This is a genomic window from Heliorestis acidaminivorans, assembly GCF_008933955.1.
GTDB classification, from domain to species: domain Bacteria; phylum Bacillota; class Desulfitobacteriia; order Heliobacteriales; family Heliobacteriaceae; genus Heliorestis; species Heliorestis acidaminivorans.
Genome location: NZ_WBXO01000001.1, coordinates 1 through 115343, shown reverse-complemented (window position 1 = coordinate 115343; position 115343 = coordinate 1). Strand labels below are relative to the sequence as shown.

At 39.9% G+C, this 115343-nt stretch carries 113 protein-coding genes, 1 tRNA gene, 1 riboswitch and 1 other annotated feature (1 of these 116 running past the window's edge); of the genes, 11 read left to right on the top strand and 103 right to left on the bottom strand.

Features of this window, described 5'->3' with window-relative positions; all coding sequences use genetic code 11:
* Nucleotides 1-259, top strand: partial view of a CbiQ family ECF transporter T component gene (locus F9B85_RS00560; protein ID WP_151617670.1) — the 3' portion only. 446 nt of this gene lie to the left of the window's left edge; the window shows 259 of its 705 coding nt (coding positions 447-705); its start codon lies off the left edge, out of view; its stop codon occupies nt 257-259.
* Complete coding sequence (locus F9B85_RS00555) at nt 256-1107, top strand: energy-coupling factor ABC transporter ATP-binding protein (protein WP_151617669.1); 852 nt, start codon at nt 256-258, stop codon at nt 1105-1107. The genes F9B85_RS00560 and F9B85_RS00555 overlap by 4 nt, the downstream gene beginning before the upstream one ends.
* Before the next feature lie 18 nt (nt 1108-1125).
* Here F9B85_RS00555 and F9B85_RS00550 read toward each other — a convergent pair whose 3' ends face one another.
* The 6 genes from F9B85_RS00550 to F9B85_RS00525 form a co-directional block, all read right to left on the bottom strand.
* On the bottom strand, nt 1126-2256 hold the full coding sequence (locus F9B85_RS00550; RefSeq protein ID WP_151617668.1) for a sulfate/molybdate ABC transporter ATP-binding protein: 1131 nt from the start codon (nt 2254-2256) through the stop codon (nt 1126-1128).
* Nucleotides 2253-2927, bottom strand: a complete 675-nt coding sequence (gene modB, locus F9B85_RS00545; protein ID WP_151617667.1) for a molybdate ABC transporter permease subunit — start codon at nt 2925-2927, stop codon at nt 2253-2255. The genes F9B85_RS00550 and modB overlap by 4 nt, the downstream gene beginning before the upstream one ends.
* Nucleotides 2928-3043: 116 nt before the next feature.
* Nucleotides 3044-3853: a molybdate ABC transporter substrate-binding protein gene (gene modA, locus F9B85_RS00540; protein WP_151617666.1), complete on the bottom strand. Its 810-nt coding sequence runs from the start codon at nt 3851-3853 to the stop codon at nt 3044-3046.
* A 239-nt stretch (nt 3854-4092) separates the two neighbouring features.
* Nucleotides 4093-4593 carry an L-2-amino-thiazoline-4-carboxylic acid hydrolase gene (locus F9B85_RS00535; RefSeq protein ID WP_151617665.1) on the bottom strand — a complete coding sequence of 167 codons (501 nt, stop codon included), beginning with the start codon at nt 4591-4593 and terminating at the stop codon, nt 4093-4095.
* A gap of 54 nt (nt 4594-4647) precedes the next feature.
* Nucleotides 4648-5025 (bottom strand): fluoride efflux transporter FluC, encoded by a 378-nt coding sequence (locus tag F9B85_RS00530; RefSeq protein WP_151617664.1) that lies wholly within the window; start codon nt 5023-5025, stop codon nt 4648-4650.
* 65 nt (nt 5026-5090) lie between these two features.
* Entirely contained in the window at nt 5091-5495 is a 405-nt protein-coding gene (locus tag F9B85_RS00525; RefSeq protein WP_151617663.1) for a fluoride efflux transporter FluC, read from the bottom strand.
* 243 nt (nt 5496-5738) lie between these two features.
* Between F9B85_RS00525 and F9B85_RS00520 the strand changes: the two genes are divergently transcribed.
* The gene (locus F9B85_RS00520; protein ID WP_151617662.1) at nt 5739-7679 is read left to right on the top strand and encodes an ABC-F family ATP-binding cassette domain-containing protein; all 1941 of its coding nucleotides are present in this window, start codon (nt 5739-5741) and stop codon (nt 7677-7679) included.
* Between the two features lie 34 nt (nt 7680-7713).
* On the opposite strand, the gene F9B85_RS00515 is transcribed toward F9B85_RS00520, so the two are convergent.
* From F9B85_RS00515 to F9B85_RS00440, 16 genes are all read right to left on the bottom strand, one after another.
* Nucleotides 7714-9138: a sensor histidine kinase gene (locus F9B85_RS00515; protein ID WP_151617661.1), complete on the bottom strand. Its 1425-nt coding sequence runs from the start codon at nt 9136-9138 to the stop codon at nt 7714-7716.
* Complete coding sequence (locus F9B85_RS00510; RefSeq protein ID WP_151617660.1) at nt 9135-9830, bottom strand: response regulator transcription factor; 696 nt, start codon at nt 9828-9830, stop codon at nt 9135-9137. The genes F9B85_RS00515 and F9B85_RS00510 overlap by 4 nt, the downstream gene beginning before the upstream one ends.
* A 23-nt stretch (nt 9831-9853) precedes the next feature.
* Nucleotides 9854-10633, bottom strand: a complete 780-nt coding sequence (locus F9B85_RS00505) for an ABC transporter permease (protein WP_207707006.1) — start codon at nt 10631-10633, stop codon at nt 9854-9856.
* Between the two features lie 40 nt (nt 10634-10673).
* Nucleotides 10674-11387 (bottom strand): ABC transporter ATP-binding protein, encoded by a 714-nt coding sequence (locus tag F9B85_RS00500; protein WP_151617659.1) that lies wholly within the window; start codon nt 11385-11387, stop codon nt 10674-10676.
* 156 nt (nt 11388-11543) lie between these two features.
* Nucleotides 11544-12524 carry an ABC transporter permease gene (locus F9B85_RS00495; RefSeq protein ID WP_151617658.1) on the bottom strand — a complete coding sequence of 327 codons (981 nt, stop codon included), beginning with the start codon at nt 12522-12524 and terminating at the stop codon, nt 11544-11546.
* Nucleotides 12517-13446: an ABC transporter ATP-binding protein gene (locus F9B85_RS00490; RefSeq protein WP_341474367.1), complete on the bottom strand. Its 930-nt coding sequence runs from the start codon at nt 13444-13446 to the stop codon at nt 12517-12519. The genes F9B85_RS00495 and F9B85_RS00490 overlap by 8 nt, the downstream gene beginning before the upstream one ends.
* 10 nt (nt 13447-13456) lie before the next feature.
* Nucleotides 13457-14257, bottom strand: coding sequence for an SGNH/GDSL hydrolase family protein (locus F9B85_RS00485; RefSeq protein WP_207707005.1), 801 nt, complete (start codon nt 14255-14257; stop codon nt 13457-13459).
* A gap of 220 nt (nt 14258-14477) precedes the next feature.
* On the bottom strand, nt 14478-15734 hold the full coding sequence (locus tag F9B85_RS00480; protein ID WP_151617657.1) for a hypothetical protein: 1257 nt from the start codon (nt 15732-15734) through the stop codon (nt 14478-14480).
* A 146-nt stretch (nt 15735-15880) separates the two neighbouring features.
* Nucleotides 15881-16117, bottom strand: a complete 237-nt coding sequence (gene hfq, locus F9B85_RS00475) for an RNA chaperone Hfq (protein WP_151617656.1) — start codon at nt 16115-16117, stop codon at nt 15881-15883.
* Nucleotides 16118-16150: 33 nt separating this feature from the next.
* Complete coding sequence (gene miaA / locus F9B85_RS00470; protein ID WP_243138017.1) at nt 16151-17110, bottom strand: tRNA (adenosine(37)-N6)-dimethylallyltransferase MiaA; 960 nt, start codon at nt 17108-17110, stop codon at nt 16151-16153.
* A gap of 7 nt (nt 17111-17117) precedes the next feature.
* Nucleotides 17118-17921 (bottom strand): class I SAM-dependent methyltransferase, encoded by an 804-nt coding sequence (locus F9B85_RS00465; protein ID WP_151617654.1) that lies wholly within the window; start codon nt 17919-17921, stop codon nt 17118-17120.
* On the bottom strand, nt 17918-19813 hold the full coding sequence (mutL, locus tag F9B85_RS00460; RefSeq protein WP_151617653.1) for a DNA mismatch repair endonuclease MutL: 1896 nt from the start codon (nt 19811-19813) through the stop codon (nt 17918-17920). The genes F9B85_RS00465 and mutL overlap by 4 nt, the downstream gene beginning before the upstream one ends.
* A 15-nt stretch (nt 19814-19828) precedes the next feature.
* Nucleotides 19829-22477 carry a DNA mismatch repair protein MutS gene (gene mutS, locus F9B85_RS00455; RefSeq protein ID WP_207707004.1) on the bottom strand — a complete coding sequence of 883 codons (2649 nt, stop codon included), beginning with the start codon at nt 22475-22477 and terminating at the stop codon, nt 19829-19831.
* A 52-nt stretch (nt 22478-22529) separates the two neighbouring features.
* On the bottom strand, nt 22530-23873 hold the full coding sequence (gene miaB, locus F9B85_RS00450) for a tRNA (N6-isopentenyl adenosine(37)-C2)-methylthiotransferase MiaB (protein ID WP_151617652.1): 1344 nt from the start codon (nt 23871-23873) through the stop codon (nt 22530-22532).
* A 184-nt stretch (nt 23874-24057) separates the two neighbouring features.
* Entirely contained in the window at nt 24058-24792 is a 735-nt protein-coding gene (locus F9B85_RS00445) for a cytochrome c biogenesis CcdA family protein (RefSeq protein ID WP_207707003.1), read from the bottom strand.
* 60 nt (nt 24793-24852) lie between these two features.
* Nucleotides 24853-25602 (bottom strand): hypothetical protein, encoded by a 750-nt coding sequence (locus tag F9B85_RS00440; RefSeq protein ID WP_151617651.1) that lies wholly within the window; start codon nt 25600-25602, stop codon nt 24853-24855.
* Nucleotides 25603-25788: 186 nt separating this feature from the next.
* Between F9B85_RS00440 and F9B85_RS00435 the strand changes: the two genes are divergently transcribed.
* Nucleotides 25789-25864 (top strand) — tRNA-Trp (locus F9B85_RS00435).
* A 259-nt stretch (nt 25865-26123) separates the two neighbouring features.
* On the opposite strand, the gene gap is transcribed toward F9B85_RS00435, so the two are convergent.
* From gap to cobU, 19 genes are all read right to left on the bottom strand, one after another.
* A complete protein-coding gene (gene gap / locus F9B85_RS00430; protein ID WP_151617650.1) occupies nt 26124-27128 on the bottom strand; it encodes a type I glyceraldehyde-3-phosphate dehydrogenase in 1005 nt (334 codons plus the stop codon).
* 219 nt (nt 27129-27347) lie between these two features.
* Nucleotides 27348-28838 carry a putative amidoligase domain-containing protein gene (locus tag F9B85_RS00425; RefSeq protein WP_170270054.1) on the bottom strand — a complete coding sequence of 497 codons (1491 nt, stop codon included), beginning with the start codon at nt 28836-28838 and terminating at the stop codon, nt 27348-27350.
* Nucleotides 28816-29853: a YheC/YheD family endospore coat-associated protein gene (locus F9B85_RS00420; RefSeq protein ID WP_151617648.1), complete on the bottom strand. Its 1038-nt coding sequence runs from the start codon at nt 29851-29853 to the stop codon at nt 28816-28818. Before F9B85_RS00420 ends, F9B85_RS00425 begins: the two co-directional genes overlap by 23 nt.
* 98 nt (nt 29854-29951) lie before the next feature.
* Nucleotides 29952-31256 (bottom strand): YheC/YheD family endospore coat-associated protein, encoded by a 1305-nt coding sequence (locus F9B85_RS00415; RefSeq protein WP_151617647.1) that lies wholly within the window; start codon nt 31254-31256, stop codon nt 29952-29954.
* Nucleotides 31257-32345 (bottom strand): YheC/YheD family endospore coat-associated protein, encoded by a 1089-nt coding sequence (locus tag F9B85_RS00410; protein ID WP_151617646.1) that lies wholly within the window; start codon nt 32343-32345, stop codon nt 31257-31259.
* Between the two features lie 91 nt (nt 32346-32436).
* Nucleotides 32437-33300 (bottom strand): ion transporter, encoded by an 864-nt coding sequence (locus F9B85_RS00405; RefSeq protein WP_151617645.1) that lies wholly within the window; start codon nt 33298-33300, stop codon nt 32437-32439.
* Between the two features lie 147 nt (nt 33301-33447).
* A complete protein-coding gene (locus F9B85_RS00400; RefSeq protein WP_243138016.1) occupies nt 33448-35328 on the bottom strand; it encodes a ribonuclease J in 1881 nt (626 codons plus the stop codon).
* Nucleotides 35329-35434: 106 nt separating this feature from the next.
* Entirely contained in the window at nt 35435-35797 is a 363-nt protein-coding gene (locus tag F9B85_RS00395) for a hypothetical protein (protein ID WP_151617644.1), read from the bottom strand.
* A 41-nt stretch (nt 35798-35838) separates the two neighbouring features.
* Nucleotides 35839-37296, bottom strand: coding sequence for an IMP dehydrogenase (gene guaB / locus F9B85_RS00390; RefSeq protein WP_151617643.1), 1458 nt, complete (start codon nt 37294-37296; stop codon nt 35839-35841).
* Nucleotides 37297-37413: 117 nt separating this feature from the next.
* Complete coding sequence (locus F9B85_RS00385; protein ID WP_151617642.1) at nt 37414-37719, bottom strand: YkvA family protein; 306 nt, start codon at nt 37717-37719, stop codon at nt 37414-37416.
* A gap of 31 nt (nt 37720-37750) precedes the next feature.
* Complete coding sequence (cobC, locus tag F9B85_RS00380) at nt 37751-38392, bottom strand: alpha-ribazole phosphatase (RefSeq protein ID WP_151617641.1); 642 nt, start codon at nt 38390-38392, stop codon at nt 37751-37753.
* Between the two features lie 2 nt (nt 38393-38394).
* The gene (locus F9B85_RS00375) at nt 38395-39489 is read right to left on the bottom strand and encodes a pyridoxal phosphate-dependent aminotransferase (RefSeq protein WP_151617640.1); all 1095 of its coding nucleotides are present in this window, start codon (nt 39487-39489) and stop codon (nt 38395-38397) included.
* Nucleotides 39490-39524: 35 nt separating this feature from the next.
* Complete coding sequence (locus tag F9B85_RS00370; protein ID WP_170270053.1) at nt 39525-40412, bottom strand: GHMP family kinase ATP-binding protein; 888 nt, start codon at nt 40410-40412, stop codon at nt 39525-39527.
* Nucleotides 40409-41239, bottom strand: a complete 831-nt coding sequence (locus F9B85_RS00365; protein ID WP_151617638.1) for an adenosylcobinamide-GDP ribazoletransferase — start codon at nt 41237-41239, stop codon at nt 40409-40411. The genes F9B85_RS00370 and F9B85_RS00365 overlap by 4 nt, the downstream gene beginning before the upstream one ends.
* A 12-nt stretch (nt 41240-41251) precedes the next feature.
* A complete protein-coding gene (gene cobT / locus F9B85_RS00360) occupies nt 41252-42310 on the bottom strand; it encodes a nicotinate-nucleotide--dimethylbenzimidazole phosphoribosyltransferase (protein WP_151617637.1) in 1059 nt (352 codons plus the stop codon).
* Between the two features lie 52 nt (nt 42311-42362).
* The gene (locus F9B85_RS00355) at nt 42363-43775 is read right to left on the bottom strand and encodes a cobyrinic acid a,c-diamide synthase CobB (protein WP_151617636.1); all 1413 of its coding nucleotides are present in this window, start codon (nt 43773-43775) and stop codon (nt 42363-42365) included.
* Nucleotides 43772-44755: an adenosylcobinamide-phosphate synthase CbiB gene (cbiB, locus tag F9B85_RS00350; RefSeq protein ID WP_151617635.1), complete on the bottom strand. Its 984-nt coding sequence runs from the start codon at nt 44753-44755 to the stop codon at nt 43772-43774. Before cbiB ends, F9B85_RS00355 begins: the two co-directional genes overlap by 4 nt.
* Before the next feature lie 44 nt (nt 44756-44799).
* Nucleotides 44800-46326: a cobyric acid synthase gene (locus F9B85_RS00345; RefSeq protein WP_207707002.1), complete on the bottom strand. Its 1527-nt coding sequence runs from the start codon at nt 46324-46326 to the stop codon at nt 44800-44802.
* A gap of 47 nt (nt 46327-46373) precedes the next feature.
* Complete coding sequence (gene cobU, locus F9B85_RS00340; RefSeq protein ID WP_243138015.1) at nt 46374-46964, bottom strand: bifunctional adenosylcobinamide kinase/adenosylcobinamide-phosphate guanylyltransferase; 591 nt, start codon at nt 46962-46964, stop codon at nt 46374-46376.
* Between the two features lie 47 nt (nt 46965-47011).
* Between cobU and F9B85_RS00335 the strand changes: the two genes are divergently transcribed.
* Entirely contained in the window at nt 47012-47548 is a 537-nt protein-coding gene (locus F9B85_RS00335; RefSeq protein WP_151617633.1) for an HD domain-containing protein, read from the top strand.
* Nucleotides 47549-47571: 23 nt separating this feature from the next.
* Here F9B85_RS00335 and F9B85_RS00330 read toward each other — a convergent pair whose 3' ends face one another.
* From F9B85_RS00330 to F9B85_RS00185, 30 genes are all read right to left on the bottom strand, one after another.
* Complete coding sequence (locus tag F9B85_RS00330) at nt 47572-48192, bottom strand: precorrin-8X methylmutase (RefSeq protein ID WP_151617632.1); 621 nt, start codon at nt 48190-48192, stop codon at nt 47572-47574.
* 1 nt (nt 48193) lies between these two features.
* Entirely contained in the window at nt 48194-48562 is a 369-nt protein-coding gene (locus F9B85_RS00325; protein ID WP_151617631.1) for a sirohydrochlorin chelatase, read from the bottom strand.
* A 69-nt stretch (nt 48563-48631) separates the two neighbouring features.
* Complete coding sequence (gene cobK, locus F9B85_RS00320) at nt 48632-49423, bottom strand: precorrin-6A reductase (protein ID WP_151617630.1); 792 nt, start codon at nt 49421-49423, stop codon at nt 48632-48634.
* Entirely contained in the window at nt 49420-50109 is a 690-nt protein-coding gene (gene cobJ, locus F9B85_RS00315; RefSeq protein WP_170270037.1) for a precorrin-3B C(17)-methyltransferase, read from the bottom strand. The genes cobK and cobJ overlap by 4 nt, the downstream gene beginning before the upstream one ends.
* On the bottom strand, nt 50106-51272 hold the full coding sequence (locus F9B85_RS00310) for a cobalt-precorrin 5A hydrolase (RefSeq protein WP_151617628.1): 1167 nt from the start codon (nt 51270-51272) through the stop codon (nt 50106-50108). The genes cobJ and F9B85_RS00310 overlap by 4 nt, the downstream gene beginning before the upstream one ends.
* Nucleotides 51269-52033: a precorrin-4 C(11)-methyltransferase gene (gene cobM / locus F9B85_RS00305; protein ID WP_151617627.1), complete on the bottom strand. Its 765-nt coding sequence runs from the start codon at nt 52031-52033 to the stop codon at nt 51269-51271. Before cobM ends, F9B85_RS00310 begins: the two co-directional genes overlap by 4 nt.
* On the bottom strand, nt 52030-52743 hold the full coding sequence (gene cobI, locus F9B85_RS00300) for a precorrin-2 C(20)-methyltransferase (RefSeq protein ID WP_151617626.1): 714 nt from the start codon (nt 52741-52743) through the stop codon (nt 52030-52032). Before cobI ends, cobM begins: the two co-directional genes overlap by 4 nt.
* Nucleotides 52743-53999 (bottom strand): precorrin-6y C5,15-methyltransferase (decarboxylating) subunit CbiE, encoded by a 1257-nt coding sequence (gene cbiE, locus F9B85_RS00295; RefSeq protein WP_151617625.1) that lies wholly within the window; start codon nt 53997-53999, stop codon nt 52743-52745. The genes cobI and cbiE overlap by 1 nt, the downstream gene beginning before the upstream one ends.
* A complete protein-coding gene (cbiD, locus tag F9B85_RS00290; RefSeq protein ID WP_151617624.1) occupies nt 53981-55087 on the bottom strand; it encodes a cobalt-precorrin-5B (C(1))-methyltransferase CbiD in 1107 nt (368 codons plus the stop codon). Before cbiD ends, cbiE begins: the two co-directional genes overlap by 19 nt.
* 163 nt (nt 55088-55250) lie before the next feature.
* Nucleotides 55251-55428, bottom strand: a riboswitch (cobalamin riboswitch).
* Between the two features lie 27 nt (nt 55429-55455).
* On the bottom strand, nt 55456-55731 hold the full coding sequence (locus F9B85_RS00285; protein ID WP_151617623.1) for a translation initiation factor 2: 276 nt from the start codon (nt 55729-55731) through the stop codon (nt 55456-55458).
* A 124-nt stretch (nt 55732-55855) separates the two neighbouring features.
* Nucleotides 55856-57028: an LL-diaminopimelate aminotransferase gene (locus tag F9B85_RS00280; protein WP_151617622.1), complete on the bottom strand. Its 1173-nt coding sequence runs from the start codon at nt 57026-57028 to the stop codon at nt 55856-55858.
* Nucleotides 57029-57060: 32 nt separating this feature from the next.
* Nucleotides 57061-58056, bottom strand: a complete 996-nt coding sequence (locus F9B85_RS00275; RefSeq protein ID WP_170270052.1) for a dipeptidase — start codon at nt 58054-58056, stop codon at nt 57061-57063.
* 196 nt (nt 58057-58252) lie between these two features.
* On the bottom strand, nt 58253-58513 hold the full coding sequence (locus tag F9B85_RS00270) for a stage V sporulation protein S (RefSeq protein WP_151617620.1): 261 nt from the start codon (nt 58511-58513) through the stop codon (nt 58253-58255).
* Nucleotides 58514-58616: 103 nt separating this feature from the next.
* Nucleotides 58617-59399 (bottom strand): TIGR00282 family metallophosphoesterase, encoded by a 783-nt coding sequence (locus F9B85_RS00265; RefSeq protein WP_151617619.1) that lies wholly within the window; start codon nt 59397-59399, stop codon nt 58617-58619.
* A gap of 138 nt (nt 59400-59537) precedes the next feature.
* Nucleotides 59538-60062, bottom strand: coding sequence for a hypothetical protein (locus F9B85_RS00260; RefSeq protein WP_151617618.1), 525 nt, complete (start codon nt 60060-60062; stop codon nt 59538-59540).
* Between the two features lie 146 nt (nt 60063-60208).
* A complete protein-coding gene (gene rny, locus F9B85_RS00255) occupies nt 60209-61738 on the bottom strand; it encodes a ribonuclease Y (protein WP_151617617.1) in 1530 nt (509 codons plus the stop codon).
* Between the two features lie 316 nt (nt 61739-62054).
* On the bottom strand, nt 62055-62567 hold the full coding sequence (locus tag F9B85_RS00250; protein ID WP_151617616.1) for a regulatory protein RecX: 513 nt from the start codon (nt 62565-62567) through the stop codon (nt 62055-62057).
* Nucleotides 62560-63579: a recombinase RecA gene (gene recA, locus F9B85_RS00245; RefSeq protein ID WP_207707001.1), complete on the bottom strand. Its 1020-nt coding sequence runs from the start codon at nt 63577-63579 to the stop codon at nt 62560-62562. The genes F9B85_RS00250 and recA overlap by 8 nt, the downstream gene beginning before the upstream one ends.
* A gap of 91 nt (nt 63580-63670) precedes the next feature.
* Nucleotides 63671-64393: a DUF881 domain-containing protein gene (locus F9B85_RS00240; protein WP_170270051.1), complete on the bottom strand. Its 723-nt coding sequence runs from the start codon at nt 64391-64393 to the stop codon at nt 63671-63673.
* 5 nt (nt 64394-64398) lie between these two features.
* Nucleotides 64399-65157, bottom strand: a complete 759-nt coding sequence (locus tag F9B85_RS00235; RefSeq protein WP_151617613.1) for a DUF881 domain-containing protein — start codon at nt 65155-65157, stop codon at nt 64399-64401.
* A 29-nt stretch (nt 65158-65186) separates the two neighbouring features.
* Complete coding sequence (locus F9B85_RS00230; RefSeq protein ID WP_151617612.1) at nt 65187-66800, bottom strand: DEAD/DEAH box helicase; 1614 nt, start codon at nt 66798-66800, stop codon at nt 65187-65189.
* Between the two features lie 40 nt (nt 66801-66840).
* The gene (locus tag F9B85_RS00225) at nt 66841-68094 is read right to left on the bottom strand and encodes a competence/damage-inducible protein A (RefSeq protein ID WP_243138014.1); all 1254 of its coding nucleotides are present in this window, start codon (nt 68092-68094) and stop codon (nt 66841-66843) included.
* Nucleotides 68095-68250: 156 nt separating this feature from the next.
* Entirely contained in the window at nt 68251-69747 is a 1497-nt protein-coding gene (locus F9B85_RS00220) for an AAA family ATPase (protein WP_151617611.1), read from the bottom strand.
* The gene (locus tag F9B85_RS00215; protein WP_151617610.1) at nt 69744-70259 is read right to left on the bottom strand and encodes a hypothetical protein; all 516 of its coding nucleotides are present in this window, start codon (nt 70257-70259) and stop codon (nt 69744-69746) included. Before F9B85_RS00215 ends, F9B85_RS00220 begins: the two co-directional genes overlap by 4 nt.
* Before the next feature lie 124 nt (nt 70260-70383).
* Nucleotides 70384-70935: a CDP-diacylglycerol--glycerol-3-phosphate 3-phosphatidyltransferase gene (pgsA, locus tag F9B85_RS00210; RefSeq protein WP_151617609.1), complete on the bottom strand. Its 552-nt coding sequence runs from the start codon at nt 70933-70935 to the stop codon at nt 70384-70386.
* Nucleotides 70919-72256, bottom strand: a complete 1338-nt coding sequence (gene rimO, locus F9B85_RS00205) for a 30S ribosomal protein S12 methylthiotransferase RimO (protein WP_151617608.1) — start codon at nt 72254-72256, stop codon at nt 70919-70921. The genes pgsA and rimO overlap by 17 nt, the downstream gene beginning before the upstream one ends.
* A 65-nt stretch (nt 72257-72321) precedes the next feature.
* On the bottom strand, nt 72322-74232 hold the full coding sequence (locus F9B85_RS00200) for a YgiQ family radical SAM protein (protein ID WP_479723888.1): 1911 nt from the start codon (nt 74230-74232) through the stop codon (nt 72322-72324).
* 94 nt (nt 74233-74326) lie between these two features.
* Nucleotides 74327-75499: an acetoin utilization protein AcuC gene (locus F9B85_RS00195; RefSeq protein ID WP_151617607.1), complete on the bottom strand. Its 1173-nt coding sequence runs from the start codon at nt 75497-75499 to the stop codon at nt 74327-74329.
* Nucleotides 75492-76148, bottom strand: a complete 657-nt coding sequence (locus F9B85_RS00190; RefSeq protein WP_151617606.1) for a CBS and ACT domain-containing protein — start codon at nt 76146-76148, stop codon at nt 75492-75494. Before F9B85_RS00190 ends, F9B85_RS00195 begins: the two co-directional genes overlap by 8 nt.
* Nucleotides 76149-76194: 46 nt before the next feature.
* Nucleotides 76195-76833 (bottom strand): GNAT family N-acetyltransferase, encoded by a 639-nt coding sequence (locus F9B85_RS00185; RefSeq protein ID WP_151617605.1) that lies wholly within the window; start codon nt 76831-76833, stop codon nt 76195-76197.
* Nucleotides 76834-77326: 493 nt separating this feature from the next.
* Here F9B85_RS00185 and F9B85_RS00180 point away from each other — a divergent pair, with 493 nt between their 5' ends.
* Nucleotides 77327-77644, top strand: coding sequence for a hypothetical protein (locus tag F9B85_RS00180; RefSeq protein ID WP_151617604.1), 318 nt, complete (start codon nt 77327-77329; stop codon nt 77642-77644).
* On the opposite strand, the gene F9B85_RS00175 is transcribed toward F9B85_RS00180, so the two are convergent.
* The 7 genes from F9B85_RS00175 to F9B85_RS00145 form a co-directional block, all read right to left on the bottom strand.
* Nucleotides 77622-78806, bottom strand: coding sequence for a PP2C family protein-serine/threonine phosphatase (locus tag F9B85_RS00175; RefSeq protein ID WP_151617603.1), 1185 nt, complete (start codon nt 78804-78806; stop codon nt 77622-77624). The two genes, F9B85_RS00180 and F9B85_RS00175, sit on opposite strands and share 23 nt — an antisense overlap.
* Nucleotides 78807-78977: 171 nt before the next feature.
* A complete protein-coding gene (locus F9B85_RS00170; protein WP_151617602.1) occupies nt 78978-79859 on the bottom strand; it encodes a polysaccharide deacetylase family protein in 882 nt (293 codons plus the stop codon).
* 519 nt (nt 79860-80378) lie between these two features.
* Nucleotides 80379-81131 carry an N-acetylmuramoyl-L-alanine amidase gene (locus F9B85_RS00165; RefSeq protein ID WP_423245045.1) on the bottom strand — a complete coding sequence of 251 codons (753 nt, stop codon included), beginning with the start codon at nt 81129-81131 and terminating at the stop codon, nt 80379-80381.
* A 55-nt stretch (nt 81132-81186) separates the two neighbouring features.
* A complete protein-coding gene (locus F9B85_RS00160; protein WP_151617600.1) occupies nt 81187-81585 on the bottom strand; it encodes a response regulator in 399 nt (132 codons plus the stop codon).
* A 141-nt stretch (nt 81586-81726) separates the two neighbouring features.
* Nucleotides 81727-81912, bottom strand: a complete 186-nt coding sequence (locus F9B85_RS00155; protein ID WP_151617599.1) for a 4Fe-4S dicluster domain-containing protein — start codon at nt 81910-81912, stop codon at nt 81727-81729.
* Nucleotides 81913-81916: 4 nt separating this feature from the next.
* The gene (gene recD2 / locus F9B85_RS00150; RefSeq protein ID WP_170270050.1) at nt 81917-84094 is read right to left on the bottom strand and encodes an SF1B family DNA helicase RecD2; all 2178 of its coding nucleotides are present in this window, start codon (nt 84092-84094) and stop codon (nt 81917-81919) included.
* Nucleotides 84095-84470: 376 nt separating this feature from the next.
* A complete protein-coding gene (locus tag F9B85_RS00145; RefSeq protein ID WP_151617597.1) occupies nt 84471-85202 on the bottom strand; it encodes a nucleotidyltransferase family protein in 732 nt (243 codons plus the stop codon).
* Between the two features lie 372 nt (nt 85203-85574).
* Between F9B85_RS00145 and F9B85_RS14250 the strand changes: the two genes are divergently transcribed.
* On the top strand, nt 85575-85733 hold the full coding sequence (locus tag F9B85_RS14250) for a hypothetical protein (RefSeq protein ID WP_170270049.1): 159 nt from the start codon (nt 85575-85577) through the stop codon (nt 85731-85733).
* Between the two features lie 75 nt (nt 85734-85808).
* Here F9B85_RS14250 and F9B85_RS00140 read toward each other — a convergent pair whose 3' ends face one another.
* From F9B85_RS00140 to F9B85_RS00120, 5 genes are all read right to left on the bottom strand, one after another.
* Nucleotides 85809-87992 (bottom strand): Tex family protein, encoded by a 2184-nt coding sequence (locus tag F9B85_RS00140; RefSeq protein WP_151617596.1) that lies wholly within the window; start codon nt 87990-87992, stop codon nt 85809-85811.
* Nucleotides 87993-88006: 14 nt separating this feature from the next.
* On the bottom strand, nt 88007-89308 hold the full coding sequence (locus tag F9B85_RS00135; protein WP_170270048.1) for a methyl-accepting chemotaxis protein: 1302 nt from the start codon (nt 89306-89308) through the stop codon (nt 88007-88009).
* Between the two features lie 36 nt (nt 89309-89344).
* Nucleotides 89345-89680 carry a hypothetical protein gene (locus F9B85_RS00130; protein WP_151617594.1) on the bottom strand — a complete coding sequence of 112 codons (336 nt, stop codon included), beginning with the start codon at nt 89678-89680 and terminating at the stop codon, nt 89345-89347.
* Between the two features lie 155 nt (nt 89681-89835).
* Nucleotides 89836-91170, bottom strand: a complete 1335-nt coding sequence (locus F9B85_RS00125) for an AAA family ATPase (protein ID WP_170270047.1) — start codon at nt 91168-91170, stop codon at nt 89836-89838.
* A gap of 33 nt (nt 91171-91203) precedes the next feature.
* Nucleotides 91204-92094, bottom strand: coding sequence for a DUF4435 domain-containing protein (locus F9B85_RS00120; protein WP_151617592.1), 891 nt, complete (start codon nt 92092-92094; stop codon nt 91204-91206).
* 212 nt (nt 92095-92306) lie between these two features.
* Here F9B85_RS00120 and F9B85_RS00115 point away from each other — a divergent pair, with 212 nt between their 5' ends.
* Entirely contained in the window at nt 92307-94352 is a 2046-nt protein-coding gene (locus F9B85_RS00115) for a transglycosylase domain-containing protein (protein ID WP_170270046.1), read from the top strand.
* On the opposite strand, the gene F9B85_RS00110 is transcribed toward F9B85_RS00115, so the two are convergent.
* The 12 genes from F9B85_RS00110 to F9B85_RS00055 form a co-directional block, all read right to left on the bottom strand.
* Nucleotides 94330-95301: an NGG1p interacting factor NIF3 gene (locus F9B85_RS00110; protein ID WP_151617590.1), complete on the bottom strand. Its 972-nt coding sequence runs from the start codon at nt 95299-95301 to the stop codon at nt 94330-94332. The genes F9B85_RS00115 and F9B85_RS00110 overlap by 23 nt on opposite strands.
* A 59-nt stretch (nt 95302-95360) precedes the next feature.
* On the bottom strand, nt 95361-96080 hold the full coding sequence (gene pduL, locus F9B85_RS00105; RefSeq protein WP_151617589.1) for a phosphate propanoyltransferase: 720 nt from the start codon (nt 96078-96080) through the stop codon (nt 95361-95363).
* A 170-nt stretch (nt 96081-96250) separates the two neighbouring features.
* Nucleotides 96251-97780 carry a germination protein YpeB gene (ypeB, locus tag F9B85_RS00100; protein ID WP_170270044.1) on the bottom strand — a complete coding sequence of 510 codons (1530 nt, stop codon included), beginning with the start codon at nt 97778-97780 and terminating at the stop codon, nt 96251-96253.
* A 15-nt stretch (nt 97781-97795) separates the two neighbouring features.
* Nucleotides 97796-98326: a cell wall hydrolase gene (locus tag F9B85_RS00095; protein ID WP_479723887.1), complete on the bottom strand. Its 531-nt coding sequence runs from the start codon at nt 98324-98326 to the stop codon at nt 97796-97798.
* A 100-nt stretch (nt 98327-98426) separates the two neighbouring features.
* On the bottom strand, nt 98427-99881 hold the full coding sequence (locus F9B85_RS00090; RefSeq protein WP_151617587.1) for a sigma-54 interaction domain-containing protein: 1455 nt from the start codon (nt 99879-99881) through the stop codon (nt 98427-98429).
* 134 nt (nt 99882-100015) lie between these two features.
* Nucleotides 100016-101674, bottom strand: a complete 1659-nt coding sequence (bshC, locus tag F9B85_RS00085; protein ID WP_170270043.1) for a bacillithiol biosynthesis cysteine-adding enzyme BshC — start codon at nt 101672-101674, stop codon at nt 100016-100018.
* A gap of 30 nt (nt 101675-101704) precedes the next feature.
* Entirely contained in the window at nt 101705-102757 is a 1053-nt protein-coding gene (gene selD / locus F9B85_RS00080; RefSeq protein WP_151617585.1) for a selenide, water dikinase SelD, read from the bottom strand.
* Entirely contained in the window at nt 102750-104201 is a 1452-nt protein-coding gene (gene selA / locus F9B85_RS00075) for an L-seryl-tRNA(Sec) selenium transferase (protein WP_151617584.1), read from the bottom strand. Before selA ends, selD begins: the two co-directional genes overlap by 8 nt.
* 130 nt (nt 104202-104331) lie before the next feature.
* The gene (locus F9B85_RS00070; protein ID WP_151617583.1) at nt 104332-104502 is read right to left on the bottom strand and encodes a DUF362 domain-containing protein; all 171 of its coding nucleotides are present in this window, start codon (nt 104500-104502) and stop codon (nt 104332-104334) included.
* Nucleotides 104503-104569: 67 nt separating this feature from the next.
* Entirely contained in the window at nt 104570-105742 is a 1173-nt protein-coding gene (locus F9B85_RS00065) for an aminotransferase class I/II-fold pyridoxal phosphate-dependent enzyme (protein ID WP_151617582.1), read from the bottom strand.
* A 2-nt stretch (nt 105743-105744) separates the two neighbouring features.
* Nucleotides 105745-106239: an Lrp/AsnC family transcriptional regulator gene (locus F9B85_RS00060; RefSeq protein WP_151618295.1), complete on the bottom strand. Its 495-nt coding sequence runs from the start codon at nt 106237-106239 to the stop codon at nt 105745-105747.
* Nucleotides 106240-106296: 57 nt separating this feature from the next.
* Nucleotides 106297-106523, bottom strand: a binding site (T-box leader).
* Nucleotides 106524-106608: 85 nt separating this feature from the next.
* Nucleotides 106609-107397 (bottom strand): hypothetical protein, encoded by a 789-nt coding sequence (locus tag F9B85_RS00055; protein WP_151617581.1) that lies wholly within the window; start codon nt 107395-107397, stop codon nt 106609-106611.
* Nucleotides 107398-107542: 145 nt separating this feature from the next.
* Between F9B85_RS00055 and F9B85_RS00050 the strand changes: the two genes are divergently transcribed.
* A complete protein-coding gene (locus tag F9B85_RS00050) occupies nt 107543-107776 on the top strand; it encodes a hypothetical protein (protein ID WP_151617580.1) in 234 nt (77 codons plus the stop codon).
* A gap of 104 nt (nt 107777-107880) precedes the next feature.
* On the opposite strand, the gene F9B85_RS00045 is transcribed toward F9B85_RS00050, so the two are convergent.
* From F9B85_RS00045 to F9B85_RS00025, 6 genes are all read right to left on the bottom strand, one after another.
* On the bottom strand, nt 107881-109089 hold the full coding sequence (locus tag F9B85_RS00045) for an alkaline phosphatase family protein (RefSeq protein WP_151617579.1): 1209 nt from the start codon (nt 109087-109089) through the stop codon (nt 107881-107883).
* A 144-nt stretch (nt 109090-109233) separates the two neighbouring features.
* Nucleotides 109234-109476: an FmdB family zinc ribbon protein gene (locus tag F9B85_RS00040; RefSeq protein WP_151617578.1), complete on the bottom strand. Its 243-nt coding sequence runs from the start codon at nt 109474-109476 to the stop codon at nt 109234-109236.
* A 15-nt stretch (nt 109477-109491) separates the two neighbouring features.
* The gene (locus F9B85_RS00035; protein ID WP_151617577.1) at nt 109492-109881 is read right to left on the bottom strand and encodes a phasin family protein; all 390 of its coding nucleotides are present in this window, start codon (nt 109879-109881) and stop codon (nt 109492-109494) included.
* 16 nt (nt 109882-109897) lie between these two features.
* Nucleotides 109898-110749, bottom strand: a complete 852-nt coding sequence (locus tag F9B85_RS00030) for a DegV family protein (protein ID WP_170270042.1) — start codon at nt 110747-110749, stop codon at nt 109898-109900.
* A 243-nt stretch (nt 110750-110992) separates the two neighbouring features.
* On the bottom strand, nt 110993-111151 hold the full coding sequence (locus tag F9B85_RS14245; RefSeq protein WP_170270041.1) for a hypothetical protein: 159 nt from the start codon (nt 111149-111151) through the stop codon (nt 110993-110995).
* Nucleotides 111152-111234: 83 nt separating this feature from the next.
* A complete protein-coding gene (locus F9B85_RS00025) occupies nt 111235-112236 on the bottom strand; it encodes a L,D-transpeptidase family protein (protein ID WP_151617575.1) in 1002 nt (333 codons plus the stop codon).
* Between the two features lie 116 nt (nt 112237-112352).
* Here F9B85_RS00025 and F9B85_RS00020 point away from each other — a divergent pair, with 116 nt between their 5' ends.
* Both F9B85_RS00020 and F9B85_RS00015 read left to right on the top strand, forming a co-directional pair.
* Nucleotides 112353-113327, top strand: coding sequence for a serine hydrolase (locus F9B85_RS00020; RefSeq protein WP_151617574.1), 975 nt, complete (start codon nt 112353-112355; stop codon nt 113325-113327).
* Nucleotides 113328-113817: 490 nt separating this feature from the next.
* Nucleotides 113818-114486 carry a hypothetical protein gene (locus tag F9B85_RS00015; RefSeq protein ID WP_151617573.1) on the top strand — a complete coding sequence of 223 codons (669 nt, stop codon included), beginning with the start codon at nt 113818-113820 and terminating at the stop codon, nt 114484-114486.
* Between the two features lie 99 nt (nt 114487-114585).
* Here the strand turns inward: F9B85_RS00015 and F9B85_RS00010 are convergent, their stop codons facing one another.
* Both F9B85_RS00010 and F9B85_RS00005 read right to left on the bottom strand, forming a co-directional pair.
* Entirely contained in the window at nt 114586-114807 is a 222-nt protein-coding gene (locus F9B85_RS00010; protein WP_151617572.1) for a hypothetical protein, read from the bottom strand.
* Between the two features lie 136 nt (nt 114808-114943).
* Nucleotides 114944-115150, bottom strand: coding sequence for a hypothetical protein (locus F9B85_RS00005; protein WP_151617571.1), 207 nt, complete (start codon nt 115148-115150; stop codon nt 114944-114946).
* Nucleotides 115151-115343: the final 193 nt, after the last annotated feature.

The window sequence follows — 115343 nt, the reverse complement described above, 5'->3', positions numbered from 1 at the left end:
TCTAGAAACACTAAGTGCCTTACGCTTACGCGGTGCTATGGAAGGTTATTCCTTACAACGGAAGCTTACTAATATGGGATCTTTTCTTGGTTTAGCTTTTGTTAAAGCCATCGATCTAAACGAAAAAAATTATTGGATGATGATTGCTCGAGGCTATGAAGGCGGTATTAATAGTAAAAGAGAAAAATCTTTTCAAGGAATTGACATTCCCCTTTATATTACATCGTTAATTTATTTAGTCATGGCGGTGTTACCATGAAAACAATCGTAGAGATTGAATCGCTTGTTCATCGTTACCCCGATCACACAACTATTGAGTTTGGCGGTCTGGACTTTAATATTGCGCCAGGTGAAGTTGTGGCTCTTTTAGGGAGTAATGGCTCCGGCAAAAGTACATTATTGAACCATCTTATAGGTCAGTTGACTCCCCATACTGGATCAGTAAAAGTTTTTGGAGTTAATCCACGCAAAGAGATTAAGAAAATTCGCCACTTGCTTGGTATGGTTTTGCAATCTCCAGAGGAGCAGTTGCTCGGCCCCACTGTATGGGATGATATTGCTTTTGCTCTTTATAATGCTAAGTGGCCCGAAGAGAAAATAGTTGAACGAGTGGAAAGTGTCATGGCAGATCTCTCTATCGGTCATCTACATGAAAAACTTCCCCATTACTTAAGCGGTGGTGAACAGCAAAAAGTAGCTTTAGCTGGTGCCATCGTTATGAATCCGCAACTGCTTATTCTTGATGAGCCTTTTTCTAGACTTGATATAAAAAGCAAAAGTGCTCTTATTGAGATGTTGCGTAAGATCAATCAAAAGTATGGCACGGCTATTTTGCTTACTTCTCATGATTTATCTATGTTACCTGAGTTAGCTCACAAGGTATATATTATAAAAAAAGGTCGCTTCATTGGCCAAGGTAAGCCTGAAGAGACCTTGCTAAATATTCCATTGTTATTAGAAGCAGACTTAGAGCCACCAGCACTGCTTGAACTTGTAGCGCTGTTGCGTAAGCAAGGTGTCGATCTTCCCTATTCCTCAAAAGCAGAAGAAGTTGCTTCTGCTCTATTGCCTTATCTATCTTATAATAGACGCATTATTTCTCGTTGAAGTCTAGATCTCAATTACTTAAGTAGGCCATAAGGCAAAAGCTTGAACAGGCATTTGTATATAGCAGGATTCGCCTTGATGATAGATTTTACTGTCATCAAGGTTTTCACTTTTTGCGACCTGAACTTGCAAGTCGTACTCTTGTATAGCTTGTGTTGAAGCAGTTGGTGCTTCTACAAAGGGGATATCTAATTTTAGAAAAAGCTTCTGGCCATCAGGTTCAATAATATTTTGAACTATCTTAGCTTGTAGCGTGTTTTCTCTTTGCTTAAGTTCACCATCATTAGCATTGAATAATCTAATCTTAGAAGGCCGAATACCTGCTGATACTTTAGTGTTATCAAAGTTAGGATTGGGGACTTTTAAGTCAATAGGATAGCTCCTTAAGCGCAAAGTAGCATAATCTTGGTTACGTGCTATAATTGAGCCATCAAAAATATTCTTTGTTCCTACAAAGCGAGCTACTGTCCGATTGACTGGTTGATGTACGATCTCATCACGACTGCCAAATTGTAATATTCGACCATTTTCCATTACGGCAATGTGACTACAGAGGCGATAAGCTTCCTCTAAGCTATGAGATACTAGAATCATAGTGCCGGAGTAAGCATTTTTTAGCTCTATTACTTCTTTTTCTAGCTTGCTTTTTACTTGACTATCTAGTGCTGAGAAAGGTTCATCTAATAGCAATAGACTTGGATCAGTTACTAGGGTTCTCGCAAGGGCAACCCGTTGCTGTTGTCCTCCTGACAATTGAAAAGGATAACGATTTTCAAAACCTACTAAGCGCATTTTCGTTAATATGGAATGGGCTTTCTTTTTTTGCTCTTCTTTCGGCAAGTCTTTCAGTCCAAAAGTGATATTCTTTTCTACTGTTAGATGAGGAAAAAGAGCATAGTTTTGAAACAAAAAACCGATCTTACGTTTTCTAGCAGGAACAAATATTTTTTGCTTATTATCAAAAAATGTTTGTTCACCTACTTTGATGAAACCTTGATCAGGCTCTAATAATCCAGCGAGACAACGCAAGGTTATACTTTTGCCACAACCGGAAGGACCAAAAAGGCCTAACACTGCTCCTTGTGGAATCTCAAATTGCAATTCTAAGTCAAAAGAAGGTAATTTTTTTGTGATTTGGGCTTTGATCATCGCTGATCACTCCAGACTTTTCGATTCAAAAGATTGATCGCAATAAGCACTATGAAGGCTGTAATGGTCATTATTAAGACAAGTGTATTAGCTTTTCCTTGCTCCCCTGCTAACATAGCATTATAAATCGCTATGGGCATAGTCATAGTTACGCCAGGAATACTACCTGCTACCATTAAGGTCGTACCAAAGTCGCCTAAGGCTCGAGCAAACATTAGAACAATACCAGCAGTTATTCCTCGCCAGGCGTTAGGCAAGATAACATGGAAAAATATTTCCACTTCATTACGGCCTAAAACTCTAGCTACATCAAGTAAGTCTTTAGATACACCTTCTATAGCTGTACGAGCAGTTTTGATAAAGTAAGGAATTGAAACAACGGTAGCCGCTATAATAACGCCTCGTATAGTAAAGATAAGTGGTAAGCCTAAGGATTCAAAAAATTGACCTATGACACTGTTGCGCCCTAACAAGACAAGAAGATAATAACCGAGTACAGTAGGAGGCAAGATCATGGGCAAGGTAAGTAAGGAGTCCACAACTTCTACCCAGCGTCCTTTAGATTTTCCAAGTAACCATGCTATAGGCAAGCCAATAATAAGTCCTATAATAGAAGCGATAAAAGCAACTTGAAAAGATAGCATCAGGGGAAATAAGTCCATATTGTCCATTGCTACTTCCCCTCCTCTTTCATGCTTTTCTCATACCTCTAATTCTCTACTTTTTTCATTGCCTTTTTATTTAGCTATGAATATATTTTTCATTTCCTTTAGTTAGCGACTTTTTTTTATTCAGGAAGAACAAAGCCGTACTTTTTCATAATTACTTGACCCTTGTCGCTCATTACATAGTCCACGAATAAGCGAGCTGCTTCTTCTTGCTTTGTTGATTGCACTACTGTCATTGCTTGATTCAATGGTTTATGCCAATTATCATCAATTAAAAGAAAATTAACTTTTTCAGGATTATAGATAGAAAGAGCAATAATGGCGGCATCGACATTTCCTGTTTCTAGAAGAACTAATGTGTCTTGAATGTTTTTACCGTAGACAAGCTTACCTTTCAAAGCTTCCCAAAGGCCGCTATGTTCTAAAGCTTCTTTTGCCGCTGTACCATAAGGAGCATGGGAAGGATCTGCTATAGCAATTCTACCGATTTTGTCATTATTGATAAGTTCATCTAAGCTTTTTATTTCAAGCCCCTCTTTTTTCAACGTAGCTAAACCAATGCGCCCCTGAGCATATAATTTTTGTGTATCCTTAATTGTTAAGCCTTTTTCTCTTAAGCGATCTACAAAAGCTATATTTGCCGCGGCAAAAACATCGTAATTGGCTCCATTTTCAATTTGCATAGCGAAAGTGCCCGTAGAACCAAAAGAGATTTCTGTAGCTATGCCTGTATCAGCTTTGAATTGTACTGCCAATTCTTGAAAGGCTTTAGTTAAGTCTGCAGCGGCGGCAATATAAAGCTTTTCTTCTTTTTGTGAACTAGCCCAGCTTTCTTGGACAGGGTTCATAATTACCGTAGAGGCTGTACAACCTGTAATAACGATAGTTGCCAGGATTAGTAAAGCTAGGGATAAAGCATGCTTCTTCATAGAAACCACTCCTTTTTTTCTTTAAAAAACAAGACGGTCACACAAAAGTACCTTACCTTTGTGTAACCGTCTTTGGTCGGCAGTCTTCTCTGACTGCTTGATTTTTTAATCTTGCTTACAATTATAGTATCTTTCAGTTTTTTCTGCAATACTTTATCTTCCTTTTTGACTCTATCCTCATCATTAACATAATCGGAATCTAATCTACAGCATTATATTTTTATTGACATATCCTTTTTCTACTTATCTTTTTTCCGAAATACCATCTTGCAATAGCTATCACCTGCACCAATGCGCTTTTCTGGTGTGAACTCTATGTTAGGAAAGGCGGACATAAGACCATAGTCACCTTGCACAGCCCACAGACAAAATTTATCTGTCTCTTCAGTTGTAGCACCATGACGATCTTGCCAGGCTTTCACTAAAGGGCAGTGGTGAAACTCAATAACTAGATGGTCATCACTCATCTCCGCTACAGACATGGCAAAGACTTCTCTTGTCACAGGATTAGCAAATTGAACTAAGAATTCATTTAAGTCATCAGTAGAAGTCATCTTTTTGCCTTTATCAACACCATACTTGTAGATAGCGCTTTGAGCTATTGCTTCAGCATCGTAACCTCTACCTTCTGCTTCTTTCAGTAAGAGATAAAACCAAGTAGCCCGATCTTCAAAAGCTTGCCGAAGCGTTTCTAGTGAGAATGATGTAGCTTCTTCTTGCTTACTTTTTTGTTCAGTCATAGAGAGCACACTCCTTTTTTATGATCTGTTTCGACCATACTTTTACCCATGTGGTTATACAGCCCATGAAAAGATAACAGTAAAAAGTAAGATAGATCCTAGGAGAGAAAGACCTACATATTGAAGAAATAGCTTATATTCTTTCTTTTCTAGCAAAGAGAGCGCTTCTACAGAAAAAGTCGAATAAGTTGTAAAAGCGCCAAAAAAACCGACTACAACAGCAAGATATAGGCTATCATCATAAAGCGTTAAGGGATAGTCTTGGTAATAAAGAGCTAGAAAAAAAGCAAGGCCTGCCGAGCCAAGTAAATTAACTATAAGCATAGGCAAAGGAAGCTTTGCTTCTTCTTGAAATTGTAATAGATAAAGGCCTAAAGTATACCTAGAAGCGGCACCTATTGCGCCTCCTAAGCTTAATAATAGTAGCTTCATGGCTTAGTATCCTTTTTGATTAATTTTTCAATTTCACCATTAACCAAACCATTATGTTCATTGATTTACTCTCTTTCATTCAGTCCCTTAACTTTTAACCAATCTATTAAATACCGCCCTAGATAAAGGCCTAGAAAAGCACTGAACAATGCACCGATAAAAGTTGTGCCACCATAAAGCAAGGCTAGTAAAGCTTCATCTCGCGCAATTAACAAAAAAGTATCAGCAGAGAAAGTGGACATGGTTGTCAAACTACCGCAAAAGCCTACGCCAGCACTTAAGCGAAACCATTCATGGTGACTGTAAAAGATAAAAAGAGCCGCTAAAAAAGCCAGCAGAAAACTTCCTATGATATTTTCCAGCACTGTGCCAATGGGGTAACCTGTAGGAAGAGCCCATAGATTAATCCCATAGCGCAGTAAGGTGCCTAAAGCACCTCCTAGAGCAACCCATAAGATATTGGTCCACATAGAAAATGTCCACTTAAATTCGTTGGATTGGTTCGTCACCACTTAAGAACCCTTTCTGTTAGTAAAAGATTCAGCAAAAGAGTACCCCTTAGAATAGTCTCGGTTTATTCTTACAAGCTTAGATACATTTCGAGATGAAAAAGTTCATGTTATAATTGGAAAAAGTAAAACTAATGGAATGATGTTTATCTTGATCTAGTTAAAATAGATATCATGGCCTGCAAAAAAGGGATTGAGTAAAAAATGCACATACTATCGATGGAAGAGATTACTAAGACCTATGGTGAAAAAGTATTATTCGATAAAGTCTCTCTCGGTATTAATGAAGGCGAAAAAATAGGCATTATTGGCGTTAACGGGACAGGTAAGTCTACCTTTCTCAAAATCATGGCTCGCTTGGATCAAGCGGATCAAGGAAAGCTGATCATTGGTAACGGAGTATCTATAGAATATTTGCCTCAAGATCCTCACTTTGATGAGCAAGTTACGGTGCTAGAACAAGTTTTTAAAGGCCAAAGTCCCCTGATGAAGCTCTTAAGGAGCTATGAGCATACCTTAGAAAAATCAAATCAAGCTAGCACCTATGATGAAACGGTTGGTGCTGAACTATTAAAGCTTCAAGCCCAAATGGATGAACTCGGTGCTTGGCAATTAGAAAGTGACGCCAAAGCGATTCTGAGCAAACTTGGCATAACTCAGTACGATGTCCCCGTTATGACTTTATCAGGAGGACAAAGAAAACGGGTTGCTTTAGCTAGTGCCTTGATCAGTCCCGCTGATCTTCTCATTCTTGATGAACCTACTAACCATATTGATAACGAAACAGTAGTCTGGTTAGAACAATACTTGAACAAACGCAAAGGCGCTCTCGTCATGATCACCCACGATCGATATTTTCTCGATCGTGTTGTTAATCGTATCGTAGAAATACATCAAGGTAAGCTGTACACCTATACAGGTAACTATAGCACTTTTTTGGAACTTAAAGTACAGCGGGAAGAGCAAGAGCTAGCATCAGAGAAAAAGCGACAAAACATATATCGTCAAGAGCTCGCCTGGATTCGCCGTGGCGCTAAAGCAAGGACGACGAAGCAAAAAGCTCGTATTGATCGTTTTGAAGCTCTTCAAGATTCTAAGCGTGAAATTAGTAATGATAAAATAGATATCTCCGTAGGTTCTACCCGCTTAGGTAAGAAAGTTATCGAAATCAACGAACTTACCAAAGCTTATGGTGACCGTAAACTTATCGATAAGTTTAGCTATGTCATTAGCAGAAACGATCGCATCGGTATTATTGGACCTAACGGTACAGGCAAATCGACGTTGCTTAATATGCTAGCGGGAAAAATTCAACAAGACAGCGGAACTATTGACATCGGAGAGACAGTAAAGATCGGTTACTTTGCTCAGGAAAACAGTCATATGAGAGATTCTATGCGCGTCATTGAATATATCAAGGAAGAAGCAGAGTATTTACCGACAGCAGACGGAACTGTAATCAGCGCGAGTAAAATGTTAGAAAGGTTTTTATTTGCCCCAGGCCTTCAATGGACTCCCATAGCCAAGCTTTCTGGCGGAGAAAAAAGAAGACTCTATCTGCTACGGGTGCTCATGAGCGCTCCTAACGTCTTGCTTTTTGACGAACCCACTAACGATTTAGACATTCAGACGCTCACAATCTTGGAAGATTATCTCGATGATTTTCCTGGCGCTGTTATTGCTGTATCACATGATCGCTATTTTCTCGATCGCATGGCTGAAAAAATTCTTTCTTTTGAAGGCCCTAGCATGATCCGTTATTTTGTTGGCAACTATTCTGAGTACCAAGAGCGACGAAAAGAAGAAGAAAGAGTTGCAAGTAAAGAGCAAATTGAAAGCCATGATGTCCAAAAAGAGCAAAAAAAGCAAGAAAAAAGTGCTTCTCAACAAGCCTATCTCAAAAAAGAAAAACCTGTCAAGCTAACACTAAAAGAACAAATGGAATACGAGCAAATGGATGAGCTGATTGCTCAAAAAGAAGATGAAATCGCCAAAAATGCTGAAGCTATAAACGAAGCAGGCAGTAATTATGTGCTCTTACAGGAGCTAACAGCCAAGCAAGAAAGTTTAGAAAAAAAACTGGAAAAACTGATGGAACGTTGGCTCTATCTAACGGAAATTGCTGAGGCGTCAAAGAAGAGATGAATATAAAACCTATTCAAGGTTTTATTTGCAATTACTATTTCACTGGTATGGTGAAAGTAAAAGTTGCACCTTGGCCTAATTCGCTTTCAGCTTTGATAGTTCCACCGTGGGCTTCAACGATTTCTTTCGCGATGGCTAAGCCTAAGCCAGTACCGCCTTTTTGACGAGAGCGAGATTTTTCGCCGCTGTAGAAGCGATCGAATAGATAAGGTAGCTCTGATCTTGTAATGCCTTCGCCATTATCTGCAAGGGATAGGAAGATAAATCGTTCCTTATATTCAGCTCTTAAAGTAACAAATCCTTTTCTTGGTCCGCTATGACGAATAGCATTTTGAAATAGATTAGTTAATACTTGCTCAATGCGACCGGGATCTACTTCAATCATCGGTAAATGCTCAGGAATCTCAGCAAGAAAAGAAATGCCCGCTAATTCAGCATCATGGGCATACTTTTCTGCTAGTTCTTTGAGCATCTCTGAGGCAGGAACTTCTACTTTTTCCATTCTCAAGATTCCTTGCTCTAATCGGGAGAGTTCAAAGAGATCTTGAATGAGCCTTTCTAAGGTAAGAGCCTTTTCATAAATTACTTGTAAATAGCGATCTCGCTTCTCTTGATCAGAGGCTAATCCATCTAAAAGACCTTCTACATATCCGCGAATAGAAGCTAAAGGCGTGCGCAGATCGTGGGAAACGTTCGCAACGAGGTCACGCCTCGATTGCTCTAGTTCCTGTTCTCTTTTTCTCGATTGAGCTAGTTTTCTCGTCATTTCATTAAAAGCTAAGGCCACGCGACCTAGCTCATCTTTGCTTTGAATATTAACGGGACTTTCATAATCGCCATGGGCAATTTTTTCCGTAGCAGAAACCATTTCTTGCAGAGGCCTGATCAGCCATCGTGACAAGAAGGTAGCAAGTAAGAGAAAAAGCGCTAAGGCCGTAATAATAGCTATGAAAGCAGTGCTTACAAGATTGCGAAAAAGTGGATCAAGAATCAGAGTAGCAGGATAAGAGATGATCAATAGCCCCTGCTCTTCTCCCTCTATGTTCAAAGGTACAACATGATAATTCATTTGTTCTTCTAAAGAAAAGTTTTCTTGTTCTGAGATAAACATTTGCGCTATCTCATAGGCCCTTACGGTCACTCCTTGTCGTAAACCTCTACTGTCATAGAGAACTACACCTTCGCTATCGAGAACTTCAACGCCACTACCAGCAGGCATTTCCAGGGCTTCAAGCTTAGTAAGTGCACCTAAGAGAGAACCTTCCTGATGATACTCTTTGATCACTTCTTCAGCTATCTTTTCCGCATATAGAGGCGATCTGATATCATCCGGTGAAGCCATTTTTTCTTGGTTCATTAAGAAGATAAATGATCCGAAGAGAGCTGACAGTGGGACTGTTACAGCCAAGATAAAAGCTATAAAAAGTTTTAGGCGAATGCCAGGTTTCCAAGAGGTCATGAACTATCACCTGCGAACTTATAACCTACACCCCAGACTGTTTTGATATAACGAGGTTGGGCAGGATTGCTCTCTATTTTCTCCCGCAGTCTTCTGACATAGACAGACAAAGCGTTGGGGTCTCCATAGTAGTCACCGCTCCAAAGTCGATCCATTAACTGCTCCTTAGTAAAAACTTGTCGGGGATGCGTAGCTAGCAAGCGAAGCAATTCAAATTCTTTGGCTTGTAAAGAAATCTCCTGACCTTCTCGTACTACTCGATATTCCTTCAGATATATTTCTAACCCTGTAAAGCGCAGTATGTCCTGTTCTTGCTGAGCACCTGAAAGCACTGTTGCCCGACGCAACAGTGCTTTTACTCGTGCTACTACTTCACGAGGACTGAAAGGCTTAACGAGATAATCGTCAGCACCTAAGCCTAGAGCTAAGATTTTATCACTTTCTTCTTGCCTAGCGCTGATAATGAGAATAGGTATATTGCTGTCTTTACGTAGAATGCGACAAACTTCAAAACCATCAAGTTGAGGCATCATAATATCTAAGATAGCCAAGTCTGGTTTTTCTACCTGCCCTTTATTAAGTGCTTCTTCACCATTATAAGCTGTAACAATGCTATAGCCTTCTACGCTTAAGTAATCACTGAGCAGTTCTACAATTTCTTCTTCATCATCAACGATTAAAATCTTTTTCATGCTCTAGGCCTCCTTTTTGGTATCTAGATATCCCTTTTGACAAAGCCATACCAGGCTAGTGCTTGAAAGAGGATGAAGTAAAGTAACAACAGGGCAAGGGCAAAAGATAAGTTCATGCCTTCAACAGGTGCCATTCCTTCGGCGATTAGTCGCAAATTCGTATTAGCAAAGAGAAAGTATTTAGACCATGGGAAAGATTGTAGAAGCATCATCAAGCCTGGGCCAGAGAATAGAAGGATAAAAGACAAGCCAATAGCTAAGGAATTGCTTCGAAAAAGTGCTGAAAGCATAAAAGCTAGGGTCGCCATCATCACTGTTTCTAGAGTACTGTACAGATAGGTTGCTATGACTTTATTAAGATTTTCTTGTACTGCTGTAGCTTCGGCAAGGTTGTTCACAGAAGGTGCTTCAAAAAAGATTAGGGCTGTTAGCAAGGAGGCCTTAAAAAGAAGAAAGACTAGTAAAAGTACAAAAAGCAGAAGCGATATATATTTTGTCACTAAGATTTTGCTACGACTTATAGGACGAATTAACAAAAGCTTAATCGTGCCGCTTGCAAATTCTCCAGCAATACTGTTGCCGGCGATTACGATAGCAGGTAAAGCTACCATGGCACTGATTTGAGCTGAAGAATGAAGGAAAGACCAGAAGTCTTCGGTGACATTTGTTGCTAGCGGTAACAAAAAAGCTGTAACAGGAATCATAAGTAACAATAGGCCGATCATCACCCAAGTGCTCAAGCGGCTATAGATCTTCATATTCTCATTTTGTACCAAAGAGAGGGTCTGACGCAAGGAAAACATAATCATCATCCTTTCTCAATGTGCTCCGGTACTTTATCCTCTACCTATCGGTCACTTCAAGAAAGTGTTCTTCTAAGGTACTGTTCTTAACAATGTCCTGCATTTTTTGAATCTGAAGAATTTTCCCTTTTTGGATAATTGCGATGCCGTCACAGAGCAGTTCCATTTCCGACAAGAGATGACTGGAAACTAGAACGGTAACTCCTTCATCATGAGCTATTTTTTTGAGATATTGTCGCAACTCTCCTATTCCCGCTGGGTCAAGACCGTTGGTAGGTTCATCAAGAACAACAAGTGAAGGAGAATGAAGCAAAGCTTGAGCAAGGCCGAGCCTTTGACGCATACCTAAGGAGTAGGTTTTCACTTTATCATTGATGGCTTCCGCAAGACCTACTAGAGCAATAATTTCAGTAAGTCGCTCCTTATTAACTTTTCCAGACATACGAGCAAAGTGAATTAAATTCTGATATCCCGTCAGGTAGCTATATAAATCTGGGTTTTCGATAATCGCTCCTACATGCTGAATAGCTTTTTCGAAATCTTTTTGAATACTATAACCACAGAGGCGAATATCTCCCTTGGTTGGTTTCATTAATCCTGTAAGCATACGTAAAGCTGTAGTTTTCCCTGCACCGTTAGGTCCTAGTAACCCAAAAACTTCACCAGGCGCAATGGAAAATGATATTTCATCGATTATTGTTTTTTTACCGATCTTTTTTGTAACTTTATCAAATTGAACAGTTGCTCTTTCCATGGGCCTTCCCTCCTCATTCCCTGAAGTTTTTTCATTTGTTTATATCATAGCCATCAATTCTTACATCCTTTATGTACAAATCTTAATTTTTTCCTACAATAAAAAAAGAGGTACCTGCTCTTGTTGAGCAGATACCTCTTTTTTTGGTTGAGAAACTTAATAAACATCTTGCCGTGTAAAGACAAAAAAGGATAGGAAAAGAGCAACAGCGGCCCAAATCGTTAATATAGTCACAGAAAAACCGAGAGTCATACCTTCGATAGGCGGCGATTGTCCTGTTAAGTAACTCGTAATATTTAAGTTAACCATGAAGAGATACTTAGCCGCTTCCCAGGAAGAAACCATATTGCTTAAGATGGTGCCCGATATTAGTGCGGCTAACATGATGCCCATACCAGCGGCAGTGCTTCTTACAAGAACTGATAAGAGAAAAGATAGAGTGCCTACGACAATAGATACAAACCAAGCTAGGCCAAAAGCCATTAATAAGTATTGCCATTGTGGAATGATAAATGTTGAGGCCGTATCAAGCTCGCCACCTTGTACGACAAAGCCTGAAATGACCGGAGCCATCCATCCTTTATAGCCAAAAACAAGGCCTGATATCAGGTAACCTAATAAGCCGAAGATAAAAATAATGAAAGATACAGCTAAGATTAAGGTGATGTATTTACTTAAGAGGATGCGCCATCGCTTTACTGGTCTGGTAAGCAACAGCTTAATAGTGCCTAAGCTTTTTTCTGATGAAACAAGATCGGCCGCTATGACCATAACCATTAGCGGTAGTAATAGTTGAACGGAGTTTTCTATAAAACCACGTAAAAAAGTAGGTGCACCAGGCTCAGCGGGATTAATATCGTTATCTAAGTAGTATTGTTGTTGGGCAATGCGAATCTGTAGTGTTTGTCTCCATTCATCAGAAATTCTAGTACTTCCCAGACGGTTTTGAGTGTCAATAATCTGTTGCTGTAAAGTTGTACGCCAATCTTCTGTTCCTAGTCTTTCTCTCGTTCTTTCTATTTCTTTTGCCTGAGCATAAGTAAAGACAGCCATGAGCATGGCCATAATTAGCGTTACCACAAGCAAGCGCCGTTTGCCTAGAAGTTTCGTGATTTCATTAAATACTAGATTAATCAATCGTTTCGCCTCCTGTAATGTGGAGGAACAAGTCTTCCAATGTAGGCACTTGACGGTTCATTTCTTGCACCATTACTCCAGCTTCAACAAGTTGCTGAATCCATAGCCCAGTCTGGTGACCGTCTACATAAGCTGTGATTACTTGACCTTCTTCTGTTACTGTAACTTCTGTATGCTTCTCTAAAATAGCAGTCCCTTTCTCTAGGGGACTTAACTTCCAAAGTAATCGTTCCTGTTGTCCTAATAGTTCTCTAACTTCCCCAACTTGAAGCACTTGACCTTTAGAGATAATGGCAACTCGATCGCACATAAGTTGAATCTCACTTAGCAAGTGACTCGATACGAAAACACTTAAGCCTTCTTGTTCAGCTAGAAAACGAATAAACTGCCTCATTTCTCGTATTCCTGAAGGATCTAGTCCATTAGTCGGTTCGTCTAAGATAAGTACTTTGGGCCTTCCCAGCAAGGCTTGAGCAATGCCGAGTCGCTGTCTCATACCCAGTGAATATGTTTGCACTTTATCGTTAATCCGTTGTTGTAACCCCACTAGCTCTACTACTTCATTCATTCTCTCTATGCCTATCTTCGGTAGCATGTTAGCAAAGAGCTGTAAATTCTCCCACCCAGATAGATAAGGGTATAATTCTGGATTTTCTACGATACAACCTAAGTTCTCCATGGCTTCTGTAAAATTCTTTTTTAGATCATAACCACAGATTTCAATCGTACCAGCTGTAGGTTGAATTAGCCCTACAAGCATACGAATTGTTGTGGTCTTACCTGCTCCATTAGGTCCCAAAAAACCAAAGACTTCACCACGATGTAGCTCGAAATCTATGCCATGAATAATCTCTTTTTTCCCAATTGTTTTACGTAACCCTTGGACTGATAACGTTATCTCTTTGTTCATATTGTTGTTCACGAACTATTTTTCACCTCGCATTAGTAAGGAGTGAAGTTAAACGATCTGCCATGATTCGATAACCTTCTGAGTTAGGATGAAACTGATCAGAGTAAAGATATTGGTTCACATTTAATTGAAAAAGATCGAAAGTAGGAACAAAAACTGTATGATCATAGAGTGCTAGTGCTTCTGCACTTTCATAGTTCCACTCTCTAATTACTTTTGATGTTGTTTCACTATCGCCTAAATTGATAAAGGGATTATATAAACCTAAGTAGAAAATAGTAGCTTCGTTATTATGCTTACGAATCTCCGAGAGAATAAAGTTTAGATTCTGAATGTAAGCTTCTCGATAGCCATCAATGGCATTCATGTCAAAATTAAGCAGTGTTTCGCCTCTGCGAAAAAGGTCATTCCCACCAATTGTAAGGACAATCAGGTCAGCCCCTTGAATCGTTCTTTGCACATCAGCTTGTTGAATTTGTTGTGCGAGTTGGTCGGACCGTTGTCCATTAATAGCTAAGTTATGTATGGATACATTTTGATCAGAGCCTTGGCGAAGATCATCAATCAGGTGTCCTACATAACCTTTGCCTGTGCTATCACCAGTACCACGAGTTAAAGAATCGCCTAATGCAAGGACAGCCAGTGTATCTTTTTGTATTGCTGACTTTTCTTCCTTAGAATGCTCATCTATTGCTATAGGTGTCATAACGGGCATAGTTGAGCCAATATAGCCTTGCATTGTTAAGAGTAAACCAATGAACCAAAATATAGAGAGCACTGCAGCAAATAGTGCAAAGGCTTGCACTTGTCGAACTTTTACCATTTGTAACCTACCTTTCAATAGGAATGATTCTTATTGCTTGTTTATATTATCATTACCCTTCGATCACTTCAACCTATTGTACAGTAAGGAAAGGCTTAAAAGGTTAAGAAAGTATTTAGAAGTAGCTGACCTTTTAAGTTAGTCAAGGTTCAGAAGTTTTTTGGAGAAAGAAAAAAACCAGCTCTTCCCATGAGAAGCTGGTTTTTTTAGATTCAATCTTCTACAGCTTTGGTGATTGATTCTGCGTAAAAATATGAACTTGACCGTAACGATCACCAACAAGCAGTTGACCTTTTTCTGTTAAGGCTAAAGATACACAAGCAGAATCAAAAGGCATAGCGTATATTTCTTCGCCTTTATCTTGCCAGATGATAATCTCTTGGTCTGTGCCTATGAAAATATAGCCTTCTTTGTCTACCGCAACAGCGTTAATCGGTCCTCGTTCTTTCGGTAGATGCCCTATTTCATACTCTATTGTGCCTTCACTATTTACACTATAAAGCAGGCCTTCTTCTGTTACAATGAGCAGATCTTTTTGAGCTAGCGGTTCAATAATCTTAGGTTGATGAGATGGGCCATAGCCTTTTATCTCTTTAATAACTTCTCCGTGTCTGTCTACAATCTCAATATTTTCTGTAGAACTTAAACGGATTAATTCATTATTTGCTGTAACACCTAAAATAGGAGCAATGCTCTCTTCAGGAAGTGGGTGTTCTTCATAAGGACGTTGGGGGTTACTCCACCAGACAACAGATTCAATTCCTGTCGTAAAAGCGGCGACGCGCCCGTTATCTGAGCGAGCTAAGCCTGTCCATTTTCTTATAACTCTTTTGCCTCCACTAACGCCCCACTCCTCTGGGCCTTTAGACCACAACAGTTCTCCTCTCACATCTAGACCATAAAGGGTACCTGATTCTTCAACTACTGCTAAGAAATCACCGCTAAGCAAAGGAACAATTTGCACTGAATGAGTAGCATTAGCTTGATTAGTTCCATTATCGCTATCTATGGTGATAATGGACCACAATTGCTCCTTTTGTAGCCCTCTTTGCCACTTAGTCTCTTGCACTTGATCAGAAGTTACAGCCAAAGTCTGATCAGCTAATAGTTCTTCACTTCTATCAAGAGCATCAGTTTGATTATTTGTTGAATCATCATCCTTTTCAAACCAGGACATTACTGCTTCTAAAGGCTCTTTTCCGTCTCCTAGAGGTATAAGGCCAAAGTATGTAGATGATGCTAAAGCTCCTGTTAATAAGACTAAGGGTAGAAGAATCATTACTGACCATCTTCTAAATTTTCCATTCTTCTTCTTTTGATACCTGTATGGCGGTAATGTTGGCTCTACGGGATAAGGATTAAAGCCTGATACGGAAACTATTCTACTTTGATTAGGTCTATACTCTCGCTCTGTAGCACCGTCGTAAATATCATCTTTCTCTATATCAGAAGAAAGATCGGATTGTTCCCTATCCATGAATATACCACTCCTCAAATGGGATATTATGGTTATTGAATTCTCTATTAAACAGTAATATCCTGCTAAAAATGAAAAAAAACGAAAAAACTTTGAAGTAAAAAAGACACCTCTGCGCGAGGTGTCTTTCTTCTACAATTTTATTCTTAGGCTTTATTACCTTCTAGTGTTAAGGAAACAGTACGAGAAGGCATAATTGTTGATATGGCATGTTTATAGACCATCTGTTGCTTTCCTTCCACATCTAGGAAAACGGTAAAACTATCAAATCCTTTTACCATCCCTTTGATTTGAAAGCCGTTCACTAAAAAAATGGTAACAAGGAGATTTTCCTTACGAACTTGATTCAGGAAAGCATCCTGAAGGTTAAGCTGTTTGGTCATGTGAGCGCCCCTCCAAAAAAATTCATCTTCTCTCTATAAACCTGTTAGAGCCCTTCTGATAGTTCTCTCACTCTCTTCAATCAACCTGCCTTCGCCAAGTTGGTCCACTGCAAACCATTCTATAGAAGATTCGCGACGAAACCACGTTAGCTGTCTTTTGGCATAACGGCGTGTATCTCGTTGCAAAAGATAGAGAGCCTGGGAAAGGTCGTAATCGCCATTTAGATAGGGCGTAATCTGTCTGTATCCCAAGCCTTGCATTGAAGGAAGGTCAGATTGATATCCCTTTGCTAGCAATCCTTTCACCTCATCCACTAAACCCGATTCTATCATGTTTTGGGCACGAAGGTCAATGCGACGGTACAAAAGGGAGCGTTCCATTGTTAATCCAAGTGCTACAAAGTTGTATTTAGGCTTTTTAATTGATGCTGCATAATGAAATTCACTCTGCTTTTTCCCTGTAAGATAAAAAACTTCTAAGGCACGTATAATTCGCTTACGATCGTTTATATGAATGCGAAGTGCTGACTCGGCATCAACTTGTGCTAGTTTTTTGTGGATCTCTTCTAATCCTATTTCATCAGCTTCTTTTTCTAAGCGAGCTCTAAGCTCAATATCTTTTGCCTCTTCTGCAAATTCATAATGAGCAATAACAGAACGGACATAAAGACCGGTGCCTCCCACTAAGATAGGAAAATTCCCTCGCGCTACAATAGCGGGGATTAGCTCTGTACATTGCTTTTGAAAATCAGCTACACTGTAAGGTTCATCAGGATTGATAATGTCTATTAAGTGATGAGGAATACCTCGGCGCTCTTCCAAAGAAACTTTGGCTGTTCCTATGTCCATAGCTCGATAAACTTGCATAGAGTCACCAGAGATTATTTCTCCACCGATACGTTCTGCCAGTTCTATAGCTAATCCTGACTTTCCTACTGCCGTAGGTCCAATAATTAAGACAAGAGGGTGCAAGTCTGCTTCCCTATCCCCCACGAGATGATCACTCCCTTTCCCAGTAACCATAAGCCACCTTCATGTTCTGACTGCTTGTTAAATGCGGTGGTTGTAGTCGCTCCCACTCTTTACTAGCACGACGCTCTTTGACTACTACCCGACGTCTGGCAATAGTTCTTGCTTTTTCTATGCTTTCCAGCGCTAGGGGGCGTTGATCAGCCAGTTGACGAAGGTTGTTAATACCAGAAGAAGCAGTGACTTCTTGACGAAACATAGGGTCAAAGTAGAGAACATCATAAGATTTTTCTGAAATTGTCTCTAATATTTCTCTATGATCGCCTTGTTGGATCTGGATTCGAGTCATGGCCCTAGTAATAGGTTCACTTATATCATGATATGGTTGAGCTAGTCCTTCAGCAACGATAAAAGCTACCAAAGCGTTATGTTCAATACCTACTACCTTGCCCTTTTCCCCCACTAGATAAGAAGCAACAATAGCGTCTGAGGCTAATCCAACAGTGCAATCTAAAAAGCTGTCGCCATGCCGTAAATTTAGCGCTTCTGCTAGATGATCTTTATCTCCTCTTTGCAAAGCTAATATGCGTAAGATGGCCATATTAGGATGAAAAAAGAAGTCTCCTACGACACTTTTTAAGACCCATCGCTTTTGTTCGAGTACCAAAATTTTGTTACATTCGTAAGCTTGACAAAGGGATTGTATAGATCTTTTTTTTCGCTCTACAAAAGGCAACCCCAGAAACTTTGCTTTTTCAACCGCTTTTTCTTGTAGCACTATGTCGTCTTGGGAAGTTGTCACAATTACCGATTCTATTTCTTGCTTTGTCATCATGTGCGATGGAATTTCCCTTCTAGTTCCTTAAGGCCGATGCGGATTAGATAGGGGCGACCATGAGGGCAGGTGTCTGTACCTTCTAAAAGCGCTAAATCTTGTAGTAAGGCAGTCATTTCACTATAGTTGAGCCGCTGACCTGCTTTAATAGCTCCTTGACATGCTAAGCTTTCTAAGGCCGCCTCTTGCACCAGTGCTCGATCTCTCCTGTTGCCTTTCATGATTTTTTCGATAAAAGTGCGTAGATATTCTTCTTCTTCTCCTATTGGTAAGTTCACAGGCACTGCTCGCACTAAAAAAGTCTGTCCACCAAAATGTTCTAGTACAAAGCCCATGTCTCTTAGAATTTGAACTTCTTCAATTAAAGTTTGAAATTCTAGTGCTGTAAAGGTAATAGAACGGGCTATGAGGAGTTGTTGGCTAGCTTCTTCTTCTGACAAATTAACAACTTTTTGTTTTAGTTGTTGGTAAAGTACTCGCTCATGAGCCGCATGTTGATCAATCAGATAGAGACCATCATCACCTTCTGCAATAATGTAACGACAGCGAAATTGACCTATAGGAATCCACTGCGCTATTTGCCCAGCTAGTAACTTCTCTTGTACCTCCTTTTCCCCTTCTAGATTAGTAAGTGTTGACCTGCTTTCTTGCCAAGATGTTTTCTGCTCTTGCAAGGACTCTTTTTCTGAAGCAAGATCTGCTTCAAAAACTATGGGCTTAGAGAAGCTTGCATTAATGTCTTGCTTAAAGCTTTGATTATTAGAGCTTTGGTCAATGTCTTTATGAAAGTCTATGGCTTTTTCATACAATTCTTTCTTCAGATTATTAGCTTTTGTTGAGCTATTCTCGTTTAATGGTTCTTTTTTTTCTTGAGGCCCATCCCAGAGAGGTCTTGTTAGAGAACGCTGATTTAAGGTCGAGGCCACAGCTTTGTAGACAAAGTGGCTTACTTCTTTTTCTCGATTAAATTTTATTTCCTGCTTAGTGGGATGGGCATTAACATCGAGGTTGGCTGAAGGGATAGTTAAGTATAGTACAAAAAATGGAAAGCGATGTAAGGGGAGTGTTCCTTGAAAAGCTTCTTCTACAGCTACAGAAAGAGCACGACAGCGAACCCACCGGCCATTGACAAACCAGTTTTGTTGATTTCTATTTGAACGGTTTAAAGCTGGTTGACCTATATAACCACGAAGTTGCCAACCTGTTTCGGTCATAGTACTGTTCACTTCTAATAGATAAGGTAAGCATTCTTTGCCATAAAGAGACGAGATAACTTCTATCGTCCTATTATTCCCTGCAGTGCGAAATGTAACCTGTCTGCCTTGTCGTAGTGATAGAGCAACAGCAGGATGAGAAAGAGCAAGTCGATGTACTACTTCTGCGCACAGAGAAGCTTCAGCTGAAGTAGACTTTAAGAATTTTTTTCTAGCTGGTGTATTATAAAAAAGGTCTTCTACATCTACTGTTGTACCAGGTGGAGCTCCTACTATTTCTACCGGATGAATCTTACCGCCTTCGATGCGAAGGCGTCTACCTTGCTCATCCCCTTGTCTGGTTGTTATCTCAACCTTAGCTACAGAAGCTATAGATGGAAGTGCTTCTCCGCGAAAACCTAGTGTATGTACAGTCAATAAGTCACTAGCTTTTGAGATCTTACTGGTGGCGTATCTTTGCACACTTAGCGTTAGGTCTTCTTCATCCATACCCGAGCCATTATCGACTATACGTATTTTCTCTTTTCCACCTTCAATAAGATGGATATCTATGCGAGTCGCTCCCGCATCAAAGGCGTTTTCCATTAATTCTTTGACGACTGATGCTGGTCTCTCTACTACTTCACCTGCCGCAATTTGGTTAACCGTATGGGAATCTAGAACTTTGATTAAGGCCATTGGCTAACCACCTCATTACACTTTCTTTTGCCATTTGGCCAACCAGTTTAAGCTCTCCAGTGGTGTCAAATTGTTAATGTCCAATTTCTTTAACTCTGTCACCATTTTGTTAACTGTTGAGTCTACTGAAGGAACTACTTTTCTTTCCGGTAATGTTCCGTAAAAAAGGGCTAGTTGTTCTTGCTCTGTTACTTGCGCCTTTTCTTTACTTTTTTCTTCTCTAACTACAGGTAAGGTCTCCTCTTTATCAATACCTTCTTGCTCTAAAGTAGCTAAAATTTCTCTAGCTCTGTTAATGACCTCATCAGGAAGTCCTGCTAGTCTGGCTACTTGAATGCCATAACTTTTGTCAACTCCGCCAGGACGAATTTGATGTAAAAAAACAATCTCATCGCCTACTTCATCTATTGCTATGTTGTAACAACAAATACCTGACAAGGTTTTTTCTAATTGTACTAGTTCATGATAATGGGTAGCAAAAAGTGCTTTTGATTGACGTTGTTGAATTGCTTCTGCTACAGACCAAGCAATAGCCATGCCGTCGAAAGTGCTAGTACCGCGACCTACTTCATCAAGAATAATCAGAGATTGATCTGTAGCATGATGAAGAATATGAGCTACTTCTGTCATTTCGACCATAAAAGTACTCTGTCCTGTTGCTAGATCATCAGAAGCGCCAACACGTGTAAAAATACGATCTACTACGCCGATAGAACATGCAGATGCAGGTACGAAAGAACCAATCTGTGCCATCAATACGATAAGTGCAACTTGACGCATGTAAGTACTTTTACCAGCCATATTTGGCCCTGTAATTAAAAGCAATCTTTGTTGTTGATCTAGCAATGTGTCATTAGGTACAAAAACTCCAGGTCCTACATGTTCTTCCACCACAGGATGGCGTCCACCGTAGATTTCTATTTGATCGCTATTGTTAACTTCTGGGCAAGTATAAGCGCCTTCAACTGCTATCTGGGCTAACGATAGAAGGGTATCTAATTGCGCTACTCCTTTGGCTGTCTGCTGTAGTTGAGGTAATTTTTTCTCTATTGCTTCTCTTAAATCGATAAAGAGACTATATTCTAACTGAATTAGTTTATCTTCTGCTCCTATAATTTTGTCTTCATATTCTTTTAGTTCTTTGGTGATATATCTTTCACCGTTAGATAATGTTTGTTTGCGAATATAGTCATCTGGTACATGAGCTAAGTTAGAGCGAGTCACTTCTATGTAATAACCGAAGACTTTGTTGTAGCCAATTTTTAAGGACTTAATACCTGTTCTTTCTCGTTCTCGCCGTTCCAGATGGGTTAGCCATTCTTTTCCTGTTCCTGCAATATTATGTAATTCATCGACATCTTCATGATAACCTGTCCGAATTAAAGCGCCTTCACGTATAGAAAAAGGTGGATCATCAAGCAGGGCTTGTCGAATTTCTGTAGCAATCTCTACTTGAGGATCTATTAGCTTTGCTAGCTCTTGCAAAGCGGCTTCTCCTTCTTGTAACTGCTTTAGAACTGGCGGTAAGGCTTCTAAGGAAGATGCTAAGGCAATTAGATCTCGACCATTGGCAGAGCCGTAGGAAATTTTGCCGCAAAGACGTTCTAAATCGTAAACTGATTTTAATGCTTCTCTTACAGATTCCCTGATTAAGCCATCATCAACTAAGGCTTTGATATACTTTTGTCGTTCTTTGATTTCTGAGAGTTTGATCAATGGTTGCTCTAACCAGCGTTTTAAGAGTCGACCACCCATGGCTGTAACTGTTTTATCTATTACGCCTAAGAGTGAACCTTTTTTAACCCCATCGCGCATCGTTTGAGTTAGTTCAAGGTTGCGCCGTGTTGCTGTGTCGAGACGCATAAACTGTTCGGTGCTATAAGATTGCAAAGCTGAAATATGTTGTAATGTTGTTTTTTGCGTCTCTTGTACGTAATGTAACGCTACAGCCGCTGATAGCAAGCCTGCAGGCCATTGTGCACAGCCATAGGCTTCTAAAGAAGATACGCCAAAGTGCTTCTTCAAAAGCTTACGCGCTTGTTCAAGCGAAAAACTTTCTTTAGCTAAAGTAATGATAAAACCTTGGGCTGTCCATTCTTTAGTCAAAGTAGGCTCTTGTTCTGCTAATTGTGTAGTAATGACTATTTCTTTAGGCGAAAGTCGTGCAAGCTCTCCTTGTAAGCCTATGCTTTCTTTTTCAGGCCAGTAGGTTACATAGAAATCACCGGTCAGCACATCGATAGCTGAAAGTCCCCAGTCACCTTGGTTTCTGGCTAAGGCGACTAAGAAGTTGTTTGTTTTATCTTCTAGAGTTGTTGCATCAGTAATTGTACCTGGTGTGACTAAACGAACAACTTCACGCTTAACTATGCCTTTTCCTTTTCCCGCTTCTTCTACTTGTTCACAGATGGCTACTTTGAAGCCTTTGCTGACTAGTCTAGAAATGTATCCTTCTGCGGCATGATAGGGAACACCGCACATCGGTATACGCTCTTCCATGCCTCCATCTCGAGCTGTCAAGGTAATTTCAAGCTCTCTTGATGCTACAATAGCATCTTCTCCAAACATTTCGTAGAAATCGCCAAGACGAAAGAAGAGAAAAGCATCGGGATATTGCTCTTTAATCGATTGATATTGCCGCATCATAGGCGTTGGCCCTTTCAAGTCTTTTCTCCCCTTTCTCTTCTCAACTGCTTTCACTACTTTATGGTGCTTCTTAGGGCCTTGTATCTTCTAAATTGCCTAAAAGCGTCCAAGTTCTTACTTCCTCTATTTTTACAGAAACTATTTGACCAATGCTGTCTTCTTGACCGTCAAAAACAACAATTTTGTTGCCTCTGGTACGTCCTGTAAGTTTGTCAGGATTAGTTTTGCTTGGTCCTTCTACGAGCACTTCTAAGACTTGTCCAACTAAAGGCTCGTTCTGCTCTAAACTAATCTTATTTTGTAATTTTAGGAGCTTCTGAAAACGCTCTCTCTTGGTTTCATCACTAATTTGATTTTCCATTTCTGCCGCTGGTGTACCAGAACGACGAGAGTAAAGGAAGGTAAAAGCGTTGTCGAAACGGACTTTTTCTAACAAATCAAGAGTGTCAGCAAAATCTTCCTCTGTTTCTCCAGGGAAACCTATGATTAGATCGGTTGTCAAGGCTACATTAGGTAAAGCTTGACGAATCTTACTGATAAGATCAAGATAGTATGCCCTGTTATATCCACGGTTCATGGCTTCTAAGACAGCGTTACTACCAGCTTGTACAGGTAAATGGATTTGCTCACATACTTTAGGGGCTTTAGTCATAGCTTCAATCAAAGTAGGATCAAAATCCTTCGGGTGTGATGTAGTAAAGCGTATGCGTTCTAACTTATCAATTTTGTTTACTTCTTGTAACAAAGTGCCGAAAGAGATAGGCGGCTGAAGGTCTTTACCGTAAGAATTAACATTCTGACCCAGTAGAGTTACTTCTCTAACACCTTGCTTAACTAAGCTTTCTACCTCGGCGACAATGTCTTTGGGTTGTCTACTCCGCTCTCTTCCCCGTACATAAGGAACAATACAATAACTACAATAGTTGTCACAACCGTACATAATTGTTACATGAGCTTTAATTCCTTCTACAGAGCGCTCTGGAAGCTCCTCAATAATCTCGCCTTCACTATCCCATACATCAATGATTCTTTCTTGACTTTGTCGACAGCGTTCAATCATTATGGGCAACTGATGCAAGTTATGGGTTCCAAAAACAAGATCAACATGTCGATAGCTTGTACGAATCTTGTCACTCATGCCTGGTTGTTGCACCATGCAACCACCAATTCCAATAATCACTTCCGGATCGGCTTTTTTATGTTTATTTAGTTCACCGAGCCTGCCTAAGATTTTCTGCTCTGCCGATTCACGAACACAGCAAGTGTTAATTAAGATAACAGCCGCTTCTTCAGGCTGAAGTACTTTTTCATATCCCATTTGAGTTAAGAATCCAGCTAAGGATTCGGAATCTCTCTCGTTCATTTGACATCCAAAAGTGTAGATGAAATAGCCATTTTTGAGCCTTTTCGTCATCGTTGCTTTATCTCCTCACAGCTTACTATTCTGATTATGATATTATATCCTGTTGTGGACGTAAAGAAAAGTTTGGTCACCTAGGAATCAAGGATGTGAAAAAAGAAGCCATCTTGACTGATCTTTTCATTCAAGATGACTTCTTATAATGAAGTACTCTTCTATTTCTTTTTTTCCAGCTTAACTAAAAGTTAAGCATAAAGTTAAAGTAGGCTGTAATTCTGCCTAGCTGATTAGTTACAATCAGAATACCTAAGATGATCATAATCGCACCACTAGCGATAGAAACCATAGGCAAGTATCTTCCTAGCTTGGAAAGATATTTTTCTACTGAAGTAATAAAGAGGGCCGTAATTAGAAAAGGAATGGCTAATCCTGCTGAGTAAGCAAGGAGTAAGTAGATTCCTTGCGCCATTGTTTCTGTTGTAGCCGCATAGAGGTAGATAGCCGAAAGGATAGGTCCTACACAAGGTGACCACCCTGCGGCAAAAGCCATCCCTAGAAGAATAGCGCCTATAAAGCCACCAGACTTTGGTACTTTATTAAAGCGCACTTCTCGATATAGCCACTTGATCGGCAATAGTCCTGTCAGATGAAGACCAAAGAGAATAATAATAACACCAGCTATGTTTTGTAAAGTTCCTCGATAACCCCATAACCATTGACCAAGATAAGTTGCCGAAGCACCAAAAGCAATAAAGACGGTAGAGAAGCCGATGACAAATGCAAGTGCACGCCAAAAAGAGGTTAGGTGGATTCTACTTTTGTGGACACCATCATCTTGCTGTTCTTTAGATAGATTGGTTAGAGAAGTGCCTGTAAGATAGGTAATATAGGCTGGTACAAGTGGTAAAATGCAAGGTGATAAAAATGATGCAATACCTGCTAAGAAGGCAACCATGATCGATATGGAATCCAAGGATACCCCACCCCCCTATGTCTCCATTAGTTTACACGACTCCATAAGGGGGATCAAGTCTTAATCAAAGTAATAACTTGTATAAGGCTCAATGAGACCATCTTTTTCATCTCTTGCCACAGCAGGTGCTAGTACTTGAGCTAGTGCTCTAGCATCCTCAAAGCTAGCACAAGGAATACCACCAATAACAAATGGTCTTACTACTTGAAAACGTGGTACTTCTACTCGCAAAGGTTCTGCAGGAAGACGGGTAACTAAGGTTAGATAGGGTGCATTTTCTTTACGGGCATACTTGCGTAAGACATGTTGCAATTTATTTTCTAATTGCTCTCCCATTGGTCCTAAAGAAGTGCTATGATCGTAAAGATCTCTTCCTGAGCGTTGCCATAGCTTACCTAGTTCTTCAAAGCTGATAAAGTTATTTTTAGCTGTAAATTGTGCAGATTCTGCTCTTGCTACTTTTGCCAATTGTTGCAAATAGAACTTTCTTGTCTTGTCAAGATCTAAGACGACAAAAGGTTGCAGATTCTTGGCCATTATGCCTGTAGCTAAGCGTCTATCTTCAGCAAGTTGAAAGGCCATTTTGATGATAATTAGGGAAAGATTGATGTCTCGGAGCAAGTTCCTTTCTTCTTCGTCATAGAGGTAGACTCCAGACATTAGGTTTTTTCGATTTGTTTCCTGATCTGTTTTTACTTTCGGTCTATGGCTTTTGTAAATAACAGAGGGAGAACCACCCTTTTCTCTGGCAGTTCCAGGGCTAGATGATAGAGAAACACGCTTTTGTAGTAACTTTAATAAAATACCCAAAGTTGCTCTCCTCCCATAAAGTTCCATTTATTCCATTTGAACCCTTGTATTCGCCTTATCTTCCAGAAATTCCTTTATCAAGATTTATCCTCTTTTGTCGAAGTGCTTCTACATTTTTTGGGCATTTTGTCATATTTGGAATCTTGACAGGTTAAAGAGCTTTGTAGTATTATAATCTGCGTCCACAGGGGAGTAGCTCAACTGGCAGAGCGGCGGTCTCCAAAACCGTAGGTTGCGGGTTCAAGTCCTGTCTCCCCTGCCAAAACTTTTGTAAACATTGATGTATCGGGCTTTGTGGGCTTTTCGTAAGCTTCACGACATTGCGCCGAAAATCAATAAAAAAGGATATATAAGACCTTAAACCGTTGCCCTATAATGTAGAGCAACGGTTTTTTAGTACAAAAAAAGCGACAAAAAAAAGCGAGATGCTCAAAGGCAATCTCGCTTTTTTTGTCTATCTTCTTATTATCATAAGCTACTAGAGCTATTCATAATTACGCTCTACTCAGTGATTCTCTTAATTATAGAGAAAGACCAATTTTCTTAGCTAGGTCTAGCACACGACAGGAATAACCCCATTCGTTATCATACCAAGCTACGACTTTTACCATGTTGTTATCTGTGCTCATCGTAGAAAGAGCATCTACTATGGCAGAACGAGGATCACTTAAGAAGTCTCGAGAAACGAGAGGTTCATCGCAAACGCCGAGAATTCCTTTTAATTCACCTTCAGCGGCTGCGCGTAGAGCTGTGTTTACTTCTTCGCTATTAGCTTTACGCTCTAAATCTACAACGAGGTCAATAACTGAAACGTTAGGCACAGGCACACGCATGGAAAAACCATTAAGTTTGCCTTTAAGTTCCGGTAAGACAAGTGATACAGCTTTGGCAGCACCTGTTGTTGTAGGAATAATAGACATGCCTAAAGCCCGGGCTCTACGAAGATCTTTGTGAGGGTTATCTAAGATCCACTGGTCATTCGTAAAAGCATGTACTGTCGTCATAAGACCTTGTATAATACCAAATTCTTGTTGTAGCACTTTCGCGACAGGTGCTAAGCAGTTCGTTGTACATGATGCATTAGAGATAATGTGGTGCTTGTCAGGATCATATATATGATCGTTAACACCCATAACAATAGTTGCATCTTCATTCTTTGCTGGTGCTGTAATGAGTACTTTCTTAGCGCCGCCTTCTAAATGTTTGGCTGAACCTTCTCGGTTATTAAACTTGCCTGTAGACTCAATAACGATATCTACACCAAGTTCACCCCAGGGCAACTGGGCAGGATCACGATTTGATACGATACGTACTTCTTTGCCGTTTACGATCAAGCTGTTAGGAGTTGTACGAATATCCGCTTTAAGAACGCCATGTACAGAATCATAAGTGAGCAAATATGCTACAGTCTCAGGATCTGATGTGACGTTAATAGCCATAACATCAAGATCATTTCTTTCAAGGGCCGCTCTAAAAACATTTCTACCAATGCGGCCAAAACCGTTGATACCTAAGCGAATGGACAACGGAAATGCCTCCTTGTATCCAATTATGAGGTATTTATTCTACTTTCAAAGGAAATATCCTCCTACTTTTTAAAGAAAATAATCAATAAGTATGACACAATTGCTTGCATTTGTCATCCTATTCACAAGGTTCTTCTTTCTTTTTTTCTTATCTCGTCTATTTAATTATTAGGTATCAAAAAACAGGGTATCTGAGGCAGACACCCTGTTCTTTTTGCTTTATCGTATGGCACTTCCTGGCAACCAGGAAAAAGAGTGCCGCGGTTTAGCCACATGTCGATACCGTTGTACACCTATAGGCAAATTCCAAGACTTGCGCAAGTCTATTTTTTCGTTATTACCCATACCTTCTTGATACATTAACCAGATCATGTTTATTAGAACTCTTGTATCTTCAGTCCGATCTACTTGGTATAGTTCAGCTAGTGTACTTTGAAAGGCAGGGACTAGTTTTTCAAGTTCACTACTATAAAAAGCTTCCTGAAATGATAAATCAGCGAAATCCCAGCGTTTTAACATAGGATAATTTTTTACTGTCAGGTAGGCAAGTGTTAAAGCTACACGAGTAAGTTCAGGTGTTGTTAACCAGGAGCCAGGCGTTCTATATTCAAAGCCATGAGCTTTGACTCTAAAGTCACCGATGGTACCATAGAACTGTCTTCTTTGTTTTGCTTTTTCTCTATTTTCTAAAAATAATAATGGAAAAGCAAGATATTGATCGAGTGCTCTTAATATTAAGTTGTTTGGTTCAATACCACCGAAGTGAATGTGTCCTCCAGTAGGATAGCCTGGGTAAGGCTCTGAGCCAGCCATCCAGGCAATGTTAGCGTAAGGACAAAGTCTAGTAGCTTCCCGTAAAGCTTTTCGTATTTTTTCCATTGCTTCGTTTACACTGTCTGCTGGTTCAGGTCTTACTTCAGCTAGGGGTAAATCATCGGACGCACCAAAAGCTCTTCTGTTGTCGCACCCAATAAGGCCTTGTCGAGGAAAAAATCGAGATGCTGGCACCATGCGATGACCTGGTTGTAAGGAAAGCATAAATTCTGGATCAGAACCTATGGTGATAGACTTTTTTTCTTCCCCTTTTTTTATGGATTTTACGATAATATCAGCATAAGCGTGAGCTAATTTTTTTGGTAAGGACGGTGCAGGATCGATGCCTAAGATAACAGGTCCATTAGAACGATTGATACCTATTTGAACTTTGCCAAAATCTAAACCTAGACAGTGTAAGGCGCGCATGGCTGTAGGAATGAGTCTATCTTTTTCCCATTCCGTTAGATTGTTCAACCATTGAAAATTTTGTTGTGAGCCTCTGTTTTTTATATCTTTGATTTGGCTAGTTAGTACGATTTTCCTTTCTGTGGCTACTACTTTTGAATCCCAAAGGTAAATCAAGTATTCTTTAGGCCAAATTGTAATTGGCCAAGCTGTACCTTGACCGCCAAGAAAAGCTCGTAAGTGATTTTGATGTAGGATCGCTTCTATTTCTTGATAATTCTCTGGCCCTAGGCGATTGCTCTGGCTGTTATAACTTCTCTGTAAAGCTTTTACTTCTCTTGCTTCAGGAGATAAGGTCCAGTGAATGTAATAATCTACGGGATTTTCAGGCTTTTCTCGACCAGAGGTTACTTTAATTCCTTTTGCGCTAAGTTTGCGAATAAGCTCAGATAGGGATGAGTATTGATCATAATGAATGTATATGTTCATTACTATTCCTCCTCTGGTCTTGCAAATAGCGTACATAATCAGCTAAGAGATCGTAACTTTTGCGCTGAATAGGTCCTTCATCAAACGAACCGGGCTTAGAATTCATTTCTAAAATCCATAGTTTGCCTTCTTCTGAACAAGCCACGTCCATTGTGATTAAACCAAAAAGACTTTTGTATTCTCTTTCTATCGTCTTAGATGCTTCTTCAGCTAATTCTGCTAGTTCAGTTTTCTTGTCTTTCCAACCTTTATAGCCTAGTTTGCGTACCATTACTCTTTCCGGTTTTACTACCTGACCTCCATTAGGTCGATGGGTAACGACATGGCCTGGTGCCGCTAGGCGGATACCGGCACCTACATAAGTCCAGTAACCTTGCCCGTTTTTTTGTACAAGTACACGAAAATCATATTGGCGATTTTTCCATTTATCCAAGTTAATGCCTTGCTGACAGAGATAGTCACGTTTTTTTAAGACTTTACTAAGCCAGTATAATATTTTTTGTTCTTGTTGAAAAAACAGGTTTTTTGTTCCGTACTGTTGGATCCCAATTGCCTTCCATCCGTGGTGCCATTTTTCGATTCTATATATTCCTCTTCCTTGACAGCCTTCTAAAGGTTTTAGATAAACCTTAGTCCATTTTGAAAGGCAGTCTAAAGCTTCTTGCGGTGTTGGTTTTATGATTGTTGTTGGAATGTATTCTGTTAATGTGCTTTTATTGAGATGATTGTGTACGTCTGCTTTAGAAAGGTAGCGCGGGTTAAAATATATTTTTTGATTTTTTTTTATTCTTTCAATAGCTTTTTGGGTGACCTCGGTGCGCTCTCTTTTGCGTCCCATAATGCGATTGTAATAAATCAGCGGTGATGGGACTTTTTTGGCTTTCCAACTGCCATTGCGGTCCAAAAAGCTAGGACGCCAGGCTGTCACTTTTTCATTTTTTTCTACGTTTTGAATCGGTATGGCAACAGCGTAAATGCCACGTTTTTGGAGTGCTATGATAATATGGGCCAACATATAGGACCACCTGCCGAAGGGCTTGTTGGTTGATTTTCTACCCCAGGCTAAAATTCCTATATCTGGCGTATTCAACGTAATAATCCCCTTTCGAGTTCTTAGAAGCCATCTAAAAGTCGTCCGTAGACGAGCGGTCGTTCCAAAGACAAGCGCACTTGCTCGGGATCACCTTCTTCTGTAGAAAGTCGCTTCCGTGGTTTAGAGTTGATTTCTAGAAGCCATACTTTTCCATTTCGATCGACAGCTAAGTCTAACCCTAGTTCACCAAAGTTTTTTCCCGAGCCTTCTTCTAGTAGTAGTGGTAGCTTGATACCCCAACGTCTCATTTCTTTGATTAACAAAGTTCGCTTTCTCTTTCTGCCTGCTGTAGAGGCGGCTAAAGTGTTGCGTATTCCCATAGCAGTGCCACCTTGGCTTAAGTTTGAGGTAAAGCGACCTGGTGCGGCTACACGGCCAAAAGCTTTTGTGATCTGCCAATTACTTTTTCCATCTTTTTGAACGAGAAGGCGAATGTCAAAGGGAGCTCTTCTTACAGTTGCTAATCTTAATCCTTGTTGGGCTACGTATTTGGCCTTATCTAGTAATCTTTTTACTTTTACTTCTATGGTTTCTTTAGAAAGTACAGGTCCGAAGTTACTTTTGTTGCGTGATTGGAAGTAGTATCCTCCTGTAGAACGAATTCCAATGCGATAGATACCATATCCATGAGTACCATGAATAGGCTTGAGGTAGATTAAGCGATATTTTGTCAACAAAGGCCAGATCTCTTCAGGCTCATTGATTAATATTGTTTCTGGTAAGATAGCTTTAGCTTCTTCATTTTCCATTAAATGCTTGTGAGTCTCCCATTTATCGAGATAGCAAGGATTAAATAAAGTTACACCTAGCTTCTCGAATTTTTCTTTGCCTTCAACAACCTCAGGATGATTCTCCATACTTCTTTTGAGAATACGGTTATAAAGTACTTTAGGTAGAGGAAAAATTTTGCGTACCCAAGTGCCTGATTGAAGGTATACAGCTTCTACTGTCTTTTCTTCCCAAGAGATGTCTTGAACGGCGAAAACTGGTGCTGTTATGCCCAGGCGACGAGCATGCCTTTGTGTTTCCTTTAAGTGCGCAGACCAAGAGTATTTTTTTCCTTTTTTGCGATTAGCAAGGATACCAATCAAAGGTCCTAAGAGCAATGCTCCTTCTCGAGAAGAGAAGGCAATTTTATAAGGCACACCGGAGGGCCACTGTAGTTTTTTTAATAAGTCTTTAGAAGCAGTTGATGAAGGTTGTACTTTTGAACGCACAATAATTCTAGCGACTGCTTCTATTACGCCAGCACGAACAGGAACGAAGGCACCTTCTTGTAGGCCATAGCGCATTACTTCTCGAGTTGTCAAGGTAATCGTTTCCATTTATTTCACCTGGCTTTTCTTTTGAGATGCAAGATATTTAGCATACTCCAGAGGGCGACGCACTGCCATCAACCGTTTTTCTTCATCGCCAATTTTTTGAAAGATGATTCGACCAGGCCGTGCATTGGCTTCTAAAAACCACAATTTATTATCTTGATCAACAAGAAAATCAAGGCCTAGTTCGCCTAGAGAAGGGTAATGAGCTGTTAATCTTTGGGCAATTTTTAGCGAAAGCTTTTCGATCTCTTCTTGGGTTATTGTAATTACCTTGTCATCCCATAAGCTATCTAAAGAAATTGCTGAAGCACCAGTGTGAAGATTACAAGTTATGCCATTAGAAGCTTGACGTGCCGCCATACCTGTAATTTGCCAATTGCCTTCTCCACCTCTTTGTACTAGCACTCGAAGATCAAAAATCTTATCGTTCCAACGCAGTGGTTCAATTGCTTTTTGGATAATATACTTTTTGTTTTTTGTAAGGCTTTGTAGGAAAATAATGGCCTTTCTTCCACTAGCCCAGTTACCCCTACTTTTTCTGGCCTCTTCTATATATATTTTTCCATTTTTTCCATTGTGACTGATGCGAATGATACCTTCACCTTTTGTTCCTAATACAGGTTTCAAGTATGCCTTATCCCATAGATTAAGCAATTGACGCTGTTCGCTTTCTACACCTTTAAAAAGATAAGTTTCTGGTATGTGTAAAGCAATCTCCTGATCTTTGTTTAACTGACAATGAATTTTAAATTTATCTGCAACTACAGGATTAAATATGCTAACGCCTTTTTTGCCAAAATTACGACGACAATAGAGAGCGGCTCTCCATCCTTTCCCAAGATTGAAGTATCGATCATAGACTACTTTAGGGAAAGGTATCTTTCTCCATCGCCATTTGTTGTTAGCTAGATCGTAGAGATAACCCTCTAGGACCTTCTGTTTCCAATAGACATGGATAGGAGAGAAAACGAAAATAGCTATACCCAGCTTAGCGCCTTCATCAGCTAATTGACGAAAAAAAAGTCCATTTCCTTGAAAGCCTGTCGGCTTAGATGTAGGGTGAACTAAAATGCCAAGAACGAAAATCTTCACCCCCTCATAGGTCTAAGGTAATATATGAAAAATGAAATTAGAGGGTGAAAATAAAAAAAACCGCCTCTAGTGAGGCAGTCTAGAAATTGTATTATTCTTTTAGTTTTTTCTCTAATTGGCTTTGTAAATCTATTAACTTTTGCTGGGTAACTTTGATTTGATCTAGTAGCTGAGCAACTTGTAAATCTTCTTCTTTTGCCACGGCTACTTCTGCATGAATCGCTTCTACAGATGTGGCTAAGGCCTGCTTTTCTGCATCTTGCTCGTCTACTTTCGCATCTTGCAAATTATTTAGCACTATAGCAATAAATAGGTTGATGACTACAAAAGTTCCTAAGACAACAAAAGATACGAAATAGATCCAAGAGTAAGGATTAAGATCCATGGCTACATACATAACGTCTGTCCAGTCTTCTAAAGTAATTACGCGAAAAAGTGTTAGTAAGGATAGACCAAAAGATCCCCAAAGCTCTGGATCGTGTTTATGGAAGAGATGATATCCTAAGATTCCATATATGTAGAATAAGATTCCCGATAAGATTAAGACATGACCCATGCTAGGAATGGAACGTATTAATGTACTAACTATGAGTCGAAGTTCTGGAATAGCTGATACTAGACGTAAGATGCGGAGCAAGCGCACAAGACGTGCAATCATAGCAAACTGACCTGTAGCTGGTATCAAAGAAAGGATAATAATTGAAAAGTCAAAAAGATTCCAACCATCACCAAAATATTTTTTCCATTGTGGTGCTACTGCTGTGATCTTAATAATCGCTTCAAGAATAAAGACAGCTAAGATCAATTGGTGAGCAAGTAAAAACCATGAATCATAACTAGTAGTTAGAAAGGTAGATGTTTCTAAGCCTAAGATAATACTATTAATAGCAATTAGTACTACAATAAAGTGTTCAAAGTAGGGTAAGGCTATAATACGTTGACATAATGCTTTCATCTTTCTGTCACTCCTTGGTAGCTCTCGATCTTCTTCAATAATAGACGTCAAAAATAAAGTCAGGAGCGCCAAGGATTTATGGCAAAATAAAAGGGGGTATTACAATTTGTAATGTCCCCCTGCTCTTGCTTTTGTCTAAATCTCCATCTATATTTCCATAATGATAGGCAATACGATGGGGCGGCGCTTTGTTTTTTGATAAAAATACTCATTAAGAGTATCGCGTATCAAATTCTTTAGAATAGACCATTCTGTTGTTTTACCTGTTTTTTGATTCAAGGCATCACGAACACGACTTTTTGCTTCCCCTAGTAGATCGCCTGCTTCTCTGACAAATACGAAGCCACGAGATACTAGATCGGGGCCAGCTAAGATGGTTCCGTCTTCTTTGTTAATGGTTACTACAGCAATTACAACACCATCATGAGCCAAATGATGACGATCACGCAATACGATATTACCGACATCACCAACACCAATTCCATCAACCATGATACTACCTGAATCGACAGTTCCTGTAATCATAGCATTTTCCATGTTAAGTTCAACACGTTCTCCTATATTACAACGAATACATCTCTCATCAGGAATACCCATAGTTTGCGCTAGTTTGGCAAAAGTTGCCTGATGGCGATATTCTCCGTGAAAGGGAATTACATAACGAGGTCTTAGAAAATTAAGCATTAGCTTTATTTCTTGCTGTGCCGCGTGACCTGAGACGTGTACATTAGCTACTTCTTTGTAAACTACGTCAGCACCAATACGGAAGAGATTATCAATGGTTCTTGACACTAACTTCTCATTGCCAGGAATAGGTGTTGCTGAAATAACAACTGTATCGCCCTGACGAATAGCAATTTGACGATGATTATTAGTAGCCATGCGAGTTAACGCGGCCATAGGCTCACCTTGTGACCCTGTTGTAATAATTGTAACCTGATGATCAGGTAGTTTATCTACTTCTTCTAGTTCAATAAGCATTCCTTTGGGAATCGATAAATAGCCCAACTGTTGGGATACGTCAACTACAGTAACCATACTGCGTCCAACAACTGCTACTTTACGGTTAAATTCAGCTGCTGTATTGATGACTTGTTGAATGCGATGGACATTAGAAGCAAAAGTAGCGATAATTATGCGACTATCAGTCTTAGCAAAAACTGCTCTAAAGGTATCGCCAACGGTGCGTTCAGAAGGTGTATAACCTTGTCTTTCCACATTAGTAGAGTCACAAATAAATAGCATAACACCTTCATCGCCATAACGAGCCAGTTTGTTAAACTCTAAGACTTTATCATCTACTGGTGTTTGATCAAGTTTAAAGTCACCGGAATGAACAATCAAACCAACAGGAGTACGAATTGCTATACCAATACCATCGGGAATTGAATGATTTACACGAAAAAATTCTACTTGAAAGGGTCCAGCGTTAACTACATCATCTGCTGTAATTTCATGTAGTTGTGCTTCTCGAATAAGACCATGCTCTGTTAGTTTATTTTTAACGAGACCAAGTGTAAGCTTTGTTCCGTAAACTGGTACTTGAATTTGCTTAAGCACAAAAGGCAGAGCGCCAATATGGTCTTCATGACCATGAGTAAGAAAAATACCACGGATCTTATCTACTCTTTGCACAAGATAGCTAATATCAGGTATAACTAGATCTATTCCCAGTAGTTCTTCTCCAGGAAATTTTACGCCTGCATCGATTACAATTATATCATCACCGTATTCGATAACAGACATATTCTTACCAACTTCTCCAACGCCACCTAAAGGAATAAATGAAACTGTTGGCTTACCATTGCTATAGCCATTACCAATATTGCGATTTCTCTGAGGTACCTTTGCTTTACTTCGACGAGGACGATACCCTTTTTTCTGAAGGCTTTGTTCTTTATTAGTTTGATTTGGTTCTTGAGAATTGTTCATAACTTCTCCTTTAGTTGAACGAGATATATATTGCATAACAAAGAAAATAGCTTTCTCTGTACGTATTTCATCTCCATCATTGTAACATTTTTCCATATAATTAGTAAGATCATCCTAAGATGATTTTACTAATTATTTTTATTATATCCTTAAGTTTTAAGTAAAATATTTGTTTAATGCTTCTAGGGCAACCAGCTTAATTTCATTCATGCTCTTCCCACATCCAAGAATAAGTGCTAAAGCTATAAACCTTATAGCGACCATATTCTTCGTAGGAAACAAATTGGCTTATAGGAAAAAGGATTTCCCAAGATAAAGAATTACAGTCATCAGGCATTAGGTGAAAAGCCACTTGTTCAATCGTCAAGTGGCCTTCTTCAATTCGTTCTTCACGACGTAAAATATCTTTTACCCTGCAAGAGCCTTTTAAGATATTTGTATGTTGTCCAACTTTTAGATAAAAAGTTCCTTTACAACCTTGTATTTTTTTTAGGGATTCGGCTAGAACGCCTTCTCTAGGGTCTGTGCTAAAATATTCACTTCCCGCTAAGACATAGCTACCCATTATGGCCACCACCTATTATGCTACTTTAGATTATACTTTGGTTAGAGGCTGTAGTTGGGAGCTTCTTTGGTGATTGTTACATCATGTGGATGACTTTCTCTCAATCCAGCTGAAGTAATACGAATAAACTTAGTTTTAGTCATTAGTTCATCTAGATCACGACAACCACAATAACCCATGCCAGCTCTCAAACCGCCGATCATCTGGAAAAGAGTATCTGATACAGGCCCTTTATAAGGAACTCGTCCTTCAATGCCTTCTGGCACTAACTTTTTCTCGTTATCCTGGAAGTAACGATCTTTTGATCCTTCCTTCATGGCTCCTAAAGAACCCATGCCACGATAAACTTTAAAACTACGACCTTGATATATTTCAATATCTCCAGGGCTTTCCTCTGTACCTGCTAGCAAGCTACCAATCATGACTACGTTAGCACCTGCGGCGATTGCTTTTGTAATATCACCAGAAAACTTAATGCCACCATCAGCAATAATTGGAACACCTTTTTCTCTTGCCGCTCTGGCACTTTCATAAATTGCTGTGATCTGAGGAACTCCAATTCCGGCAACAACACGAGTTGTACAAATTGAGCCTGGTCCTATACCTACTTTTACACAGTCTGCACCAGCTTCAATTAAATCTCTAGTTCCTTCGTAAGTTGCTACATTACCTGCGATCACATCAACTTCAGGATAAGTGTTTTTAATTTGTTGTACTGTTTGTAAAACGCCACGAGAATGGCCATGGGCAGTGTCTACGACTATAGCATCTACACCAGCATCTATTAGAGCTTTTACGCGCTCCATAGTATCACCAGTTACACCAACAGCGGCACAAACACAAAGACGTCCACGATGATCCTTAGTAGAGTTAGGATATTGACGAGCTTTTTCAATATCTTTGATTGTTACAAGACCACGCAAGTAGCCCTCATCGTCAACTATGGGTAGTTTTTCTACTTTGTAACGGCCCAAAATTTCTTTAGCTTCATCAAGAGAGGTCCCTACAGGCGCGGTAATTAAATTCTCCTGCGTCATTACTTCATCAATGCTTCGAGAAAAGTCCGTCTCAAAACGCAAATCCCTGTTGGTAATAATCCCTACAAGTTTACCCTTGTCATCTGCAATCGGTACGCCTGATATGTGATACCGTTCCATGATAGCTAGTGCATCACCGATTTTGTGATCCCTTGATAAAAAAATAGGATCAGTAATAATTCCATGCTCAGATCGCTTAACTCGATCTACTTCATGAGCTTGCTCTTCAATCGTCATATTCTTATGAATAACGCCAATGCCACCTTCCCGAGCCATGGCAATGGCCATTTTAGAATCGGTAACTGTATCCATACCTGCAGACATAATAGGAACATTCAAACGGATTTTTCTCGTTAGTTGGGTCACAACAGTAACCTCTCTAGGAAGAATTTCCGATTTAGCTGGAATGAGAAGTACGTCATCAAATGTAAGTCCTTCAGAGGTAGTAAAACGTTCGTGCAAAAAAAACCTCTCCTTTCATAGAATAAAGCTTCGCCAAAAGTATTATCCCTAATTGTAGCACAATCTTACTAAATACGGCAACAAAAAAGGGAGTCACCTCGAATAGGGTGCTCCCAATTAGTCTATCCTCTCCATATACTCTCGAACTACATAAGAGGGTGCGGAAGCAAGAAAGCGATCCACTAAAAAAAGCACAACTGTTAGATCATCTATATGACCAAAAAAAGGAACCATATCTGGCACCACATCAAGGGGCCACAAAAAATAAGCCGTACCTAACCCTAATAAAAGGGCTTTGTTAACGACGGGGACTCTTCCATCTCGCAACAAAGCCATGATCAGACGAGAAGAACGAGGTAGATTAAAAAGGACTCTTAATCGTTGCCATGTAGTCGCTTTGGCTCTATGCATTCGTGCTGGCATGGTAATTCCCCCAGACCTATCCTTTATAGCTCTATTCTACCTTGTTTTCACAGTTAGGGAAAGCCCTTGCTAACAAGTGAGTACAATCATTGACTGTTTCTATGATGGCACTTTCACCGTGAAATGAAATAATGTTTAAAGCTGTATTGTCTTGCTTGAATTGCCAAGCGCGATCTAAGTCTAGGTCAAGGATTGCGCAGAGCAAAGAGCGAATAGTTCCACCATGAGCTACAATGGCAATATTTTCTCCTTGATGTTTTTTGACTACTTCTAATAAAGCTTTGTAGGCTCGCTTTTGCAAGGTAGCAAAGCTTTCGCCTCCTGGAATAAGTAGTTGCCCTGGTTTTGTTGTCCATAACTTTATCTCATTGGGATAAGCTTCTTCGATTTCTTGAAAAGTCATGCCCTCCCAATCCCCAAAATGACATTCACGAAAACGACAATCTAAGGATACTTCTTTATCTTTTTCCTGAGCAATAATCTTTGCTGTCTCTACAGCACGACCTAAATCACTAGCATAGAGTACATCAATTTTTTCATGAGCTAATCGATTTTTCAATTGTTGAGCTTGATAGCGTCCTTTTTCACTTAAGGCTACATCACTATGTCCTTGGTATCTTCGATTATAGTTCCACTCAGTTTCACCGTGGCGAATTAAAAAAATTTTCGTCAATACTAAGTCTCCTCCTTTGATATGGACTCGAAGGCTCCTAGCAATATTTCTGTCTCTTCTTTTTTGCGAACTGCGATACGCAGATAACGTTCTCCTAATAGCGCAAAGCTATTACAATTCCTTACTAATATATTTCTCTGAGCTAATTTTTCAGTCCACCATGTGGAACTGTAGCCACTTTTCTCTATGTTAACAAGCATAAAGTTAACTGCTGACGGTAGAGGTTCAAAGCTTGGTAAGGAAAGCAGTGCTTCCTGCAAATAGCCTCGTTGCTCTGGTAAAAGAGCTTTTGTTTTTTCTTGATATTCCCTATCTTGCAATGCGGCAACAGCAGAAACTTGTGCTAAATGATTAACAGACCAGGGATCTCGATGGCTTTTTAATTGCTCTATTATGGAAGGTTCAGCTATTAATGTACCCAGGCGAAGTCCTGGAATGGAGAAGAATTTTGTCAAGGAATATAGTACTCCTACATAGTTACTCTTAACAGCATGGGTTACAGCACTATTAGCTTCCTGAACAGGCAAAAAATCAATAAAAGACTCATCAATCAGAAGATGAATCTTTCTCGCTTCACAGGCTTGAATAACTTGATTAAGAGTATCTCTACTAAAGGTCCAACCTAGGGGGTTGTGTGGAGAACATAGTATGGCACCGTCACAACCAGATTGTTCTAGTTCCTTGAGCCATTGTTCCACACTAAAAATAAAGCCCCTACTCTCATCTAAATAATAGCTATGCAGTTGAGCACCTTGAGCTCTGATTGCACGATGATATTGGCCAAAAGCAGGCTCACAAAGCAATACCTTTTGCAATTGCCAATAACGTACCCAGTGATCGAGTAAATCAACTGCTCCATTGCCACATAAAATGGCACTAGAAGGTATATCAAGGTAATTACTTAAAGAACCTAAGAGTTGCCGACAATGAGGATCGGGATAGTGAATAACTTGATCGATCTGCTCTACCATCGCCTGTCGGGCTTGCTTTGAAAGACCTTGGTTATTAATATTGGCACTAAAGTCAAGTACATCATAAGCATAAGACCATACATCGCCACCATGAGCATAGTTGTTCCGTTCATCTTGCTTAAACATAAAAAGGTCTCTTCTCCTCCCCCTAGCTCGATCAATCAGCTCTGTTGATAACGAGGACCACCGCCAACAAGTCTATAGTGACCAAGATAGGTGTATGCTTGGCTTTGCTCATTCATCCACTGCCAAAGCTTTTCCTGCTTTTCTCTTTGCTCTCTTTCTACTAGTATACCTAATGTAGTACCGCTATGAGCAATAGCAACACCAAGCGCACCTAAAGCAGTTGTCTCTTCAGCAATAATTTCTAAATTTACTTTCGGTAGAATATTTTGATTGGCCAAGGCACTTATAGTTGCTCCTTGGCCAATTTTTTTTCTCTCTCCTGATTGTAAACCTGAAACTAATAAGTCAAAAGCCTGTTGAACCTGTCCTACTTTCGCTATGTTAAGTTCTATTAGTTCTTCTTGACTGTTGAAAATAACTGTATCAACTTCCCCACCCATATCGTAAATTAGCAGATCAATAGCAGGAATTTTACTAGTAATCGTCTCAGCTTTAGAACCACTACGATGATCAAAAATAGAAATTCCAGGCAAAAATAGACCATCAGAAGGTTCTATAGCTAAGATCAAGTTACTTAGTTCTTGGGTAGTTAATGTGCGTTGACAAGCCTGGGCTAAAGCGTACAAAGTTGCACAAAGATCAGCCGTACTAGAGGCCATGCCTTTACCTTTTGGTAAGGGATTGTGGAGATTTATCTGCACATCATAATGATTTCTAAGTTGCCACTGATCTAGTAATTTCTCCAGAGCTCTCCTAGTTTTACTACGGTCTTGCAAACCATCGATATTACCTTGCCCAGGCTCTAGAGATACTTCTGCCGAGACCCAGCAATCAATGGGACAGGTAATATGTAAGGCTTGCTTGCCTAGGATTCCTTGAGCAAGCTCACCGCACGTTCCTGGTACCTGCGCCCAACCTTTCATGAGAGCACCTCCCAAAAGGGCCATTGTAAGCATAGAACTAATAGAATTAAGGCGAAAACTTCAACAGTTTCACAGATAGCACCATAAATATCGCCAGTGAGCCCGCCAAGCAAACTTGTAAGCTGTCGAGCCCAAAAGTAAACAAAAAGAGCTGTAAGTAGTAGTATGAAAAGGCCCATAAAGCCAGCTGTTACCATCATAACGAAGGCCGTAAAAGCTGTTGTTTTGGCAACAGGTTTTTTTGGTCGATGACGGTGGAATAGTGAAGCTAATCCCTCAGGACGCGCATAGGGAAAATGGTATAAAGCAAAAGTGATAGCCCACCTTCCCATCATGGGAAGCCATAATAAGGTAAGAATGAAAGCTTCTAGGGAGCCATAAAAACCATTTAGATAATTCCAAGCTCCCATAAAAGCACCATTACTTGTTATTTCTAAAGGATAGAAAGATGCGAAAGCTCCTATTTTCAAGAGAAATAACAGTGTAACAGAGATAACAGCATGAGCTCCAACGCGAGAGTCGCGCATGATCTCAAGAATTTGCTCTGCTTTTCTCCCTGAAAAAATTCCATCAAAAGTATCCATGAACCCGTCAAGGTTTAAAGCGCCTGTGAGATAAACTTGAAAAGCTATCAAAAGAGGTATTAGTAAGGTGAAAGGAGCTAGGTAGGATAAGAAAAAAGCAGTTACAGCTAAAATTAAGCCAAGAATTAAGCCTACTAAAGGTATATAGACCAGTGATTTACCGAATTCTTGCTCATTGAAGGCAATAGAAGGTACTGGCAATCGTGTAAAGAAAGATAAAGCCATAAAAAAACGCTGTACCAAAGCAATCACCTGTTAGCTATTTCCACTGGCCACACCGGCTTCTTCAAAAGTAGCCATTTCTCTTAAGATTTTTATAGCCGCATCAACCATCGACATTACTAGTGCCGAGCCTGTCGCTTCTCCAAGGCGAAGATTCATCGTTAACATAGGCTGTAGTTCTAAATAGGCTAACATATATTTGTGTCCTGGCTCAGCCGAAAGGTGAGAGCCTATCATGTATTGGCGTGACAAAGGCGCAATAGTTGCCGCAATTAAGGCCGCCGCTGTGGAATTAAATCCATCAATGATCACAGGAATGCGATAGGCTGCCGCACCAAGAATAACGCCAGTCATACCTGCTATCTCCAAGCCGCCTACTTTGGCCAGTATATCAAGACCGTCTTGCTTATCTGGTTTGTTTACAGTAAGTGCTTTTTCTATAGCCTTGATTTTTATTTTTAATCGCTCATTATCAATTCCACTTCCACGACCTACCACTTTATCTACAGACAGACCGCTAAGAGCAGCGATAATTGCTGAGGAAGAGGTGGTATTGGCAATACCCATATCACCAGGTGCTACCAGGGTAATGCCTTCTTTTTCAACTAGATCTTTTACAATTTCTACCCCAACCATAATAGCTTGTTCTGCTTCTGATCGCGTCATTGCAGGACCTTTGGTCATATTTTGAGTACCATAAGCTACCTTCTTATTAACTAGGTCTGGTAAATCATGCATATCTACTTTTACACCTATGTCAACACAAACAATTTCTGCACCTGCATGGCGAGCTAGTACGTTTATACCAGCACCACCGTTTATAAAGTTGCGAACCATTTGGTATGTTACTTCCTGAGGAAAACAACTTACATCTTCTTCAGCCACACCATGATCGCCTGCCATGATAACTACTTTTTTCTTCGTTAGCTCTGGCTTAAAGACTCCATAAATAGCGGCTACTTGCTTGCCAATATCTTCAAGAACACCAAGACTTCCTAGTGGTTTCGTTAATGAATTAAGATGCTCTTGTGTCGCATCTAAGATCTCTTGATCGATAGGTTTAATCTTGCCGATAATTTCTGTAAGGGACATCTGTGAATTCCTCCTCAAATCTTTCCATAAAATCTTTTCGTTATCCTAAGAATTATATTTTTTGCCCTGCAAAAAAGGAAACTAAGCGATCCATTGCAGTCGGATAGGCTGAAAGATGAAAGTGAACATAAGAAGCTGTTAGCGCTTTTTCAACATAACCAACTTGACGAACTAGAGGTTCTTGACCAGGCAAAAAAGTCTTAGTTATTCTAAATGCGCTTTTTTGTAATTCTGCAGGGTCATAGTTAAGACTCGAGTAATGAAACTCGTGACCACGTAATAAATCCCCTTGATGGGCAAGCAAATTATCGGTTGTAGCCTGGGCTGTCACATAACCTAAGGCTTGACGCCTTTTCTGCATTTTACATTTTGCAGGCACTAGACCTGTTAAGCTATATTCTTTTTGCTTGCTATCTTCAATTGAACGGCTTAGGAACATATAACCGCCACATTCTCCATAAATCGGCATTCCATTTTGATAAGCAGAGCGTAAGTCTTTTATGAATTGCTGATTCTTCGTTAGTTCTTCTAAATAGAGCTCCGGATAACCGCCTCCAAGATACACTCCTTTTACATGTGCTGGAAAGGTTTCACCTGCAACAGGTTTAAATGGAATCCACTCAATTCCTCGGTCGCTCAGATCTCGTAAAGCGTCTTCATAATAAAAGTGAAAAGCCTCATCTCTAGCAATGGCTACAGGAATTTTCTCTAGTATTTCTAGCTTCTCTTTTTCTTCTATTTCTAATGTTCTTAAGGTGGATTTTTTCGTTGATTTACTGAGCAAGCTAATGATTTGGTCAATATCTATTTGATTCTCTATCACCTGGGCTAGTTGGGTGCAATATTCTTGTAGAGCCTCATCATCTCTTACAGCGGAAACGAGTCCTAGGTGACGTTCTGGAATCGCTTCTATACTGTTTTTCAATAGCCATCCAAATACAGGTAAGCAACAACTTTCTTCAATAGCTTTCTGGATCATCAGGCCATGGCGTTCAGAGCCGACACGGTTAACAATTATACCAAGTATCTTTATATCTGGCATTAGCTTAGCAAAGCCATAGACGGTGGCGGCCACACTTTGGGCGGCAGAAGAGCCATCTACGACTAAGATAATAGGTACTTGAAGCATTTTGGCCAAAGATGCTGAACTACCTGCTCCGCCAGGTTTTTCTCCAGCCGCTCCATCATAAAGTCCCATGACGCCTTCTAGAAGGGCCAGATCTGCCCCTTCTAGAGCACGCTTGTATAAGCGCTCAATCGTAGGCCTATCCATAAGCCAACTATCTAAGTTGGAACAACTCCTACCAGTAATCCATCGGTAAAAGGTAGGATCAATGTAGTCAGGGCCGCATTTAAAGCTCTGAACTATTTTTCCTCTTTGACAGAAGGCTGTTAATAGACCCATTGTTAAAGTTGTTTTGCCTACACCGCTATGGGTACCGGCGATCATTGCAGAGGGTATCATAGGAACCACTTTCCTATTCCATATAAAATACACATGCCGAAAAAGGAAAAAATAATCGTTGTAACTGTCATTATCTTAACAGCTTGTCCTATATGGTGGGCACGCAAAGGTTGATGAGCTTCTCCCATGGTAGCCCGCATAGAAGGATGGCCACCATAATAGTTCAACCCACCTAATTGAATACCTAGCGCACCAGCCATGACCGATTCAGAAATGCCACTATTAGGACTAGGATGGGCAGAGGCATCATGGCGCCATGTCTTCATCATTGCTTTCCAAGGATGGCCTAGGATGGTAGCACCAAGAATCATAGAAAAGCCTGTTAGTCGAGCTGGTACATAGTTGGCCAGATCATCAAACTTAGCGGCAAACCGACCAAACCAAAGATAACGTTCGTTACGATAACCGATCATGGAATCTAAGGTGTTTATGGCCTTGTAAGCATAGGCACCGGGTAAGCCAAAAAGAAAGGCGTAGAATAGTGGACTTGTAATGCCATCTACCGTGTTTTCTGCCACCGTTTCTACGGTAGCCCGTACAATTTCACTTTCATCTAGATTTTCTGTGTCTCGTCCCACTATATAAGATAGCTTTAGACGAGCTTGCACTAGATTACCTTGTTCTAATAGCTCTTTAATCTCTAAGGCCGCTCCGGCCAGAGTTCGTGCTGCCAAAGCTATGCCAAGTAGGATAGCGGCTACAATGGTATAGAGCCACTCTGTAAGGGATATGGTGCTATATAGTAAAGCTACTGTAAGTAAGGTTGTAGTAGTCACAACGAGAAGAGAAAGCAAAGCTCCTCGCCAGTACAAAGCTTGTTGCTTCTGTTCTCGCTGTGGATATAGTTTTTTTTCAAGCCAAGAGATCATCTTGCCAATAGCTACAACAGGGTGAGGTAACCAGCGCGGATCACCTATGAGCAAGTCGATGAGCAAGGCTAGGAAGATAATTAAAGGGCTTAACAGCAAAATATTGTCCATTTTTTACTTTCTATCCTTTATGAATCTGCTTGGAATCTAATTAATTAAGAAAGATCTTGCAGGCCCACAATCTCATAAAGTTTTTTCATATCTATGCTTTCTCGAACTATTTCTGCCAAGCGATTATAGTCTTCTTCTTGCTTTGCTTTAACGGAGAGACTATGTGCAAAATTTAGTGGCTCCCAGCCCTTTTTACGACGTAAAAAGTTCAGTAAAGCCTGCCGTAAGGCATCATTATCATAAATTCCATGCAAATAAGTACCTATAATCAAGCCATCTTCTCCAACTATGCCATCTATAGATAATGCTTCCTCTGAACTTTCTTTTTGAAGTTGGCAAAAAGGCTTATATGGTCCTGCTACATGACTGCGTCCCATATGGATTTCATAACCTTCAATGGTCATTCCCTGTAATGGCCCTAAGAAAGGTCCAGTGCCACATAGCTTACCATGCACTTGCTGGGTAACTTTCTCTGCTTCCATTTGCGTGACCATGTTGAAAAAGCCTAGTCCTTCAGCTCTTTTTTGGTTACTTTCTACAGCCTGGGGATCGACAATTTCACGACCAAGAAGTTGATATCCACCACAGATACCCCAAAGCATTTTTCCTTGCTCTGCATGCTTTTTTATCTTTTCGATAAGACCGCTTTCCTGTAACCAGATGGCATCTTCAATAGTATTTTTTGTACCAGGTAGAATGACCATGTCAGGTTCGCCAAATTGATCTGGCGACGTTATATAACGAATTTGAGCTGCTTGCTCTAATGTTAAGGCATCAAAATCAGTAAAGTTAGATATTCTTGGTAGCCTGATGACAGCTATATCTAGCTTCTTATCATCCATAGGTCTACTGACTGCTTTTTCTAAAGCTACAGAATCTTCTGCTTGAATATGCAACCCTTGAAAATAGGGAATGACGCCTAAAACTGGTTTCTTAGTATATTCCTCTAGAAAGTCAATAGCCGGCTGTAACAGTGTAATATCACCACGAAACTTATTGATGATAATACCTTGGACAAGTTCTTGTTCATCAGGATCTAGAAGAGCTAATGTTCCCACCACAGAAGCAAGAGCACCACCACGGTCAATATCTGCTACTAGTAACACTGGTGCTTTGGCCATTTTTGCCACGCGCATATTGGCAATATCTCTTGCTTTTAAATTTACTTCTGCCGGCGATCCAGCTCCTTCAATAACAATGACGTCATAATCACGATGAAATTGATCGAGGCACGTTTGAATGGTAGAAAGAGCTTTCGTGGCATATTCCATATGGTAAGTACGGGCATTAAGATTGCCTACTGCTTTGCCCATTAGAATTACTTGAGAAGAAGATTGGCCAGTTGGTTTCAGAAGTACAGGATTCATGGCTACATCTGGTTCTAAACCTGCCGCTTCAGCTTGAACAACTTGTGCACGGCCCATCTCTCCCCCTGTTTTGGTGATGAAAGAGTTTAGGGCCATATTTTGTGATTTGAAAGGGACGACTGCCAGACCATCTTGGTAGAAAATGCGACAGAAGGCTGTAGCTAAAACGCTTTTGCCTACATTGGAACTAGTACCTTGTAGCATAATTGCCTTGGCTATAGGAATCGCTCCCTTCTAGGCTCTCTCTTAGATTATTTGACTTGCAGAGGATAGCCGCTTACGGTTAAAAAAACTTGATCTGCTTCTTTTGCAAAGGCTTGTTGAATTAGGCCTGAAAGATCTCGAAATATACGACTTAAAGGGTCAACTGGTACGATGCCCATGCCCACTTCGTTTCCTACAACTATAATGGTGGCTAGAGATTTTTTTGCTTGTAGGGCTACTTGTTTAGCTCTTTCCAAGATAGCTTCTTCATGTTCATTAGACCAATGTTCAGGATAATGAGGTAAGATCAAGTTGGTGAGCCATAAGGTTAAGCAATCAATGAGAATTATATGATCAGGCTGATCCCATTGGGCGATTACTTTTTCCATATCAATAGGCTCTTCTACTGTAATCCAATAGTCAGGACGGCGCTGACGATGTAAGTCCACTCGCTTTTCCATCTCTTTGTCATAAACTGTTGCTGTTGCAAGATAGATGACTTTTCCATCTTTTGAGGTTTTATCCTGAGCTATTTTTTCTGCAAGGGTGCTTTTGCCACTTCTAGCGCCACCTGTTATAAGTATCAACGAACCTTGTTGAAGCTCTTGTTGCTGAGGCTTTTCTGTAATTGTTGACACCCTTGTCTCCCCTTCGTCTCGTCATTTTGTTGTGATATACTTAGGCCATGAAAACTGCATTTTCCAAGATAATCTATCGTGGCCGACAAGTTTACTGGGCCTTAAAGAGCAACATAAAACCAGAAGAAGTAATTTGGGCGAAAAACCTACTTAACCCCAATGAATATGCTATTTTTACCCAACTTTCCAGAGCTGATCGACGCCATTCTCTTGATGTGGCTTGGCTCTGTGCCAATTCTACTCATCTTCTTTCTAATGAAGAGCGCACTTTATTATTAAAGTCTGCTTTACTGCACGATATGGGTAAAAGGCACTATCCACTTCAGCTGTGGCATCGCATTGTTTATGTGCTTCTTCAAAATCACCCTTGGTGGTTAAAAGCTTTGAAGGAAAAATCCTCTCTCGGCAAGGCTTTGTGGGTGATGGCTCAACACAGTAACCTTGGTGCTGAAGAAGCGGCGCAACTTAATTGGTCTCCTGATCTTGTAGCTTTGATTCGCCATCACCATGACAGACAAGTAGTGCTTTCTGAGCCTTTAGACAAGCTGATTGGGATATTACAATCAGCTGATGAAAAAAGTTAAGACGAGTTAGGTTAAGTGTACGTTCAAGGCATTTGTAAGAGCAGGCTGTTGATGATAGCTACTGCTACGGTACTACCGCCTTTGGTGCCTTCTATAGTTATATATGGTACTGATAAGGTTGATAGTAATTCTTTAGATTCGGCGGCGCCAACGAATCCTACAGGCACGCCTACGATTAGGGCTGGTCGACAGATGCCTGCTTCTATCGCTTTAATCAATTCAAATAAAGCTGTTGGTGCATTGCCAATAGCTATCACAGCACCGTTAAACTGCGGTGCTAAGAGCCGGAATGCCGTCATCGCTCTTGTTTCGCCTGTTCTTTTGGCTTCTTCTATTACAGTTTCGTCATGGATGGCGCATAATAATTGGCCACCTCGCGGTTGCAGGAGCTTTTTGTTAATGCCTGTAAGTACCATGTTTACGTCGCAGTAAATTGACGCGCCCTGCGAAAGAGCTTCAATTCCTGCTGTTACAGCTGAGGGGTGAAATTTTACAAGCGGCGCAATATCTACATCGCCTGTCGTATGGACGACTCGCATGACAACCTTTTGCTCTGCTTCCGATAGCTTAAGGGGGCCTAGTTGATTGGCGATTATAGCCATACTTTTATCTTCGATGGCCTGGGGGTTAGTTATATATTCCATCTTACGATAACTCCTCAATCCGCTCGTAGACGAGATCGACTAAACGTTCATCGGTGCCAAAAGGTCTTCCTTGATTAAAGGTTACATGACCATATTGGGTCCGTAATTCTTCTAGCATTCTAGGTACGTCTCGTTTCAAATGAATGCCATTGTTAAGAAAGAGTGGCACAACTTTGATGTGATCTACTTTCTCTTCTTCTATTAGACGACGGACACCATCTTCTAAGGATGGCTCAGCAAGTTCCATAAAGGTAACTAACAGTGGCTCTATGTTATATTTTTTTTTCACCATTTCACCAACTATTATGGCGTTTTCGTTAGCTTCTTTTGAGCGACTTCCATGGGATAAAAGAATTACTCCGCTTTTCATTCTACTTGACTCCTTTTTGTTATTTCATATAGTCCTTTTTCTGGTCTCTTAATATGGCTCTGTAAGCTTTTAGATTGTTTTCTTAACCCAGAGTAAAAGTTCATCAAAAGAATTTGTCATAAGTGGATATTCTATCGTTGGTCTTGTAATTACAAGTACTGTCATTTTTAGTTCTAGAGCAGCCTGAATTTTTTCTATAGTACCACCTGGTGCACCACTTTCTTTGGTAATTAGCCATTGGGCACCACTATGTTCATATAGAGCTTTATTTAGTTCATAAGTAAAGGGACCTTGTATGGCAATTATTTGCCCTGGATTTAGACCTAGTTCCTGACATCGCTTAATAGGTTCGCTTTCTGGCAAGAGACGCACATAAGGGATTAATTGGCGAGTAAGTAGATCTGGAATAGCTTGTTCTAATATACGACTGCCTGTAGCGAGGAAGATTTTTTCTCCTTTTTTTGCTGACTCTAGGTGTTGCAAACAGTTAGACCAACTTGATACTTTGATGAGTTGTTCCGACGCTGGCAAGGGTGTTCTTGGTCTTTCATAACGAAGGTATGAAAGATTCTTGCTTCTCGCTAGATTGATTAGGTTTTCTGAGGCAATCTGAGCATAAGGATGGGTAAGGTCTAGAATTGCTTTTATTTTATTCTTTTCTACGAAGGATTCCATTTCTGTTCTAGCTAGGGCACCTTGGTGAATCTGAAGGTCTCCTTTTTGCAAAGCATCTTGATGAGCTTTAGTAAGTATTTCTGCTCCGTATGGGCTGACTACTGTAATGATTAGGGGGACTCTAAGGGGGAGCAGTTTATTCAGCAATAGGGAGGCTTCACTTGTGCCAGCGGCCACCCAAATCATAAAGGGTAGCCTCGCGGTGTAATCATCCAGTTGCCGTCTATATAAGTTTGTGAGTTGCCAATAATGATGGTTGTGAACATATCGATAGGATGGTCGGTAAAGTCAGCTAATGTGGTCAGCACTTTTTCTTGTCCTTGCCGACCTGCGTTGCGTATAATGCCCACAGGTGTCTCTACTTTTTTGTATTGCAGTAAAGATTGTTGAACTGCTTTTATTTGATGGACTCTTTTGGTGCTTTTGGGGTTGTATAAAGCAATAACAAAGTCACCTAGGGCGGCATTTTCAACGCGACGTAAGATTAGTTCCCAAGGGGTTAGTAAGTCACTAAGAGAAATAACAGCAAAGTCATGCATCAAAGGAGCACCTAGTTGCGCTGCTGAAGCTGTCGCGGAAGTAACACCAGCGATGACTTCTACTTCTATTTCACGACCGCCTTTTGTCCCTGTTAGGATTTCTAAGACAAGTCCTGCCATGCCATAAACGCCAGGATCACCACTAGAGACGATGGCTACTTTTTTGCCAGATAGAGCAAAGTCTACGGCTTTTTGGCATCGTTCAATCTCTTTTCTCATGCCGGAGCTGTAAGTTTCTTTTTCCTCTGTTAGATCTGCTATTAATTCAAGGTAGCGATGATAGCCCACTATAATTTCGGCATTGTCTATGGCTTGTCGTGCTTTAACAGTCATTTCCTCTTGACCAGCTGGTCCAAGTCCAATAATGGCCAGGGAACCTCGGCTAGTGCTACTGTTACAGGTCCGTACTTTCTCTTGCTCTGAATGATCTGGCTGTTGGGGTGAACAAGGAGAGCTGTTGGTTCGCATAGAGCCTTCACTCCAATCGATTGATAGACAAAAGTAGATGTACTAATTTCTTGATGTTGCTGGCAACAGTCGTTGATTTCATCTGCTGTAAAGGTAATAAAAGGTACTTGACGAGATTGGGCGAGCTCTAAAAGTGCATTTTCTGTCGCTTTGATCCAGCCGCTGGCTATGGCCAAAAGGCAGTGCTCGCTAATCTTCGCTGATTCAAAAGCTTGTTCTAAAGCTTTTTCCACTTTTTCTAGAGAAACACCACGTCGACAACCTATACCAGCTACTATATAGCGAGGATAAAGCGTTAAGGTTACCTGCTCTTTTACCCTTGCGGTGGTGCAAAGCACTGTTAGGGTTCCTTCTTGGCAGTTATCGCTCTGCTTCCACTTATCCTTCGGCCAGCTTTGCCAAGCAATTAAAGTCTCCGGAGGCAGTGGAGTTTGGGGTTCTTCTTCATGATTGCTTTGCTCTGCAAGCAAATAGCTCTTCCAATTTTTAAGAAATTTCTCTTCCATGTACCACTGCAAAGGTTGCTGGCGCAGTAAGGAAGAAGAGATTTTTTTTATGCCTTCTCTAGGTTCAAGATGGGCATTGAATCGACGAGCAAAAGTATCGATGGCCGGTAATTTTTTCACATCCGTAGCTGTTGTGATCACAGGCCTAGCTTGAATAGCTTGGGCTACTTTGTGAGCTAATTCGTTGGCGCCACCCCAATGACCAGATAAAACGGAGATAACATACTGTCCTTCTTCGTCAAGTGCTAGGACAGGCGGATCTGTTTGTTTATCTTCAATCAATGGAGCTAGAAAGCGTACTAAGATAGCAAGAGCACCTATAAAAAGGAGCGGCTGTCCTTGTCGATAAATCTTTTGAAAGTCTTCTCGTAAAGGCTTTTGCCAATGTTTGCAAAGAGCTTCTAGTCCTTCAGGTTTCTTATCTTGTAAGTCTTCAGGCAACCAGATCGTGCTATGGGGAAAGTGATTGCTAATTTTACCAGCTAGAGCAGTACCGCCGGGTGTAAGTGCAATAATATTCACTCTCTAGATTCCGTTCCTTTTCGAAAGCCATGGCTAAAAGTTGGATCGTAGAGCATGGAGCGTTCATAGGGTCCTTCTAAGAAGGGGCCTACAAGGATCATAGATGTTTTGGTAAAGCCAGCTTCTCTCACTTGCTTTGCTATTGTCTCTAATGTACCTACTACTTTTGCTTCTTCGGGCCAGGAAGCTTTGTAGACAACAGCGGCTGGTGTATTTTGGTCGTAGCCACCTTGTATTAGCTCTGCTACTACTTCTTCTATTTTGTGAGTGCTCAAAAAAATACACATTGATGTACCATGCTGTGCTAGCAAACGGAGAGATTCTTTTTCTGGCACTGCTGTTCTGCCAGCTTGTCGTGTTATTATCACAGTTTGGGAAAGACCAGGTAGCGTAAATTCGCGCTTCAATGTGGCAGAGGCAGCCAAAAATGAACTTACTCCTGGAACGACTTTGTAAGGAATTCCCTGGATATCAAGTTCATCCATCTGTTCTCGAATAGCACCATAAATTGAAGGGTCGCCTGTATGGAGTCGAACTACTTTTTTGTTAGCCTTGTAAGCTTCAATCATCACAACTAATACTTCTTCTAAGGTCATGGAGGCGCTGTTGTATATGGTTGCTTCTTCACGACAATGTTGTAATATTTCAGGATTAACTAGAGAGCCGGCGTATACGACTACATCGGCCTGAGCAAGCTTTTTTTGACCTTTTAATGTAATTAAGTCTGGATCGCCTGGTCCTGCTCCCACAAAAGTAATCAAGCCTTGGCCTCCTTTTTTACTAAAAGCAAACTTAAGTAGTCTAGTTTTTTTCCTTGTAGTTTGCTAAGGTCTTTTTCTATATGTTCTTCTGCCATTCCACAGCGAGAAATAAAGTAAGAAGATGACAAACGTCCTTCATCTTCTAAAATTTTATAGATCTCATCAAAAGAAGAAGCGGCTTTTAAGAGAACTAGATTAGGAAAGCTTTCTATATAGGTCCTTAATTCTTCTGTTTCACCTAAGGCTGGTATGATCACTAGCGGTTCTTTGCCTTCGGCAAGTGTTACGTTGAGACGTGATGCAGCGGCTGAAAAAGAGGTTATCCCTGGCACACTTTCTATTACAATATTTTTATCTTTTTTCTGCAAAGCTTGAAGAAGATAACCATAGGTGGAATAAAGCAATGAGTCTCCAATGGTAACAAAAGCGCAATCTTTTGTTTGTAAAACTTTATAGATTTGGCTAGCTCCTTCTTGCCATGCTTTTTCTAGTATTGCTTGATCTTGTGTCATAGGTAAATCAAGTGGAATAACTGTTGTGTTTTCCGTAATAAGCTCTTTAATGATGGTTAAGGCCTGGCTTTCTCTACCCTTTTTCCCTTGCGGTGTGAAGATGACTTCTACTTCTTGCAATATACGATAAGCTTTTCGGGTAAGTAGTTCTGGATCTCCAGGACCTACGCCAATTCCATATAGTCTTCCAAGTGCCATTAGTTTTCCTCCTTCGAGGCCCACAAGATGGTGACAGGATTTAGACTTTTCCAAAGGTGATAAGAGCCAGCTTTCTCCATTTTCTGAATTTGCACTTGCACAGCTTGAAAAGGAATTTTCTGTTCTTCTAGCCATGCTGTTGTTTCTGCTACTGTTTCTACAGTAATAGCATTAATAACGATACGACCTTTTTGCTTAAGCTTTTGCCAACTTTCCGACAAGATAGCTTTCAAGTTACCGCCTGATCCTCCGATAATGACAACATCGGGGTCAGGCAATTCTTGTAAACCAGCAGGTGCTTCTTCATAGATGACTGTTAGATTATTTACTCTAAAATGTTCTTGATTAGCTTGGATTAAAGAAGAAGCTTCTGCATTTCTTTCTATGGCATAGACCTGTCCCTGATCGGCTAACTGAGCCGCCTCTATAGAAATAGAACCTGTACCTGCACCTACGTCCCAGACGATATCTTTTCGTTGAATACCTGCTCTAAGCAGTGTTAGTGCTCTAACATCCGACTTGGTCATAGGCGTACTTTTTCTAATAAAGGCTTGATCTGGTAGACCAGGATAGAAGCGTTCCGCTTCCATTGTTGCACTTTCTTTTTCTTTATCTACTCTACCACCACGGACCATAAGTAAGGCTGGTTCATAAGGACTGCGAACTTGAGAAGCTAACTCTTCTAAAGAACCTGTTTGAACTTCTTCTTTTTCATAGCCTAGATTATAAAGAATTATTCCTTCTCGCCAACCTTCTCCTTGAGCCGTTAGATGTTGACAAAGTTTTTCAGGCCCATTCTGAGGATCTGTTAAGTAAGCAACCCATCCAGAGTGGTCTAGATGCAAAGGCATATCTTCTATGTTTCGTCCATGTAAGCTTTGCCAGCGGCATTCTTGCCAAGATTGCTTAATTTTGGCAAAGGCTAGTTGTAAGGAGCTTAAGCCAGGAATAACCTTTAGCTGTTCTACACCAAGCCTTCTACTCAATAGCGGCAAGAGACTGTAAAATCCAGGATCGCCGGAAACAAGAAGGGCAATCTTTTTTTTGCCTTTTTCTGCTTCTAAGAAGTTAATGAGTCCTTCAAGATCAGCATCAATTAATCTCTGTGGTTTTTTTAATTCTGCAAATAATGCAAGTGCTCTTTTTCCACCTACTAGTACTTGGGCATTTTCAACTTCTCGAATAGCTTGCTCTGTTAGGTATTCTCTTGTTCCTGGACCAATTCCAATAACTGTGATTAGGTTTTCCAACGCCATATGCTACCTACTTTCTTAGCCCCCTCACTCCAGGCGACAGGCTCACCTTTCAAGTTGGTAAAGACTATTTCTACAGGTCCTTGAAAGCGTTCTCTGGCTTTTTGAGTTGCTAGATTGACGAGATGTTGAAGTAGTTTTGTTTGACCTGTTTCTTGCAGGTACAATAATGCTTCTTCCGCTGTATTAGATTCCATAATAGTTTTTATTAAGGTAGGAGAAAGTCCTAATAATGCCGCCTGCGAGGCCATAATCTCTCTGCGCCCGTCGGCAATTTTGCTGTGACTGTGAAAAATACCGCCTGCTACTTTAACGAGTTTCCCGATATGTCCCCACAGTAGTATTTCTTCTACCCCTTTTGCTCTACATTGATCGAGCATGTATCCAATAAAGTTGCTCATTAAAATCACAGCATCAGTAGGAGTACCCATTTCCTCTACTGCTTTTTGACCTATTCTACCAGGTGTAAGAACTAGTGTTTTATAGCCAGCTTGTAAAGCCACATCAATCTGGCTTTCTAAGCTTTGCTTAAAAGCTTCTTCAGACATGGGGTGAACAAGACCTGTTGTTCCAAGAATAGAAATGCCACCAGTTATGCCGAGTCGGGGATTTAATGTTTTGGGGGCAATTCTTTCTCCTTCTGGAACAGAGACGACTAGATGTACACCGGCTCCGTGGGGTAATACTTCTTCTACAGCTTTTCGGATCATAGCTTGAGGTACAGGGTTGATAGCAGATTCTCCAACTGGTAAAGCTAAGCCCGGCTTCGTTAAACGACCAACACCTTTACCACCCTTAATGACAATTCCCTTTGGTGACCGTGAAGCTGTAACTTGAATAGCCAGTCCACTAGTTGCATCAGGGTCATCGCCACCATCTTTAATTACTTGACACGTTATATAGTCTTGAGCTTGCTCTATTAATTCTGCTTTCAATCGCAATCTTCCATCGTAAGGTAAGGGAATTTCGACGATAAAACTTTGATCAGGTGGAAATGTTTCATCTACTTGATGTAACGTATTATAGAGCAAGGCTGTTGCTGACTTGGCCGCTCCTGCCGCCGAAGCTCCTGTGCTGTAGCCTTTTCGCATTACCAATCCCCTTTTTGCATAATCGATTAGGCAGACCTAAAAAGCCACACCTCTATAACAAAGAGGTGTGGCTTTTGGTGACCACATATAGAAAGACAGGGTACTATACATAGTTAACAGCAAGAACCCTGATCAATCCACCTCCCGTGACTCGCGGGTCTTAACGGTGGGGGGAGAGATAAGGTATCCTGGCTAAGGTTCATCGCGCTTATACTACTCTGCCTTCCCAGTCAATCCAGTGGCTTGAGTACGCTCCCCCTCACAGTGGCGGCACCGCGTCGGATTCTCACCGACTTCCCTTTAGCTAATGTGCTAAAAACTTAATCTGACCCCATCTTAATTAAACTGTGTAATATTTATTGCATTGTTTATTCGTCAATTTTTTCTTCATTCCTGCATAACCACAAAACTTTTCCACCATCGTTCTTATACAGAGACTGTTTATAACGTTCTCTTTTCTGCTCTCGCCGAAGTCGTCGATTCTCCTCTTCCAGCTTTATAATAGTATTTCTTCGTTCACTTTCTACTGTTTCCAAAAGAGCCATCAATACACGACGGCTCGTCCGTAACTGGTTCAGGCGCGAGCGCAGGTAAACCACTTGATCCTTGAGTAGATCTATGGAATCTTCTCTGACATCTCTCATGGTTATGCCTCCTGCTCTTCTCTTGACACCAGTTTATGTCTGTAAAAAGCGGAATATCCCTACTTTATATAGACCTTTCGAAGACCAGAGGAGATTAGGTAAAAAATTCTAGGAAAAAGAGCTCTTATGAAGAAAAGGAAAAAACTTTTCCAATGCGTTGTACTGCTTCCTGGATACGTTCATCAGGTACAACAAGAGCTATGCGTACGTAACCCTCACCGCGCTCGCCAAAAGCGTTGCCAGGGATAACTAATACACCAGCTTGACGTATCATTTGCTCAGCAAAGTCAAAAGAACTGTCAAAACCGGAAGGAATGGGAGCCCATACAAACATAGAAGCTTTCGGCTTATCCATCTTCCATCCTAGGTTTGCTAATCCATTGACTAGAAGGTCTCTTCGGCGTTGATAGACCATGGCATTCTCTTGGACCATGTCTTGTGGACCTTGTAATGCGGCAATAGCGGCCCACTGTACCGCTTTAAATACACCATAATCGATGTTTGATTTTATGCGATTTAAAGCTTTCAATAAATCTGCATTGCCTACAGCCATTCCGAGACGACATCCTGCTAGATTATAGGACTTTGATACAGAATGCAGCTCTATACCTACATCCTTTGCTCCCTTAACTTGAAGAAAGCTGACAGGTCTATAGCCGTCGTAAGCTAATTCAGAATAAGCTACATCATGTAAGATGACTAGATCATATTTGCGTGCAAAAAAGACAGCTTTCTCAAAGAAGTCTAAATCTGCAGTTGCCGCTAAAGGATTGCTGGGATAATTCAAGACCATCATTTTTGCTTTGTGAGCTATGTCAACTGGAATAGCTTCTAGGTCGGGAAGGTACTGGTTTTCTCTAAGCAAAGGCATTGCATACTTTTTACCTTCTGCCAACATGAGCCCAGCTGTGTAAATTGGATAGCCTGGATCTGGAATTAAGGCAACATCACCTGGATTGATTATGGCCAAGTAGATGTGTCCTAGACCGTCCTGAGAGCCCATAAGGGAAAGAACTTCTTCAGCAGGATTTAATTGCACTTGAAAGCGTTTTTGATACCACTGAGCTACTGCTTTCTTAAACTCGGGAAGTCCATCTGATAGAGCATAACCATAAGCATCGTCTCTAGCTAAGGCCTCCATAAGAGCTTGTCGAACATGGGGTGCAGGAGGACGATCAGGACTACCTATGCCTAGGTTAATAACGTCCACTCCCTGAGCGGAAACCTCTTGGCGCAGACTATCCATTTGAGAAAAAACGGCAGAGGAGAGAGCGGCTATTCTTGATGCTGTTTTCATGATGTCAATGTCACCTCTTATTTTTTTGCGAATTATCGATTCCCTTCATAACTCATGTAAGAAGGTAATGCTTTTCCTAAAAATTCAAAGTAATTATCACTAGATATTGCTTTAACCTGACTATCATTAAAGCCGCGACGTAATAAAGCTTCCCATAGTCGATGATAATGAGCAGAACTAGATAATTCTGCAACAAATTGGTCTATGCCATCAAAGTCGCTACCTATGCCTACATGCTTATAAGTACCTGCTATGATACAAGCATGCTCAATATGATCAACTACTCTATTTATATCAACTTTTTTTGCATTAGTCGATAAAAAAGGTGGATAAAAATTTATTCCCAACATTCCCTCTCTTTTACTTATAGCTTGAATTTGTCGATCTGTTAGATTTCGAGGATGATCACAAAGACTTTTACAATTGCTATGTGAAACTATAAAAGGTTTTGTAGTACAAGCTAAAGCATCCCAAAAACCTTTTTCTGATATATGGGCTAAGTCAACAATCATATTTAATTCTTCCATTGTTGCAATTACTTTTTTTCCAAAAGAACTCAAGCCACCTGCGCTCTCTCTTTCATGACAACCATCGGCAAGTAAATTGCGATGATTCCAAGTCAGACCAATGGAGCGCACACCAAGCTGATAGAGAAGAGGAAGGATTTCTAAGGAGCCTTCAAGAGCTTCGCCACCTTCGATAGTAAGTAGGCAACCTACTTTATTTTTATGAAGCTTCAGCTTTTCTACATCTTCCTGATAGCCTATAAAAGTCATAGCGGAAGAATTTTTTTTTAGAAGTTTATTGAAGCTTTCGATTAATTGTAAAGCGTAACGAAGACTTCCCGAATGTTGGTGTGCTTGATCTACAAATACTGCAAAAAACTGTATTACTACAGAGCCAGTTTTTAAGTTACTTAGGTTAATAGGACCTTTAAAAGTATTAAAATCAAAGTCATCCCAGTTTTTTATATGATAAAGTCGACTTAGGGTATCGCAGTGGCTATCGACAACAGCATAAGTTGGCAATCTTATCACCCTTTGCTTTTAGTCTTCTATAGTCAAGGAGACCTCTAAGATTGCCTAGAAGATTATGGTTTGCTAGCTTCCGCGATAAAAAAATAAAACCTGCACAGAAATCTGAGCAGGCCTGGAAACTAAAGATTTATTTATTAAGTAAGATATAAAACCAATATGGATTAACGATATGGATTAACGATATGGATTAACGAGGTTCAACAATAAGCTTAATAGCGGTACGCTCTTCACCATCGATAGAAATATCAGTGAAAGCAGGAATGCAGATGAGATCTACTCCTCTAGGTGCTTCAAATCCTCTAGCAATAGCTACAGCTTTTACTGCTTGGTTCAGTGCACCTGCACCGATAGCTTGAATCTCAGCGCCACCTCTTTCTCTTAATACACCTGCTAGAGCACCTGCTACGCGGTTTGGGCTGGATTTAGCTGATACTTTCAGAACTTCCATTAGAACGGCCTCCTTGATTGTTATTATTTTCTTCAATTTCCACTATTGTATATTTCTACAGTAACACGAAAATTCCTTTTTTTCAATCAGGAAAATTGCCATATTAAGGCTCTATGGTCAAGTTTATCCGTTCTATGTCCGCCGCTTTTCCTTTTTCAGCCAATTCCGTTATTACAGCACAAAATTGCAAAGTACCTGCTGCTGTCTCAAAACGCACAGGTAAAGATGTTATGAATTTTTTGAGCACAAGCTCTTTTTTTACACCAATTACAGAATCTCTCGGTCCTGTCATACCAACATCAGTTATATAAGCTGTTCCACCAGGCAAAATTCTTTCATCAGCTGTCTGAACATGAGTATGCGTCCCAACGACTACGGAAGCACGACCTGCTAGATGCCAGCCAAAAGCAACTTTTTCCGATGTAGCTTCACCATGAAAATCAACGAAAACATAATCACAATTTCCTTTTAGTTGCTCTAGCACTCGACCAACGCTTTGGAAAGGGCAATCTAAGTTATCCATAAATACACGACCACAATAGTTAAGAACAGCTATTTTTTTGCCGTTAGGTAAAGTAAAGATACCCCAACCTCTACCAGGTGTGCCTACTGGATAATTAGCAGGTCGAATCAATTTAGGTTCACCATCGATAAAGTCAAAAATTTCTTTTTTATCCCAAGTATGGTTGCCCATTGTGATAACATTAACACCTAAGTTAAATAAATCGTAAGCTACATCTTTTGTTATACCATTACCGCCAGCAGAATTCTCTCCATTAGCAATTACAAAATCTATATTTCGTTCTTTGATAATTTTGGGTAGTAATAGTTCAATAGCTCGACGTCCTGGTTTTCCAATGATATCACCAATAAATAAAAGACGCACTCGACGAGGCCTCCACTCTTTTTCTACAGTAAAAATTGCCCTAAGGCAAGAAAGAAACTGTGTTATACCACAGTTTCCCCATTATAAACTACTTTCACTTCTAAAGCTTCTTACCTTTACATGGTATGTAAAGGTAATTTATTTATTAAATACCATGACACGTCCTTCTTCTCGATAAGCATACAAAGATTGAGAAGGTTCATTGCCTGGTAAGTTATCAAGTAGATGAGTAATCATTTCTTCTTGCCACAGTTGCTCATCATCTTCTATTATATTGCTATTATCTTTTTCAGATAAACAGAATGAGCCAACTTGTTGTTTTAACAGTTCTACTAGAAGTGCAATTTCATGAAAAGTCAAGCTGTCCACATCACGATTAATATAAAGACTTGAGATGGGGTTTTGTTTCTCTACTTTAACGTTAAGCAATTGAGGATTTGTTTTTGTTAGTTTGTGAAATAGAAGCAATGCTTCTTCTATGACTGCTGCAGAAACTTTCATCTTCTTTTCTTCTGCATCTTGATGCAGTAGAAAAGAAAACTGAATCATTCGTTCAAGAGGGTCATATGTAACTGTACCTACTTCAGGATAACGAGCTAGAATTGATATTAAAAGACCCATGCTACCTTTCATTTCTTCGTTTATCTTGATCTTAGCAGTCAAAATGTCACCTTCCCTTATGCCACCCTTTTAAAACTTTTTCTACAAAGATGACAAAAATCCTGTTCTTTTCGTAACAATACTTTTTAAAAAGATTTATTAAAAAAGGAAAGTCGATCATTTTTGAGATCGACTTTCCTTTTTGTAATCTACTTGGCATATTCTACAGCACGGGTTTCTCGAATTACAACTACTTTGATCTGACCTGGATATTCAAGCTCTGCTTCAATTCGTTTTACTATATCTCTAGCTACTCGAATTGATTCAGCATCTTCAACTTTATCCGGTTTAACCATAATCCTAATTTCTCGACCCGCTTGAATTGCAAATGCCTTTTCAACGCCTTCAAAAGAGTCGGCGATTTCTTCCAATTTTTGCAAGCGCTTGATGTATGATTCTAAGGTTTCTCGACGAGCGCCTGGTCTAGCCGCGGAAACAGCATCTGCCGCCGCTACTAATACAGCTTCTACTGTGTGAGCCTCTTCATCACCATGGTGTGCCGCAATACAATGAATTACATCGCGTGATTCACGATATTTTTTCGCTAAATCTACACCAATACTCACATGGTTTCCTTCAACTTCATGGTCCACAGCTTTACCAATGTCATGAAGCAAGCCGGCTCTTCTTGCTAAAGAGACGTCAGCTCCAAGTTCAGCGGCCATTAAACCAGCTAAATGAGCTACCTCAATTGAATGCTTTAATACATTTTGACCATAAGAGGTACGCCATTTGAGTCGACCTAAAAGCTTGACCAATTCCGGGTGAATGCCATGTATGCCTGTCTCAAAAGTAGCTTGTTCGCCTTCTTCACGTATTCTTTGCTCTACTTCTCTTTGTGCTTTTTCTACCATTTCTTCAATTCTTGCTGGATGAATTCGACCATCAAGAATTAGTTTTTCCAGAGCAACGCGGGCAACTTCTCTACGTATCGGATCAAAACCAGAAAGAATTACTGCTTCTGGTGTATCATCAATAATTAGATCAATGCCTGTTAAGGTTTCTAAAGTGCGAATATTACGACCCTCACGACCGATGATTCGTCCTTTCATCTCGTCGTTCGGTAAGGCTACTACAGAGACTGTTGACTCTGCCACGTGATCGGCTGCAAAACGTTGTACAGCTAATGAAATAATTTCGCGAGCTTTTTTCTCTGCTTCTTCTTTGGCCTGATTCTCAATATTTTTGATCATCATAGCCGATTCGTATTTCACTTCTTCTTCGATGTTAGCAAGTAAGAAGGAACGAGCTTCTTCTGACGTTAAGCCAGATAAGCGCTCCAATTCTGAGATCTGTTGTTCTAACGTTTTGGAAAGTTCATTACGAACAGTCTCTATCTCTTCTTCTCGACGATGCAAAGAATCTTCTTTGCGTTCAATCGATTCCATCTTACGATCTAAAGATTCTTCTTTTTGTAACAACCTGCGTTCTAAACGTTGTAACTCATTGCGTCTTTCGCGGTTTTCACGTTCTGCTTCTGTACGCATCTGATGAACTTCGTCTTTGGCAGTTAGTACAGCTTCGCGCTTCTTTGCTTCAGCTTCTCGTTGAGCATCTTGTACAATCTGCTTTGAACGCTCTTCTGCTACACCAACTTTTGCTTCAGCTATAGATTTGCGGTACATAACACCTGCAACAAAACCTACAACTGCTGTTACTATCGCTACTATCCATTCCATAGGGTCTTTCACCTCCTCTTTAATGACTATTATCTTGCATGCTTTTTGCTAAAAATGAAAAAAACCGAGCGAAAACTCGGTTTCGAGGAGATATCATTCCACATTTAAGTACGGTTTTAACATATGTTAAAACCGTTGGCGCCTATGTCCTTATAATGCCAATCACAGCCCCTTGCATGGTTCATTAATACTGCTGTTCTTACTAAGAAGGGAATTGCTGTTGATGAAATATATAAGAAACGCCTCCACAGTGGCGTGATGCTCCACGATACAAGTTTCCGTCTATTGGTCATTATAAAATTTTTCATATATCATGTCAAGTTTTCTGGTCATTCATCAAAAGTTCTTCTGATTTTAATTCTTCAATTAGTCTGTAAATTAATTCTAAAGGAAAGCCTTTTTGCTGTAAATGTCTTCCCAGACGTGCGCTTTTATGACTTTTTTCTTTTTTTGATAGTTCTTGAAGTTTAGAAAGAGCTACTTTTTTGGCTCGTTCATATTCTTCTTCTGCTGACAAGGTCTCTTCAATAGCACGCTCTACAATGTTAGATGCAATACCTCTTCTGTTTAGTTCTTGTTGAATCCGTAAGGACCCATAAGATGAGCAATCTTTACGATAACGAGCAAAAGAGTAGGCAAAACGTTGATCGTTTAAGTAACCTAGTTCTTTTAATCGGTCTAAAATCGCATTAATATCTTCTTCTTTGGTACCCTTTCGTTGCAAACGCTGAGCAACTTCCAAGGAACTTAAGGAACGTCTAGAAAGCCAGAAGAGAGCTTTTTTCCAGCTCTCCTCATAAGACAAATATTTCATTGTGAAACTATTCATTTTCGACAGCTAACTCCATGACACCTACAGGTTCTTGTCCTCGGATGATCGCTTCGACTTCTTTAGTCAATGCATCATTATTTTTCAAAAACTCTTTTGCATTTTCACGACCTTGTCCAAGACGCTCACCTTTGTAAGAGTACCAAGCTCCACTTTTGTCGATAATTTTCATCTCTACAGCTAAATCTAGTAAGCTACCTTCTCGAGAAATGCCTTCACCATACATGATGTCAAAGTCTGCTTGCTTGAAAGGTGGAGCTACTTTATTTTTAACAACTTTAACCCGAGTACGAGAACCGATCATTTCTACACCTTGTTTGATCGTTTCAACTCTGCGTACTTCAAGCCTTACAGAAGAATAAAACTTTAAGGCTCGTCCACCTGGTGTTGTCTCAGGGTTTCCGAACATAACTCCTACTTTTTCTCGGATCTGGTTAATGAATAGACAGCAGGTTCGAGATTTTGATACAACACCTGTCAACTTACGTAGTGCCTGAGACATTAATCGGGCCTGTAATCCCACATGAGTATCGCCCATCTCACCATCTATCTCTGCCTTCGGCACAAGGGCTGCCACGGAATCAACAACAACAATATCTACAGCACCAGAACGAACAAGGGCCTCACAAATTTCTAAGGCTTGTTCACCTGTATCAGGCTGAGATACAAGCAAGTTGTCAATATCAACGCCTAGCTTGCGAGCGTATACGGGATCAAGAGCATGTTCTGCATCGATAAATGCCGCCATACCACCGGTTTTCTGAGCCTCGGCAATAATATGTAGAGCTACTGTTGTTTTACCTGAAGATTCAGGACCATAGACTTCTACAATCCGACCTCTAGGAACGCCTCCAACGCCTAGCGCTATATCTAAGGCAATAGAACCTGTAGGGATCACATCAACCGATAGCTTCGCCGATGCTTCTCCTAAACGCATGATTGCTCCCTTACCAAAGGCTTTCTCAATGTTGTTCAGAGCCTGTTGAAGGGCTTGTAATTTATCAGCGGCCATGATCTTCCTCCTTTATTCACTTTAACGGGACAAGTAGGATTCTATGTCTGACTATACCTTTCCTGTCATTACTTGTCAATCCCTGAATAAATCATGGCGTTTGTGTCATAGGTTTGGCATAACGAAAGCGCATAGAACCTGTGTAAGCAGGTATTTCGACACTGTTTTGTTTGGAGATTTTTACATCTATTTTTCGTTCTTTTAAGCTATTAACGCGACCATCAGTGACTTGAATTACATCGTTCAATTGATCAGGTGGTCCAATAGCATCTATTACATAAATTTGCTCTCGGTCACTACTAATTGGTGTTTTGTTAATTAATATGTTTTTGCCTGACACATAGATTTCTGAATTGGCAACTATACGTTGAGCATTAACAGCAATCGCTTCTGCACCGGCATAGCGTAAGATATTTACTAGTTCCATCAAATCAATAATGTCTACAGGAAAAAGAGTTGCCTGTTGGGAGTCTAAAGTGATACGAATACCGGCTCCTTCCACAGATGCATAACCTGTTAAGATTCTCAGTCGATCAATTTCCGAAGAAATACCAGTACCTACGTAGCCTTTAGCAACTTCTTCGTATTTATCAACTTCTGCTTTTAGTCGGTTAATTTCTTCTTCTAACTCTACTCTTTCTAGTTCCCCTTTTTCCAGTAAATCTTCTAAGGCCTTTTGTCGCTCGATCATTTCTGTTCGACCTTCTGCAAGATGTGTGGCTGTATTGAACTGCGTTGTAAGCAATATACCAAGGGCAAGCGCTACAATGGTCGCTGTTACTTGCCATCTTTTCCATTTCATTTTAACGGACATTTTCATTATCTTCTCACCGACTCTTGCTGTAGATCCGTAACTGTTCTGGCATATCGAAATCTAACGTCACCACGATAAGCCGGTATCTCTAGCTTTTCACTCGGCAGAACATCATAAGTAATTCCGTAACGCTGGCGATAATCTCTAAGCATCAAGGAAATAGAAACCATATTTACAGAAGATGTTAGATTTTTGGGATCACCAACTGCTTTAATGACAAAAGGCGGGGTTATATAGTCACGGTTTACAAAAATTGTAGTGCCACCACAGAAAATTTCTGAGCTACTAATCAGTCTTTGATGATTGATCGATATGGCTTCAGCCCCGCCTGTCCATAATGCGTTGACTAACTCCCTTAAGTACCAGTCATGGATGTAGTAATCATTTATATTGTCCAAGCTAGAAAATTCAAAATCCTGTGCTAAAGGACTATCATCTAAGGTAATTACAATACCTGGACCTTCTAAGGGCAAAAAACCTGCTTCGAGACGAGTTCTCTCTAAGGTTTGCTCTAAGGCCTGTCGGGAATCTTCTCCATCGCGATATCGGTTTAACTGAGACCTTAGTTCTATCATCTGGGTGTTCAAGGTATCTTTCGATTGCTCCATCTGAATCAGCTTAGACGTTAACTCATCAACAGAGTAGGCAGCCGCTTCTTTGGTGATCTCTGCTTGTGTACGCCATTGCACCATGAGCGAAAAACCGACAAAAAAACATACAATTGTCGAAACAAGGATCGCTTGCGTGCGCTGATTCAACTTCAAAGCCTTTCACCCCCAGGGTCTACAAAATATTATCTTGCTTTAGCTGGCTCTACGCTAATCTTGCGCCCCTTGATCATATTCTGGTGCATTACACCAAGAACACGTCCGGCAACATCTTCAGGCACTTCTACAAAAGTAAACTTATCGTAGATATTAATTACACCGATCACGTTTCCAGGAATTCCTGCTTCCTCAGCAATTGTTCTTACAATATCTTGAGGTCTTACTCCCTGACCACGACCAATATTCATGAAGAGTCGCACCATGCCAGGTTCTGCACCAGTATTACCAAACTCGGATACTTCTTTTTCTGCTTTTTCTGCTTCTGGTCCTTCTACAAGAAGTTTGAAAGTAGCCGCGGCAATTTCCATTGGATCGTATTCATCGGCAAGCTCACTGATAATACTTTTATATTCACCAAAGTGTCCTCGCTCCAAAAGGGTAAGTAGTTTGCTTTTGTGCGACTCTTTGTGTCTTTCTACAATATCAGCCATTGATGGTAGATCGCGACGTTGAATACGTGCTTTGGTAACTCTTTCGATGAGTTTCAATTGACGATATTCACGATAGTTAATTAAAGTTATTGCAATGCCTTTACGTCCAGCTCGACCAGTGCGACCGATGCGGTGTACATAGGACTCAGGATCTTGTGGAATATCGTAGTTAACAACATGAGTAACATTCTCTACATCAATACCTCGTGCTGCTACGTCTGTTGCTACTAGTAGCTCAGCCTTGCCGTCGCGGAATTTCTTCATCACTCGATCCCGCTGTGCTTGCGTTAAATCGCCATGAAGTCCTTCGGCAAAAAAGCCTCTTGTCTTTAAAGAAGCAACTAATTCATCGACACCTCTTTTGGTACGACAGAAAATGATGGCCGCACCAATTTCCTCCATGTCTAGAACACGACAGAGAGCATCTACTTTCTGAGAATCTTTACACTCATAATAAACTTGTTCGATCAATGGTACTGTCAGTTTGTCCCTTGAAATAGTGACAAATTCAGGACTTTTCATATATTGACGAGCTAGCTTTTGAATAGGACCAGGCATAGTTGCAGAGAACAATAAGGTTTGTCTATCCTCAGGCGTTTCTTTGATAATTGCTTCAATGTCATCAATGAAGCCCATATCGAGCATTTCGTCAGCTTCATCAAGGATAACCATACGCACATTGTTCAAACGTAAGGTTTTACGACTAATGTGATCAAGAATACGTCCAGGTGTACCAATAACAACTTGTACACCATGACGTAAAGCTCTGATTTGTCTTTCTATAGATTGGCCACCATAGACAGGTAGAGATTTTAAGTTGCTTAAGCGACCAATTTTGCTAACTTCTTGAGCAACTTGAATAGCTAATTCTCTTGTTGGACAGAGCACCAAAGCTTGAACTCTACTATCGTCTGTATCAATCATTTCTGCCATAGGAATACCAAATGTAGCTGTTTTACCTGTACCAGTCTGGGCTTGCCCAATCAGATCTTTTCCTTCTAATATAAAAGGAATTGCTTTGGCTTGAATCGGTGATGGTTCTTCAAAGCCCATGTCGGAAATAGCTTTGAAAACCATGCTCTTTAAGGTAATATCTCCAAAACTTACTCTTTCTTGTTCCTCACTACCTGAGTTGCGATGTAATGTCATCGTATGCACCCTTTCAATCATGAATAATTCTTAATAATAGCTACGGTTTTTCATTAAGATGAAAGCGTAACCAGTTGAGGACAGCCGTTGCTGTTCTCTCTTTGATTATTTCTCTAGTGCCAGTAAATCGAAACTCTTTCACTTCACTATAAGCGTCATCGGCGATAGCCCCGTAAACGAGTCCTACTGGCTTTTCTTTAGTTCCGCCACTGGGTCCAGCAATCCCTGTAACAGCAACCGCAATATCGGCACCAGCTATTTTTTTTACACCCTGAGCCATAGCCAGTGCTGTTTCTGCACTGACTGCTCCATGAGATTGCAAAGTCTTCTCTTCCACACCAAGCAGTGCTTTTTTGGCACTGTTATCATATGCAGTAACCCCAAGAAGAAAGTAGGCCGAAGAACCTGCTTCGTTAGTAATCTCGTGTGCAATCAGTCCACCAGTGCAGGATTCTGCAATAGCTAGCTTTTTACCCTTTTTAAGTAAGCTTTGACCTACTACACCTGACAATGTGTCCTGGTCAAAGCCGAAAATATAAGGGCGAAGACGATGCACTACTTCTGCTTCTAGTTCTTTGATAAGCTCTTTTGCTTCCGCCTCTGTCTTGGCTCTAGCTGTAAGGCGAATATGCAGGCCTTCTTGTTTGGCCAACAAGGCAATAGTTGGATTGCTCTGTTCCATGAGAAGATCACGAAGCTGATCTTCTACAACAGACTCTCCCCTTCCAACAATTTTTAATAGGCGAGAATAAAGAATGGTTGGATCACTTTTAGTTTTCATCGATAAGTAAGGCTTTACTGTTTCTTCAAACATCGGTTCCATTTCGTTAGGAGGACCTGGCAAGAGAATAAATGTTTTGGTTCCTTCTTCGACAATAAAACCGGGTGCCGTACCCTGGTGATTGGGAATTATAATAGCTCCCTCAGGAATAAGCGCCTGTTTTTTGTTGTTTTCTGGCATTGAACGGCCACGACGCTGGAAAAATGATTCTATATGATGAAGACTTGGTTCGTGAAGTTGCAAAGAACGACCACATAGTTCCGCAACAACCTCTTTCGTTAAATCATCCATTGTCGGACCTAAACCACCGGTCGTGATAATTATGTCAGCACGACCTCTAGCAATTTCTAGAACCTGTTCTATTCTATCTTGGTTGTCGCCCACTGTTGTCTGAAAATAACAACTAATACCGAGAGAGGCTAGCCTTTCAGAAAGATAACGGGCGTTGGTATTTAGATTCTGCCCTAACAGAAGCTCCGTGCCTGTAGATACAATTTCAGCGCTTATCATCATAACACCCACTTCGAACTTTTTCAATGAAAAAGCATCTCTAACTACTATATTATCTCATAAAATATCCATTTTCGCCAATAGCATGTTAAATCCTGCTTATTGTATGCAAAAAGCCCTGCCTTTCAATTAAATGAAAGCAGGGCTTTTTAAATATTTTTAAGCTACCATGTAGTTTTTCATGGCCCCTCGAAACTCATCGCCAGAAAGACTTTCTTTCTCACGCAGTAAAGTAGCCATCTTTTCTAACTGATAACGATGGCTTTTTATTTTTAGTTCAAGATGTGCTTTTTCACTATCTAATATTTTTTGTAGTTCTTGAAAACGAGTTTTTTCGGGAAGTTCTGTGGCCCCACTAGGGCCTATATCAGATAATCCTGAAAGTACAATTTGCTGTGCCAGTTGTGAAGCCATTGCCAAATCTTGTCTTGCACCTGTTGAGCCTTGCTCTAAAATTTCTTCTTCAGCTACAAGACCCGCTAAAGCTACACGGATAGAGCTAAGCATATCTGTTTTCGTTTCTAGAACTTTTTCTTCAGGAGGTACCTGACGTAAATAACCTAGAGCTCTTCCTCGAGGTGAAATTGTTAAGCGAGCTACGGATCCAGGTCGTTCCCATTCACTAACTAAGGCATGGGCTGTCTCATGAACGGCAACACGCCATAGTTCTTCTTCTAAAGCTTTACGATCACCGGAAGCTCCTAGTAGTACCTTTTCAATAGATTCTTTCAACTGATCGAAACTAATCATTTTCTCTCCCAGTCTCAGCGATAAAATAGCCGCTTCATTACAAATACTTTCCAGCTGAGCACCAGAAAAACCTACTGTTTCTTTAGCCAAGATAGAAAGATCTACTTCATCAGAAACTGGTTTATTTCTCAAATGAATTTTGAGAATGTGTTCTCTTCCTTCTTTGTCAGGTAAGTCTACTTGAATCTGTCTATCAAAACGGCCTGGTCTTAGTAAAGCCGGATCCAAAAGATCTGGTCTGTTTGTTGCTCCCATAATCAGAATTTGTATCGATTCATGGCTTTTCAAACCATCCATTTCAACAAGTAAAGCATTAAGTGTTTGCTCGTATTCCATGTGACCTCGATTGCCACCACGTTTGGCACCAAGTACATCAATTTCATCAATAAAAATTACGGCACCTTTTTTGCCACTTTTTTTGGCTTTTTCTCGTGCTTTATTGAAAAGGTTTCGAATTCGACTAGCTCCCACACCTGCATAAACTTCAATAAAATCACTGCCGGAGCAACTCAAAAAAGCACTATTTGTATAAGTTGCCGATGCTTTGGCTAGTAGTGTTTTTCCTGTCCCTGGAGGTCCACATAATAGGATTCCCTTGAGAGGGCGAATGCCTAGATCTTGTGCTTCTTTGCTTTGCACCATAAAATCCAAGGCTTCTGAAAGCTCTTTCTTGGCAACTCTTTGTCCACCAATTTCTTCAAATGAAAAAGTAGATTCCACTTTGTAGTCACCTAAGCTTTGTGTTGCTTGCTGTCGTTGTTGCCAAATCAAATAAATCATTGAAGAAATACCAGCTAGAATTAAAGGAAGTGGAGACATAAGCTTGTAGGACAAAAAGAGAGTAATGGCAATGAGTATGCCTAACAAGGCTTCTTCTAACCAACTCTTCTTTTCTGCTTGATTCATGATGCTTCACCGCCTCTTTCACGAGAAATGATCCTATATAGATATTTATCATTTTTAGCAATTTGTAGATAGAGATGTTTTTCATCTAGCGTAACAAGGTAATCCATTTCTGTTTGGCTAACAATGAAATTAATTTCATTATGCATATCCATATATTTACCTGTTGCTAGTCCTTGGTACAAAGGAAACTGAATAACTTTCCAAAGATCTGTAAGATCTTCATCAGGATGATCTAAAAAGTTAAGTTCAACTTCTGATCCTAAATGTTCTTTACTCATTTTGTAAATATCACGATATTGTTTACCAAGATCATCTATTTTGTCGCTTTCTACATTTACAATAACCTTACTTCCTTCTTTCTTGTGCTCTACAACAGCATTAGGAAGAAGGTTAATAACAGCTTCGTGAAAAGGTTTTTCTGATACATACTTTTCATAAACACTGTGACCACTCCAAAGCATTGCTAGTGTCACAATTGTCACAGCACCGATGCGCAGTAACTTCATTCCCATCTGTTTTTTCTCCTCTCTCAACAAACAAAAGAATCATATCTACTATTCATATAGTGATTATAAGGTTTGTGTAGAGCAATTGCATTAGTAAAGGACTGGGAATAGAAAAAACCGTCTGAAAACATCATGTCTCCAGACGGTTCTGTAAAATTCCTTTGGCTTTCATAAAGTAGTCAACACCAGACCAAATGGTGAAAATAACAGCTAGGTAGAGAATTACTTGCGATATAGGTAATGGAATAACTATGCTAAGTGCTTCATCAATAAGAATAACTACTACGGTGATAATCTGAAAAACTGTTTTTAACTTACCTAAATTGCTTGCCGCTACTGATTGACCTTCACCAGCTAAGATTGCTCGCAATCCTGTAACAGCAAATTCTCGACCAATGATGATCACAGCAATCCATGCTGAAATTTTGCCTAGCTCAACGAGTGATATCAAGGCAGCTGAAACAAGCAATTTGTCTGCTAGAGGATCCATAAATTGTCCCAAGCGAGTTATCTGTTTTCTTGAACGTGCAATATAGCCATCTAAGCCATCAGTTGCCGCGGCGATTATAAATACGCCAGCGGCAATGTATTGACGATAAGGTATTTCTGGAATAAGCAAAATAATCATAAAGAGGGGGACAAACATTATTCTCGTTAAGGTTACTTTATTGGCCAGATTCATCTAACGCTTCCCCCATCAGATCATAGTGCCCTGCCGCCTTAATCTTTACGGTTGCCCACTGTCCCGGCATCAAGTCTTTGCCAGAGAATTCAATGAAACCATCTACTTCAGGCGCTTCTCTTTCACTTCGACCACGATAGAGTCCCTGTTCCACTTCTTCTTCAATTAGTACTTTTACCGTTTTTCCAATCCATTCTTTTTGAACGGAAAGAGAAATTTCTTGTTGTAAGGCCATGGCACGATGGAATCGTTCTTCTTTGACCTCTTCGGGGACTTGGTCGAGTCGTTGCCCAGCTGGTGTTCTTTCTTCTTGCGAATATGTAAAAACACCAACACGATCAAAACGCATTTCTTCCATAAATTCTAGCAAGTTCTGAAAATGACTTTCCTCTTCTCCAGGAAAACCAACGATAAAGGTGCTACGAATCGCAATGCCTGGTATGTTTTCGCGCAAAGATTGAACTAGTTTTTTTATCTCTTGCTTAGATCCACGACGATTCATAGCTTGCAGGATATAGTCATCACCATGTTGCAAAGGAAGATCGATATATTTGCATATCTTGGGATCTTTAGCCATGGCCTCAATAAGTTGCGGTGTAATATGATCAGGATAACAATACATTAATCTTAACCATTGTAAATCTTCTACTTCCCGAAACTTATGCAATAACTGAGGTAAACGGTCTTCACCGTAGCGATCAAAGCCATAACGAGTCGTATCTTGAGCGATTAGTAGAATTTCTTGAACGCCTCGCTGTACGAGATTCTGTGCTTCTGCAAGAATAGATTCTTCGCTCCTAGAACGAAAATTTCCTCTTAGGCTTGGAATGGCACAGTAACTACAGAAGTTGTCGCAGCCATCAGCTACTTTTAGATATCCATAATGAAAAGGCGTTGTAAGCATTCTTGGAGTATTGTGATCATAAAGATAATCTGGTTTGCCAACTTCTACGAATTTGTTGCCAGCTAATGCTTTGGCTACAAGATCGGCGATTTGAGGTACTTCACCTGGTCCTAAGAATATATCAACTTCTGACAATTCATCAGCTAATTCTGATGAGTAACCTTGTGATAGGCAACCAGCAACTAGAAGAGCACGACAAGCTCCACTTTGCTTCAACGCAGCTAGTTCTAGAATCCGATTAATAGATTCTTCTTTTGCAGGAAGAATGAAGCCACAGGTGTTAACAATAAGGACTTCGGCATCTTCTTCTCGATGGGCCAAATCATATCCAGCACTGCGCAAAAGTCCCATCATGACTTCCGTATCTACACGGTTTTTGGCACAGCCTAGGCTAGTTATATTGAATTTTGTTGCCAAAGTCCTTTCCACCTTTCCACTTGTTAAAATAAAAGTATACTGGATAGGTTTATCTCTGTCAAAACTTAAAGTCTTCTCTTCTTACGAATGACTTTGTTTTTCTTTTCTACAGTGCTTTCAATCTTGCTCTTTTTAGCTTTTTGATGCTTACGTGGTCCGATTAGCTTATTAGCTCCAAAGCCAATTAAATCTTTTCGTTCTGCATTACAGAGAGCCTGATAGACAAGATCATAATTCTCAGGCTTTCGAAACTGTAGCAAAGCTCTTTGCAAAGCCTTGTCTTTTTGTGTTCGAGGCACTGTAACTTCTTCCATCGTCCTAGGATCTATACCAGTATAGTAAATACAAGTTGATAAGCTACCCGGTGTGGGTATAAAGTCTTGTACTTGTTCAGGCGTATATCGCCAATCACGAATTTTTTCTGCCAGTTCTATAGCTTCATGGATAGTTGCACCAGGGTGACTAGACATGAGGTATGGTACTAGATACTGTTTCTTGCCCAGATTCTTGTTAATCTCTTCATACTCTTTTTTGAAAGCGTCATAGACGTCGATACCAGGTTTTCCCATATACTGAAGAACTTTTGCTGAAGCATGCTCAGGAGCAACTTTTAATTGTCCACTAACATGGTGCTGACAGATTTCTTCTAGAAAACGTCGTCGTCGCTCTTTCTTATCAGCCATGAGATAATCGTAACGCAATCCTGAACGAATAAAAACTTTTTTTACTCCTTCAAGTTTACGTAATTTACGCAACAAATCTAAGTATTCATCGTGATTTATTTCTAGATTAGGACAAGGTTTGGGGAAGAGACAGTGACGGTCTCTACAAGCACCAGCTTTTAATTGCTTTTTACAAGCTTGCCGACGAAAGTTAGCCGTTGGTCCACCAACATCATGAATATATCCTTTGAAGTTTGGTGACGTAACCATTTTTTGGGCTTCTGTAAGCAATGATTGGTCACTTCTACTTTGAATAATACGTCCTTGATGAAAAGTAAGGGCACAAAAAGAACAGCCACCAAAACATCCCCGTTGAGCTGTTAGGCTAAACTCAACTTCTTCTAAAGCTGGAACACCGCCTAATTTTTCATAAGCAGGATGGGCCTTACGGGAAAAAGGCAAAGCAAAGACTTGATCTATTTCTTTCGTCGTCATGGGAAGTGGGGGGCGATTTTGAACGAGAAAAAGTTCCTGATGTTGTTGAACTAAAGTCTTACCTTGATAAGGATTCTGTTCTCGTTCTTGAAGTTGAAAAGCTTTAGCATAAGCTGTCTTGCTTTCTTTTACTTCTTCGTAAGAGGGAAGAAAAAGTATATCTTCTCGCTCTTGAAAAGCTGTCTTATCTTGCGCTACATAGCAAAGGCCTTGTAATGATGACCCGAGGAGCTTTGTTGCTTCTTGCGCTCCTTCTCGCCTACTTCGTAGTTCGTCAGCTAATGCTAGGATTGTGTTTTCTCCCATTCCATAGATAAGCAAATCTGCTTTCGCGTCAATTAAGATGGAGCGACGAACTTTATCATCCCAGTAGTCATAGTGGGCAAAGCGACGCAAACTTGCTTCAATACCTCCAATAATAATGGGAGGTTCTTTGTATGCTTCACGACAGCGCTGGGAGTAAACAAGAGTTGCTCTATCTGGTCTTAAACCACTTTTTCCTCCTGGAGAATACGCATCGTTGGAGCGCTTTTTTTTGGCTGCTGTGTAGTGATTGACCATTGAGTCAATGTTTCCTGCTGTGATGAGCCAACCTAAGTAAGGTCGTCCTAGTTTTTTGAAATCTTTAGTGTTACGCCAATTAGGCTGACTTATTATGCCTACTTTATATCCTTTACTTTCTAAGACACGACCTATAATAGCTGTACCAAAACTAGGATGATCCACATAGGCATCGCCGGAGACGATGATAAAGTCACATTGTTGCCAACCTAACTTTTCCATCTCTGGCATTGACATGGGTAGATAAGGTGCGGACAATGATTTTGCCAACCTCCTTTTTACGAAGTAGCATGCCCTAGAAGAGGAGGTTGAACAACGTAGGAAAGCCGGCTTTTTCTTCGCCGGCTCTGACTCAACAAGCTCTTCTGCTCATGATTAGTTCAACAGCATCCCCCATTGTACGCTGTAGAGTTACCTTGTTTTTGTCGGTAATAATCTCTCTACGAGGTATTGGTGGAAACTCATTTTCACCATCACGTAAATATAAAGGCAAAGAGACAGGGCTCTGTTTCTGCCAACGTTGTAGCCATTCCTGGGGTATTTCATTAGGTAAGGTAATATCATTCATCTCAGCCCATAACAAAGTCCAAGCTCGAGGAACAACACGCCAATGATCATAACCGCCACCACCTAGAGCGAGCCAACGACCCTGACAATATTTGTGAGCCAAACGGTGAGCAATATGTGGAATTACTTCAAAGGTTCGCGTTGTAACAGCTAAATGAGTTAAAGGGTCAAGATAGTGGGCGTCACAGCCATTTTGTGTGATTAATATATCGGGTTGAAAAGCTTCTAGAAGTGGTTCTATTGATTGTTCATAAAGTTCAATGAAAGAATCATCTTCTGTGTAGGCTTCTAGAGGTAAGTTAACGGAAAAACCATAGCCTTCAAATCGTCCTCGTTCTTCCACTTGACCTGTTCCTGGGAATAGATATCTTCCTGTTTCATGGAGCGATATAGTCAGGACTGTAGGATCATCATAGAAGATAAACTGTACTCCGTCGCCATGATGAGCATCTGTATCAATATAAGCTACTTTAAGTCCATATTTTCTCTGAAGATAGGAAATAGCTACAGCAGCATCGTTAAGTATGCAAAAGCCTGATGCTTTATTGCGATGACCATGATGTAAGCCTCCTCCGATAGAGAAGACGTGATCGCTTTTGCCTTCCATGATCATTTTGGCACCTAATAAAGTAGCTCCCAATACTGTTTTGGTAGCTTCAAACATACCAGGAAAAGCTGGTGTATCATCACTACCTAGACCATAAGGACGAAGCAAGTCCTTAGAAGCTTCACCTTGGCTAGCTTTTTCAATTAGATGTACGAAATTGCTTTGATGAACCATTAAAATGTCTTCTAACTCACATGTCTCTGGTTCGAATTTCTGTTCCGCTGGTAGGATGCCATATTTCTCTATTAAATCAACGGTCAATTCCAAACGTAATGGATTGAATGGATGATCAGGTCCAAATTTGTAGGCATGTAGTGCCGGCGAATAGATGAGTGATGGCAACTTATTCATTACGATGCTCCTCATAGAGTCTTTTGGGGAGTGGAAAAATCATATTATATCCGGCTTCTACGATGCTATCGACAATGGCACGAGTATCAAAAGCTCCTACCCTTAAAACAATAGTTCGTCGATTTTCTGTTTTGCCAGGTGTTACATAGATACTGATAATATTGATTCCCTGCTCTTTTATAATTCTGGTAATGTCTAGCAGAGCTCCTGGTTTATCTGGAACATCTATTTCCACATGAGAGCCTGGTTGTGCTACACCCATCACAACAACAAGGGAGTGAAGCAAGTCTGTTGATGTTATTATTCCAACTAGGCGATCATTTTGTACAACAGGCAAACAGCCAATTTTATGTTCATAAATGATTCTAGCTGCATCCTCCATAGCATCTAAAGGATGAACTGTAATAACAGGCTTGCGCATAATATCTTTAACTTTGGTAGTTGCTAATAAATCATCTTGCTCAGGGCTTAAGATAGAAGGTTTTACATCGCGCAAATCACGATCAGACAAAATCCCAATTACCTTGCCTTCTTCTACAACGGGAATGTGACGCACTCTCTTCTCTTGGGTAATTAAGAGGGCTTCTAAGGCTGTTGATTCAGGCCCTACGAAGTGAACATTTTTTTCCATAATTTCTTCTATCAACATGTTGCAAAAGTCCTCCCTTCTATTTCTACCTCTTTATCTAATCATCTCAAAAAAACCAACGATTAAGATAAAGTGACTCTTCAAAGGTTAGAATTGTTTCTTGAGGCACTTTAGAACCAATACGAACCATTAGCATGTTGGCAGGATGGGCTAAAATATCTGGTTCATCTGTTCCAATTCTCTTCAACCCAATCCGTCCAAAGTGGCTTTCTAGAAACTTTTGATACTCCCAAATGGACATGTCCTTACCTTTCAGGTCCCAATGCCAGTAATATTCAGTGGCAATTACTATTGCTGTATCCATAGAACAATTACCAAAAGCCACGTCTAAAAGAGCGCTACTAACGCCCATGCTTCGCCATTGACGACTTACTTCAATAGCCCCCATCTCTAACATGCCAGGCACCTGGTTTTTGGCCCAACGAGCAAATTCTTCAGGAGGATGAAAAGTCACATAGCCAACAATTAGGTTATCGTGAAGTGCCAATATTATCTGACCTTGCGGTAAATCTGCAATCTCTGCTAAGGCTTCTAACTGCTCCTGAGGAGGTCTAAAAGCACAAAGACCTTCATCCATCTGATAGTGTAATATCTTATCAGGGCTATAAGGGCCGGCCACCGATACTATACCTTTTTGGGTATTAACAACACGAGGCGTTCTCGGTGTTTTTAATTGGATGGTCATGGCATAACCCACCTTCGCCTTACCGTTCATTTTCTAATCGTTTACAGAAAAGACGTCGTCATTAAAAAGCAAAGAAGGAGAAAAAAGAACTTATCTCGAAAAAATAAGACAGTATATTTGCACTGTAAAACAGGGGAGGTGTAACCGACTGGCTAATAGACGACGCTCTATACCTCCTTCGAGGGCTAGAAGGGTTCACAGTAGAAAAAGACGTAGAATCGTCGATCCAACTAAATTCTCGCTTAGTCTCTTACTATTCTTCTTCCTCTTAGGAAGTTTAATTACTTCCCTTATCCTGCTATATTTACCCGATTTCTCAGCAGAACTTACATACGATTATGTTTTTACTATTTCTTTTTATCAAAACCTACTTGTAACCTTACTGTTAGCCTTCAGTACAACAGCCACATTGCTACTTTTTCACATCTTCTATAGGCTTACTGCTAAGCGTCCACCGGCCAACAAAAAATCATTGTGGCGAGTTAAGACGATATTGCTCAGTTTAATTCTATTTTTTATTATTCAGTTTGCAATGGTTGCTTTCAAAGGCGTTGATAGTTATTACAAGTACCTTGATACGAATCATTCTATAATGACAGAAGGCTACTATCTAGGAAGTAGTATAAAGAATGGCCATCTATATCTTCGCCTGGAAGTCGATGGTGAAGTTAATACTTTTCGTTTACCCTCTACTATCTTCAATCTATCATCCTTACAATGGCGTGAACCTATTACTATTGAGTACGGTGAACGTTCAAGAATGATAGGTTCTATGACAAAGCCAGAATTTACTTTAGATATTCAACAATAACTAGGCAGATGTCGTCTGGTTGGGAAAGACCTTCTGAGAATTCCTCAATACGTTGTAATATAGCTTGGGTCATCTCTTTAGCTGGGAGGTGGCCCATTTCTTCTACGAGCTTAAAAAATTGGTTTAATCCATAAAACTTCTTATCTTTGTTGACGACATCGAAAATACCGTCTGTATAAAGAACTATTTTGTCGCCTGGTCGAATGTCAATTTCTTTGAACTCATATTCCGACGTATCAAAAAGTCCTAAGGGGAATCCTTCTGCATCTAACTTAACAAGTTCTCCATTTTCACCGCGCACCAATAGAGGATTAGGATGACCTGCGTTAGCATAGGAAAGACGACCTGTTGACTGATCAATGAGCAAGGAAAAAGCGGTAACAAAAGTTCCTGACAGCTCCCCGTCTACCATTGCGCCGAATTGTTGGTTTAGTTTGTCTAAAATTTCCACAGGTTTGCTGAATTCCTGAGTAATGGAACGCATCATAGTGCTAACCACCATAGTTAGCATAGCCGCTGAAACGCCATGACCTGAAACATCAGAAACAAATATACCCATCTTATCGTCACTAACTGAAATAAAATCGTAAAAGTCACCGCCGATTTCAATAGTAGGACGATAGGCGACTTCATAAGATAGTTTTTTCATTTTAGGAAACTTTACCGGCAATAAGTGCTGTTGCACATGTCGAGCCATTCTTAATTCTTCCGTTAATATTGAGTTCTTAGTTTCTATTTCTTGATAACTTCGCTCTAGTTGACGGTAGAGCTTTCGAATGCGAAGCAGTGACTTTACACGTGTAAGTAGTTCAACGCGATTAAAAGGTTTGCTGATAAAGTCATCTGCCCCTGCTTCAATCCCTTTTATTCTATCTTCTACTTCATGAAGTGCTGTTACTAAAACAACAGGAATGAGTTGAGTATGGGGATCCTCTTTTAGCTTGGCACATACTTCAAACCCATTCATCCCCGGCATCATTACATCGAGGAGGATCAGATCTGGCAGTGTGCTTTCGATTATCTCAAGAGCCAGCTCGCCATTAAGAGCTGTTAAGACTTGGTAACCTGCCCGGGTTAGCTGAAGACGCATTAACTCTACATTAGTTATTACATCATCAACAACAAGGATTATAGCTCCTGTCTCATTTGTTTCATCAAACATTGTCAGATTGCCCTCCTTTGTCAGGCGATTATGTTTCAATTATAGCACATCAAGGCAAGAAAAACCTATATTCCATTGTTGTACCAATATCCTTTCCGTTAAGGAAACCTAAAAATTATGTGAAAAAAGCCTCTTCTTTATGACAAAGAGAGGCTTGATCGTTGTGACTACTTATTTCATAAGTATAACAGGTTCTGTATCTTCGTCGATAACCTTAAATGTAAAGCCTTCTAAGATTAGATATTCAATAATCTCAGGTAAAGCTTCAGGTAGTGTTATCTTACCAGGACCATCATGAAAAAGAACAATTATTCTATCTTTGTTTTGAGCTTGTTGGATGACTTCTCTTTGTATTCTTTGCGCTGAAACTAGCGGTGCAGAAGTATCCCTAGCATCAATATTCCAATCGTGAAAGATATAACCGTTGGCATATAATCTTTCTACTAGAAGCTTTGTAAAATTGCCTTGTGTTCCACCGGGAGCACGAATAATCCGAGGTCTTTCTTGAATAACATTGTATAATATTTCTTCTGCTTTCCATAAATCTTGCATAAAAGCATCAGGATTGCTATAAATCCTACTATATTGATGAGAATAAGTATGATTCCCTATCTGATGTCCTTCATTAACAATGCGTTCTGTTATTTCAATATGATTTTCGACTTGTTTGCCAATTACAAAGAAAGTGGCCGGGATCTGGTAATGCTTTAGAATATCAAGAACAAGAGGTGTAATCTCACTAGGCCCATCATCAAAAGTTAAGTAGGCTGTTTTTTGCTGTTCCTTGTAATATTCGTCATCAGGAAATTCTTGATTTGTTTCTTCTGAAATGGTTGAACTTGTTTCTGTAAAAAGCGATGCTGATGACATATTGACAATTCTTTCTTCTTGTTCTATGCTTTCTAACGTTACTTTTTTCTCGCGGGCTAAAGCCATCTGTTGAGTACTATAGTCGGAAAAGAATGAGAACCCGTGGAGCAGTAGAAGCAGAAAAGTTGAAAGTAAGACTATTTTGGTCAATATTTTGCGTAGTTGTTCTCCGCTAAAATTCAACAGGTACCCTCCTTTTCCACAGCTTATGTTTGATCACTTATTATATTTTATATTATAAGTGATCATGTTTTAAATTTCTCTTTGAGATCATTTGATAATTTGGTGATTATAGGAAAGCAAGAGATGCTTTCGCACTTCTTACTACCTGATTTGACGAATTTTGATAAAAATTATCTATTAAGAAGGATTATTTCTTATCTATGGTGAATAAAAGCTTTGACCATTTTATAAAAATCTTGTACAATTCATCAAGCGGATACTGCTCAAAGGGAGCAAATAGGTTCTAATGCCAATTGTGGGTTCAAGTCCCGCTGTCCGCACCCCATTGTTGGCCCTCCCTTAAGTAAGAGGGCGATGTGGTAGACGAAGAAATGGTAAGGTTCAGGAAAGTGGCACCTGTGCTGAAAGGTTCGAATCCTCTTTCGTCTACTACGGAGATAACCCCGCCGTCCATTTTTGGACAATGCGGGGTTCTTTTATTTTTTCAGGGGGTTCTTTTATTTTTTCAGGGGGTTTTTATTATTTTTTTGACATGATGTAGTTTATCGCACGGTTGATTAGGGCTACAGTCTCTTCTCTTGTTATTGCTTCCTGTGGATTAAATTTTCCTTGCTCATCACCTTTTATAATTCCACGGTCAAAAGCTTCTTGAATATCTTTGGCCGACCAACGATCATCTGGCACGTCGGAAAAAGGGCCTGTTGAAGACAAATGATCACCTTCTTTAGGTAATGTTAAGCTAAAAAAAGATGCCACTGCTTCTGCAATAGTTCTAGCAAATCTTTGCTGTACTTCTTTTTGTCTCAATAGCTTTTCTTCTTCAGGGTTAGTGATAAAAGCTAATTCCACTAGAACTGCAGGCATTTTTGTTTGCCTGAGTACGTAAAAAGAAGCTGTTTTTACTCCACGATCAACTAAAGATAGTTCTTTGATTATATTATTTTGAATTTTTTTGGCAAGTTCCTCGCCCTTGCCACCTCTCTGATAACAAAATGTTTCTGTTCCTTTGGCTGATTTATTCGTAGCGGCATTGCAATGAATACTTACAAATATGGAAGCATCATATTCGTTTGCTTTGCGCACCCTTTCCTGCAAATCTCTATTTACATCAGGTCCTAGTGCAATATCCCTATCTCTCGTTAATTTATAGTCTACGATTGGTTTTAACAATGAAGCGACTTCTAGTGCTACAGCTAGTGCTACATCGGATTCTCGTAAGCCTGTAGGCCCTACAGCACCAGGATCTCGACCGCCGTGTCCGGGATCTATCATGACCTTCAATAGCATCACCTCGTAAACTAGATCTTTTCTCCCCTTCTGAATAGTATTATGAAAGGTATTTTTCTAATAATATTTTAAGCTCTTCTATTTTTATTGGCTTTATAAGACAATCATCCATACCCTTTTCAAGATAACGCTGAGCATTGTTATCAAAACTATGACCTGATACAGCTATGATTGGCGTATGTCTGCCTAGCTTAAATTCATAATCCCTTATTAGAAGCGTAGCTTCAAAACCATCTAAAATTGGCATCTCACAATCCATTAAGATAAGAGCATATTCATAGGCTTTCACCATTGCCATTGCTTCTTGGCCATTAGAAACAGTAGTAAGGTTTGTATAGCCTAGTTTTTTTAGTTGCCTTACTATGACTAATTGTTGTACAGAGCTATCTTCTGCCAGTAAAATAGCTTGCTTATTCTCTTTTCGTTCCGCTGATGTCATACTTCTTCTACTTCTTTCAAGTGTAGATGCTTATATATTTTGCGTATTCGTATATATCGTAATTCCAAGATGCTATCTCCTTCCCCTGGTACCCCGGAAACTTCATCTGGCAAAGGTGGAACATTTATTGTTATCTATGTTTTATTTAGGCTTAAATGCAATTGCTCCTGCTTGACAACATTCTAAGCAAGCTTCACAAGAACGACAAAGGACACCTAGCACTTGAATTGTCTCATCAACTTTCATGAAAGCACCAAAAGGACAACTGTTCAGACAAACACCACAACCAGAGCATAGATTCCTCATCACAAAAGCCTCAATGGTCAAAAAGTCATTCCTCCTTACTCACATTTTCCTGCCATCGTTTTGTCATTGCACTAAAGCGCGTGCTATCTATATTGTTTTGAACTGCATAAGCAAGTGCTTCTTGCTCCCCAATTAAAATTACCTTCTCCCGAGCCCTAGTTACAGCTGTATATAAGAGATTGCGTCGCAACATTCTTCGGTGTTGAAAAGTTAATGGCATTATAACTATAGGGTATTCGCTTCCCTGTGCTTTGTGAACTGTTGTTGTGTAAGCTAAGGTAAGCTGGTCCCATTCAGAACGAGGGTAAGAAATAGTATCATCAAACTGTACGATAATAGTGTCTTCGTCCGTTTCTTCGTCACTACGTAATAGGATCTCCGTGATAAAGCCTACATCACCATTAAATACTTCTTTTTCGTAGTTATTCTTCAATTGCATGACTTTATCACCGGAGCGTAAGTTATAAAAGCCAGCTTTTACTTCTCTTTGACCTACTTCTAAAGGGTTCAGTAATTCTTGCAATGCTTTGTTAAGGTTCCAGACACCTACATCTGTATATCGCATTGGTGATAATACTTGAATATCATCAAGGGTATAACCAGCTCTTTCTATAGCCCGGTGAACTGTCTCAATTAGAGCATCTCGTGATGCTTGAAGACGAGAACGTTGTATAAAAATAAAATCTTTTTTGCTGCTAATATCAGGGAATTGGCCTTCATTAATGAGATGTGCATTAAGTACAATTTCCGAGGTGTCTTCTTGGCGAAAAACATGCTGTAATCGAATGATTTCCCCCATAGATTGAGCAATAATGTCTTTTAACACTTGACCAGGCCCTACAGAAGGTAGTTGATCTTTATCACCGACAAGTACTAGTTTTACACCTTTTTTTAGAGATCTAAGCAACGTTGCCATCATCAGGATGTCTACCATGGATACTTCATCCACTATGATCACGTCAGCTTCTAATACTTCTATGTCATAAGAGGAATATTCCTTCTCACGACCAGTTAGTCCAAGTACTTTATGGATAGTAAAAGCAGGCTGTCCTGTTGTTTCGGCAAGTCGCTTGGCAGCACGACCAGTAGGTGCACAGAGTGTAATCTTTCCGTTTGGTGTTGCTCTATTAACAAGAGCAATTAAGCCTTTAACGATTGTAGTCTTTCCCGTTCCAGGTCCCCCTGTAATAACAGTTACACCTTTGTGGGCTAGTGCATAGAAGGCTTCTTTTTGTTCCGGTGCATAAGTAATGCCAAAGTCTTCTTCCATTGTTTTGATAACTTTTTCTACTTTGACTTGCCAAAGCTTATTGTTTGCTTTGATCTGGTAAAGATGTTCTACAACTTCTTGTTCTGCCCAAAAAAGGTCTGGCAAATAACAACCATCACAATAATAGTTAATTTTGCCATCTTGAATAGTTTTAAGAAGCTGTTCACTTATGTCTTGTTCTTTTGCTATATCTATATAATAACTGGAAGAATGTAATACTTCTATAGCTCTATTGACTAGAGTTGACGTAGGTAAAAAAACATGGCCTTCATCACGGCTTAGTAGCAAGCTAAAGAGCATAGCTCCTTCCATCCGTTTGCTGTCGTTATGTGGAAACCCTAGTTGTGATGCTATTCTATCGGCCTTCTCAAAGTTTATCTCTCGAATATCTAAACAAAGGCTATACGGATTATCTTCTATGACAGCTAAACTGGTTCTTCCATAGTGACGAAAAATTTTGTAAACAAGTTCGCTTTCAAGCCCGTATTGTGTCAAAGAAACAAAAAGATTCTCGCCATAATCAAAGTCATGATAAGCTTCCATGATTTCGTTAATATCTTCTTCGCTCAAATCTGGTAGATCTTTTAGCTTATCAGGTTCTTCACGAAGGATCTTAATTGCATCAGAACCAAAGGCTTTGACAAGTTTTTTTGTAATTTTCCTACCTATTCCTTTTAACACAGAGCTAGTTAGAAACTTCTCCATTTCTTTGGCTGTAGTAGGTGGTACTACTTTGTAAGAAGCTAGGCGAAATTGCTTGCCAAATTTAGGGTGTTCTACCCATTCACCTTCTAATGCATATGTTAAACCTATCTGGGGAGATAAAAAATGTCCTACTACAGTAATAGTGCTTTTTTTGTTTTTAAAAAGCACGACTGTATAGGTCTCTTCTTGAAATAAAGTGCGTACTAATTTACCTTCGATTTGTTCCAATGTTGTCGACCGCCTTTTGTGACAGTGCAGTTGAGTTAAAGCAGGCTCTTAAACTATATTTCGTCATAATTTTCTTTTTACCTGCCATTTTCTTTCCTGCCTTTTACATCGACACTTTTACATTGTTCAATAAAAAGAAAAGGATCAGTCTATCATGGAATAGTTCTAAAGAGATTGCCATGATAGTCTGATCCTAATTTTTTGTTGTTTTTTTGGGGGGAAGCCCCCGGGGAAGGGGCTTCTAGAGGAGAAACATAGGGGAACAAAAGGGGGTAAATCCCCTACATCCATATTTTTACCGACTCTAATCTACCCTATACATCGAATACTACTGAAAATAATAAGCATATCGCTCGAACATTCACGAATCTTGTCGTTATATAGCTTCTTGGTAGTAATTGCCTAATTGTCCATTTTTTATATCTATCTGAACTTGATGATATTGATCAATAGTGCCAATATCACGCCAATATCCTTTAATAGGAACTCCAAAGAATGGTAACTGTTTTTTCATAATTGTTGGGAAAAGCTCTTTAGAGAAATCATAAAGACCATCAGGAATATGTGAAAAAATTTCAGGTTCTAAGGCATAGATTCCAGTATTGACAGTGTTCGAAAAAATTTCTTCTTTCTTTGGCTTTTCAATAAAACGATTTATCCGTCCATCACTGTCTGTAATAACTATACCAAACTGTGTTGGATCGTCTACTTGTGTCAGAGCCATAGTAGCTAAGGAGGATCTTTGATTATGGAATTCAATTACTTTACCAAGATGAATATCGGTAATTCCATCTCCACTGATGACAAGAAAAGTTTCATCTAAAAATTCTTGCGCTTGCTTAACTGACCCTGCAGTGCCTAAGGGTTCTCGTTCAATAAAGTAGCTAAAGCGTACACCAAATTGTGATCCATCCCCAAAATAATTCATAATCATTTTGGGGTGATAATGTAGTGTTACTGCTATATCAGTTATACCATGTTTTTTTAGCAACATAACTGCATATTCCATAGCGGGTCTACCATGTATAGGCACCATTGGTTTTGGCAAATTGTCTGTTAAGGGTTTTAATCTTGTTCCTAGCCCTCCGGCCATTATAACTGCTTTCATATGAAAAACAACCTCCTTAAAGAATTGTGCTTTAATTTTTTTGAATTTATGTCAAATCAATGCTGTCAAATAACCATAACTTGATCTTGTGATAGCTTAATTATACCAATAGCAGGTTTCTTTTTCCACCGCACTAACCCCTTTTTCTGTATAACTATTGTTATCTTTTTGTTAAAGCTTTGAATCATCTAAATAATTCATTTCCTTTAATGTCAGACCTTTCAATTATATTCCTGTAGTTTCTATTTTAGAACAAAAAGCTTCTGTATATTTTTTCTGGTATCTTTTTGGAATATTCAAAAATCCTTCCTTCTTTTTAGTCCTATTTTTCGCTCCTCATTTGGGCAGGATAAGTTTTACGGAGGTGAAGTAATGTACTACCGCTCAAGTCCCTATAAAGCTAGTAAGCATAGTTCTTATATGCCTGTTATTGCTATTGGTGCATTAGCTCTTACGGCCTGGTACTTGCGGGAAGTGCAGACGATGACAAGTGCTGTTGTGGACATTCGCAATAACTTGAAACGTCGCTAGTAACCTCTAGAAAGCAAAAAGAAGCCATCCCTTTTATAAGGGAAATGGCTTCTTTGCCTTTTTCTAGTCATATATTCAACTGTCTTCTAAGCGCATAGTCAAGGAGATTCGTCCTCGAGAGAGGTCTATATCTAGAACACGAACTGTTACTTGATCACCTACAGATACTACTTCAAAGGGATGTTTGATAAATCGATTAGTAAGTGCCGATATATGAACTAGTCCGTCTTGCTTTACGCCAATATCAACAAAAGCCCCAAAATCGACGACGTTACTTACTTTTCCTTCTAAGACCATACCTGGGCGCAAGTCTTTCATTTCCATGACATCAGTTCTAAAGGACGGTTTGGGAAGATCCTCCCTTGGATCACGGCCAGGCTTTGATAAAGCCTCTATTAAGTCACGCAATGTAGGTAGACCTATTTGTAACTGCTGAGCAGTTTTTTCTAGTTCTAGTGAAGAAAGTTTTTGACGTAGCTTTTCTAATCCTGCTTCTTTTTTTAAGCTCCATTGCTCTTCACCTAAGAGAGCTACTAAAGCTTGTGCTCGATCATAAGATTCTGGATGAATTGGTGTGTTTTCAATAGGGTCGTCTCCATCAGGAATACGAACAAAACCTGCACATTGTGTAAAAGTTGCCGCGCCTAAGCGTGGTACTTTTAAGAGATCTTTCCGTTTACGGAAAGGACCATTTTCTTCTCGATAAGACACTATAGTTTTGGCGATAGCTGGCTTGATCCCTGCTACATAGGATAGCAGAGATGGTGATGCCGTGTTTATGTCTACACCTACGGCATTAACACAGTCTTCTACAACACCTGATAAGGTCTGATGAAGCCGTTTGTTATTTACATCGTGTTGATATTGACCTACGCCGATAGCAGAAGGTTCAATTTTTACTAATTCTGCCAGCGGATCTTGCAATCTTCGAGCAATAGATATGGCACTTCTCATAGCTACATCAAGTTCTGGAAATTCTTCTGTAGCAAGTGGTGAAGCTGAGTAGACTGATGCGCCTGCTTCAGAAACAATGGTGTATTGAAGAGTCTGGTTTCTTTCTTGAATAACTTGAGCTATAAGTTGTTCACTTTCTCTACTAGCCGTCCCGTTACCTATGGCAATTATTTGAATCTCATATTGATCAATGAGCTCTTTAAGAGTTGTAATAGCTTCTTGCCAACGACTTTGAGGCTTATGTGGAAAGATGGTTTTAGTAGTAAGAACTTTGCCAGTATCGTTTATTACTGCTAGCTTACAACCTGTTCGATAACCTGGATCTAATCCCATAATTATTTTTCTACGTACTGGCCTTTGCAGTAAGAGGGGAGATAAGTTAGTAGCAAAGACAGTTATAGCTTGTTCTTCTGCTTTTTCTGTTAACTCTGCCCGCAACTCTCTTTCTATTGAAGGCCTTATTAATCTTTTATAACTATCGTTGATAGCTTTAATAATATATATCGCTTTTGCTGTCTCTTCTTGCTGAATCCACTTGCGATACAGACCTTCTTGAATTGCTGTATCTGGTCCTTCAATTTTCACACTTAAGGCTTTTTCTCTTTCTCCTCTATTGATGGCTAAGATACGATGGGCTGGAATAGTTTTTATTTTTTCGCGAAAATCATAATAAGTTTCATAAGGACCTGACTCTTTCAGCTTCGTTGCTGTAACAACTAGATAAGCTTCTCTTCTAAGACTGTGACGCACCCATTGACGACTTTTGGCGTCTTCGGAGATTTCTTCTGCTATGATATCTATAGCACCAGCAAGAGCCATCTGTTCGTCCTTAATTTCTTTTTCAGGATTAATGTAAGCTTTGGCAATTTGAACTGGATCTTCATTATATGGAGGCTTCATCAAAGCCTCTGCCAGAGGAGCTAGTCCTTTTTCACGTGCCACGGAGGCTCTTGTTTTACGTTTTGGTCTAAAGGGTAAGTATAGATCTTCTACTTCTGCTAAGCTTTGGGCTTTTTGTAAGCTTGTTAACCAAGGTTCAGTAATTTTATCCATCTCTTTGACGAGACGGTATACTTCTGTTTTTCTTTTGTCTAGACTTCTCAAGTATTCTAATCGTTCTACTAGTTGACGTAGTTCTACTTCATTCATTTCACCGGTACGCTCTTTACGGTAACGAGCAATAAAAGGAATGGTATTGCCTTCGTCGTAGAGCTCAACGGCTCCTTGAATTCTTGATTCTGCTATGTTAAGTTCACGGGCAAGCCTTGGTACGATAGGTTCTTCCCAGGGTTTTGTGGGGGTCATAGTTCTCTACCCTTCTAGTTGATCTTAAACTTCTCTACTTCTTCTTTCAGTAGATGCGAAAGTTCAGATAGTTCTTGAGCATTAGCTGCTACTTCTTCCACAGCCGCTGTTTGTTGTTGGCTCTGTCCTTGAATCATTTCAATGTTCGTAAAGGTAATGTGGGCAACTCGGGCTATGGTATCTGCTTTCTCTTTAAGTACTGTTCCTGTACTTTGTAAGTCTCTTATTTTATGTTCTAGGGAGTCTACTTCTTCTACAACCGCTTCTGTCATCTTTTGTATAGATTGAAAAACTTCTCCCGTACTACTGATCTTTTTGACTCCTTCTTCAACTTGTTGTGCATTATCAGTCATAACTTCATTAGCTCGGTCACTTTCCCCTTGTATTTCTCTGATTAATTCTGTAATCTTTTCCGTTGCTTCAGAAGATTGTCCCGCTAGACGACGAACTTCATCAGCTACTACTGCAAAGCCACGGCCTTGCTCACCTGCTCGGGCAGCTTCAATGGCGGCATTCAGAGCTAAGAGGTTAGTTTGTTCGGCAATATGGGTGATTAACTGTATGATTTGCTCAATTGATTTATTTTTTTCATTCAAATTACGAATCGTTTCTAAACCTGTTTGTGCTGATAATTTAACCAAATCCATAGCAGAAATGCTATCTGCTAAGTTCTCATATCCCTTTTTCGTAAGTCGAGCTGATTCTTGAATAGTAGTCATCATTTCTTCTAAAGAGTTAGCTACTTGATCAGCTACATCCCTAACTTGCTGACTGGCTAGATGATTTTCTTGTGAAGCAACAGTTAATTGTTCTGCTTCCTCAGCAATGTTATCTATCTTCGTTGCAACCATTTCGGCTGAATGACCTGTAGCTTGAGAGCTATGACGCAGTACTTCAGCTACACTGTTAAGCTCTTTACTCGCTGAATTAATTGTCCCCATAATTCGTCTGAGCTCATTCAACATCGTGTTATAAGCTTGTACCATTTGTCCTATCTCATCTTCTGAGACATTGTTGCCACTGCTCTGAGAGCGTAGATCTCTTTCTTTAGTCGCTTTAGTCATGTAATTAGAAAGAGATAGGATTGTTGAAACAATAGTCTGTCTCAGGATAATAATCCATATGGAGGTTCCAATTAAGCCAAGTACAAGTAAGCTTATAATAGCTTCTGTTAAAACAGTAGCCAGAAAAGCTTGGTCTACAAGTGGCGCCAATCGATATAAAATAAGACCAAAAGAGGTAACAAAGATGGGAAGTACCACACCTACAGTTAAAAAAATTAGCTTCATTAAAATACTTCTAGTAATAAGCTTCAAGGGATACCCCCCCCTCTTGTCTAAAGAATCTCTAAATTACCCTGCTAAAACTTTATTATTTCTACCAAAGAAATGCTCCCATACTTCAAAAGCTAGCTCTTCTTCCTCATCGCCATTAATTTGTTGGCATCGTAATGGACAACGTTTCTTGATCCCTTCGATAAAAAACTCAATTTGATCAAGGGGAAAGTCTTTTGCTTGTCGTGTTGATTTTTTTTCTCCATAATCAAAAACTATATAACAGTCTATCATGTCGTTTTCTTTTATTTTAGAGAAAAAGTGAAGACTTTCTAGTCCTTCTTTTGTTCCATCATTAAGGGCTATAATAATTCTATAAGGTCTTTCTCCTGTCTTCAATGTCCATTCTTCCACTTAGAGCCCATCCTTTCCACAGCGGTAACTTATTCATTTTTTCGACAGTGCTTTCCTATTATCCTCTTTAATCAACTTCTAAGCGAAGATCTTCGACAAGCACTTTTATTCTTTTTTTATTCTATGTCTCTACTGTAAAAAGCATGTCTCTATGATCAGGGATTTTCAAGGGCGACCGTAAGGTTCCATCGCCCATCGATGATATCTGGCGAGTGCGTTGCAATTAAAATGGTCATCTTGCGCAAAGTCATAATATCGTAAAGGTCTTCTACGAATTGACCTTGCCAACCAATGTGCAGTGATAATTCAGGCTCATCTAATAAAACAATTTCTCCAGGTTCTGTTTGAAACAAAAGTTGATAATACATAACTAGGATGTGCTGTTCGCCAGATGAAAGTTCATCTACTTCTAGCTTCTTTTTTCGATTGTTTACATAAATAACAAAACCTTGATCTCGTTGAATAACTAGTTCCTTGTTCAAAAACTTCTTGTTAACTAACTCTAGTAAGAGATTAAGCCTTTCCTCTAAATCATCAAAGTATTTTAATTTTCTTTCTGTATCTTCAATATATAGAGATAAAAGCCTACAAGTAAATTCATCAAGGTTGTCTATCGAAAAATTCTGATCTTCCGTTATTTGATCGATAAGCCCTACTCGAGCTAAGCGTGCTCTTTTAAATTCTAATTCCTTAAGCTTTTTCTCAATTTGTTCTTTGGAAGAAAGGCTAAGCTTTTCTTGTTCCTTTCTTGCACTTAAGAGCCTTTCCGGAAAAGTTCTATCCATTTCATGACTATAAGCAGACCACTGTGCTAGCTTAGACTGAATGGATAAGACAAGTTCATTAGAAAAATGCCGCACGGCAGATTGATACTTTTCTCTATTCTGCCGCTTGTTTTTACTTTGCAGTGGTGAAGTTTGCAAAAGTCGATGGGCACCAATAAAATGAACGGAGATTTTTTTTCTAATTGTTTTTAACCAATCTGGCCAATCATATTCTGGCGCCAAAGGTAAAAAAGTGCCATATAGCTTAATTACATCATGGTAATCTAATATTTCTCCAGTTTCTGTGTGCTCCCAAAGTTCTGGTCCTACTCTTTCTAGAAAAGGTAATAGCTCTTCCAAGACAGTTATAGAGTAACGTTTCGTAAGACGAAGTTTTGGTTGGAAAATCTGACTTTCCCCGTCAACCTTATGATACTCGTAGCTTATTCGTTCTACTTGTGTTTCATCGACAATATTTCTGCTTCTTCTCTCTTTTATAATTTCTAATCTGGATTGATCAGAAAAAAAGACATCTACTTTACGAAAAGGGATTCTTTTTAATTCGAAAAGTCGACCATTAAAGATATGATCAATTAGCTTAAGCATGGTTGTTTTTCCGAAACCATTAGGTGCATGTAAAATCGTAATGCCTTCTAGATGTAAATTGAATTCATGACTACTTTGATCAAATAATCCTTCTATCCTAATCTTGATAATCTTAAACACTAACTTCACTCCAATACATTATCTAGCTCTATATCATCCAGCATTAGCCATTACTTTTCTTTGCTTTAATATTGCAAAAGGTTCATTTTTTGCTTCCCATTGAGAAATCAAGAAATAAAGCTCCGTTTCTCTAAAGTCATCAAAAGTATAAGCTAGTCTAAGACTTCCTTCTAAGGTATTAGCTGTTAATTTCTTAGCATTATAGGCACCAAAAAAATTCAAAAGTCCAAGTAATAATATGCGTACCGCATCATGACCAGAGCAGACCATCCAAGGGTTATATTTTCTCTCTTTGTACTCTCTCAGCCAGGTATCTAAAAGCTCTTCTTCTACGGGAACTGGCCTTTTAGAGTTTTTGAGCACATATTTCAACATTAAGTCTTCATCAACTTCTAATGTTCTTTCACAGATAAAAGCAGAAAAGTCTAAATTTTCAAAGCGAAATGCTAGCTTTTTCTCTAAAGAGCACCAGCGTAGGTAACCAACAGTTGCTGCAGATCCAGCAATAATATCTACTAATCTTTTTTCACTTTTTTGCTCTAAATGATTTATTTTTTTCTCGTCTCCATATTCAACTAATACATTGTCTAAAGCAGAAGAATTGAGGAGTAATGTCTCTAGATCATGCGAATCGGTGTAAAAAAGATTAGGGTTTCTCTTCTCCTCTTTCTGCTGATAATCGTAGTCCAGATCAACAATGGCTAAAAAACCAATAAATTTTTCTTCTTCAAGTCTGGTTAGTGCTCCTAATATGTTTTGCTTGTTTTCTCCTACTATGATGTGACAGCTTTGCTTATTCATAAATTTGCCGTAAAGTCGTGCATCAGAAACACCTTCTACTATTAAAAAGGCTGTTTTCTTATAAAGTGACCTAAGCATTTTAAGTTTTGTAACCAATCTAGTAGCGTTAAGATATTCTCTCATTATTAAAGCCTCCTAATGCGGAAAAAGCTTACTTCTATTCTACCATTATTACTTCATGCCGTGCAGAGTGGTTATTTTTTCCTGTCACTGTTCAAAGAGCTCAAAAGGTTTTATAATTTAGTAGCATAATAACCTCGTTTCCAAAGGAGGTCCTCTTTCTGTCAAATAAGTACCTCTACCTTAAAAAAACTATTGTCGTTGTAGCTCTATTGTTGCTTACTTTTCTCTGGGGTTTCTTTTCTTTCATTGCCTATGGTTCTTATAAATTCCTACGTGAAAAACCCCACTTTGCTGTTGAAGACTTTGCCGTACCGGCTACATCATTTATTTATGATAGTAATGGTGAATTGATTTATCAGTTACAAGGATCTCAAAACCGCATTCCTTTAGGTCTAGAGGAAATTCCCGTTCATTTGCGTAATGCTGTCCTTGCCGCTGAAGATATTCGTTTTTATCGACATCAAGGCTTTGATCTTCAAAGTATGGTTAGAGCACTCAAAGTAAATTTTGAATCACGTCAAATTGTTGAAGGGGCTTCTACTATTACACAACAACTTGTCCGCAATATTTATCTCACACCAGAGAAGAGTTGGCAGAGAAAAGCCCGCGAAATACATATGGCTTATCATTTAGAAAAAGAGTTTGGCAAAAATAAAGTATTAGAGCTCTACTTGAATCGGATCTATTTTGGTGAAGGTGCTTACGGAGTTGAAGCGGCCGCTCGCCGTTATTTCGGTAAGTCAGTGCAAGACTTATCTATTGCAGAGTCAGCCTTAATAGCTGGCATCCCTAAAATGCCTATCTACTATAATCCCGTAAATTCTAATGAAGCGGCTCTATTACGACGTAATACAGTTTTGCATCAAATGTATCAATATGGCTTTATTAGTTATTCACAATGGCAAGAAAGTCTTAAAGAGCCGATTGCCTTAGTAGCAGAGCCGGATAGTGAACACTACCCTTATCCCTATTTTATGGATGAAGTAATTCGAGAAGCTATTAATATACATGGAATTGATGAAGAGGCTCTTTATGGTGGCGGTCTACATATATATACGACACTTGATCAATCCATTCAGGGATTTGCTGAAGAGCTTTTCTCTAGGCCAGATCTTTTTCCTCCCGGTCACGGTACAAGACCAGTGGAAGGGGCTTTAGCAAGTATTGATCCCCTTACAGGTCATGTGAAGGCACTTGTAGGAGGACGGCATTATGCAGCGGAAGCACGACGGATCTTTAACAGAGCTACCATGATGAAAAGATCGCCAGGTTCAACGATTAAACCTCTTGCTGTCTATGGTCCCGCTCTTGAAGCAGGCTGGGAGCCTCATCAAAGACTGATCGATCAACCTCTTAGCTTCCGTGGTTACCAGCCTAAGAACTATGATGGTATTTTCCGTGGTCAACCAACAATGAATGAAGCTGTAGCTCTTTCGATTAACGTATCTGCTGTTTGGCTTTTAGATCAAATTGGTGTTAACAGAGGCTTTCAAGCTCTACAAGCTATGGGCATGCCTCTGTCAGAAGGAGATAAGCATCTAGCTTTAGCTTTAGGAGGTATGCGGGATGGTTTTTCACCTCTTGACATGGCTAAAGGCTATGCTGTATTTGCAAACGGTGGACTGACTATAGAACCACGTACAATTGTTCAAATCTATGACCAAAATAATGAAAGTCTACTATCTCCAGCAGAATCTAAAAGGCTTTTCTCAGCTGCTACAGCAAAAAAAATGACAGAACTCTTGCAGAGTGCTGTCATTTATGGAACAGGTACAGAAGCTCGGCTCAGTAGACCTGTGGCCGGAAAAACAGGTACTTCTGAACTACCGCCTCTTCCTACTTTTCAGAATGTAAAAGGCAATCGTGATGCCTGGTTCGTAGGGTATACACCGGAACTTGTAACAGCTGTATGGATGGGCTACGATCAAACTGATGCAAACCATTATTTACGCCAAATTTATGGTGGCTCATATCCGGCTAGAGTTTTCCGCCATTTTAATGAAGGTGCCTCTGCCTTTGTGGAACCTCGACAAAGTAGTTTTTTTGCAAGTCAACCGGCCTCATTTAGATCTGTAGCTTCGACAGAAGAACTAGCTGTAGAAAATCCTCCTGAAGTTATAGGAGAAAGAGTAGAGAATAGAGCAGATTTTGTAGAGATAGGAACTGAATCTGCCCTTTATGAGAGTACTAATAACGATGAGATCATGGTGAATACTCCCTTAGAGATGCCTGTAGTTATTTCCGACGATGACGTATAAAGCCACCACAGGCAATAATCTCTACTCCTCGCTTTTCCAATCCGTCCATAAGCAGGTTCATGCCTAAAGAGTCGCAAGGCATATGTCCGGCTACAATAACTCGCAAATGCATCTCTTGAGCTTTTTTTCTTTGAGCTTCTGGTAAATGCATACAGATCATGGTGCCCACGCCAGCTTTGACTAGTTCTTCGATAGACTTCTCAGGACCTGCTGTTCCACCGTTCATTTTAATGTAAAGCTTTCCTGTGCTATCTTCACTTTTTCCAGACACTACCTGTGGAACAAGACCGTATTCTGCACTTTTACGGAATTCTGGTAGTTCTAAAAGTTTTTCAATTACATCTTTTACTTTTTGTTTTTCTTTTTCTACATTTTTTTGGTCCTTAATTAGATAATCGGTGAGAAATTTTTGCACTTGATTATCAGCTGGTGAGTGGACAGCTAAAAAAGGAATATCAAGCAAACGAGCCATATCTACATTTTTTTGGTGATTTGCTGGCAACAAGGCTCTCTGAACTTCTTGAACTCTTTGATTCATTAAGGCTTCGGCAACATTAATCGGAACACCAGCCTCGTAGAGCATATCTTCTTGAACTTTCATTACTTGATAAAGCTGGATTTGTGCTCTTCCTTGAGGGTGATGAGTTATGATTAAGTCAATTGGCTTACAACATTCTCGCCACCGATCAGCTAGCAAAAATTCACTACCATCAATATCAATACCTACAAGCGCCCGAGAAACGTAACGGTTTTCTTGACCATAAAGAATTCTGCTATCACCGTAAGGATTATACCATTGTCCATCATCAGCCATAAGAAATGCTTTATCTCTAGTATTTCTTATGGCTTTCTTTTTCTCTTCTGCTAACTCTGTTAATTCTTCTCTAGATCGAAGATCAGCTTCTTTGCCTTTTTCTATAAGCCATCGATATATTTCCCCCAGTTGCATCTACTTTCCCCTTCCTTCATGAAAAAAGTGACCGGTCTAAAAAAGACCGGTCCTTTTGTTTAACTACGTAAGCGAGCCAATATATCTTCCATTTGAGAAACTTTTCTGCGCTCTTCTTCCACGATGTTAGCTACACAAGCTTCGATTAGCTTCATTTGTCTTTCATCGAACATATTGATCAAACGTTCTATGCGAATTTTTTTGTCGTTAATGCGCAAGAGGTTTACCTGGTCACCTGTTTTTAGGTTCGCAGTGTTCGCTTCGTCCGTATCAATATGCAGTTCTGTAGCTACGTTTTCAGGAGAAACACGAACGACTACGTGATCAAAAACAAGGCTTCTTGGTCCTGGAACGATTACCATGGCATAATCTTTGTGACGAAAACCTAATTCGCTAGCTTCCTGTTCTGTCATATGGATATGTCGCATGGCTACTATTAAGCCCTCTTCGAGATAAAGTTCTCCACGAGGACCGACCAATGTTAATGGTTCACTTCCATCTAAGTCGCCAGATAAACGAATTGGTGGATTCATCCCAAGCTTAATTCCATCACTCGATGTGATTTCTACTTGCGTGCGAGGACGAGGTGGACCAATGATAGCAACGTGATCCAAAACACCTTTTGGTCCTTGGATTCGCAGTCTTTCTTCACAAAGAAATTGCCCGGGTATAGACAGTTCTCTTTTGGGTTTTAATTCATAACCCTGACCAAATAAAGCTTCCAGGTGCTCCGGGCTAAGATGGATATGTCTAGCCGACACTCCTGTCGTTATGAGCACTGGCATCACTCTCCCAATAAGGATTTCCCACTCTTATTTATTCTAGCACAATAGAGGTAAAGTTGAATACCATATTCTTCCCAATGGTTCTTCATTATATAGAAAGCACGATTTGATAGAAGCTCAAATCGTGCTTTCTAGGCCAGCTTTGCTTGTAGTGTTAGCAATAGTTAGAAAATAAATTTACCAGCTTCTGTATTAATGACTCTGTAGATCTGCTCTTCTTTTCCATTTTGTGCGTTAATATAGATCAGAAACTCTTGATTACCACGGACGGCACGAAATTCCCAACAAAGTTCCTCCGAATAATTATCTTTGGCAATCAGCGCTAGCTTTGAGCCTGTAATCTCTACATTGTTAGAAACTCTTTGTCGTGCTTCATCAAGAGATAATTGTGGTTCTGGTAGATTACGATCATGATGGAAAGTCAAGTAAGCTGTTGCGTCATACCCTACTACTTCACTGTTATCCATGGCAACGCGAACTTTGATTTTGTCAGGATAGAGGCTAATGTTTTCATCTCTAGGCACAAGAGTGACAACAGCTAAGTTAGTGTATTCTTCTGCTGATTCTACTTCTAGGTTACGAATACCTAAGCCATCCATATATTCTTGAGCTACTCTACCTGCTTGATCACGAGTAATCGTAGCGTTGCCTACTGAGCGATCGCTAAGCATCCAGATTACATGTCCACCTTGCTTAGAAATATCTAAGTTAATGGCAATTCTTTCAGGATCATTTTCTGGAGAAGCGGCAATGGAATAGGCATCAATGTTGGCCTTACCTTCTCCAAGAACATGTAAGGTATGGCCTTGTAAAGCCTCTGGTCCTAAGAAAGCTTGAGCAATTTGTAAAGCCTGTTCTTGAGTAATTTGACCTGTACCCAATCCTCTAGGCTCTACTTTAATGGTACTAGAATACTGACCATCATAATCAACAGGAGAAAACTTTTGAAGTTCTTCTTCGACAAATTGGAAGTTAGCAAAAATAGGTGGTGCTTGAGCTTCTGGACCTTGACCTGCTTCTGTTGGAATTACTCTATTCCAAAGAGAGCTTAAAGCATTTTGCGGTCTTTGACCTTGTTGCATTTCCTGGCGTCTTGATTCTCTTTCCATATCAACCCAAGCTAGTTGTCCAGCATGGATCTGTTCACTCATTTTTCGCAGTTCATCACGAAGAAATACTGTTTGTCTATGCAGTTCACTAAGTTGACGAATTTCATCTGAAGTAAGAGCGTTATTCTGATCAACTTTTTCTTGGGCTAAGGTTAGGCAGTAATCACCAGTTTGGTTAACAAATTCGTTAGTTCTACTTAATAGTAATGTAGACATAGGTAACTGACCTAGATCCGTAGCCGCTTGTGAAGACTCACGCCATACATCAGTAAGTCCTAGGACAGCTTGGTTAGGCGAATTACTAACAAGAACGCGAGACATTTCAAGCTCCATATTTTCCACATGGCCTGTTAGATCCATAAAAGCTCTTTGATAGTGATTCTCCGTGGACATTCTGTAAAATCTGTTTTCTGTGTACTGATTATAGGTAGCTAAACCTAAACCAATAGTTGTGATCGCTAATATTCCTGCTAGAAAAGCAACGGAGTTTCTTGCTTTGCGTAGTGAACTCTCTTCTTTCTTTAGTTCTCTTTTTTCTTCTCTGTCATGGTCAGAAAAATCTTTGCTATCATGTAGATCAGACAAAACTATTGCACCTCTCTATAAACCAAAATTATGCTTACCTATTCTTTTCACGATCGTGCGGGTCCAGATCCATTGACTAGTTGCCGTAGCTGGATTCCAATAGTAGAGACAACCGCCTGAAGGATCCCAACCAGCTAAGGCATCGCGAGCTGCTCGGTGAGCTGAAGCGTCTTCAGGAAGTGGAATCCAGATCTGCCCATCATCTACAGCTGTGAAAGCTCTGGGCTGAAAGATGACACCATGTGCTGTATTCGGAAAAGATGGGTGTCGAATTCGATTGATAATGACAGCACCTACAGCAACTTGACCTTCATAAGGTTCACCTCTAGCTTCACCGTGAATGGCACGAGCCATCATTTGCAGATCCGATTCTTTGGGATAACCTACAGCACCTTCTTGAGCTTGTGCTACGGATACACCATCATTGAACTGAGCTTGTTGATTGAGATCCGATATCGAATCGTTCCAAAGACTCCAGCCTAGTAACCCGACTAATCCCATTACAGAAACAATAGCAAGGGTAGCCGTAAGCTTAGAGTAACTCAACTATTTTTCCCTCCCTGATTAGATGTATTTCTGCTTTATTTTTTGGCTCTCTCCACTTCCCTATACGTAAAAAAAAGAAAACCCTCCGTTTGGAGGGTTTTTACTCTAAAATATTGTATTTCATCAACTTCTGGTACAGGCCTGCCCGTGATATACCCAAAACTTGTGCCGCCTGTACTTTATTTCCTTTTGTCTTTATTAAAGCTCTTTCTATGGCATTTTTTTCAGTTTGTTCTAGTAAACTTTGCAAATTCTCAGGTTCATTTGCTACGATACTATGCTCTTCCTTAGATTCAGCTAGTTTTTGTAGATACATTGGCAAGTCTTTCAGGCTAATTGTATCTCCTTCTGCAAAGTCATAAGCTCTTTCAATCACTGTTGTTAACTCTTTTATGTTTCCTGGCCAGCCATACTTTTCCATAACTTCCAGTGCATCCTTAGAAAGAGTTTTTATACCCATGCCACGTTCTTCGTTATAACACTCTATAAAATGACTTATCAGTTCAGGAATATCTTCTAGGCGATCTCGAAGAGGTGGGATATTCAGACTGATTACTGTAAGTCTGAAGTAGAGATCTTCTCGAAAGAGTCCTTTACGAACTAAATCTTCTAGATTGCGATTAGTCGTTACGATAAGACGCAAATCGAGTGGTTCGATTTCCCTATCTCCATCTAATTGCAAACCCTTGCCCTGCAAAAGCTGTAACAGTTGATGTTGCATAGTCAGAGGCATTTCACCTATCTCATCGATAAGTAAAGTACCTCCTTGAGCCAATCTTACTTTTCCATGGATTGTTGCCGAAGAATCTAACTCTAGCTCTTGCGGTGCTGAAGTTCCACAATGTATTTGTACAAAAGGTGCTACTTTTCGATAAGATTCCAAATGAATAGCATGAGCTAATAAACGTTTGCCAGTTCCACTTTCCCCTCGAATTAATACAGGTGTTGAAGTTTTCGCTACTCGTCTAACCGTTTCTTTCAGCATTTCAATGGAATAGCTCTGTCCGACGAGAGAATCTAAGGTATACTTTGCACCACGAAACTTTTGCAGTTCGTCTTTATAGTAGGCTAGTTCATTTTTGAGCCGATTCATCTTCTGGGCCAAGGCATTTAGTTCATGTATATTCTTAAACATGATTTTACCAACAGCACCCACAACTTTACCTTCTTTGAAGATGGGGATGCGCATGGCAATAAAGTCTTGATTTCCTGTGCGCTGTAACTCACCGACTTCAGCCTGTCCTGTTTCTAATACTACATGAAGACGTGTGTTTTCTATTACTTCTTTTACAGGCTTGCCTAATAGTTCTGATTCTTCAAAGCCGAGAAAGCGACAAAAAGCAGAATTTACCATCGTAATAATACCCTGACTATCAACCACAACAATGCCATCATAGGCATGTTCAAGAATCGTTTCTAAGGTTCTTTTTATATTTTTTACTCTGCTTAACTCTGCAATAAGTTGTTCTTTATCAAATTGCTCTTGTTCAGGAGCTAACTTAGTTACAGGAGTGTCTCCCATCAAAGGATTAGATTGACTCTTTGATGCATGCACCAGGATTCACCCCCCTTGTTAAATGGCCTAAACAAAAACACTATTCTTCAAAGTTGTACTTTCTCCTGCTCTTAAAAAAAAAAAGAAAGTATAATGACATTTTTCTTAACATAAATTCTCTAATTTCTATAAATTTATAAGTAAAGTAGTAAGTGAGAGTCTAAGTATTCCATAGGAACTTCCAAAAGTTCATCAGTTAGTCTTTCGTACTTTATAAGGTAAGGCAGTACATTAAGGATTCGTTCTTGCGGTCCACCAGGCCATAGATGACTCTGTAGTTTGTTGAAATGCTTTTTTATTTCTTGGCAGTTTTGGCGATGTCGTTGCTGTGCTTTTTTTTCTAGATAATTAATCTGCCCTATGACGCGTTCAAAATTTTCTTCTGCTAACTTACCTGTATGCAGATCCCATTTAGCTAGAGGTTCAATTATTTTTTGATAAGATTCCTGAACATCAGATCGAAGTAAGTCAAATAGCAAATCTATTGACAATTTATCTTCAGCTTTAATTGCCTGAGCCATAATATGGTCAGCGTGCTCTCGGAAGTCTTCAAAAGTACTATTATAGCGATTTAATAACTTCCCTATATAACCTTCCACAAAAGTAACGCTTAAACGTGGCAAGATAGGTGGCATCTGTTGGTTCATTAGATTGTAAATCGGTCCATAAGAGGCATAATAGGCAATCTCACCAGGACCAGCTACATAGGCAATAGTGGGAAAAATTCGATCTTGCCACAAAGGTCGCGAGATCACATTGCTTGAAAATTTTGTCGGTTCTTGCTGGAGCAACTCTATTAATTCTTGTTCATAAAAAGACACTTCTGAGTTAAGTACTTGAAAGCAAGGTACACTACTCTTATCTAGCCCAGATTCTTTTACAATTGCTTTTCTTTCACCATCATGATGATAGAACAAATAAAGCTGTTGCGCAGGCTTTTCTACTTGCGGTTCATAACCGAGTGATCGGATATGACCACAAGCATGGCTCAATTCTTTTGCTAATGAATCATGCTTTTTTATTAGCTCTTTATAAAAAGTTTTTGTTTCATCAAGTTCTTTGAAAGCTTTGTTCATGGGGTCAAAAATAACGAGACCATAAGAAGCAGTTAAGCGATGGATAAGAACAGCAAAAAAATCACTAAAGGAACTAGTTCGAGAAGAAAGTTCCATCAGAAAACGTTTCCACTCGCTTCCTTTATCATTTTGTGGTAATAAAGATGTAAAAGCATCTACAGTTTCTAACCATTTTTCTGGTAAATTAAGTTGACCAATGGGCTTTTTAGATGCTCTTTTGTCCGCAAGAGCAATAGTGTGTACTTTTTCACCTTGCGCTAGCTCTGTTTTGGACACTTCTTCAAAATCGTGATCTTCTGTGGCCATCCAAAAAAGAGGTATGACAGGCCTTCCTAAAAAATCTTGCAGTCGTTGAGCATGAGCTATCGCTGTAAAAGCTTTTAGTAGGGTAAAGTGCGGTCCTGTGAATAAGCCAGTTTGTTGACCTGTTATTACGACAAGGCTCTGACTGTGGTTAATATTTTTTGCTGCTTCTAGAGCTTTATTATCATCGCCATTAGTACCTGCTAACAAAGATAGACGATGTTGTTCTTCAACTAATATTTCAGCTACTGCATTCCGTGGTATAGAGCAATATTCGTCTATCCATTTGCTACGACGCCAGTATGATTCTAAAGAACTATAATCGTAGGGGAAAAGGGAGGCCACGTCTGCCTCCCTTTTTACATAGGCTTGTGCTAAGCCAGTAAAGAGACTGTCAACTCTCTGAAAATCCAAAAATATTCCCTTCCTTCCCAAAGTAAGGGCTTATTGCGTTACAATTACTGTCCCTGGTTCTCCTTCTATAACAAATCCAATAGGACTTGCTTCTAGAACCCCACCTTGATGAAGAGCTAATAAAACTTCTTGCACCTGTTCCTGTGGTACTGTTACAAGTAAACCACCTGAAGTTATCGCATCTGCTAAGATTAAGCCGACCTGAGGTACTAGTTGTGGTGATAGATGACAAGCTTTTTTGGCAACTTCTAAGTTGCATTTGCTACCCCCAGGCACATAGCCGGCTAAGGCATAATCCCATGCTTCTTGTATAACCGGAATATTACCTGCGTAAAGTTCTAGCGTACATTTTGAAGCTCTAGCGATCTCTAGGCTGTGCCCTAGCAGACCAAAGCCTGTAACATCGGTGCATGCACCTACATCGAAAGGTTGCAGAATCTCACAAGCTTTTTTGTTCAATGTTGACATCACTTGAATTGCTTTATCCTGGGCCGCTTCAGAGGCCTTACCATTCTTAATTGCCGTTGCTATGATGCCAATACCTAAGGGCTTGGTTAGGATAAGTACATCTCCTTGGCGTGCTCCACCATTAGTCCAAATCTTTTTGGGATTAACGATGCCTGTCACAGCAAGGCCATACTTAGGTTCTTTATCTTGTATAGAATGACCACCTAGTAAAACAGCACCAGCTTCTTGTACTTTCTCAGAACCACCTCGCAGAATTTCTCCCAAAACAGCAAGTGGTAATGTCTGTGTTGGAAAGCCAACAATGTTCATAGCCGTGAGGGGCTTTCCACCCATAGCATAAACATCAGATAGAGCATTAGCAGCAGCGATTTGTCCAAACTGATAAGGGTCATCGACAATTGGGGTAAAGAAATCTAGAGTCTGTATTAAAGCTGTCTCATCGTTAAGTTTGTAGACTCCTGCATCGTCACTGTATTCTAAACCTACGAGTATATTCGGATCTTTTGGAGCAACTGGTAAGTGACCCAGAACCTGGGCCAGGTCCGCTGGACCTATTTTGGCCGCTCAGCCAGCTTTGCTCGATAAAGCTGTTAATTGTATGAAGCTTTCAACCATTATTAGTTCCCTCCTTCTGACAACTTTCCATTTTCTCAAAGGCCAGTTGTAACATCTTGCATAGCTCTTTTTCTTCTGTCTCTCCAATGGTTCTCATATCTATACAAAAAGCTTTATCATGCAATCTTCCTATGATTGGAACTTTAAGGGCTCTAAGTGTCTCAGATAATTGATAGGTACTCTTATGATCTGATGTTATTCGTAATATCCTAGATGGTAAAGCAAGCTCTGGCAAAGAACCGCCACCGATTTGAGAATTTCCTGCTTCTACCTCAATCTTCCAAGTAGCATCAAAATCTCTTACTATCTTTGCTACTGCTTGGGCTCTTTTTTCTAGCTCATCGAGGGAGCGATAAATAGAATATAAGGTTGGTATTCCTTTTTTGGCTTTTTCTGGCTCTGCATAGAGTTTTAAGGTGGCTTCTAAGGCCGCTAAGGTCAGCTTGTCTACTCGTAATGCTCTTGTCAGTGGATGTTGGGCAATTTTATCTATTAACTTTTTGCGACCTACAATAATTCCAGCTTGTGGACCTCCAAGAAGCTTATCACCACTAAAAGTAACAACGTCTACATTGGAAGCTACCACCTTTTGTACAGTCGGTTCTCCAAAAAAGTCGCCTTGACCGCTTTGGTTGAAAAACACTCCGCTACCTAGGTCTTCAACAACAGGTATTCCTTGACTGTGAGACCACTTGACTAGCTCGCTTCGCTCTACTGATTCGGTAAAGCCGATAACTTTATAATTACTAGGATGAACTTTTAATAAAAGAGCTGTTGCTTCTGTTACAGCCTCTTGATAGTCCCTTAACTTTGTTTTATTTGTTGTTCCTACTTCTATCATTATAGCGCCACTTTGAGCCATTACATCGGGCACACGGAAAGAGCCGCCAATTTCTACAAGTTCGCCTCGTGAGATAATTACTTCTCTATTTTTGGCTAGCGAAGAAAGTACTAAGAGGATAGCTGCTGCGTTATTGTTAACTACTAAGGCATCTTCTGCTCCAGTAAGTTCCCGAAGCAAGGTGCGAACATGGTCATAGCGTTTTCCTCTCTTCCCTGATGTTATATCAAACTCTAGGTTTGAGTAGCCTTGAGCAACTTCCACAATAGCAGAAAGAGCCTCCTCTGCTAACGGTGCTCTGCCTAAATTAGTGTGTAAGATTACACCTGTTCCATTAATTACTCTGCGAAATTGTCGCTCTTTTCTCTGTAGCAAGATGTTCTTAAGGTCGCTACATATATCGTTGAGCCATTGTTCCTTATCTTGATTATTTACTTTTCCTTCTATTAGATCGCTTCTGACTTTTTCTAGATAGCCTTGTATTATTTTCACAGCTTGGCTATGGTCTATATCCTGAAGCAGCTTATCTGCGCCAATTCTTCCTAGTACTTGATGAACAGCAGGTAAATTTCTTAATCCCATACTATTATTCTCAACAGCCAAGCCGATTCTCTCCTATCTTCATAACCCTGTTAGTCATTATAACATAAGAGAAAAAAAGAATAAAAAGTCTCCCGTCAGAAATAAAGCTGACGGGAGACTTTTTAATTCCATATTGTTCTTCTTTAGATTATTATTCTGGCCTAGGTGCATCTACTGGGCAAACATCTACACAAGCACCACAGTCTATACAAGTTTCTGGATCAATGTGATACTTATCAGGACCTTCACTAATGGCATTAACAGGACATTCAGGTGCACAGGCACCGCAATTGACACAGTCATCATTGATAATATGTGTCATAAGACTCACCTCCATTGATAATGTAACCAACGGATGTCCTTGCCTATTCAGGAAAGTTCTTTAAATTCTAACCTTTATAACGTTGTACAAAAGCTTCTATTCTATCTAAAGCGGCTGTTAGATTGGCCATGGAAGAAGCATAGGAGACCCGTATAAAGCCTTCACCACTAGTGCCGAAAGCATTGCCAGGGACAACTGCAACTTGCTCTTCTTTAAGTAATTTCTCGCAAAACTCTTCACTAGTTAAGCCTGTAGCTTTTATTGAAGGGAAGGCGTAAAAAGCGCCACGAGGTGTAAAGCAATGTAATCCAATCTGGTTAAATCTACCTACCACAAAGCGACGACGCTGATCATATTCTATAAGCATACGTTCTTTTTCACTTTGGCCATTTTTTAGTGCCTCTAGTGCTGCCATTTGTCCCATTATTGGTGCACAAAGTATGGTGTACTGATGAATTTTAGTCATTTGAGCTATGAATTCGGCATGACCACAAGCATAACCTATACGCCATCCAGTCATAGCATAATTTTTTGAAAATCCATTAATTAAAATTGTTCTATCTCTCATACCAGGCAAGGCGGCAAAGCACTGGTGCTTCCCTTCATATGTCATGTCTGCATAAATTTCATCAGCTAAGACTAGTAAATCATGCTTTTCTACAAAGCGTGCAATTTCCAAAAGTTCATCACGAGCCATGATAGCACCAGTAGGGTTATTTGGATAACATAGCACAAGAAGTTTCGTTTTATCCGTAACCTTAGCTTCTAAAGCTTTGCTAGTTAACTGAAAATCATCTTCCACATAAGTAGGAACTTGTATGGGTATGCCACCTGCCATGGTTACTGTGGGAGCATAAGAAACATAGCAAGGTTCAGGTACTAAGACTTCTTCCCCTGCTACTAATAAGGCTCTCATAGCAAGATCAACAGCTTCAGAAGCACCTACGGTAACTAATGTTTCTTCTAGAGGCTCATAGGCAACTTCATAATTTTTCTCCACAAAGCTACTAATCTCTTTGCGAAGTTCAGGCATTCCAAAGTTAGAGGTATACATGGTATACCCTCGTTCTAGACCATAAAAACAGGCTTCTCGAATGTGCCAGGGAGTGACAAAATCAGGTTCGCCAACGCCTAGTGAAATAACGCCTTTGGTGTTAGCCACAAGATCAAAAAAGCGTCGAATGCCAGAAGGTGGCAGGTTCTCAATTACTGGATTGACATATTCTCTAGCTGTTCTCATGATTATGGACTCACCTTCAATCGATGATCTTCTGCTTGATCTTCAAAAATTACACCATCACTCTTGTATTTCTTTAAGACAAAATGTGTGGCTGTAGATTGCACATGCTCCAAAACAGCAAGTTTTTCTGCTACAAACAAAGCAACTTGCTTCATTGACTTCCCTTCAATAAGCACCGAGAGATCGTAACCACCTGACATTAGGCATAGGGACTTTACTTCCGGATATCGATAGATTCGTTCGGCTACTTGATCAAAACCGACATCTCTTTGGGGGACTACTTTGACATCGATCATAGCAGTAACGACTTCATCCTCTATTTTCTCCCAATTGATTAAGGCCGCATATTTTAGAATAACCCTTTCTTCTTCGAGTTCTTGAATTGCTTTTTCTACTTGCTTGCTTTCTAAGCCAAGCATTAGAGCAATTTGCTCGATAGAAAGTCTACAATCCTTCTGTAATATTTCAAGAATCCTTTTTTTCTCTGTTAGACACACAATAAACACTCCTTTTTCCTTCCTAGGTTAAAAAAAATTAAAAAAGCCCCGTCCCCACTAAGGGACGAAGGCTCTGCCAACGCGGTACCACCCTACTTATTAGTCCAAAAGACTAATCTGCTCATATCTACCTATAACGGTGGTTACCGGTTTCCCTACTTAGTAAAACTGTTCAGGTCACAGCTCTAGGGCGGCTTTCCTTACCTCTGTTAGCCCGGCTTCCACCATCTCCGGTTCGCTATCTAGCAGGTTTGATAAGTACTCTTCCCCATCATTGCTTTTCTTATTCAAATCCAATTTTATTCGTATTGTACACGGCTTGTTACAAAAGATCAAGACTTCAGCTATTTCTTAACAATAGTACCTGTACTAACGTAGTCTAGAGCGCATGATACTTCTTTTTAATCTGTTAGGACTGTGTAAGTCTGTATGAGCAATATAAACTACTTGAAGACCTAGTTGACGACAGTTGTATTCCCTGCGACCTGATCGACGAGGAGAGGAAGTACAAACAATGGCAAACCCTTTGGCAGGTACGTAAGCTGTAATACCTGTTGTACCTGGAGGGCTTCCTGCAACGATTTCGCAAGTGGGATATATTTCCTGCAAGGTTCTCATTAATATTGCTTCACTATAATCTTCTACTACTTTTTTCTCTTTTTTTAAGATTACTTTCTCTTCTTCAACAGGCTCTGGCTTTGTATCTATTTCATATTCTTCTATATCTTTCTCCCGATATTTCTCATTATCTATAGATTCTGTGGCAACTATTTCTTCAATATGTGGAGTTCTGTTTTGATTTATTAAAGCAGGTATTTGAACTTCTTGAGATCGTTCCCAATCTTTTTCTCTTCGCTCTAAACCTACTTTTACGTATTCTTCTAAAGTATTTTGAAACTCACCAAAACTTCTTAATATTTTGGGTTGCGGTAATTTTTGTTGTAATAATTGACGCAGTGTTGGCTCAACATACTCTTTTCGACCCTCTACAAGTATTTCACATAGTGTTACGAGTTGTTCCATCATTCGCGCGCCTTCTACAAATCTCTCATCACGATAGGGGCCAACCATCATACTAACTTGGCTAGCTTCATCAATAATCTGATCTAATAGACGTAAAATTTGTTGCTCTAAATGACGCTGGTCTTCCGTAATCATGAGCTTCCTCCTTTCAAGGTTCTTGCTTGTCCTACTTACTGTAAAATTTATGCAATTTGTTTTTTAGATAGACCAGTTCTAGTAATTTACTTTTTGGCATATATTCTTAGAGTGCGATTTATGATATATCAGAGGGGTGTCTGTTATGAATAAAAAGGTTGAGCTTTCTCAATTAGAACATCAGATCTTATCACGAGTAGATAGATATTTTCGTACTCGTAATATGACGATAGAAGAAAAACTTTTTTATGCTAAGTTAATTGTTACTCTTGATTTAGAGTCTGGACACTATTCGAAAGACCAAGAAAAGAGTAAACTTGAGCTTTTTTCTTCTAATGTTGATAATTTGAGAAAAAAACTTCATGATCAAGTAGGTTAGTAATCTCCCTGGATAATTAAGAAGAAAAAGCCCTCTCGGTTCAGCATAAAGCAATCGAAAGGGCTTTTCCTTTTTATAGCTTAGTTTTCATTCTTATAGCTTAGTTAAAACATAAGAAATTTCTTTCTTAAAACTAGATATTCAATAAAAAAGCCTATGCAAGCCAAAAGTACTATGCCTCCAATGAGGTAACGCTGATAAAGAACTTTCTTCTCTAAGGATTCTATAACATCTTCTTTTTCAGCTGTAAAAATCTCTATCTCCTGCTTTTGTTTTTGTAAGCTCTCAACTCGATCATCTATGGTTAATTTGTCTTCTGCAAGTTGATAAGCACTTTTTGATAAATCGAGAACTTGTAAGCTTAAGTCTCTTACTCTGAGCTCGTAGTAGGCTTCTTCTGTAATATCCTGTGTTGGTAATAGAGCATTCCAGATAACATCTCCTTCTGACTGTGCTGGCTCTGTTAGTCCAGATAAATGTGTAATAGTGTGAGCTATATCAATAGTTCTTACGGGAGGTAAAGTTACGTTCATTTTTACTTTTGGTCCTGCCATGACAAGAGGCAAAATCATTTCAGCTTCTACTTTTTTGTCTATACTTGTTCCCGGTCTTAGTAAAGCATGATCAGATGTAATGATCCACAGTGTATCTTCAAAGATGCCTTCTTCTTGAAACATGTTTAGCCATCGACCTATCTGATGATCTGTATCTGTTATTGCTTTAAGATACTCAGGGCTATCAACACCTTCTTGCTTTCCTGTTAGAGCTGGACTAGTGTATAAAACCATAGTTGCGAAAGGTTTGCTCTTTTTCCATGCTTCTAGTGCTTGATCTGTTATCTCTACATCATTCTTTTTATTATTTATTACTTTCTCATTGAAGCCTGAGGAAAGTGGTTCAACAGCACTATCATCAGTAGCTACAATCATAGTTTTTCGTCCATGACTGAGCATGACATGAAAGATTGATTCTGCAGTTAGTTTTTGCAGTGGCTTGACAAGACCGTGACGATGAGGAGTAGCACCTGTAGCTAGTGATACAAGCGCCGACGGATTGTTCGGTGGGTATACACCTATTGCTTCATCAAATTTGACACCTATTCTGGATAGATCGTGGAAGGTTGGTGTATATGTTTTTAAGTGACTATCTCTGCTAACACCTGACATGACCAGGATCATGACATGTTTTACAGGTTTTTGTGCACGTTCTTGCAGGGCCTGTTCTTGTGCCCATAGTGCGGAACTGTTTAACATGAATAATACAAGAAAAAAGACAAATATTTTTACTGCTCTACTCGTGCGAGTCCTTATCATGCTACTCGTCCCTCCTAACCCTTGTCCCGCCTTACTATGAATATATATGCGTCGTTATTCATCCTATGAATGAAAAAACCGGTGAGAGCATTGAATGCTTTCACCGGCTTACGTTAGCTATTTTCTAGTTCTTTTCTCGAACCCTTACCTCATGCCTGGGCAACCACCAGCAAGGGCTCCAGGACAGGCTGAAGGAGATGCTTTACTACTGCATCCGCCTGTATCACAGCGACTGCTTTGTGATTTGCCAACAAAAAAAGTAGTTATTTTTATTGTAGCTCCTTTGGTGCCACAGTTAGGACAAGCTACTTGATCTCGACTATGGTAGGGTGTTAATTCTGAGAAGGCATGACTGCAATTTTTACATTCAAAATCATAGGTAGGCATAAGGTCTGGCTCCTTTTATTTACCTTCTGCTTGAGCTTCTGAAGGTTCTTGAGGTTCTTGAGGTTCTTGATTTTCTTCTACTACTTGGTCAATAACTTCTACTTCTCTAATTATGCCAAGCTTCTCTTCAATAACAGCAATACGTGCTTCTAAGCCTTCAAATTCTTGACGCGTAATCAGTCCCATATCTCCACGAATACGGGAGAATTCTGTTTTTACTGTTTCAGAGAGAGCTTCCTTCTGCTCACGGCTTTTTTCTAAAACTTCTGTAACCATTTTAGAAGCTTCATCCTTGCTGAGTTCGCCTTTTTTAACGAGCTCTTCAGCTAGTTGCTCTGCTTTTTCTTTAGTGATCGTAATAGCCCCAAGACCTGCCATCATAGTTTTACGAAAAACATCTTTCATCTTTTGTACTCTCCTTTCAAACTTCCAAGGGTTGGAAGGACACAGCAATAGAGCCGGGTCCTGTATGAACAGCTATGACAGATCCTGCCGAGTGAATGGTAGGACTTGCCGCTGGGATAGCATTTTGTATCATTGCTTGCATTTCTTTGACTTCTGCCTCTGCCTTAATATGTGATAAGGCAATTCGCAAAGGTCCCATTAGCTCCCAATTCTCTTTTACATATTCAGCGATCTTACCGTAAGCTTTGCGTCGAGTGCGTATTTTATCATAAACTTCTACTTTACCCTGGTTATGTAACCAGAGCACTGGCTTGATGCTGAGTAAGCTACCAAAAAGACTTTGCGCTTTGCCTATCCGGCCTCCACGATGTAAAAATTCTAAGGAGTCTAAAAGAAGTAGCAGTTTATGCTTTTCACGCATCTCTAAGGCTTTCGATACAACTTCTTCTACAGGTAGACCAGCATCAATCAATTGACGCAAATATTCAACTTGAATTTGCAAACCACCAACGGTCGACCAAGAGTCAATAACATGAATACTTCTATCTTTTAGGGATTGAGCAGCCATTGAAGCTACTTGATAGGTACCACTTAGTCCTGATGATATGTGGATTGATAGTACTGTGCTTCCATCAATTGTTAGTCTATCATAAAGATCTTGAAATTCTGTTAATGTAGGTTGCGATGTTGTTGGTATGGGGTTTGCATGTCGAAGGTACTCAGCAAATTCATAATGATCTTTTTGAGTATCAAGATAGCTTTCATTATCATAGACAACACTTAATGAAACTACATGGACTTGTAAAGAAGCCATAGCTTCCTCGGTAAGGTAGGCCGTACTATCTGTTACAAGATGTATCGTTGACAAAAGCCTTTTCACTCCTTGATGGCCAAGCATAGCCTTCCTTACCATTATACCACTATTTGCAACTTTTTTAACCTTTGATTTTGCACTAAGGTATAACTATAAAGCTTACAGGTCATATTATAATTGCTCCGCTTTTTGGTGGATATATCTCTCCCTGCCAGCGCCTTTTAGCGCTGGATTTTTTTGCATTAAAAACCGGGCTGACCAAGGCCCGGCTAGTAGAGTTCTCCGAAATCTTAAAAACTAACAACGATAACGATGAGGATGCTGTTTTTTCTTCATCAACATAGAACCTACATACATTGCCGCAGGAATTGCCACTGCGTGAAAAGCAAACCATCCTGGTTTTCCGAATTCAAAACCGCTGTCATGAATCGCCGTTTTTCCACGGCGTTCCCACATAAAATTACCTCCTTTCATGTCCCCCTCTTAGTTATAGTGTAAGAAAGTCTTCTTAGAAATATCCTCGGATAAGGTTGGTCCTTTTAGTTTTTTTGCTCATATTCAAGACCTAAGAGTTTTAGAATATCTTCATTGACTAGGCCATCAGCTTTTAAATTGTTTTTTTCTTGTAAGTCTTTTACAGCTCTTTCCACAGCAGGACCAAATCTACCATCGCTAATGCCAATATCGTAACCTTTTTCTTTTAACTTTCTTTGGATAAATACGATATCTTGACCAGCTTGACCTATGCGATATTGATTCTTAGTTAACTTGAACGTTCTATTATCAATTACTTCCACGATAGTGCCAACGGGAATCCAAGAGTAAATCTCTCCTACATCGTCGTTAAACATTCGAAAACAGCCTTGGCTTTGGCTATGACCGATACTCCAAGGTTTGTTAGTTCCATGAATTCCATAAAGTCCCCAAGGTACATTAAAGCCCAACCAGTAGCCGCCAAAGCCTCCACCCCAACCTTTTTGTTTCTCTATGATCTTCCAGTCTCCAATTGGTGAGGGTGTTTTTGCTTTTCCTGTAGAGATCGGGTAAACCATATAAACTTCTCCATCGGAGAGAATTGAGAGCGTATGTTGTTGTATATCGGCACGAATAGATATTTTCCCAGGCGGTGGTGGTGTCACCGGCCTTGAGCCCGCCGATTGACTCACTTCCATAGGTGACTCCATTAGTGGCCATGTTTCGGCAGATACATAACCATCGACTTCAACACCTTTGGAACTTTGCAGTCTTTTTACAGCTTCTACCGTTTCGGAGTCATAGATACCATGAGCAGGACCTTCATAATAACCTAACTCTTGAAGACGTTCTTGTAGCTCTTCTACATCTGTTCCCTGCAGAGGTGGTACAGCTGGATAGAGCAATCGATCTTCTTCAAGACAAAAGATACAGTGCTCCTCGTCGTAGATAACTCTTTCTCTCCCATCTACTTGATTCCACAGTAACCACCCACCACCTAAGAGGGTTACTAACAAGAGTCCCATTAAAACCGAACGAAACTTTTTAATATGAATGGCAACAAACATAGCCGTCTCCCTTCCCCTTTAATTCTCCTTTTAGAGGTTTTACCTAAGATTATTCATACTCTTGTTCATCTACCCGTATGATGATGACAGGCTAGCAAAAAAGGGAGGAGTTTGTATTGGCTAGTCTGTTAAGAAAAGGAGGGCGAAAAAAAAGTTTTATCTACCTCAGCACATTATTTCTTCTCACCTGTACCATCATGACTTCCTGGTATTTATGGAAGCAACAGCAAATTTCTTCTTTACAATTTATTGTCTATTTCCAGGAAAGAGAAGACAAAACTGCATCAACTGAAACAATAAATTATAATCAGCTAGAAGAAAAAATTAAAAGTCAACTTTATCGCTTTGGTGGTACTTACGGTCTCTATGTTGAAGATCTTACAACGGGGAATAAGCTAGAGATTAATGCAGATAAATCTTTCCCCGCCGCCAGCGTCATTAAAGTACCTCTTGTACTCTTTCTCTATTCTTTAGCGCTTGATGACCGTGTTGATCTTGACGAAAAGATTGTCTTTGAAGAAAAAGACAGAGAAGCAGGCACGGGCATTCTCAAAACTCAAGCTGTAGGTTCTTCTTATACACTTCGTCAACTGGCACAATACACGATAGAGTACAGTGATAATAGCGCTACTAATATGATTATGCGAAGAGTTGGTAGAGAAAACTTTTACTTTTTCCTCCGCCTCATGGGTGCCGAAATAATTCCCCTAGGCCCTGGTAAGGGGAACATAATGTGTGCACGTGACGCCGGACTTTATCTCAAAGGAGTCATGGTGCTTCGCGAGCTTCATCCTGAATATGGCCAAGAAATTTTACAGCATCTTCTTAATAGTAAGTTTGAAGATCGTATCCCTGCTGGTGTTCCTCAGGGAGTTCAAGTAGCAAATAAAATTGGAACACAAGTCAATGTAATTAATGATGCAGCAATTGTCTTGTTGGAAGGCAGACCTTACATTCTAGCAGTGTTAACAAGCCATATTCATGAACAAGAAGCTGTTGGTGCAATAGCTCAGATATCTAGACTTATCTTTGAACATCATCGCCAGTATGTACCCTTAGACATTCTCAACGAAAATACTCCCGTGCAATAATCTAACTGACCTAATAAAGCACACCTTACGCTGTTATGCATACCATGTAGTGGAAACGCTTTCCACCATTTACAGAGTTATGCAGAAGGGAGTGCTATTACAATGGGTCACGCTTACGGCTTTTTCGGTGGCCTTCGGAACATCGCCGGCTTGGTTATAGCATTAATCGTTATTGGTGCCTTCTTCCCCTTTCTTTTTGACCGCCGCTGTTAATGATTGCAGATATTTATAGATTGGAAGGGAGGAGGGATTAAAGTGAGCACAGCGGGAGCATATGGCTTCTTTGGAAATGATATCGTTGCACTGGCGATCTTGATCATCATCATTGCAATCCTCGGCACATCTAGTTATCCTGTTTATCGCTAAAAGCGATAATAAACTTTTATAAAAAAGCAATCGCAGGGTCGATTGCTTTTTTTCTTTTGCTCTTTTGTCAATCCTCTGGTAATATAACTATTGAGTATTCTCTGTATAAAAGGAGACATCACTGATGAGTAGTAAGAAAAACAGTTCTATGATTTCCAAGATTCCTGGCTTTCGCTCTGGTACACCCTGGAAAATGGGTTTAGCTGGTGCTCTTTACGTCTTCGTCCTTTTTTATGCCTATCTAATAGCAACGAGTAGTTCCGAAATTAATCCACAAGATAACAGCCCTGCAACATCTGAGGAATCGTTAGCTGTAACGACACCAATTCAAGAAGAGCGACCAAGTGAACCAATTCGCACATTAGGAATTACAACAGAAGAGTTCAAAAGTAACTTCAACCAATCAGCCATTTTAGAATTTGACGATTTAAAGATTGATTCTTTTGCCATAACGGAAGGTAATGTACAAGATGTAGTGCGTTTCCCTTTCAATAATTTTTATGAAATTATGGGCACAGTCAACAAAGATGATGGGACTTTGCGTAACATATCTATTATAGGCCCAGGTGGAGACGATCTATTAGTATTCATTAATCTATTAATTGCTTCTACCGATACTAGTTTAGACAAAGAATCGCGTCAACAAATCTTAGATGAATTAGGCTTACAAGGGTCCAACTTTAACCTTTCAACTATGAAGAGCGAAGTTGTATATAATGATTACAAGTATACAGTTTCTGGAACAAAAGTTTTAGGCCTTACCTTTACGATTCAACATCGCTACGATAGATAACAAAAAACCGCTACAATCTCCTTCTTGGAGAAGTTAGCGGTTTTTTTATGTAAGCGATTTTTTTATGTATTGATATCTTAAATTAATTCTTTGAAATTACTATTTTCTGCTTGGTTTTTTATTAAAGGCCTCTTTCATTTTAAAGAAAAAAGTGCTAATAGATATAATCGGCCAACCAACAAAGAGAAGACCTTTGTATTGCGTACTTAAATCTTTCCATTTACGATCTACATCCTTATTAGCGCGCATCCAATACCAGAAAAGTGCACCTAAGAGGTAATAGATAGCAAAAAAGAGGACTAAAGTTATTACTGTGTTCACAAAGACACCACCTTTTTTTGAAAGAATAGTATTGTTCAGTCCTCAATATTCTAACATGAAACGGCCTTATAGTGTTAAATTACTCGCTTTCTTTCTAGAAATATTTAAGAAGATATCTATAAGAATCTTTATTACTTTAGTCTCTATCACCAGGTTTTACTTTCTCTGGCTTTTCTTTGTTAGATTTAACGATTTCATAGAGTAGCCAGATAGCACCACCTAGAAGGAGTAAGAGGCCAATTATACGACTATATCCAAAGACCAGAGCACCTATGAGCATTAGAATAACAGAAGCACCAATATACTTACCATTTACTTTTACCCAAAATTCATCAGAAATCATTTTTTTCACCTCAGCTATAGTTTGCCAATAGCTCATGAAAAAATATTTAGGAATTTATAGAAAGACGCAAAAAACCTTCTATAGCATTTCCGCCATAGAAGGTTTCAAAAATTCATTTTGGTGCGAAAGGAGGGACTTGAACCCTCATGGAGTTACCCACACGCCCCTCAAACGTGCGCGTCTGCCGATTCCG

Excerpts from the sequence above, each read along its gene's own strand:
- F9B85_RS00065 (WP_151617582.1), bottom strand. The coding sequence starts at position 105,742 with ATGAGAACAGCTAGAGAATATGTCAATCCAGTAATTGAGAACCTGCCA.
- F9B85_RS00230 (WP_151617612.1), bottom strand. The coding sequence starts at position 66,800 with ATGACATTACATCGCAACTCAGGTAGTGAGGAACAAGAAAGAGTAAGT.
- F9B85_RS00215 (WP_151617610.1), bottom strand. The coding sequence starts at position 70,259 with ATGGGAATGAAGTTACTGCGCATCGGTGCTGTGACAATTGTGACACTA.
- F9B85_RS00045 (WP_151617579.1), bottom strand. The coding sequence starts at position 109,089 with ATGATAAGGACTCGCACGAGTAGAGCAGTAAAAATATTTGTCTTTTTT.
- F9B85_RS00465 (WP_151617654.1), bottom strand. The coding sequence starts at position 17,921 with ATGATGACAAAGCAAGAAATAGAATCGGTAATTGTGACAACTTCCCAA.
- F9B85_RS00225 (WP_243138014.1), bottom strand. The coding sequence starts at position 68,094 with ATGATGATAAGCGCTGAAATTGTATCTACAGGCACGGAGCTTCTGTTA.
- F9B85_RS00550 (WP_151617668.1), bottom strand. The coding sequence starts at position 2,256 with ATGATCAAAGCCCAAATCACAAAAAAATTACCTTCTTTTGACTTAGAA.
- F9B85_RS00120 (WP_151617592.1), bottom strand. The coding sequence starts at position 92,094 with ATGAGAGAATATCTTAACGCTACTAGATTGGTTACAAAACTTAAAATG.
- F9B85_RS00195 (WP_151617607.1), bottom strand. The coding sequence starts at position 75,499 with ATGAATAAGTTGCCATCACTCATCTATTCGCCGGCACTACATGCCTAC.
- F9B85_RS00285 (WP_151617623.1), bottom strand. The coding sequence starts at position 55,731 with ATGAGAGATGTCAGAGAAGATTCCATAGATCTACTCAAGGATCAAGTG.
- cobK (WP_151617630.1), bottom strand. The coding sequence starts at position 49,423 with ATGATTTGGGTGGCCGCTGGCACAAGTGAAGCCTCCCTATTGCTGAAT.
- F9B85_RS00535 (WP_151617665.1), bottom strand. The coding sequence starts at position 4,593 with ATGACTGAACAAAAAAGTAAGCAAGAAGAAGCTACATCATTCTCACTA.
- F9B85_RS00405 (WP_151617645.1), bottom strand. The coding sequence starts at position 33,300 with ATGAAAGCATTATGTCAACGTATTATAGCCTTACCCTACTTTGAACAC.
- F9B85_RS00035 (WP_151617577.1), bottom strand. The coding sequence starts at position 109,881 with ATGAAAGATGTTTTTCGTAAAACTATGATGGCAGGTCTTGGGGCTATT.
- F9B85_RS00480 (WP_151617657.1), bottom strand. The coding sequence starts at position 15,734 with ATGGATAGGGAACAATCCGATCTTTCTTCTGATATAGAGAAAGATGAT.
- F9B85_RS00270 (WP_151617620.1), bottom strand. The coding sequence starts at position 58,513 with ATGGAAGTTCTGAAAGTATCAGCTAAATCCAGCCCAAACCGCGTAGCA.
- F9B85_RS00355 (WP_151617636.1), bottom strand. The coding sequence starts at position 43,775 with ATGATACCCTCTGCAATGATCGCCGGTACCCATAGCGGTGTAGGCAAA.
- F9B85_RS00335 (WP_151617633.1), top strand. The coding sequence starts at position 47,012 with ATGAAAACTGCATTTTCCAAGATAATCTATCGTGGCCGACAAGTTTAC.
- F9B85_RS00330 (WP_151617632.1), bottom strand. The coding sequence starts at position 48,192 with ATGGAATATATAACTAACCCCCAGGCCATCGAAGATAAAAGTATGGCT.
- F9B85_RS00005 (WP_151617571.1), bottom strand. The coding sequence starts at position 115,150 with ATGATTTCTGATGAATTTTGGGTAAAAGTAAATGGTAAGTATATTGGT.
- modB (WP_151617667.1), bottom strand. The coding sequence starts at position 2,927 with ATGGACAATATGGACTTATTTCCCCTGATGCTATCTTTTCAAGTTGCT.
- F9B85_RS00185 (WP_151617605.1), bottom strand. The coding sequence starts at position 76,833 with ATGACCATCCAATTAAAAACACCGAGAACGCCTCGTGTTGTTAATACC.
- cobT (WP_151617637.1), bottom strand. The coding sequence starts at position 42,310 with ATGTCCCTTACAGAAATTATCGGCAAGATTAAACCTATCGATCAAGAG.
- F9B85_RS00515 (WP_151617661.1), bottom strand. The coding sequence starts at position 9,138 with ATGACCTCTTGGAAACCTGGCATTCGCCTAAAACTTTTTATAGCTTTT.
- F9B85_RS00140 (WP_151617596.1), bottom strand. The coding sequence starts at position 87,992 with ATGACCCCCACAAAACCCTGGGAAGAACCTATCGTACCAAGGCTTGCC.
- F9B85_RS00175 (WP_151617603.1), bottom strand. The coding sequence starts at position 78,806 with ATGTTTGATGAAACAAATGAGACAGGAGCTATAATCCTTGTTGTTGAT.
- hfq (WP_151617656.1), bottom strand. The coding sequence starts at position 16,117 with ATGACCAAACAGCTTAACCTTCAGGATGCTTTCCTGAATCAAGTTCGT.
- F9B85_RS00240 (WP_170270051.1), bottom strand. The coding sequence starts at position 64,393 with ATGTCCGTTAAAATGAAATGGAAAAGATGGCAAGTAACAGCGACCATT.
- cobJ (WP_170270037.1), bottom strand. The coding sequence starts at position 50,109 with ATGACTGTTAAAGCACGACAAGCCATAGACAATGCCGAAATTATAGTG.
- F9B85_RS00145 (WP_151617597.1), bottom strand. The coding sequence starts at position 85,202 with ATGAAAGCAGTTATAATGGCCGGAGGGCTAGGAACAAGATTAAAACCC.
- cobI (WP_151617626.1), bottom strand. The coding sequence starts at position 52,743 with ATGGCACTTGGAAGACTATATGGAATTGGCGTAGGTCCTGGAGATCCA.
- F9B85_RS00415 (WP_151617647.1), bottom strand. The coding sequence starts at position 31,256 with ATGGAAACGATTACCTTGACAACTCGAGAAGTAATGCGCTATGGCCTA.
- F9B85_RS00055 (WP_151617581.1), bottom strand. The coding sequence starts at position 107,397 with ATGATTACGGAAGACCAGCGTCATTTAGAGCAACAAATTTTACGTCTA.
- cbiE (WP_151617625.1), bottom strand. The coding sequence starts at position 53,999 with ATGGCGTTGGAAAACCTAATCACAGTTATTGGAATTGGTCCAGGAACA.
- F9B85_RS00015 (WP_151617573.1), top strand. The coding sequence starts at position 113,818 with ATGAGTAGTAAGAAAAACAGTTCTATGATTTCCAAGATTCCTGGCTTT.
- F9B85_RS00385 (WP_151617642.1), bottom strand. The coding sequence starts at position 37,719 with ATGCCAGCACGAATGCATAGAGCCAAAGCGACTACATGGCAACGATTA.
- F9B85_RS14245 (WP_170270041.1), bottom strand. The coding sequence starts at position 111,151 with ATGTGGGAACGCCGTGGAAAAACGGCGATTCATGACAGCGGTTTTGAA.
- F9B85_RS00400 (WP_243138016.1), bottom strand. The coding sequence starts at position 35,328 with ATGGAAAAATGTTACAATGATGGAGATGAAATACGTACAGAGAAAGCT.
- F9B85_RS00160 (WP_151617600.1), bottom strand. The coding sequence starts at position 81,585 with ATGACATCAGCGGAACGAAAAGAGAATAAGCAAGCTATTTTACTGGCA.
- F9B85_RS00555 (WP_151617669.1), top strand. The coding sequence starts at position 256 with ATGAAAACAATCGTAGAGATTGAATCGCTTGTTCATCGTTACCCCGAT.
- pgsA (WP_151617609.1), bottom strand. The coding sequence starts at position 70,935 with ATGAATCTGGCCAATAAAGTAACCTTAACGAGAATAATGTTTGTCCCC.
- miaB (WP_151617652.1), bottom strand. The coding sequence starts at position 23,873 with ATGACGAAAAGGCTCAAAAATGGCTATTTCATCTACACTTTTGGATGT.
- cbiB (WP_151617635.1), bottom strand. The coding sequence starts at position 44,755 with ATGGACAATATTTTGCTGTTAAGCCCTTTAATTATCTTCCTAGCCTTG.
- F9B85_RS00520 (WP_151617662.1), top strand. The coding sequence starts at position 5,739 with ATGCACATACTATCGATGGAAGAGATTACTAAGACCTATGGTGAAAAA.
- F9B85_RS00050 (WP_151617580.1), top strand. The coding sequence starts at position 107,543 with ATGAATAAAAAGGTTGAGCTTTCTCAATTAGAACATCAGATCTTATCA.
- F9B85_RS14250 (WP_170270049.1), top strand. The coding sequence starts at position 85,575 with ATGTACTACCGCTCAAGTCCCTATAAAGCTAGTAAGCATAGTTCTTAT.
- F9B85_RS00110 (WP_151617590.1), bottom strand. The coding sequence starts at position 95,301 with ATGCAACTGGGGGAAATATATCGATGGCTTATAGAAAAAGGCAAAGAA.
- mutL (WP_151617653.1), bottom strand. The coding sequence starts at position 19,813 with ATGGCCTTAATCAAAGTTCTAGATTCCCATACGGTTAACCAAATTGCG.
- F9B85_RS00485 (WP_207707005.1), bottom strand. The coding sequence starts at position 14,257 with ATGGTAAAAGTTCGACAAGTGCAAGCCTTTGCACTATTTGCTGCAGTG.
- cbiD (WP_151617624.1), bottom strand. The coding sequence starts at position 55,087 with ATGCGAAAAGGCTACAGCACAGGAGCTTCGGCGGCAGGAGCGGCCAAG.
- F9B85_RS00510 (WP_151617660.1), bottom strand. The coding sequence starts at position 9,830 with ATGAAAAAGATTTTAATCGTTGATGATGAAGAAGAAATTGTAGAACTG.
- F9B85_RS00345 (WP_207707002.1), bottom strand. The coding sequence starts at position 46,326 with ATGCTACAAGGTACTAGTTCCAATGTAGGCAAAAGCGTTTTAGCTACA.
- F9B85_RS00190 (WP_151617606.1), bottom strand. The coding sequence starts at position 76,148 with ATGTTGATAGAAGAAATTATGGAAAAAAATGTTCACTTCGTAGGGCCT.
- F9B85_RS00040 (WP_151617578.1), bottom strand. The coding sequence starts at position 109,476 with ATGCCTACCTATGATTTTGAATGTAAAAATTGCAGTCATGCCTTCTCA.
- F9B85_RS00420 (WP_151617648.1), bottom strand. The coding sequence starts at position 29,853 with ATGTTGGCCCATATTATCATAGCACTCCAAAAACGTGGCATTTACGCT.
- rny (WP_151617617.1), bottom strand. The coding sequence starts at position 61,738 with ATGGAATGGATAGTAGCGATAGTAACAGCAGTTGTAGGTTTTGTTGCA.
- F9B85_RS00505 (WP_207707006.1), bottom strand. The coding sequence starts at position 10,633 with ATGTTTTCCTTGCGTCAGACCCTCTCTTTGGTACAAAATGAGAATATG.
- F9B85_RS00025 (WP_151617575.1), bottom strand. The coding sequence starts at position 112,236 with ATGTTTGTTGCCATTCATATTAAAAAGTTTCGTTCGGTTTTAATGGGA.
- F9B85_RS00250 (WP_151617616.1), bottom strand. The coding sequence starts at position 62,567 with ATGAATAGTTTCACAATGAAATATTTGTCTTATGAGGAGAGCTGGAAA.
- modA (WP_151617666.1), bottom strand. The coding sequence starts at position 3,853 with ATGAAGAAGCATGCTTTATCCCTAGCTTTACTAATCCTGGCAACTATC.
- F9B85_RS00395 (WP_151617644.1), bottom strand. The coding sequence starts at position 35,797 with ATGGGTAGCTATGTCTTAGCGGGAAGTGAATATTTTAGCACAGACCCT.
- F9B85_RS00220 (WP_151617611.1), bottom strand. The coding sequence starts at position 69,747 with ATGAATCAAGCAGAAAAGAAGAGTTGGTTAGAAGAAGCCTTGTTAGGC.
- F9B85_RS00280 (WP_151617622.1), bottom strand. The coding sequence starts at position 57,028 with ATGAAAACAGCATCAAGAATAGCCGCTCTCTCCTCTGCCGTTTTTTCT.
- recA (WP_207707001.1), bottom strand. The coding sequence starts at position 63,579 with ATGGCCGCTGATAAATTACAAGCCCTTCAACAGGCTCTGAACAACATT.
- F9B85_RS00165 (WP_423245045.1), bottom strand. The coding sequence starts at position 81,131 with ATGATAGATCCCGGACACGGCGGTCGAGATCCTGGTGCTGTAGGGCCT.
- F9B85_RS00425 (WP_170270054.1), bottom strand. The coding sequence starts at position 28,838 with ATGAACATATACATTCATTATGATCAATACTCATCCCTATCTGAGCTT.
- F9B85_RS00370 (WP_170270053.1), bottom strand. The coding sequence starts at position 40,412 with ATGAAAGGTTGGGCGCAGGTACCAGGAACGTGCGGTGAGCTTGCTCAA.
- F9B85_RS00070 (WP_151617583.1), bottom strand. The coding sequence starts at position 104,502 with ATGACACATATTATCAATGATGACTGTGTCAATTGCGGTGCCTGTGCA.
- F9B85_RS00500 (WP_151617659.1), bottom strand. The coding sequence starts at position 11,387 with ATGGAAAGAGCAACTGTTCAATTTGATAAAGTTACAAAAAAGATCGGT.
- F9B85_RS00375 (WP_151617640.1), bottom strand. The coding sequence starts at position 39,489 with ATGTTTAAGCAAGATGAACGGAACAACTATGCTCATGGTGGCGATGTA.
- F9B85_RS00530 (WP_151617664.1), bottom strand. The coding sequence starts at position 5,025 with ATGAAGCTACTATTATTAAGCTTAGGAGGCGCAATAGGTGCCGCTTCT.
- F9B85_RS00325 (WP_151617631.1), bottom strand. The coding sequence starts at position 48,562 with ATGAAAAGCGGAGTAATTCTTTTATCCCATGGAAGTCGCTCAAAAGAA.
- F9B85_RS00525 (WP_151617663.1), bottom strand. The coding sequence starts at position 5,495 with ATGTGGACCAATATCTTATGGGTTGCTCTAGGAGGTGCTTTAGGCACC.